Consider the following 82,357-nt stretch of genomic DNA (forward strand, 5'->3'; position numbering starts at 1 on the left):
TGCAGCAATTCCTGTGATCGAAACTCCGGCCAAACGACGCAAACGGGTCATTCTGTCGCTTGCCAAGGTCGGTGCCATACTCGCTGCGGCTGCGGCATTGGCGAGCGTCGCCCTGAAATTCGGGCGCTAAGGCGCCCAACTTTCGCCATATTCCCCGAATCAACGGCGAAATCCCGCCGAATACGCCCTCAGATTCGGGGTAAGGAATTCCATAATTCAGAAACAATCCCACAAGCATGGATAGAACCGTTTCCATTTGAATATCAGCGCACACGAATATTAACCAAATTTTCTATACTTTTGAAATTAAACTTCACCCAATGTATAATGAAATCAGCTACTTAGCAAAAAGTGACGCAAAGTTGCGGTGGATTTCGAGCAAATTGTGTCTAATATATGTCCTTGGGTGGGCGCTTCTTAGACGGGAGCACCGAGGGAAAACGGAAGACTGCTGAGCGAACAGCCCCGCTGCCAGGGCGCTTTTCACACGGGTCATGAAATCTATAGACGTGTCGATTTCGGCGCGACGCTATTTCTTTGACCATTTTTCAGCGCGATCCACACACATTCCCAACGTGCCCCAGGCGTAGTGTTAGTGGGGATGACGCCAATGGCGATCTATTCACGTAAGGATTTCGTGCAGGCCTTCGAGGTCTCTACGCCGCAGCGCGGCGTGTATCGCTCGTTCATGAAACGGGTGCTCGACATCCTGTTTGTCGCGGTTATCGCGTTGCCCGTTGGAGCCGTTGTAATGGCGCTTGCGTTGCTGATTGCACGCGATGGCGCTTCACCGTTCTACCGTCAGGCACGTGTCGGTAAAGACGGCAAGATCTTCAACATGCTGAAGCTGCGCTCGATGGTGCCCAACGCTGACAAGAAACTCGAAGCTTACTTGCGCGAAAACCCGGCCGCGCGTCGAGAGTGGGACGAGAAACAGAAGCTGTCCCGCGACCCGCGCATCACCCCGATTGGACGCATCATCCGCAAGAGCTCTTTGGATGAGTTGCCGCAATTCCTTAACGTTCTGCGCGGCGAGATGTCTGTGGTTGGACCACGTCCAATGATGCCCGATCAGGTCGAGCTCTACCCGGGCACCGCCTATTTCTCCATGCGTCCAGGCATCACCGGTTTCTGGCAAATTTCCGAACGCAACGAGTGCAGCTTTGCGGAGCGCGCCATTCATGACAGCCATTATGATCGTGCGCTGTCTCTGCGGACGGATGTGACCGTTGTGCTGCGAACTGTGGCAGTGGTCGCAATGGGAACCGGTGTCTAAGTCGACCACCCGCTGACATTCGAGGGGCGCGCGCTATAGTGGCGACGCGCCTTTTCTCTTCCCGCTGCAAAGGATTTGCCACCCGCCATGCCGAACGCACTTGCAACATTGATGCTCGTGATCTGGCCTATCGTGATCTGGCGGTTGTTTGTGACCTTGCCGCCGGGACGGGCGCTCATATGGTCTCTTTTGGGGGCTTACCTGCTCCTGCCTCCTCCGCCCGCCGCCATCGATTTTCCCTTGATGCCGGCGCTGGACAAGACGTCTTTGCCCAATCTGGCAATCCTCATCGTCGCCTTTTTTGTGCTACGCGGTGAAAACCGCCCGCGCCTGATGCCCGACAGCATCATCGCACGCTGGTTGCTTGTGGTCTTTGTTCTGAGCCCGATTGTCACCGTCTTCACCAACCCCGAGCCACTGATTTTCACTGAAAACTACATTCGCGGGCTGTATCTGCAGGATGCGATCGCGCAACCGATCAACCGGTTCATCCTGGTGATCGGTTTCCTGATGGCGCGACAGTACCTGACAACCCGCGAGGATCAGCGTGATCTCCTGATGGCTCTGGTGATCGCCGGCCTCGCCTATTCACTGCCGATCCTGATGGAAGTCCGCCTGAGCCCGCAACTCAACAATTGGGTATATGGCTATTTCCAGCATCTCTTTAGCCAGACCATCCGGCAGGGTGGTTACCGTCCAATGGTGTTCCTCTATCACGGGATATGGCTGGCGTATTTTGTGCTGACCTGCCTTCTGGCCGCGCTCGCGCTTTGGCGCGCGGACCACAGCACAGGCCGCGCCAAATATATGATTGCGGCTTTCTATCTCTGCGCAGTGCTGGTGCTGTGTAAAACTCTGGCAACGCTTGTCTACGCGGGGGTCGCAGGCGCTTTGATCCTGCTCCTGACCACCCGGATGCAGGTGAAAGTTGCTGCGCTGCTCGCGTTAATCACACTCAGCTATCCGGTTTTGAAATCGGCCGATCTGGTACCGACTGGCGCCATTCTGGCTCAGGCCGAAGCCATCAGCGCCGAACGCGCCCATTCGCTGGCCTTCCGGTTCGAAAACGAGGACATCCTTGTCGAGCGTGCGTTCTTGAAACCATGGTTCGGCTGGGGAATCTGGGGGCGCAACCACATCCATGACCCGGATACAGGCTTTATCACCTCAGTTTCCGATGGCTATTGGGTGATCGTGATCGGGGTTTGGGGATGGGTCGGCTACATTGCGCAGTTTGGCCTGATGTCCTTGCCCATCTTTCTGGTTTGGCGCGAATTGCGACAGGCATCGCGACAGGAAAAAGACCGATTTGTGCGAAAAGCGTCTTACGCCTTGATGGGCAGCACCCGTTTCAAAGAGAGCGGTGAGCGCGGGTTGTCGCCCTACCTGGGGCCACTGGCATTGATGCTCGGGTTCAACCTGATCGACCTTCTTCCCAATGCAACTCTCACGCCAACGACATGGCTGATTGCAGGTACGCTATTTGGCCATGCCGAACGCCTGACCCGTCAACGAAAAACTGAGGCCGCTGACGTGCCCCCCGAGGGTTCCGACACCCAGACTGTTCTGAAACGACGCACTGTTCTCTAGACCGGTAGGCTCTACCCCTATAGCCGGCTACCAATCACCTTCGCCGGTACCCCCGCAACCACCGCGCCGGCGGGGACATCTTTGGTCACTACGGCGTTGGCACCGATCTCGGCATGATCCCCGACGGTCAGCGGGCCGATCAATTTCGCGCCCGCGCCAACGTCCACGTGCCCTCCCAAGGTGACTGCACCAGCCAATGTCACCTGATGCATCAACTGGCAATTCGGTCCGATAACGGCATTTGGATGCACGATGATGCCGGTTGGGTGAGGCAACCGCAGACCGCCTTCGATCTGCATATTCAGGTGCAGCTCACTCTGTGTCATCACGGACCAGAACCGGTGCACAACCGCCCAGAATTTGGCCGAAAGGGCGCCCGCGACACCGCCCCGCGCCTTTGCAGTCTGATACCGGCGATATGCACGCAGCAGTTTCGGCCCCGCATCCCAGAAGCCGGTAATGTCCTCTCGGCTCATATCTGCAACGTCTGCCGATACCTTCTGATCCTGTGCCACGCGACCTGCCTTCAAATTGCCTCTAAATCGTTGTCGCAAAACCTCTGTTGTCGTGCAACGTCCGTGTTCAACATTGGCCGCCTCTTGCGGCCACCGCCCAAGCGGTATTTTCTGCGCACATGAAGGATGCCATGCCCCAGAGCCACAGAGCGGAAATCGACGGTTTGCGCGCCATCGCTGTGTTGGCAGTGGTGTTCTATCACTTTGGCCTGCCGGGAGTCGCTGGCGGCTTTGTTGGCGTGGATGTGTTCTTTGTGATCTCAGGCTTCCTGATCGGCGGGATCCTTTGGCGCGAGAAAATAGCCACGGGGCGGCTTTCTCTGGGTCAGTTCTACGTGCGACGCATCAAGCGGCTCGCACCGGCCTATGTCGCCATGTCCGTAGCTGTATTGGTTGTCGGCTGGCTGGTTCTGTTGCCCAATGACTTCCGGGAAACAGCCAAAGGCATCATCGCCGCCACGGTTTACCTTTCCAACGTGCTGTTCTACCGCCAGTCCGGTTATTTCGACAGCGCCGCAGAAGACAAGGTAATGCTGCACACGTGGTCGCTATCCGTCGAAGAGCAATTCTACCTGTTCCTGCCATTGGTATTCCTACTGCTTGGCCGCTCCCGTCGCGTAATGCTTATCGGCTTTGCTGCGCTGTTCCTCGCCTCATTGATCGCGTCACTGCCAATGACCGAGCGAAACCAGCCTGCAGCGTTTTATCTTTTCCCCTTCCGTGCTTGGGAATTGCTTGCAGGGGTTCTGTTGGCAGTTTGGGCAACCGAAAAACAGTTTGCTTATAAGGTCAACGGCATCGTCAGCTATGCAGGCCTCGCCATTGTCATTGGCGCAATCCTGTTTGTAACGCCGGACGCGCATTTTCCGGGGTGGCAAGCCATTTTTCCCGTGCTGGGCACTGTGATGCTGATTGCGAATGGCCGCCACAACAACTTTGTGAATCGGGTCCTGTCGATGCGCGTGCCTGTCGCTATCGGCCTGATCTCTTATTCGCTTTATCTCTGGCATTGGCCGGTTTTCACCCTGACCACCTACGTACAGGGAGCGTACGCCGGTCCAGCTGAAACCGCGCTCTGGATCACCATCAGCGTTGCGCTTGCCGCGGCGAGTTGGGCCTTTGTCGAACAACCTGTTCGTAAGGCCAACACTCTTACGGGATCCGTCGTCATAGGCGGTGCTGCCACGGCTTCAATTCTGCTGTTGGGCGTGGCTGGATTTATTTTCTGTGCGGACGGTGTAAACGGGCGTTTTGGGCCTCAGGCCGACATCCACATCGCTGCCACTGGAGATTTTCTTCAAGATTTTTCGAGGTGCGAAGTCGCCGTGAAAGGGCCGTTCGAAGGTCTTGAAACCTGTCCGATCGGGCCGGCCTCCGATGAACCGGAAATCCTTATCTGGGGTGACAGCCACGTGCGCGCGATGTTTGAAGGTCTGACCCAGATCGCGAACGAATCCGGTAGACCCGCGCTTGTCATCTGGCGCGCGGGTTGTGCTCCGGCTTTTGACCTTATGAAACAGGAAAGCGCGGCAACTGCATCTCAGGACACAGCGTGCTCGATTGCAAACGACCAAATCCGTACCGCCCTGTCGAACATGCCCAACATCCGCGACGTAATACTGATCGGGCGCTGGGCGTACTACGCCACCGGGCAGGGTACGGGAAACGATGCCCACAACACCATTTCGCTGTCGAGCAATACCCTGAGCAGTCCAACGCAGGATGCGCTGTTCGCCGATGCTCTAAAACAGACCGTGAAGGAACTTGGCGATACCGACCGTCACATTTTCGCGCTGGAGCAACCGCCGGAAATAGCCACCTACAGCGCGCCGGAAGTCGCACGCGCCTTGGCCCACGGTCGTGTCACTCCCGACGAAGCAACGCGGCGCGCTGCAATTGGAAGAACCGAAGCCAATGCCCGCGCAGCGCTTGCTCAAGAGGCGGTTTCCCGAAGCGGCGCAAACCTCCTTCCCACTTGGGACCGCTTTTGCGACGCCTTCCTGTGCGAAGCCGTGCACGAAGGCACAGGACAGTACTTTGACAACAACCACCTGACCAATTCTGCAGCACGCCGCATTCGGGATGTGTTTGCTCCAGTCTTCATGCCGGAGCGCGGCTGATGAAGGCGCAAACCAGATCTCATGATGTGATCGTCATCGGCACAGGTATGGGCGGCGGCACCATTGGCCGGCGGTTGGCCGAAGCCGGTCTCTGCGTGCTTTTTGTTGAACGTGGGCCTGCCGGTCTTCGCATGGAGGAAACCGAGCTCAACGCAGACATCTGGGACAGAGAAGCACGATTGGTGCGTGGCTTCTGGCCGGAGCCGATGACCGCCGATGTGGACGGTGTTGAAACCACGTTCAACGCGCCGCTCGGCGCAGGGATCGGGGGCAGTTCCGTATTTTATGCCGCCACGCTCGAGAGACCCGAACCGCATGACCTCGACCACAGCGAAGAGATGCCGCATCCGACGGGCGGCTGGCCAATTGGCTACACTGAAATGCAGCCCTACTTTGAAGAGGCCGAGGCGCAGTTCTTTGTGCGGGGGACCAGCGATCCGCTGGGGCAACCGGTCGACCTTCTGGAACCTCTGGACATGCCCCCTGCCGACAGCGCTTTGTTTGAGGCCATGCAAAAGGCGGGCTTACACCCTTATCAGGGGCACATGGCGCTGCGTGACAAGGATGGATGCAATAGTTGCCTGGGTCGGAAGTGCCCCAGAAGATGCAAGATGGATGGCCGCTCCGCTGGCGTAGAACCAGCGCTTGAAACCGGCAACGCCGATGTTCTCGACCTGACCGAGGTGACGCGGATCAATACTGATCGTCACGGAGTGACCTCGATTACGGCTCTCAGGAATGGACAGGAAATCACCCTGACCGCCCGCGCATATGTTCTTGCCGCGGGCGCTTTGGCCTCCCCCCGCTTGTTCATGGCATCCGGAATCGTCGGGTCTTCAGGTCTGGTGGGGCGAAATCTGATGTTTCACCTGAATGAGATGTTTGCCCTTTGGCCCGGACGCGATCACAAAGGCAGCGGCGCGACCAAGTCTCTGGCATTCCGCGACACCTATCGGTCTGGCGACACCCGTCTTGGCATGGTGCAAGCTATGGGAATTGAGGCGCGCTACGGTGAAATCGTGCATTTTCTGAATATGGCCTTTGACCGCTCGCTTTTGCGTAAATTGCGCCCGCTGCGACAACTGACCCACATCCCGGCAGCGCTGGCTGTGCGACTATTCGGCGACGCCAAGTTGTTCGTCGGTATCCTTGAAGACCTGCCTTATGCGGAAAACCGTGTCCTTTTTGATCCGGACCGCCCACGTCACGTCAGAATAAAATATAGCATCGCGCCGGAACTGCGCGCCCGCCGCAAAACCCTGCGCCGCGCGGTCCGCTCCAGTCTAAAGGGGCTTCGAACCGTGTTTCTTGGTACCGGACCAGATTTGAACTGGGGCCACCCCTGCGGCACGCTACGTTTTGGAAATGATCCCGCGACCAGCGTTCTGGACCGCGATTGCCGGACCCACGACGTTGAAAACCTCTGGGTGGCTGATGCGAGTTTCATGCCAACCTCGATGGGAGTGAACCCAAGCCTGACAATTGCGGCCAACGCTCTTCGCGTCGGGGACGCAATCATCGCGGAACTTGGAAAGGAGGCAGACAATGACCAAGCTTAGTGACGGTGTCGCAGTGGTTACCGGTGCCGGTTCAGGCCTTGGTCGGGCTTTGGCAATCGAACTCTGCTCCCGCGGCCAAGCTGTGGTGGGCTTGGGGAGGCGCGAAGCGGCTTTGGAGCAGACGGGCGCTCTGGCTGGCGAGACCTTCGTCGCAATCCCCGCCGACGTGTCCAACCCGCAAGCAGTGCGCGATGCCTTTGACTCTATAGAAAGGCCGGTGACCGTTCTGATCAACAATGCCGGCGTCTACCCACATCGCGATTTCCTCGCGGAGACAACCGAATCCTTTATGGACACCGTCAACATCAACCTCGGCGGTATGGTGACTTGCACCCGCGCGGCTCTCGCGGACATGGGGCAATCCGGCGTCGGAAGGATCGTGAACGTCTCGAGCTTTGCCGACATTGCGCCTTCACCCTGCAGTGCAGCCTACTCTGTGTCCAAAGGCGCGTGCTCCGTGTTTTCGCGCGCACTGGTCGCCGACCTGGGCGACCGCCTGCCTGGCATTGTCGTGAGCACATGGATGCCCGGTGTGCTGAATACCGACATGGGCCTGCCTGACGGGCTGGAACCGGCAACCGCGGCCAAATGGGGGGCGTCTTTGGCGCTCAACGCAGACCGCAGCATGAACGGCACGGTGTGGGAAATGGATCGGGAAATCCTGCCCCCAAAGGGTCTCAAGGGCCGTGTCAAAGACACGCTCCTGATGCGTAAACGGCCTGCCCGACGTTTGTGAGTCCGAGGCCAGCGCACGACCTTCACTTCAGTTGTCGCGCCTCTCGCACCAGCGCCGGTAAAATCGCGAAACAACGCGCATATCTCATGGCGAGTTGCGACGGACGGCTCAACAAACGCCACAACCATTCCATAGCAATTGCCTGCACCCATTTGGGCGCACGCCGTTGCGCACCCGAAAGGAAGTCGAGCCCTGCTCCAACACTGGCAAATCCAACATTCGGGGCGATGTCCAAACCCCGCGCCGCCAGAATTTCCTGCTTGGGCGCGCCCAGCGCCAGAAATGCCAATCCGGCCCCGCTGGAAGCCACCTCTGCCAGCACGTCGGCCGCAGCCTCGCCTTCAGGGTCAAACCCCATTGGTGGCGCTATCTGGCAAACCACCTCAAGCCCCGAAACCTGTGCCATCAACGCGTCCGCTGCTGCCGCAAGCGACTCTTCCGTGCTGCCGACCAGCGCTAGGGTAACACCTGCATCCGCGGCCATTTCCGCCAAAGGCCCAACCAGTTCTGAGCCCGGCAACAGAGTCACCGGACGATCGCCCAATTTGGACAGCCAAACCACCGGATTACCGTCCGCCACCACAAAATCCTGCGCCCTGTAAGCCCGCGCAAAGGCATTGTCTTTGCGCAATTTCACCAGATGATCGAGGTTGAGCGTCGCCAAAGCGAACCCGCGCGACTCGGCGAACCGCACGGCCACCGCGTCCCGCAGTGCCGTCATATCAGCCAGATTGACCGTGACTTCGCCTTCAACCGTGTTGAATTTCACGCCTGTGTCCCCGAATTTTGCGCCACGGTAGCACCCAAAGTCGCCAATGGCAGCCGCACGTCGGCCAAAACCTGCCGTTTGGGCCTGTTTCGCCACAACTGTTGCGGATTTTACCCGTCTTGCTGGTCTCGCTACAAAGAAGCTCTATATTTGAGCCAAGCTATTGAACAAAGGACCAAAGTTATGAGTGCCCCAGTCGCCCGCAGTGTGTCGATTATCGGATGTGGATTTGTGGCTGACCTTTATATGCGCTCACTTGGGAAACACCCCGATATAGCGGTATCGCAGGTGTATGACCGCAATCCTGCCCGCATGGCTGCGTTTTGCGACCACTGGAACCTGCGCGGTGTTGAAAGCATGGACCGTTTCCTCGGCAACCTGCCTGCGGGATCCGTGGTCCTGAATCTCACCAACCCCGACGCACATTATGACGTGACCAAAACCTGCCTGACTGCCGGTCATCACGTCTACTCGGAAAAACCGCTGGCTACCGAGATGGATCAGGCCATCGAATTGCATGAATTGGCAGCCGCCAAAGGTCTACTTCTCTCATCCGCGCCTTGCTCCGTTCTGGGCGAGGCGGCCCAAACTCTGGCCAAGGCCGTTCGAGACGAGACCGCCGGCCCCGTACGGCTTGTCTATGCCGAACTCGACGACGGTTTCATTCCGCAAGCCCCATATGGCGACTGGGTCAGCGACAGCGGCGCGCCTTGGCCGGCCAAGGACGAATTTACAGTCGGGTGCACGCTTGAACACGCCGGATATTACCTCACGTGGCTCATCGCCATGTTCGGATCTGTGCGCCGCGTTGTAGCTGCTTCTACAGAAGCGCTGCCGGACAAACCCGTGAGTGGAACACCAGACTTTTCTACGGCGACCCTGTTTTTCGAAAGCGGGGTAACAGCTCGTTTGACTTGCTCTATCATAGCAAGCCACGACCATCGCATTCGGCTATTTGGCGACAAGGGCGTTTTGCAGGTCAAACAAAGCTGGAACAATGACGCGCCGGTGAAATACCATCGTCGTATGACCCTGCGACGCCGTCTGATCGAAGACCCCATTGGCAAGCGCCTGCGATTGCGTGGAGAGACCCACCCCAAAGTTGATCGCTGGGGCGCCGCTGCGATGAACTTCGCGCTTGGCCCTGCTGAAATGCTGGATGCCCTGGCCGAGAGCCGGCCTTGCCGCCTGAGCGCGGATTTCGGGCTGCACCTGACCGAAGTAACTCTGGCGATCCAAAACGCCCGCGAAGACGGAATCGCGCAAGATATGTCCACACGCTGTGATCCGGTGCCTCCGATGTCATGGGCGACATGATATCCCCGATTGCTGTGACCGGCGCGACCGGCTTCATCGGACGCCGGACGGTCGAGGCCGCGCGGATTGCGGGTCTTGAATTGCGCGTCTTCGCGCGCCGTGCCGAGGCCGTGCCCGCCCACTGGCGACAGGACGCTGGCATCGACATCACGGTGCTGGACCTCGCCAGCACCGAAAACCTTGCGGACTATCTCGATGGGGTGCAATCGGTGATCCACTGTGCCGCCGCTATGGCCGGTGATCACGAAAGCGACACGCTGGACGCCACGCAAACCCTGATCGAGGCGGTGGTCAAAGCCGAAGTGCCTCATGTTGTTCTCGCCGCATCCCTGTCGGTCTACGACGTGACCTCGCTTTCCGACGGCGACACCCTATCGGAACTTTGCAAGACTGGCGTCAAAGGTCGCGACGTCTATGCCGCCGCCAAGTACGAACAGGAGGACATGTTACATGCCGCTTCGGTGCTCTACGGATTTGCGCTGACAACCCTGCGCCTCGGAGCCGTTTGGGGACCAACGCGCCTGTTTAATGCCCATATTGGTCCTGCAGTGGGACCGGTTCTGTTCTCGATTGATGGTGGAGGAAAACTGCCACTTTGTGACGTGGAACTCGCCGCCGAATGCCTTGTGAAGGCAAGCCAGTCAGCGAACGGCGCGGAAACCATCAACGTGATTGATGATGACCAGCCGTCGCGTCGCCGGTTTACAAATGCCTTCCGCGCTATTGGATGGCCGGCTGTTGTGCTGCCGTTGCCACTGTCACTGATGCGCCTGATTGCTAGAGTCACCCCCAACACACCTGCGGTGCCGGGGCTGCTGCGCCGCCCGGTATTGGAAGCCCGTCACAAGCCTTTGCACTATTCCAACGAACTGATGCACAAACGCCTTGGCCCTGTCACAAATCTGCCCTTTGAGATAGCTATGCAAAACGCCATCGAAAAAGAGCAGGCCCAGTGACCCAGACGTCAAATCCAATTGCCTACCTGACAGGGGAATATCCCCGCGCCACGGATACTTTCATCCAGCGCGAGGTGGCAGCGTTGCGCGATCAGGGCATACCTGTCGAAACATGCTCCATACGCCGCACCGGCACTGAGCATCACGTGGGTGAGGAACAACGGTCAGAAGCGGCCAATACCTTTTATGTGCTCGCAGCGGCCAAATCGCCAATCACCCTGATCGCAGCCCAGTTCGCGGCACTTGCACGGCGGCCGGGCGGGTATTTTCGCGCGCTCTTTCTGGCTCTGAGAACCGCGCCGCCGGGGTTGCGCGGTTTTCTTTATCAACTGTTCTACTTTGCTGAAGCTGCCGTTCTCGCGCAGCACCTGCGGAAAAAGGGTGTTGGACATCTTCACAATCACATTGCCAAGTCGTCCTGCACGGTTGCGATGTTGATGTCTGAAATGTCGGGCATCCCTTATAGTTTTACCCTTCACGGACCGGACATCTTCTTTGCGCCTGATCACTGGCGGCTGGACGAAAAAATCGCGAGGGCGAGATTTGTGGCCTGTATCAGCCATTTCTGCCGCTCACAGGCGATGGCATTGTCCGACCCAAAACACTGGCACAAGTTGCACATCGTACATTGTGGCGTAGATCCGGAGCGCTATGCCGACACACGGCCACCTTCGGGGCACCGGCTGCTATTTGTCGGGCGCCTGGCTCCGGTCAAAGGTCTGCCAATCCTCTTGCGCGCAATGGTACCCCTGATTGCTGACTTTGCGGATTTGAAACTCACGGTGATCGGGGACGGTCCGGGCCGAAAGGCGTTGGAGCATCAGGCGCAGACAGCAGGCATAGCCGAGCACGTCGATTTTGTCGGCTACAAGAACCAAACCGAGGTGGCGGAAGCGCTGGCAGAAACAGACCTTTTTGTTTTGCCAAGCTTTGCCGAAGGTGTGCCCGTCGTTCTGATGGAGGCCATGGCCGCCGCACGGCCGGTGGTCACGACACAAATTGCAGGTGTGCCCGAACTCGTGGAGCACGGTCAATCGGGTCTGCTCGTGCCGCCCGGTGATACCGACGCGCTAACCCGTGCAATCGCAGCCATACTCGCCGATCCAACCCGCGCTGCCGAGATGGGCGCGCATGGGCGCGAGCGGGTTCAGGCCGCCTTTACCGTGTCCACCGAGGCTGCACGACTTGCGCAGTTGCTAAAGGTCGATACGCAATGACCACAGCTATCGTCATTGGCCGTAACGAGGGCGCGCGCCTCGTGGCATGTCTTGCTTCGCTCAGGGAACAAGGCGCTGAAATCGTTTATGTCGACAGCGGCAGCTGGGACACATCGGTGTCCGAAGCCCGCAAGGCAGGTGCGCTGGTCGTCGAGCTGGAACGCGACAAGCCCTTCACCGCGGCCCGCGCCCGCCAAGCTGGCTTTGATGCTTTGGCTCGCACCGGAGATCTGCCGGAATTCGTGATGTTCGTGGATGGCGACTGCAAGGTTGTTGACGGCTGGATCGATGCAGGCGAAGCCGCTTTAAGAGACAACCCGGACCTTGGCCTTGTCACGGGCTGGCGCGCAGAACTTTATCCGGAACGCTCGGTTTATAATGCCATGTGCGAATTCGAATGGCGCCGCCCTGCCGGCGAAATCGCGGCTTGTGGCGGTGACATGATGGTACGCTCCGACGCGTTCCTGCAAGCCGGTGGCTTTGACCCTACCGTGATTGCCGCCGAAGACGACGAATTCTGTGTTCGGCTTTCCAAGGCTGGATGGAGCCTGCGTCGCATTCCCGTAGAAATGACGCGTCACGACGCCGCCATGCTGCGGTTTTCACAGTGGTGGCAACGTGCGGTCCGTACCGGCCACGGCTTTGCACAGGTCGGCTGGATGCACCCGCCCTATTTCCGGCGCGAACAGTTGCGAGCCGTGATCTACGGGCTGTTGCTTCCGTTGCTCCTCCTGATCGGGCTGAGCGGGTCGGCGGTGTTGTTTCTGGTCGTTGTTGCCCTCTTTGGGATGAACTATATTCGCACGACAAAGGGTCTGATTTCTGATGGTCTGCCCGGCTGGGAAGCACGCCGTCACGCCCGTCTACTGACACTGTCCAAATTGCCCAACATGATCGGCATGATCATGTTCCATTGGCGCCGCCTGCGAGGTCGCGCCATGCACATCATCGAGTATAAGTGACTATGAGCACCCTAGATCCCAACCGTCCCATCCGTGCAGCCCTTCTTGGCGCAGGCTACATTGCCGACTGGCATGCCGGGGCGATCAAGGCGACACCCGGGGTAGAACTGGTCGCTGTTTGTGACCGCTCACAAGCAGCAGCAGAAGCTTTGGCGCATTCCTATGGCATCACGCCTTACACCGATCTGGATGCCATGTTGGCCGCCAATGTGGCGGACGCCATCCATATCGTAACACCACCGCAGACGCACCGTTTCTTGGCCGAAACCTGTCTGCGCGGCGGCGCGCATGTGCTGGTGGAAAAACCGGTGGCGCTTTCGGGATCAGAAACCCGCGAAATCGCCGACATTGCCACGCAAACAGGCCGGACCTTTGCCGCTGGTCACAACTTTATTGGCACGCCAGGTTATCAGCGCCTGAAAACCCGGCTCGAAGCCGGCGAAATCGGCCGTGTTGCTGCCGCCGAAATCAACTGGCACTTCCCGCTTGCGCCGCTGCGCTCGGGGCCCTTTGGCCTGTGGCTGTTGCATGAACCCAAAAACCTCTTGCTCGAACTGGGACCGCATCTTTTTGCGTTCGCCGTCGACCTTTTTGGTTCCGTCGACGTGCATCATGTTGCGCTTTCCAAACCCGTCGCGATTCCGGGCGACACCACCCGTCCGCAAGGTTTCCGCATCCTTGCAAGCGCAGGTGATGTCAGCATCACGATCAACCTGTCTTTGGTGGAAACAATGGACGACCGGTCCGTGACTTTGCACGGGTCGACCGCCACTGCGCGATACGACTACGCGCATGACGTACTTGTGGTCGACGCTGAAAACGCAGCCGACATCGTTGCAAATCCTTTCCTGCGCCAAATGGGTCTTGCGGCCCAGCATCTGCGTGAAGGCGTCGTGAATGGAACACGGCAGCTTGTATCGCTGAACCGCAAGTCGCCCTACGGACTCAGTTTTGCCGGACTATCCGGCGCCTTCTATACCTCGATCCGCTCAGGACGCCCGTTGGACGCACGTTTTGACGGCACCAGCGCCATCAAGGTCATGACAGCCATTGACGAAGCAATTGCCTTGCTTCCCGCCGGCGAAAAGAAACCCAAACCCGCCAGCCGGAAAAAACCCAAGCCTACGGTTCTGATCATCGGCGGTACCGGATTTATCGGTCGCGCCCTGACCCGTGCGTGGGTCGACAAAGGCCGAGATGTGCGCGTGCTGTCCCGGGGCCAGAACGGACCCTTTGACGATATTGCGGATCACGTCGAACTGTTTGGCGCCTCCCTGTCTGACCCCGAGCAGCTTTCAACTGCTTTTGACGGTATCGAGATCGCCTACCACCTTGGCAAATCCATGGACGCCACTTGGGATGCCGCTCTGAAGAACGATGTCGAAGTCACCGAAAACATCGCCCGCGCCGCCAACGCTGCCGGCGTACAGCGCTTCATCTATACCGGCACGATCGCCAGCTATGACATGTCCGATCCGGACGTCACGATCACCGAAGACACGGATTTCGGGGAGATGGAGGCCCGCAATATCTATGCACGCTCCAAAGCTGAGTGCGAGGCGCGATTGCTGGAAATGCACCGAAGGCACGCCCTACCTCTCGTGATTGCGCGACCCGGCATTGTTGTCGGGCACGGCGGCCCACTGCAGCATTGGGGCATCGGTCGCTGGCACGGCGCAGGCGCTGTCCGCATCTGGGGCAACGGCAAACACATCATTCCATTTGTGCTGAACGACGACGTGGCGGAGGCTCTCGTTCTGATGGCCGAGGTTGACGCCGCACTGGGGGAAACATTCAACCTAGTGGGCGAGCCGATGTTGTCGGCGCGAGACTACTTCGATGCCATTGCGGCCCGCCTTGGCGCCCGTATCAAGGTCAAACCCAGCCATCTTGCTGTGCTTTATTCCACTGCAACTGTGAAATACTGGCTCAAAAAGAATGTGTTCCGCCGTGGCGGTCTGTCCAATCCATCACTGGCCGATTGGCGAAGCCGTGCGCATTTCTCTCCATTCGACAACAGCCAGCCGAAACGAGTCCTTGGCTGGCGTCCAGAAAGCCGCCGAGACGTGTTTCTGGACAAAGCGATTGATGAGGCCAATTTGCTTGGTTTCTGACACAGGCAAAAATTTGACACATGCCGCACCGTTTAACCAATTAACCCTTTGTTAAGTGTAAGCACCTGCGTTTGGGAATAGACTCAGACTCGGGGAGGTTCATCGTTTTGAAACGGGGGACCGGAGCATGGCTCAAATCGCAAATTACACTTTTGACCAGAATACCAACTGCAAGCTGATCGATTCCGCAGGTCCGGAAGACAACAGCGGCTGGCTCTATGGAGATGCGTTCGCGCACGGCGGCGTCGGGCACTTCGACGGCCATCGCGACTATGGTCTGGTCAAACCGGATCCTATCTTTGGACTGGATCAGGGCACCATCGCCATCGAATTCACGCAGGAAGCGCCGTCTTGCGGCAACTACCCCTGGAACGGTGCACAGACGTTGTTTTCAACAGACGCGCACGGTCTGGGCGCAGAAGGCGGCCATTTGTCGATCTTCATCAATGCGTGTGGAGAAATCGTTGTGCGCCATCAGACCGACGACCAGAGCCACTATTATTCAGGCGGTAAGGTTGTTCCGGGAGAACCCGTACAGATGTCCTATTCTTTCGGCCCTGAAGGCAGCGTTCTGTCCGTGAATGGCACCGTTGTCGACACAGGATGTGTGCCACACCACATGGCTGGTGACACAAACCCGATCGCGATCGGTGCGGGTTTGACAAGCGCCTCGGAGGGCACCGCCAACGACGTGCGCGGCTTCTTCAACGGCGAAATAGACAGGGTCGCGATCTATGACACAATCGAACGGCCGGATAATTGCTTCCCCTGCTTTGTCGCAGGCACAATGGTGCTGACCCCAACAGGTCAAGTGCCCATTGAAACACTCAAGCCCGGTGATCTGGTGACCACCATGGATTGTGGTCCGCAGCCGGTGGTCTGCGTCACCCAGACGCGGGTGGATGCCCGCACCCTGAAACACACCCGCAAATCGCGCCCGATCTCTGTGCCGGTTCATGCCGCCGGTCAGCCCGCGCCAGTCCACATCTCGCGGCAGCACTGCGTCATGATGCAGGCCGGTGACCGTGAGGTTCTTGTTCGAGCCGCACACCTTGAAAAGGTCGGGATGGCAACTCAGGATGACGCAGCTTCCGAAGTGATCTATGTGCATCTGCTGCTCAAGGATCACCACGTCATCTGCGCCGATGGCGCACCATGCGAGACACTCAAGGCTGGCAAAATGGCGGACCGCAACCTGCGCGCAGACGGTTTGGACGAAACCGCGAACAACCTGCCATACATGCTGCCGGCACGCCCTATTCTGGACGGACGACAAGTCCGCGCTCTTCACAAAGCGGGTAAATTGAATTTCGCCCGCTGGAGCCCGCACTTTGTTCAGGTTCCGCCGCACACCAGTTGCGCAGTTGCCTCCCACTAGTTGCAGATCAGGCGACGATAGGCGCGTCGCCCAATCTCCGCATTGGTGCCTTTGTTTTGTCCGCATTGACCTGATAGCCTGCGGCTAAGGCAGATGGATAAAACGTCATGACGGACGAGCAGAAACAGCAACTGGACGACCTCAAGTCCGCGCCGGAAGATAACCTTCCCGCGGTGCATGATCCCGACGTGTTTTGGGACAGCCTCGCCGTTGCTGTTCCGGACGATGCGCAACTGTCCGACGCACGCGTAATCAGCGCCACACGCGACCACCCTGCGCATGCAGCTTTTGACATGTTGCGGACCAGAATGTTGCAAGCCCTGTCAGACAATGGCTGGACCCGTGTCGCAGTTACGGCACCGACACGCGGGTGCGGCAGTTCTTTCGTGACGCTCAACCTCGCCTATGCCGCAGCAAGGCTGCAAAACACCCGCACTGTCGTGATGGATCTGGACCTGCGCTCGCCCAGCCTTGGCGAGATGTTGAACGTCGAGGCACCGGACGACATGTCCGCCTACCTCTCGGGCGAAATCGCACCCGAAGACTTCCTGATCGCCACCCGCCCAAATCTGGCGTTCGGTCTGAGTGCTGGCTCCGCAGACAACTCTGCCGAGATGTTTCAGGCAACAATGACGACAGATGTGCTCGACGAGCTCGGCGACCTGCTGCAACCCGAACTGATCCTGTTCGACATGCCCCCCGCGCTGGAGTTTGACGACGTTCTGGCCTTCCTGCCGAATGTGGATGCTGTGCTGATCGTTGCCGGTGGTGGCGTCAGCTCAGCCGAGGAAATCACCAAGGTCGAACAGATTTTGTCTGACGTGAAACCGATCCTTGGTGTGATGCTGAACAAAGCCGACGGACCAGTGTCTTACTGACATTGGCACGGGAGCGGCTGACCGGTCGCCCTACTCTCGTCGGCCATCTATTCGCCGCCCGCTTTCCGCATCAAACAGATGCCAGCTTTCAGGCGCAGCCGAAAACCGCATTTCTGTTTCAGCTTCAACAGTGACATGCCCTTGCAGGCTGATCACAACTTCCGTTTCAGTGCCCGAAAGCATTCCGTGTAGCAATGTATTCGCACCAAGCTGTTCGAACAGTTGCACCACGACCGCAATCGGCCCACGATCATCTTTCCGCAGATGTTCAGGCCGCACACCAAGTGTCACAGCGCCATCCACAGGCGTCTGGGTCTCGACTTCGACGCCATTGCCCAACTTCACCATGGTTCCAGCACTGAGAGCGGGCAGGAAATTCATCGACGGGCTACCAATAAACCCCGCAACAAACGTTGTCGCAGGACGGTCATAAAGCTCAATCGGCGTACCAAACTGTTCGACGTAGCCGCCATTCAGCACCATCAAGCGGTCGCCCAGCGTCATCGCTTCGACCTGGTCGTGGGTGACATATATCGCGGTCACCCCAAGGCGCTGTTGCAACTTGCGGATCTCCAAGCGCATCTGCACACGCAGCTTGGCATCGAGATTGGAAAGCGGCTCGTCAAACAGGAACACCTGCGGATCGCGCACGATTGCCCGCCCCATCGCAACACGCTGGCGCTGACCTCCCGAAAGCTGGCGCGGCTTGCGCTCCAGGTAGGGTTTGATCTCCAGAATGTCGGCGGCTTCCTCGACCCGGCGCGCGATTTCAGCCTTGCCTATTTTCCGGATTTTCAAACCGTACGCCATATTTTCCCGGACGCTCATGTGTGGGTACAGCGCATAGTTTTGGAACACCATCGCGATGTCCCTATCAGCTGGTTCCAGATCGTTCACAACCCGATCGCCAATCGAGATTTCGCCACCGGTAACGCTTTCCAGACCCGCCACCATGCGCAACAGCGTGGACTTGCCACATCCCGACGGCCCAACGATCACGATCAGTTCGCCATCTCGGATTTCGCCATCTATGTGATGCAGAACCTCGGTCTGGGCATAAGTCTTCACGAGGTCTTTTAGAGTAATGGATGCCATCTGCGTCTTGCCTATTTGTCGGTCTCGGTCAGCCCTTGCACAAAGAGCTTTTGCATTGCGATCACTACGAACACCGGCGGGACCATCGCCAGCAGGGCGGTCATCATGATGATGTTCCACTCAAGCGTCTGCTCAGCGGCCTCAAGCATCTGCTTGATGCTCATGACAATGGTGGTCATCGAGGTGTCGGTCGTGATGAGAAGAGGCCAGAGATACTGGTTCCAGCCATAGATAAAGAGGATCACAAAGAGCGCTGCGATATTTGTCCGGCTCAGGGGAATCAGGATGTCCCAGAAAAACCGCAGCGGTCCGGCTCCGTCGATCCGTGCACTTTCCAACATTTCATCCGGAATGGTCAGGAACACCTGACGGAACATGAAAGTTGCAGTCGCCGAAGCAATCAGCGGCACGGTCAGCCCCCAATAGCTGTTCAGCATTCCGAGGTTGGCCACCACTTCAAAAGTCGGGAGAATGCGCACTTCGACCGGCAGCATGAGCGTGATGAAAATCATCCAGAAAAAGCCCATGCGGAAAGGAAAGCGGAAGTAGACAATCGCAAAAGCCGACAAGAGCGAAATCGCAATCTTGCCAAAGGCAATCATCAGCGCCATCGCCAGCGAGTTCAGCAACATCCGCCAGACAGCAGCGCCTTCGCTACCTGGCTGAACAACCCCAAACAACGTGCGGTTCAAATTGGGCCAGAACTGATCCCCCGGCCAAAGCGGAATCGGCGCTTGGGTCATTCGCACAGCATCATGTGTAGCGGCCACAAATGTGATCCAGATCGGCAGTGCAATGATTGCCACGCCAGCAATGAGGATAATGTGTGACAGGATCGTCAAATAGGGGCGATGCTCGACCATCAGTATTCCACCTTTCGTTCGACATAGCGGAACTGGACGACGGTCATGGCGATAACGAGAACCATAAGGATCACGGATTGGGCCGCGGATCCGCCAAGATCCAGCCCGACGAAGCCGTCGTTGAAAACCTTGTAGACAAGAATGGTGGTACTGTTCGCAGGCCCCCCCTGCGTCACGGCATGGATGATGCCGAAGGTGTCGAAAAAGGCATAGACTGCGTTGATCACCAACAGGAAGAACGTTGTTGGTGAAATCAACGGAAAGATCACATCAAAAAACCGGCGCACAGGCCCTGCACCGTCAATCGCCGCCGCCTCGATCACGGATCGTGGAATGGACTGCATCGCAGCAAGATAGAACAGAAAGTTATAGGCGATCTGCTTCCAAGCAGCGGCAACCACCACCAACAGCATCGCTTGCGATCCGTTCAGATAGTGGTTCCACTCATAGCCCACCATGTCCAGAACAAATGGGAAAATGCCGACTGTCGGGTTGAACATAAAGACCCACAATGCACCTGCCAGAACCGGCGCAATCGCATAGGGCCAGATCAACAGCGTGCGATATGCTGTGGCACCGCGCACAATGCGATCCGCAAAAGCCGCAAGGATCAACGCTGACCCCATCGAAAGGACCGCGACAGACACCGAGAAAAAAATCGTCCGGCCGAAAGCATCCAGATAAAGAGGGTCTTGCAAAAGAACCTGAAAGTTCTCGAACCAGACAAACTCCGTCGACAGCCCGAAGGCGTCTTCGATCAGGAAAGACTGGTAAACAGCCTGACTGGCAGGCCAGAGAAAGAAAATCACCGTGATGATGATTTGCGGCGCCACCAACAGATAGGGCAGTGGCGAAGAAGGAAAATGCACGCGCTTGAGCATGGGTCAGCCGGGTCAGTCAAAAAGAGAGGCCCCGGCGCAAAACGCCGGGGCCAGATGCCGCGTTGCGGGAGTTACATCGCAGCGCGTTCAAATTTGCGCAGCAGCGCATTGCCTCGTTCGGCCGCAGCGTCGAGCGCCTCGGTTGCAGTCTTGTCACCGGCCCAAAGAGCTTCCAGCTCTTCGTTGATGATGTCGCGGATCTGCACGAAGTTGCCGAAACGGATGCCGCGGGAGTTTGCCGTCGGTGTGTTCAGGCTCAACTGCTGGATCGCGGTGTCGGTGCCGGGGTTGCTGTCATAGAAACCCTGCTCTTTGGACAGTTCGTACGCAGCAGTTGTGATCGGCACATAACCAGTTTCCTGATGCCACCATGCCTGAACTTCCGGCGAGGAAAGATAGGTCATGAACTGTGCCAGACCCTTGTATTCTTCGCTTTCGTGGCCGGTCAGCGCCCAAAGGGTCGCGCCGCCGATGATCGAGTTCTGCGGCGCTTCGGCGATCGAAGCGTCCAGCGGCAGCATGGTCTGGCCGTAGTTGAACTTCGCCTGTGTCTTGATCGAACCGTAGTATGCGGAGGAATTCATCCACATTGCGCACTCACCGTTGGTGAACATCGGCAGGGAGTCACCGCGGCGACCGCCGTATTTAAACGCTTTGCTGGCGCTGCTGTCGGCGATGGTCTGCAGGCGTGCCGCGACCTTGTCGTTGTTGAAGGTGAATTCGGTATCAAAACCGGCGTAGCCGTTCTCTTTGGTACCCATCGGCAGATCGTGCCATGCGGAGAAGTTCTCAACCATGACCCAGCTCTGCCAGCCAAATGAGAAACCGCAGTCCATGCCGTTGGCGCCGAGTTTTTCGGACGCCATCATCACGTCGTCCCAGGTTTTCGGCACGTCAACACCGGCTTCTGCCAGAGCATCAGCGTTGTACCACATCACCGGGGTGGAGCTGTTGAACGGCATCGAGAGCAGTTCGCCTTCCGGTGTCTGATAGTAGGAGATCACAGCCGGCAGGAATGCGTCGCGGTCAAATGCCTCGCCCGCATCGTTCATCATCTGCTCAATCGGATAAACCGCGCCTTTGGCGGCCATCATGGTTGCTGTGCCAACTTCGAAAACCTGAACCAGATGCGGGTGCTCTTTCGCACGGAACGCCGCAACTGCAGCGGTCATGGTTTCGGTGTAGTTGCCTTTGTAGGTCGGAATGATCTTGAATTCCGACTGGCTGGCGTTGAAGTCGTTCGCCATCTTTTCGACGCGCTCGCCGTTGGTGCCGCCCATGGCGTGCCACCAGTGAACTTCGGTCTGAGCAGCCGCTGCGCCCGCGACCATGCCAAACGCCGCGCTGGCAAGAAGGGCTTTCGAAAGGGTCATTTTTCTCTCCCTGGAGATGAATGGTTTCTGCGGCCGGAGAATTTGGGGAAGCCGGAAATAATTCAAGTGAACCTTTTGCGACGCCGATATAACTTGATGTTATGTTCGACCTGAGGCATCCCAAGGGCAACAAAAACTCAGGCTGGGGTGGGGTCATGCCATTCAAAATCCGGCAGCTCGAAGCTTTCCGAGCTGTTTCCGACAGCGGCAGTGTCACAAAAGCTGCATCTACTCTTGGCGTGTCACAGCCCGCTGTGAGTCGCCTGATGGCGGATTTCGCACGTGAAGTTGGCTTCGATCTTTTTCACCGACGCAACGGGGTGCTGGTCCCCACCAGCGACGCCCAATATCTCTTGAGCGAGGTTAAACGGGTGCTGGACGGTCTTGATCATCTCGACGATCTGCATCGCGATATCACCGAACGCAAAGGCGGCCACATACGCATCGCCTGCTTACCCGGATTTGCGACATCGTTTCTGCCGAGGGTTCTTGCAGACTTTCTGCGCGACAGGCCCGGTGTGACGGTTACGCTGGAACCGGACCGGCCCGAGCGCATCCTCGAATGGATCATCGGAGAACAGTATGACTGTGCCATCACCGACGGTTTCATCGGCCACCCGGCAACCGACAGCGAGGACCTCTATATTCGAACGATGTGCGTTCTCCCTCCCGGTCATCCTCTTCGTGCAAAACCGGTGATCACACCTCAAGATCTGGCAGACGAGAAAATCATCCATACCCGCCGAGACAGCCGGTTCTTCTATCATGTGGCCAAGGCCTTTTCTGACGCCAAAACCCCTCTCAACAGCCTGATCGAAGTCCGGCAGTTCACCACCGCCTGCACACTGGTCTCGGAGGGCATGGGCGCTTCGATCGTCAGCGAATTGGATGCCGAGGAATACCGCGACACCGGTATCGTTATTCGCCCCTTTGAGCCGGGAATTACCCATCGCTTGTCGATTCTCCGTCCGGCGACAGGTGCAAGCGCGCCGGTGGTTCTTGATTTCATCAACGCGTTCACAACGGCGATTCAGCCTTTTGTAGCCCCGACCGACGACATGGCGCTGCATCCCCACGCCACCTAAACCGTTAAGATTTGAAGCAACGCCCTTCGCATCGCAAACAAACCGAACCAAACGCGCGCAAAGACTCAAACCGCGCGTTAGATTTCCTTTGTACGATCCCGCCAAAGTGACTTTGAATTCGGCCAGAATCGCGCTTAACCTGGCAACGTGCTCTGGCAGCCTGCAATTTCAGCCACCGAGCTAAATACCCATAGGACTGAAAATATTGAATAAATTACTCGTGCGATCTGATTTGCGCGGGCATTTCACGACGGAATTCTGTCCATTTAGAAAAACTTACAAGGTGGTCAGAATTTCGAAATTTCACCATCCCGCCAACGTTACTAAATCAGGTTGGCGAAGGAGAGGCCGAAACATCCAACTCGGAAAACGACCTCGATCCTCACTGAAAGGCGGGCAATGGACCCGTCAGATCTTAACTTTGAGAATGGAACAGAACGCCATGAAACTCCCCTCTTCCACCGCAACCAATCTCGAAAAACCGAACCTGCGCCACTTCCTGAAAACCCAGGACTTCACCCGCGCAGAACTGCAGGAAATCCTCGACCTGATGAAAATGCTGAAAGACGCACGCCGCGACAACGCCGTGCCTCAGCTCTTCAAAGGCAAAACTGTTGGCATGATCTTCGAACAGCCGTCCACCCGGACCCGTGTTTCCTTCGAAGCCGCAGCCACCATCCTTGGCGGTCATGCTCAGTTCCTGTCCCCCAATGACATCCACCTGGGCTCCAAAGAATCTCTGGAAGACACCGGCAAGGTTCTGTCCCGCATGGTCGACGTGATCATGGCGCGTGTTGACGTACACTCCACCGTTGCCGGCCTGGCAAAAGGCGCTTCGGTTCCTGTCATCAACGGCCTGTGCGATTGGCTGCACCCAACCCAGATGATGGCTGACATCTTCACCATGATCGAGCACCTGCCCGAAGGCAAAAAGATCGATGATCTGAAGGTTGCCTTTGTCGGTGACGCAACCAACGTTTCCAACGAACTTGCCATGATCTGCACCAAGTTCGGCATTGAATACGCGCACGTTGGTCCGAAGAAATACCACATGAACGCCGAAGTCGTCGGCATGATCGAAGACAACTGCAAAGAGTATGGCGGCTCCTTCGTGATGACCGAAGACATCAACGCAGTCAAAGGCTTCGACATTCTGGTAGCAGACAGCTTCTACTGGTTCGGTCAGGAAGCCGAAAAAGAAGAGCGTCTGGCAACCTTCATGCCTGAGTACGTTGTTGACCAGCGCCTGATGGACATCGCCGGCCCGCAAGCCATGTTCATGCACTGCCTGCCTGCAAACGACCAGCGCGAAACCACCCGCGAAGTCATGGACGGCGACCGCTCCGTGATCATGGACGAAGCAGAAAACCGCCTGACCGCGCAAATGGCTCTGCTGGTGTACTTCACCCACAAAGACATGCCGAAACCTTCGGCCGAAGTGGTCAAAGCACACGAAGACAAGATCTCCGGTTTCCTCGCAAACATCTGATCTTTCTAAAGACCCCGTGGCGCATCCCTCGCGCCACGGGAACTCCCCCCCTTTCCCCCTTCTCTCTCCCCCCCGCTTCAGGAAGGAACGCAACATGAGAATTGTGGTAGCACTTGGCGGCAACGCCCTTCTCCAACGCGGTCAGGACATGACTGCTGAGAACCAGATGGAGAACATCCGCAAGGCCGCAAAATCGTTGGCAAAACTTGCAGAAAACAACGAAGTCGTCATCGCGCACGGCAATGGCCCGCAAGTCGGCCTGCTCGCTCTTCAAGCCTCCGCATACGAAGGCGTCGACCCCTATCCGCTTGACGTACTCGGCGCAGAATCCGTTGGCCAGATCGGCTATATGCTCGAACAGCAAGTCGGCAACCTGTTGACCGACAAGAAATTCGCAACCCTTCTGACCCAGATCGAAGTCGACCCGCGCGACCCGGCCTTCCAGAACCCGACCAAGTTCATCGGCCCCGTCTACGACAAAGAGACCTCCGAGCGTCTGGCCGAGGAAAAAGGCTACGTCTTCAAGGCAGATGGCGAATACTTCCGCCGCGTGGTCGCCTCCCCGCTTCCACAGCGCATCTTTGAAGTAGATGTCATCAAGACCCTGATCGAAAACGAGACCGTTGTGATCTGTGCCGGCGGCGGCGGTATCCCGACCGCATACGGTGAAGACGGCGGCCTGCACGGCGTTGAAGCCGTGATCGACAAGGATCGCGCAGCAGCCCTTCTCGCCCGCGAAGTCGGTGCAGACGCGCTGATGATCCTGACCGACGTTGACGCGGTTTACCTCGACTGGGGAACCGAAGATCAGAAAGCCATCCGCAAGGTATCCCCGAACGCATTCGGTGCCTTCGAATTCCCTGATGGCTCCATGGGTCCGAAAGTCGAAGCTGCAGTCGAATTCGCACGCTCCACCGGCGGTGTCTCCTGCATCGGCAACCTGGAAGACGCCATCGAAATGCTTGAAGGCAAGGCCGGCACCACGGTTACCAGCCGCTGCAAAGAGACCGAACTGGTCTAAGCACCCCCATTTCCCGAGGCATTCCTCCTCACCCTGATGCCTCGGGATCTCACCCCGCCTAACGGCGATTTTACTCAAACGAAAGTCAGAAAAATGTCGGAAGAATCCACTGGCAAAATGGGGCTTATGAGCCTGACACTCTTCAGTGTCAGCGCCGTGCTTGTCATTGACACGCTCACCGCCTCTGCTTCGCTCGGGCCATCCGCTATCACCTGGTGGCTCATCACCCTCGTATTGTTCGTTATTCCCTACGGCCTCGTCTCCATCGAACTCGGCACCGCTTATCCCGGCGAAGGCGGGATCTATGACTGGGTGAAACGTGCTTACGGCTCTCGCTGGGCCGTCCGGACCACCTGGTTCTACTGGATCAACGTCGCGCTCTGGATGCCGGCAGTCTACATCATGTTCGCCGGTATGTTTGCCGAGATGTTCATGCCCGACCTCGGTCTCTGGCCGCAGATCGCGATCTGTGTCGTGCTGACCTGGATCACCATCTGGATCTGCAACAAATCTGTTGATGCAGGCGTTTGGGTTGTGAACGCGGGTGCTGCAGCCAAGATCATTGTGATCGCCGTTCTGGGCGTCGGTGGTTTCGTCTACGCAGCCAAAAACGGTGTCGCCAACGAGTTCTCAATGACCGCAATGGTTCCAAGCTTTGACTCGGCACTCGGCTTCCTGCCCGTGATCGTTTTCAACCTGCTTGGCTTCGAACTGATTGCAACCATGGGCAAAGAGATCAAAAACGCAAAACGGGACATCCCGGCGTCGATCTTCCTGTCCGCAGCACTCGTAACCGGCCTCTACATCTTCGGCACCATCGGTATCCTGATGGCGATGCCTGTTGAAGAAATCGGTCTGGTTGCTGGCCTGATCGCCACCCTGCAGAAACTGTTCGGCACCGGCGCATTCGGCAACTTCATGGTCTACACAGTAGGCACACTGGCCCTCTTCACCTTTGTTTCGAACATGGTGACCTGGACCATGGGTGCATCCCGTGCCGCTATGGAAGCCGCGCAAACCGGCGAACTGCCTGCCCTGGTTGCTAAAGAAGACCCGACCCACGGTACTCCGGTTGGCGCCAACAACATCACTGGTGTTGTCTCCACCGCCGTCATCGTGATCTACGGCTTCGCCCTGACCATGCTGGGCACTGCAACCGGCGACGAGCTGTTCTGGACTGTCTTTGCCTTCTCGAGCTGCATCTTCCTGCTGCCTTACCTCTTCATGTTCCCCGCGCACATCACCCTGCGCAAGCATGATGCGGCCACCCCACGCCCCTTCAAGGTCCCCGGTGGCATGGGCATGCAGTACTTCATTGCAGCCGTTTGCTTGCTCTTCGTTGGCCAGGCCGTTCTGCTCTTCATCTTCCCGGAAATCTTCTCCGGCGTGATTGACTGGGCATACACGATCCCTGTTGCCATCGGTCTGTTCGCAACCATCGGTATCGGCGAGTATCTGCTCGCAGGCGCCGAAAAGCGGATGGCAAAACTGGGCACCGCAGCCGAATAATATCTCACTGGGGTTGGCGGCGGACGCCGCCAACCTTACCTAACTCCCCAGACATCTAGGAACCTTGAAATGAGCAAAGTTCATACAACCCTCCCCGCCTCCGACGGCTTCTACATGCCCGGCGAACACACACCGCACGCGGAAATCTGGATGGCCTGGCCCGAACGCACTGACAACTGGCGTGACGGCGGCAAACCAGCGCAACGCTGCTTCGTCGAAGTCGCCAAAGCCATTTCCGAAGTGACCCCTGTCACCATGGCTGTCTCTGCCGAACAATATGACAACGCACGCTCTCGCCTGCCTGAAAACATCCGCGTTGTGGAAATGTCCACCAACGACAGCTGGATGCGCGATATCGGCCCGACCTATGTGGTCAACGGCAAAGGCGAACGTCGTGGCGTTCAATGGGAATTCAACGCTTGGGGCGGATTTGTAGATGGCCTGTACTGGCCATGGCACCGCGACAACGAAGTTGCAGGCAAAATCTGTGACATCCACCGCGATGACAGCTACAAGGCTGGCTTCGTTCTCGAGGGCGGCTCGATCCACACCGATGGCGACGGCACACTCTACACCAACGAAGAATGCCTCCTGCACCCTTCCCGTAACCCCGACATGACCAAGGAAGAGATCGAGCAGGCGCTCAAGGATCACCTCGGCATGGAAAAGGTCATCTGGTTGCCTGACGGTCTCTACAACGATGAAACCAACGGCCACATCGACAACCTGATCCACGTCGCGGGCCCTGGCAAAATCATCCTGTCCTGGACCGAAGACAAAGACGATCCCCAGTACGAGATCTCGCAGCGCGCCTATGACTTCCTGCGCAACGTGACAGACGCCAAGGGCCGCACGCTGGAAATCTTCAAGGTGACGATCCCTGGCCCGCTGTATTTCACAGCAGAAGAGGCTGCCGGCATCGACATGTCTGACGGCATGGAGCGTGAAGAAGGTGAACGGATGGCCGGCTCTTACGCCAACTTCCTTGTCACAAACGGCCGTATCATTCTGCCACTCCTTGACGAGAAGCACGATGACAACGCCCGTAAGGTTCTTCAGGAAGCCTTCCCGGATCACGAAATCGTCGGCGTTCAGGCCCGCGAAATTCTTCTGGGCGGAGGCAACGTCCACTGCATCACGCAGCAGGTTCCCGCCGTTTAAATACGGAAAACATGAAATGCCGGGCCATGGCCCGGCATTTTGCTTTTGAATTTGTCTCATATCAAAGATAGTGGGCCAACTATCGGCCTATTAATTTGCGGCTTTGCCAATGCGCATTTCTCCCGCAGACAAGGATACTTATGGACAGCGCCCCCGCTAAGAAGATCGGCCTTTTGGGCATAATTTTCTTCGTTTTTTCTGGCATGATCGGTTTTGACGGCCTCGCCGCCACCGCCGCTGTCGGCCCCTCTGTTTTCGGTTGGTGGGCGGTTGTGATTGTCGTTTTCCTCATCCCGAACCTGTTGATGAACTCAGAGCTCGGCACTGCCTTTCCCTCTGACGGCGCTATCTACGATTGGGCACACAAATCGCTCGGCGCGCGTCATGCCGCTCGGGTCGGATGGTTCTATTGGATCAACGTTCCGTTCTGGATGCCCGCAGTTTATCTGATCGCCTCAGGCATCCTTTCACTACTGTTTTTTCCCGACGCCCCGGTCTGGGTACAAACCGGCCTCGCCATCGCGATGGTCTGGTTCACCGTATTCATTTGCAACGCGCCTGCCGCAAAAGGCAACCTTGTGAACTTCATCGGTGGCGCCTCTAAGGTCATCGTTCTTCTGGCGCTGGTTCTCGGCGGCATCAGTTTTGTCAGCACCAACGGTCCCGCAAACATCATCACGTGGGAATCGATCCAGCCCCGCTTCGATGAAGGTTTCCGCTACGCACCTACGCTGGTCTACCTGATCGTCGGCGCCGAAACCGTCGCCTGCATGGGCGGCGCCCTCAAAAACCCGCGCCGGAACATCCCGCTGGGCCTGTTTATTGCCCTGAGCATCATTCTGGTGCTCTACAGCCTTGCAATTGCGGCGATGATGGTGGCGCTGCCTACCAGTGAACTTAGCCTCGTGGGCGGCATCACACAGACTTTCGCGATCTTGTTCGGCGACTCCGCCGCCGGTCGTGCCTTGACCGTCATCATGTCACTTGTGGCGATCGCTGCGTTGGTAACCTACATCGTGCCGTGGCTCATGGCATCGTCCCGCGCAGCTGCGGAAGGTGCCGACGCAAACGAAATGCCTGCCATTTTTGGCAAGCGCAACGCCGCGGGAAGCCCTGTGGGTGCCAATGTCATGACCGGCATCGTCGCAACCGTGGCCCTCTTGCTCTACACCTTCATGTCCGCCAGCGCCGACGAGCTTTTCTGGAGCCTGTTTGCCTTTGCAAGCTTCCTGCTTTTTGTGACGTACTTTTTTATGATCGCGAGCTTTGTGCGGCTTCGGGACACCCATCCGGATGCACCGCGCCCCTTCCGTGTCCCCGGCGGCAAGGTTGGTGTTTGGACCGTGGCCTTAATGCAGGCATTTGTTCTGGCTGTTTCTTGTTTGGTCTTCGTTTTCCCCGATATCATGGACGGGCGCATCAACCTTGAGGAAAGTGCCCCAACCATCATCGGTATTATTGGCTCCGTCATCCTGATCGAAGTTTTTGTACGGCGCATGGTCGCGCCGGCTCCGGTTGAGAAAACATCGTCCGGCTGAAATTGGCCCACCTCATCCGGTCAAACTGGACTCTGCCCGCTCGTCCTGTAAGTCTGTGCAAACCGTAGCAAAATGCACGACGAGCGCGCCGCAATGCACAGAAACATGCCACCACTGAATGCCATTCGTGCATTCGAGGCCGTCGCCCGGCACGAACATCTCGGGCGGGCTGCGGATGAGCTCAACGTCACGCATAGCGCAGTCAGTCAACAGCTCAAACATCTGGAGGAATGGTTCGAACAGGAATTGTTCTCGCGTGTCAAAGGTCGGCTTTACCTGAATTCGGCGGGGCAGGAACTCCTTAGCGGGTACACTCAGGCGCTCGACCTGATGCAGGACACGACAGAACTGCTTCTACGACGGGGTCCCGGCGATCACCTTACCCTGCACTCCGATCCTGCCTTCTTCTCCAAAGTTCTTATGCCCCTCGGAGACGTCGCCCGTTCCGCAGATAGTGGCGTAACGCTGGACGTCAAAACCGCCACGATCAGCGGCTCTGCGTTTCCGGAAACCGCTGACATCGTGATTACACACTCAAAGCACGACAACTGGCGAAATGTGCACCGTGAACACCTGTTGGATGTACATGGGTTTCCTGCCTGTGCACCCTCTTTGTTGGAACGGTATGACCGCCCCAACCGACCGCTTGACCTGAGGCGCCTGCCACTTTTGCACGGTGCTGACCGCGACAGCTGGAACTCATGGCTTGTGGAATATGCCGGTTCGACAAGCGCAGGATGCGCAAACACCTACTACGACGACTTTTCAATGACGATCAACGCGGCGGTGCGCGGGCGCGGCGCCATCCTCGCCGATCCGGTGCTTTGCGAATATGAACTGGAAACCGGTCAATTGGTGCCGCTGTTTAACAACACGATTCTGGAGGTCAGTTACTACGCCTTCTGCACAAACCTGAAATACTCCACCCGCGCGGTGCGGCGCGCCTTCGACAATATCGTAAAGATGCTGCGCACGCACGACGCCACCATTCGGGCCAAAGAACAGAATCGGGAACCCGCGCACCGTCCCTGGGACACTGCCAGTACCGCGCCGCGCCTGGACTGACGTTTGACCGACGCGATACCGACGTTTTACAGACTGCCGGATCAGGCGTGTTCAGCCTTCACCATGTCCGCACATTTTTCGCCAATCATGATCGTTGGCGCGTTCGTGTTGCCACTTACAAGTGTCGGCATGACTGAGGCATCCGCCACCCTCAGCCCTTCCATGCCACGTACCTTGAGCTCAGGGTCAACCACCGCCATCTCGTCGACGCCCATCTTGCAGGTTCCAACGGGGTGATAAACCGTATCGGCCCTTGACCGGATGTGATCTTCCCACTCCGCGTCTGTCATGTTGTCGTGCAGACCAAACAACTCCTTGTGTTTGTACCCCTTCATCGCCGGCGCCTCCATCACAGCCCGGGTCATCTTTGCGCCTTTGATCATGGTCTGCATGTCGCGGTCATCCGCAAAGAAATTCGGATCGATTTTTGGCGGCGCCAGCGGATCTGCGGAGTTGAGCGTCACCTCGCCACGAGAGTAGGGGCGCAACACGCAAATATGGCACGAGTACCCGTGACCGAGATGAAGCTTGCGCGCGTGGTCATCGACAATCGAAATCACGAAATGCGTTTGCACGTCAGGCCGGTCGAGGCCACTGTCGGTTTTGAAGAACGAACCGGCTTCGGCAATCGTGGAAGCAATCATCGAGTTGCCGTCTTTGCGCCACTTGAAGATTTCGCTGGTCAGCTTGGCCGTGGCCCGCAAGCCGATACCGATATTGTCGGTATCCTTGGTTTTGTAGGCGAGAATAAAGTCGATGTGGTCCTGAAGGTTTTGCCCGACGCCATCCAATTCATGTTGCAATTCAATACCATGCGGCGTGATATCTTCGGCCCTTCCAATGCCGGAGAGTTGCAGAAGCTGAGGACTTTGAAATGCGCCACCACACAGGATCACCTCCTTGTCAGCTCGCACCTCATGATCCTTTCGGCCTTGGCGATAGGCCACCCCGACGGCGCGCTTGCCCTCCAGCAGGATTTTTGTCGCGTGCGCTCCTGTGATCACGGTCAAATTGGGGCGGTCATCCATCACCGGATGCAAATACCCCGCAGCGGCTGAACAACGCTCCCCGTTCTTCTCCTGCGCATGAAACTGGGTGCACTGATAGATACCCGCGCCCTCGTTGTCGCCGTCGTTAAAATCTGCCGTCTCACGAATTTGCATCTCGCCATTTGCCTCGACGAAGGCCCGTGAAATTGGCCGCGGCGCTTTCGCGTTCGAGACTTGCAACGGACCGGAATCCCCGTGAAATTCGTCCCCGCCATTGATGTTGTTTTCTGCCTTTTTAAAGTACGGCAGCACCTCGTCCCAACTCCAGCCGGCACACCCGAGATCGGACCAGCCGTCATAATCCTCCCTCTGCCCCCGCACATATAGCATGGCGTTTATCGCGCTTGACCCGCCCAGCGCCTTTCCCCTCGGTTGATAACCCTTGCGGCCTTTCAGTCCCTTTTGGGGCACCGTTTCAAAAGCCCAGTTGTTGATCTTGCCGTGTCCGGGCAACATCGCGATCACACCCATTGGCGCGCGAACCAAAATACCGTCACCTTTGCCGCCAGCTTCCAGCAAACACACTTTCGTTGCCGGATTCTCGCTCAACCGCGCCGCAATAGTCGCACCGGCAGACCCCCCGCCAACAATCACAAAATCATAGCTCAAAACAGTCCCTCCCCAGAGCCGCACCAGATGTCCTCCCAAACGTCCGGACACGCTTTTTCTATGTCCTCTCATAGAAGCAGGGCCCGCACGCGCGCGTCCAGTTTTTATAGGCATCACGTGACCCAACGTTTTTTCACCCACAAAACAAAGGGTTTTCCACTTACTATCAAAGGGATACCTTCAGGCTGACGGGGAATTGTCTGGCATCCGCGCACCAAACTCGACAAGGTAGTATCGCGTAGACGTCCGTTTTCAGGGCAGCAAGTGAGGTGAGCAAGACGTGAGAGTTCCACATCGACTGGTGCGACTGACCGCCCTGTGTTTCGCGCTTCTTGTTCCCCCATTCCTTTTTGCGCAGGAAGGTCGCATACCCGCCTACGTGGGTTCCGAAACCTGCGCGGATTGCCATTCGGAAGCGTATGACGCATGGAAAACCTCCCATCACGGAGAGGCGTGGCGCAGGCCGGATGAGACCGTCCTTCAGGGCGCATTCGAAGGCGAGATATTCGAGCATAAGGGGATGCGCGCCACGTTCGACACAATAGAAGGCACTCGCCGAATATCTGTTGTCGAAGAAGACGGGAGCGAAGCCGTCTACGACTTGCATTCGGTGGGTGGCACCTATCCACTTCAACACCTCATTCTCGAAACCGAGGAAGGCCGCCTGCAAAGTTTTGACGTGGTTTGGGATGTCGATGCCCAGCGCTGGTACCACTTGTATCCCGAGCAGGATTTGCCGCCACAGGACGCATTCCATTGGAGTGGCGCTTACAAGAACTGGAACGCACGTTGCGCCGAATGCCACGCCACGGGGTTTGAGAAGAACTATGACTTCCGCAACAAATCATACCGGTCAACTCAGGTCGAAATCGGCGTGGGTTGCGAAGCCTGCCATGGTCCTGGAGAGGCCCACCTGACGCTGCAAAATGGCGGCACGATCGATTGGGCGATTTCTGTCGATGACTATGGTTTTACCGCGCAGATGGCGGATCCGAAAAGCGCAATGGAGCAATGTGCCGGCTGCCATTCCCGACGCGAGGCCTTCGGCAACGGCAACCCGCTGCCCGGAACACGCTTTGCTGACGCCTATAACCTCGCAATGTTGCGCCCCGGCCTATACCACCCGGACGGTCAGATCCTCGATGAAGTTTACGTTTATGGCTCTTTCCTGCAATCCAAGATGCATCAGAAGGGTGTAACTTGCGCCAACTGTCACACGCCGCACAGTGCCGAGACTTTGGCAGATGACAACGCGCTCTGTACCCAGTGTCATTCCCCTGCAGGCAACCCTGAATTCCCAACATTGCCGCTTGCGACATATGACAGCCCCGACCACACCCATCATGAAGAAGGGACATCTGGCGCGCAGTGCGTGAACTGCCACATGACAGATCGGGTTTACATGGGCACCGACCCGAGACGCGATCACAGTTTCCGCGTTCCCCGTCCCGATCTGACTGGCAAGATCGGCACGCCCAATGCGTGCACTGCCTGCCACGATGACAAGCCTGCCCGCTGGGCCGCGGATCAAATCACACAATGGTTCCCGCAAGGACAGTGGACCCAGAAACACTACGGCGAAATTCTGGAAGCCGGCCGGCTGAACCCCGTTGCCGCCTCAACCGACTTGTTCACACTGGCGCAAAACGAAGCCACACCTGGCCTTATCCGGGCCACGGCTCTCTGGTTGCTCGGTCCCGGCGCGGCAAGTCTCGAAATCGATGCGCTCGGCGCATTTCTCGACAATCCGGATCCACAAATCCGTGTTGGTGCATTGGACGCGCTTAAACAACGATCTCCACTGGTCACAACGCCCTACCTTTTAAGAGGGCTGAATGACGAAACCCGAGCCGTGCGCATTGCCGCCGCGCGAGCGATTCTGAGCCAGCCTCCCAACCGTATCACCGACGAACTGCGGGCAGCCACACGGCAGGCCTATTCCGAACTGGGGGGTATGATAAGAAATCAACTGGATTTTGCCGAAGCCCACCTACAGCTCGGCGGCTATGCCATGGTCGCGGGCGACATTCGCTCTGCGGTGGTCGCGTTGACCGAAGCCGTCAGAATCAATCCGCAAACGCCTCAGGCTTGGGAGTCTTTGATTCGAATGACCGCTCAAATTGAAGGGCGCGACCGCGCACGTGAAATGGCCGAAACCGCGCTCAAGCTGAACCCCGGCACTGTTTCGCTCATTGAATTGGTCGATCAACTCAACTGACATGAAAGTTCAATAGGTTAGAAAACACGTCTTTCGTATGCATTTGTGACGGTTTTCTGGATCGAGAACCCGAAAAGCCCTTAAGATAAAACGACTTTCGGAAAACCCACCGTTGACCGGTGGCATTTATGGGCGCAGTCTTGAAGGCGCGGTGGTCCAAGCTCCCAGCTTTGTGCTCGGAGCGCGGATTATGGACCAAACCTATTCGCTCGCCCCTGCGGCTGTAGTTTATTGGAGGAAACTTCGCATGTTTGAATTTTCACGTGTTTTTAGAGGCATAGGGGGCGCGATAACATCCGCCACGCTGTTTGTTGCCTCAGCTGCCATGGCGCAGGACAAGCCAAACATTCTTGTAATCTGGGGAGACGATGTCGGACGTTCCAACATCTCTGCCTACACAATGGGTATGATGGGCTATCGCACGCCCAACATCGACCGGGTCGCAAACGAGGGCATGATCTTCACCGACTACTACGGTGAACAGTCCTGCACAGCAGGTCGTTCCTCTTACATCATGGGCCAGTCCGTGTTCCGTACCGGCCTGTCGAAAGTGGGCCTTCCCGGTGCCGAACTTGGCATGCAGGAAGAGGATCCAACCATCGCCGGCCTGCTCAAGGCCGAAGGCTATGTAACCGGTCAGTTTGGCAAAAACCACCTAGGTGACCGTGACGAACACTTGCCGACAAACCACGGTTTTGACGAGTTTCTGGGCAACCTCTATCACCTCAACGCCGAGGAAGAGCCGGAAAACGAAGACTACCCCGGCGATGCTGTTATGGCTGATGGCCGCACCTTCCGCGAAACCTTTGGCCCACGCGGTGTGATCAAGTCATCTGCTGATGGCGAAATCGAAGACACCGGTCCGCTGACCAAGAAGCGTATGGAAACCGTTGATGAAGAAACCATCGCTGCCGCGGTCGACTTCATCAAACGCGCCAATGATCAAGGCAAACCCTTCTACGTCTGGTGGAACGGTACACGGATGCACTTCCGCACCCACGTCAAAGACGAGATGCGCGCTCAGGCAAACGAGATTGTCGGCAAGAAAGTGGATGAATACACCGCCGGCATGATCGAACATGATCTGCACGTCGGCCAACTGCTCGACCTGCTGGATGAACTCGGCATCGCAGACAACACAATCGTTCACTATTCCACGGATAACGGTCCGCACTACAACACATGGCCTGATGCGGCAGCCACGCCCTTCTTTGGTGAGAAAAACACTAACTGGGAAGGCGGCTGGCGCGTGCCTTCCATGGTACGCTGGCCCGGTAAGATCGAAGCGGGTTCCGTGTCCAACGAGATCATGCACCACATGGACTGGTTGCCGACCTATCTTGCCGCAGCAGGCAACCCCGACATCAAGGCACAACTGAAAGAAGGTGGTGTTCAGGCCATCGGTCGCGAGTACAAAGTTCACCTCGATGGTTATAACTTCCTGCCCCACCTGACTGGAGAAGAAGCCAAGGGACCTCGCAACGAGATTTTCTACTTCTCGGATGACGGCGACCTTACGGCTCTACGTTTCCAGGACTGGAAAATGCTGTTCATGGAGCAAAAGGAGTACAAAACCCTTCGCGCCTGGATCGAGCCGTTTACTCCGCTGCGCGTACCTCTGATCTTCAACCTGCGTCGCGACCCCTACGAGCGCGCGTATCAGACGTCAAACACCTACTATGACTGGCTGATCGACCGCGTGTATTTCCTCGTACCGGCCCAGCAGTATGTTGGCCAGTTCCTGGCCACTTTCCAGGAGTTCCCGCCGCGCCAGAAAGCCGCGAGCTTCAGCCTCGAACAAGTCATGGACAAAATGACTCAGGCCGTCGGCGACTGATCTGAAAATTTGCGCGGCGCTCGTTTCTCTGGCGCCGCGCTGCCTTTTTTTCGCAGGACTTTTGGTATGGTGACGACAAAGCCGTTTTTGGCCTTGATGGGCTGCGCCCTCACACTTGCTCCCCTCCCCCTTCAAGCACAGGACGCGCCGAGACTGGTGCTGCAAATTACGGTGGACCAACTGCGCGGCGACTTGATCGAAAGGTTCGGGGCAGAACTCGGAGATGGCGGATTTAACCGCCTTAGAAAGTCCGGCGTCACCTACGTCAACGCGCATCACCGTCACGCCAACAACGAAACAATTGTTGGTCACACCACGCTTTCGACCGGCGCCGATCCCGCAATTCACGGCATGGTCGCAAACCTTTGGTATGACCGTCAGAGTGGCGGACAGTTCTACAACGTACAGGACGCGGACTACCCTCTGGTTGGGGCAGCTGGCATCGATACCGAAAACGAAATTGACCCGACCCAGCGCGCCGCAACGACAGATGGCCGTTCTCCCCGGAACATCGAAGTCTCCACGATCTCGGACGAAATCAAGATGTTCTACGGGGACCGCTCAAAGGTCTTTGGAGTGTCCATCAAGGACCGCGGCGCAATTGCTATGGCCGGTCACAGCGGTCAGGCTTACTGGTTTTCGAAGTCCGAAGGCCGTTTCGTGACCTCTACTTTCTACCGCGAGGATTACCCCGAATGGGTCGAAGACTGGAATGGCAGCGGCAAGGTCGGCGCCTATGCCAATACGTGGTGGACACTGCGCGACGAACGCGACACCTACCTGTTCGGAGACCGCGATGACCAACCGTGGGAAACCGATTTCCCGGGATATGGCCGCGTCTTTCCACACGATTTTGGCCCCGCCGACAGCAAGTACTATACCACGATCCTCACCCTGAGCCCCGCCGGTGACGCTCTGACCGCAGACTTCGCCAAAACACTGATGGACGCCGAAGCCGTGGGGCGGGACGAGGTGACCGACTACATGTCGGTGAGCTTCAGCTCCACAGATTACGTCGGACACATTTTTGGCCCGTCTTCTCTGGAAGCCGAAGACAACATACGCCGTCTCGACGACACCCTGGCAGATTTTCTGGATCATGTGGATGCTACGGTGGGGCTGGACAAAACGCTGGTGGTTCTTTCGGCCGACCACGGGGCGCCGGACCATCCGCTTTATCTTGCCGAATTCGGCATCGAGTCGGACACGTTCGAGTTTGACCGCACCGATATGCTTCCGGGTTCAGTACGGTTGCAGGCCAAATTGGGTGGCGCACGCGATCTGGTGCGCAATTATTCCAACCCGTACATGTACCTTGATCGCATCGCGATCGAGACCCGCGGGCTGGACGTGGCGGCCGTCGCGGACGATTTGTCCAAGGAACTGACCCGCCTCGAGGGCATCGCCCGTGCCATTCCAAGTTGGCGCCTGCGGAATGACAAGCTCGACAGCGACTATATTTCGCAAGCGATCCGCGCGAACTTTCACCCCGAACGGTCCGGCGACATTTATATCGTGTTTGATCCCCACTGGTTCATCGCCGACTTTGATGGCCTGACCGTGGCCAGCGCCCACGGTTCTCCATGGTCTTATGACACCCATGTCCCGATCATCATCGCCGGCCCGGGCATCGAGCCTGCCCGTGTGACGCGACGCGTGGAAACCGTCGATGTCGCGGCCACGATCGCCACCTATCTCGGTACGAAACTGCCGTCCGGCGCGCATGGCGAACCGCTCGCAGAAGTGACCCGCTGACCTCAAGGAGATCCCAATGACCCCATTGGAACAGATCAATAGCCTGCGCGACCGCATGGGCGAAAGCATCATTGGCCAGCGCGATGTAATCGACCGCCTGCTGATCGGGTTGCTGGCAAACGGCAACTTGCTTCTGGAGGGTCTTCCGGGTCTGGCCAAGACACGCGCAGTCAAGGCACTGGCCAAGAACATGGAGTGTGCCTACTCGCGAATCCAATTTACGCCGGACCTGCTGCCTGCCGACGTGACTGGCACCGAAATGTATGTCGCCGGCGCCGCTGACGGAGAACAATTCAAGTTCCAGCCCGGACCTATCTTCGCAAACATCGTTCTGGCTGACGAAATCAATCGCGCGCCGGCCAAAGTGCAGGCCGCGCTTCTGGAAGCAATGGAAGAGCGTCAGGTGACGGTCGCCGGTACGACCCACAAGATGGACCCGCTGTTCATGGTGATGGCAACCCAGAACCCCGTGGAACAGGAAGGCACCTATCCGCTACCCGAAGCGCAGATGGACCGCTTCCTGATGCACGTGAATATCACCTACCCCCCGCTTGAGGACGAGATCGAGGTGATACGCCTTGTCCGCGGCGAAGAACAAGCCGCGCATGTACCCAAGAATGAAGGTGGAACCAAAGAGACGCTTGCGCCAATTCCGCAAGAGGCGGTTTTCGACGCCCGTAGAGCAATTGCCGCTCTCCATACCTCGGAGGCCATCGAAACTTACATGGCCACTTTGGTACAGGCCACACGAACGCCAGCTGACTTTTCAGAAAACCTTGCACGTTGGATCGAACTCGGTGGCAGCCCCCGCGCTTCTCTTGCGCTTGACCGGTGTTCCCGCACCCATGCTTGGATGGCGGGCCGGGATTACGTCGATCCTGAAGATGTGCGCGCCATCGCGCCCGACGTTTTCCGGCATCGGCTCGGACTGACTTTCGAGGCACAGGGCGAAGGCATCTCCGCCGATCAGGTCGTGGCGGAACTGCTGTCCGTCGTGGCCCTTCCGTAAGGCGCGATGGCTGATCGTGCTGCCATATCGCGCACAGGTATCGGTCATGGCTCCGCCTCGTCCGATCTGGACCCACGCGTTCACCTGACATTACCGGGACTGCGTGCGCTCGAAGCGCAGGCACGCGCCATTTCTTTCTTGCCCAAACAACCTGCCAAATCAGCACTGAATGGCCGCCATTCGTCACGCATTCGCGGTCGCGGGCTCGATTTTGAAGAACTGAGGGAATACCTGCCAAGTGATGACGTGCGCGCTATTGACTGGAAAGTCACGGCCCGTACGGGCACGCCTTTTGTCCGTGTCTATACCGAAGAACGAGACCGACCGACTCTGATTGTTGTGGACCAGCGTATGTCCATGTTTTTTGGCACACGACACAACACCAAGGCCGTCACCGCCGGTGAGTGTGCGGCGATTGCGGCCTTTCGCATTCTCGATCAAGGGGATCGCGTTGGCGGTATCGTGTTCGGCGATCAGCACATTGCAGAAGTGCGACCGAAACGCAGTCGTGCGAGCCTGACTCAGTTCCTTTCTCGGGTCGCGGATGCCAATGCGTTGCTGCACGCCAATGCACCAGAAGTGAAGCCGACCACCATCAATCAGGTGCTTCGTTCTGTGCAAAAGATTGCCACCCGCGATCACCTTGTCATAATCATCAGCGACTTTAGCGCCGTGAACGACGCCACGCGTCACCTTTTGGGTGGAATTTCACGCCGCAACGATTTGATCCTCGGCCTTGTGACTGACCCGTCCTCCGACGACCTGCCAGACAACGCACGTGTTACGGCTTCTGATGGCACGTTGCAGGCAGAATTGAACCTCAATGACGCGACGGTGCGCCAAGACCTGCTCAATCTCAGCCGTGGGCGCATCGCGGACGTCCTCGCCTGGCAAAACCACATGAAGGTCTCGATACTGCCTCTAACTACGGCCAAAGACACGCTGCCACAGATGTTGGGCTTGATGGGACGGGCTCAGAAATGAGCGGAACGACCGAAAACGAGAGCCTCGTCGGCCTGATCAATCAGTTAGCCGAAGTGCCAACCCCCGCTCCGGTCAGCATGGCGCCTCAAACACCGGGTTGGGCAATACTGGCGGCCTTGATCGCGGTCGGCCTATTTTGGTTGGCCCGACGATATTGGATCAGTCACAAGGCGAACGCCTATCGCCGCGCGGCCCTCAAGGCCCTGAACTCCGCCGGCAATGATCCCGCAGCTGTGTCTGCAATCCTAAAACGTACTGCATTGGCCGCCTATGGACGGGCCGAAGTTGCTGCTCTGACGGGCTCGGAATGGCTGGATTTTCTCAACCGGACAAGCGGAAAATTTGTGGGAGATACCGGAACCGCGATCGTTTCCGCAGCTTACGCAAAATCCCCGATTCAAGCGCCTGACCTCAACCATCAAGCGCGTCATTGGGTTGCCCATCATCCACCGAGTCCGGAGACGCGTGATGATTGATTGGGCCCACCCATTTGCCTTCGCTCTGCTTCCGCTCCCGATCATCCTTCGCTGGCTGCTTCCGGCATTCCGCCAACAAGACTCGGCCCTGCGCCTTCCGTTCTTCCGGTCTTTGGCGGAGGCAGCCGGTGTGACGCCCCGCGAAGGCGCAGCCATCATCCGCCACAGACGTGTCGCGCTGATAGGAGGGGCTGCAATTTGGGTGTTGGCCGTTGCGGCCTTGGCTGCACCAGAACGCCTTGGTCCGCCGCAGGAAATCACCAAGGCGAAGCGGGACGTTGTCCTTGCCATAGACATCTCCGGTTCGATGGACACCCGCGACTTTCCGGGTCCAGACGGCACCAATCAACAGCGCTTTCAGACCGTGCAGCAGGTTGTTGACCAGTTCGTGCAAAGCCGCGACGGCGATCGCGTTGCCTTGATCGTTTTTGGCACAAAAGCTTATGTGCAATCGCCCCTGACCGAAGACCTGACGACCGTGCGCGATCTCCTCGAGCGCACAGAAGTCGGAATGGCCGGGCCGCAAACCGCCTTGGGTGATGCAATCGGGCTTGCGATCCACACTTTCGAAGCCAGTGATATCGACCAGCGCCTGATGGTGATCCTGTCCGATGGCAACGACACCTCGAGCACAATGAGCCCGATCAATGCTGCTGAAATCGCGCGCGACAAAGGCGTCCAGATTTTTGGCGTCGGCGTGGGTGATCCTGAAGCCACCGGCGAGAACCGCTTGGATATGGCGGTGTTGAAGGATGTGACTCGACGCACCGGCGGTCAGGCGTATTTTGCCGGCGATGCGCAGGCTCTGGAGGAAATTTACGACCAAATCGACGCTCTCAACCCGCGTGATGTCGAGACTCTGAGTTGGCGCCAGCGGGAGAGCCTCATGCACTGGCCGCTTCTGGCCGCAATCATGATAGGTCTCGGTCTGACATTCGCCCTGCAAGCCTCGGCGCGTCGCATGTCACCCGCCCCGACGGAGGGCGCAACATGAACTGGGGTATCTTCCTTGAGGCCTTTCACCTCTTGCGTCCCTGGGTTCTGGTCGCCCTTCTGCCTGTCGCTTGGATCTGGTGGCAGCACCGTCGCAAGGATACCCGTGCGAAACCTGATGTTGCCCTGATCGCGCCGCACCTCATGGAGGCTTTGACCGTCAAAGGCGACGAGGATCGCCGGTTTCGCCCGATCGACCTGATCTGTCTCGTTTTGTGCCTTTTGGTCCTTGGAGCCAGCGGTCCCACATGGAACCGCATTCCAGAGCCTTTCGCCGCGCAGACGGCGCCATTGGTTGTGGTGATGCAGATCACTCCTTCGATGACAGAGACAGACATAGCGCCCTCGCGACTTGAACGCGCCAAACACAAAGTGACCGACTTGTTGCAACTCCGCGCTGGTGCACGCACGTCACTTGTGGCCTATGCCGGCACCGCGCACGTGGTTGTACCGATGACCGAAGACCCCGGCGTAATGCAGCCATATCTGGAAGGGCTCTTACCGGAAGTCATGCCACGGGACGGCCGTGACATCAGCGCGGCGTTTGACCTCGCCCAATCCATGCTGGAACGGGAAGACATCCCGGGGGGTGTCCTGTTCCTTCTGGATGACTTGCCCGCCGCAGACAAAGCAACGCTGGAATCCGTGGAAAACATCGCCGCTATGGCCTTTTTGTTCCTACGTCCTGACACCCAATCGCTGCCTGAGGTACCGACATCCGCGACTGCGTTCTCTGTCACGCCGGATAACCGTGACATCACCCAAATTGAAGCCGCGCTCGCCTCGGCATATGCCCGCGCCCAGCTTGCTGACGGAACTCAACCCTGGCAGGATCGCGGCGCCATTTTCGTGTGGCCTGCCGTATTCCTTTTGTTGTTCTGGTTCCGCCGGGGCTTTGCTGTCCGCTGGACCGCCATTGTTGCCTTCGCCATGCTCAGCACACCCAATTCCGCAAGCGCCGAAGGTTGGATCGACTGGTTCCTGACTCCGGATCAACAGGGTTGGCGCGCTTTCGAAGCCAAGGAATACGCCCGAGCGGCAGATTTGTTCGAAGACCCGTACCTGCGTGGCGTGGCCCTGTATCGGTCCGGTCAATATGAACCCGCTGCAGAGGCAATGTCCCGACTGGACACTGCAGAGGCTGCCTTCATCGAAGGCATGGCGCATATCAAATCTCAAAGCTATCGCGACGGCGTCCGCGGATTTGAGCGCGCGCTCGACATCGATCCAGATCATGCCGGCGCGCAGCAGAACCTGCCTGTGTCCAGACGCATCGTCGAATATGTCGAGTCCACCCGGGAACAATCCGACACCGGCGAAGAAGCTGGCATAGGCGCCGACGACGTGGTGTTCGACAACGAGGCTGCGCGTGGTGCCGATACTGAAATCGCCGCGACTTCGGAGGATGCCCCCGAACTGCTGTCGACCGAGCAATGGATGAACACGGTCGACACACGTACCGGAGATTTTTTGCGGCAACGCTTCCTGTTTGAAACTGCAGGAGGATCGGAATGAAATACCTCGCGCTCCTGCTTTTTCTGGTCTGGCCCTTTTCCGCAGTCGCACAGGACAATGAGCCCGTCCTTGAGATCACGTTCGAGGAACGTGAAACCATCCCTGGTCAGCCTTTGACTCTGCGACTTACGGTGTTTGTCCCGACCTTTATGCCAAAACCACCTGTCTGGCCGAGCTTCGAAACGCCAAACCTGCGTATCCGCCTTCCGGAAAAATCCACGTCGCCAACCAGCCGGACAATAAATGGCGAAACGTGGTCGGGTATCTCGCGCAGGTATCAGGTCACACCAGTGGTACCCGGCTCCTTCTCTCTGCCTCCCTCCGTCCTGCAGATAACCTATCGGAACCCTGACGGCGGACCCGAATTGTCTGCCGAACTGCCTATTGAAGCGCTGGACGTGACCGGCGTTCTGCCTGAAGGCGCAGAGGACCTTTCCCCCTTTGTTGCGGCAACAAAACTTACGCTGAAGCAAGACATAGAAGGCACAACCGAAGACATGGACGCCGGCCAAAGTTTTTCGCGTGTGCTGACAGCCGAGGTTGATGGCCTCTCACCCTATTTCCTACCGACTTTGACACCGGACGTTCACATAGATGGCCTCCGAGCTTATCCCGAAACCCCTTCCATTGATGAACGCGACAATCGCGGCCTATTGTCGGGAACGCGCACGGAGCGCACGGTTTATCTGGCTGAGACCGCGCTCGCAGACCAACTTCCCGCAGTTTCAATTGATTGGTTCAACCTGAAAACCGGCGAAATCGAGACAGCAACAGCCGAAGCCATAGCAGTCTCCTCCAAAGCGCCCCCACCGCCACCAAAGGCTCCATTAGATTGGCAACGGCTCTTTCCATACATCTTGGCGGTGGTTTTACTGGCCGCTCTGGCTTGGGCGTGGTTCAGATGGCTGGCCGCGCCAATTAGAAACTGGCAAGTGCGGCGACGCGCGGCCTACCTTGCCAGCGAACCTTATGCCTTCAAACAAGTACAACGTGCTTGCAAAGACCGCGATCTGGATGGGGCACGTCAGGCATCAGACATCTGGCAGTCGCGCGTATCCCTCACAGAGATGGACAAGGCCAGTATTACCAACGTCTTCCTCGCAATCGGCCGCGCGCGGTTCGGGTCCAGCGTTTCGGTCGACGACGAGGAAAACTGGCACCGTCTCAAAGAGACGATGGAAGCAGCCCGGCAATCTCATCGCAGATACAACCCGTCAGATATAGAACTGCCGCCGCTTAACCCCTGAAATGGAAACAGGCCGACCGAAATGGTCGACTCGTTACAGTTTTTTCAATGTGCCGGTCAAAGCACCAGAGACACGCGCTCTTTGACTTGCTCCGGTCCCATCACCTGCATGATGGAGTATAGGTCTGGCGTGCGCTCTTTGCCGGCAAGAAGTATGCGGAAAACTCGCGCGACATGGGCCACTGTGCCTTTATATTCGTCCGGGTTTTTCTTGAAGTCTTTAGGACGCATCGCAAAGCCGTGCTTGCCGCCCAACTCCTTGATCTTGCCGAACCACGTGGCGTTGTCGTCCGCGGGATCATAACCTTCGAGAAATTCGGTGACCAATGTCGCCAGTTCGCCTGCGTCCAGATAGTCGATCATGCCACGCGCTTCGTCGGCGGTAAGCGTAAAACGCTCGTCAAAGAAGAACTCGAGTTCCGCCTTTACGTCGGACCACTTCTCGATGTCTTTACGGACGTTTTGTGCTTCGTCGCGCTCGATTGCAATGATTGCGCGGGCGCGGTCAGGATCAGCCTGCAACATTTCCGCCAGATCTGCGTCATGTTGTTTCGCCCATGGAAGAACGCGGTCATAAACTTCGGGGCTTTTGAGCGTCGCCACAAAATTGCGGCTGATGTTCCCCAGCTTCTCAAAGTCGAACAGCGGCCCACTGGAACCTTTCAACCCACGCATTGTCAGCGGGAATTCCCAGGATGATGTTTCCGGATTCTCGTTCGACCAGTCCTCGAAACCGGCATCAGCAAGCGTCATCAGGTAATCCAGAACAGCTTCGTTTGAATACCCCAGTTCCTCGAAATATCCGACGCTTGCCTCAGGGTCTTTCCGTTTCGAAAGTTTGCGGCGCGACGTACCATCCATCTTGTTGATCGGTGCGATGTGGGCAAACTCCGGCGTTTCCCAGCCAAGTGCTTCAAACAGTTGCAAATGGGTTGGCACCGAGGACAGCCATTCATCACCGCGGATGACATGGGTCGTGCCCATCAGATGGTCGTCGACTACATGAGCGAAGTGATAGGTCGGCAAACCATCCGCCTTCATGATCACGATGTCCTGATCGTTTTCCGGCAGCTTGCGCTCGCCAAAAAGCAGATCTTCGAACTTCAGCTTGCGTTCGATTTTTCCTTCGGAACGGAAACGAATGACGAAAGGCGTGCCAGCATCAAGCGCAGCCTGAATGTCCTCTTCGGGACGATCGCGCCATTCAGCCCACACGCCATAGTAACCAGTGCGCATCTTGCGCAGCTGTTGCTTGTCGCGCATCGCCTCAAGCTCTTCGCCCGTGGCAAAACACGGATAGGCTTTGCCAGTTTCCAAAAGGTGCTTCACGTAGGCCTGATAGATTTCTTTGCGCTGGCTCTGACGATAAGGACCGTAGGCCCCCACGTCCTGACCGTCCACGCCAACGCCTTCGTCAAAGCTCACGCCGAAGTGGTCGAACGCGTGGGTGATGAAATCCACCGCACCCTCAACTTCACGTTTCTTATCCGTGTCTTCAATCCGCAGGATCGACACACCGCCAGACTGACGCGCGAAATGCGCACAGATACGACCGACATAAAGCGTACCAATGTGCATGAAACCCGTCGGGCTCGGTCCTACCCGCGTAACCATCGCGCCCTCGGGAAGGTCACGCTTCGGAAAGCGTTGCGCCAGCGCTTCAGGCGTTGGCAGGGGATCAGGGAAAATGCGTTCGACGATGTTGGACATGACACCAGCGTTTCTTGAAGGACAGCGTTTGCCGCGCCCCAATCGGCGCAGCGCGAATTTGCGTCACCTCTAGTGGGCATAGACCTTGTTGACAAGGGTTGCGCGCAAAAGGAAGCGGGCCCGCAAGGACCCGCCTCCCCCCCAAAGGTGCGCTGGTCGTCAGCCCAGCGACACCCATCCCGCGTTTTTGCGTGACGACGTCACGCAGGCATCCACAAATTGCACACCCGCCAACCCGTCGGAAATCCCCGGCAGCGGCGGGTCACTCGGCAGTGGCGCGCCCGGAGTATGCGCACGGATCACATCCGCAGTTTGCGCATAGAGCGTTGCAAAGGCCTCCAAATATCCTTCCGGATGCCCGCCGGGCGTGCGTGTCTGGGCGGCAAACGCTTCTGTCATTCCGTTGCCTGCCCGCGTCAGTATTTGCGTCGCTTCGCCAAATGGCGTGAACAGCATCCGGTTGGGATTCTCCTGCTCCCATTCGATCCCGCCTTTTGAACCGTAAACCCTAAGCTTGAGAGCGTTTTCGTTGCCAGGCGCCACCTGCGAGCACCAGAGCATTCCCCGCGCGCCGCCCTCAAACCGCAGCATCACATGCGCGTTGTCGTCGACTTGTCGCCCGCCGACAAAGCTCTGCAAATCCGCGCTCAGCGACTCCGGCGTCAAACCCGTGACAAAACAGGCCAGATTGAAGGCGTGGGTGCCAATGTCTCCGGTTGATCCGCCCGCGCCGGAGCGTGTCGGATCTGTCCGCCATGCGGCCTGCTTGTTGTCATCGGGCTGCGCCTCGGTCAGCCAATCCTGCGGGTATTCCACCTGCACCACGCGAAGGTCTCCCAACGCGCCTTCGGCCACCATCTGCCGCGCCTGCCGGATCAGCGGGTAGCCGGTGTAGTTGTGCGTCAGTATGAACAGGGCCTCCGAGCTTTCCACAGCCTTCGCGAGTTTGCGTGCGTCAGGAAGTGTCGAAGTCAGTGGTTTGTCGCAGATTACATGGATACCGCGCTTCAGGAACTCACGCGCCGCCGGGTAATGCACGTGGTTCGGTGTCACAATCGCAACAGCCTCGATCCCGTTCTTTATCCGCGCTTCCCGTATCGCCATCGCCTTGAAGTCGTCATAGGTGCGGTCCGCGGCCAGCCCCAGCGCCGCGCCGGAGGCCTGCGCTTTCTCCGGCGTCGAGGACAGAGCCCCCGCCACAAGTTCGAACTGACCGTCAATGCGGGCCGCAATACGATGCACTGCACCGATAAAGGCGTCATTGCCGCCGCCTACCATGCCAAGTCTGATTGGTCGCGTCATGGTTCAGATCCCCAGCATGCGTTTGTTGGTTACGTCATCCGCCCCGCCATCGGCAAAGTCGTCAAACGCCTTTTCCGTCACGCGGATAATGTGGTCGCGCACAAAGGCCGCACCTTCCCGTGCGCCATCCTCTGGGTGTTTGAGACAGCACTCCCATTCGACCACGGCCCAGCCGTCAAAGTCATTGGCTGCCATCTTGGAAAACACCGCATTGAAGTCGACCTGACCATCGCCCAGTGACCGGAAACGCCCAGCGCGATCGACCCAGCTCTGGTATCCCGAATAGACACCCTGTCGGCCCGTCGGATTGAACTCTGCGTCTTTGACATGGAACATTTTGATGCGGTCGCGGTAGATGTCGATGTTGTCCAAATAGTCGAGGCACTGCAGGACATAGTGGCTCGGGTCATAAAGCATGTTGCAGCGTGAGTGATTGTTGACGCGCTCGAGGAACATTTCGAATGTCACCCCGTCATGCAGGTCTTCCCCCGGGTGGATTTCATAGCAGATGTCCACGCCCATTTGATCCGCGTGATCCAAAATGGGCCGCCACCGGCTGGCCAATTCGTCAAAGGCCGTATCAATCAACCCTGCAGGGCGCTGCGGCCACGGATAAACATAAGGCCACGCCAAGGCCCCGGAAAATGTCACATGTTGATGAATGCCAAGGTTGTAGCTCGCAGTTATTGCCAACTTCACCTGCTCTACAGCCCAGGCTTGTCGGGCCTTCGGATTGCCGCGCACTTCGGGTGCTGCAAATCCGTCGAAAGCCTCGTCATAGGCCGGATGAACCGCCACAAGCTGTCCTTGCAAATGGGTGCTCAGGTCGGTGATCTCAACCCCGTTTTCCTTGGCTACGCCCACGAGTTCGTCGCAATAACTACGCGAGCTCGCCGCCTTCCCAAGATCGAAAATGCGTGCATCCCAACTTGGAACCTGCACACCTTTGTATCCACAATCCGCCGCCCATTTGGTGATGCTGTCCCATGAATTGAACGGCGCTTCGTCCCCTGCAAACTGCGCCAGAAACAGCGCGGGACCCTTGATGGTTTTCATTGTCTTTCTCCGTTTCTGTAGGGGATTTTGATGGCAAGAGGACCATTGGGAGAAAGCCCTCTTGCCGGATTTCCCTGAGAGTCGACTCAGAACGGGGAGTCAGGGAAATAGAAGCTGGCCGCATTTTCCTTGGTGATCAGGGTAGCGCCCAGAATGTAACGGCCGGCAACCGGACCATTGGATTTGAACGCCGCAACGGTGACGTCCATCGCGGTCGCGATCATGCTGGGCGGATACAGAACATCCACAGGTACAAGCTCGTTGCCGTCCATGATGCCTTTGATGGTTTCTTTCATGCCGGCGCCGCCCACGACGAACATGCCATTACCGTCGCGACCCGCCTGCTTGAGCGCCGCAACAACACCAATCGCGATGTCATCATCCTGCGCCCAGACCGCATCGATATCGGGGAAGCGGGATAGAAAGTCCTGCATCACTTCGAAACCGTCATCGCGATTCCAGTTGGCGTGCTTGTGGTCCAGAACATTGATGCCGGACCCTTCGATCTCGGCCATAAAGGCGTCGAAACGCTCGTTGTCGATCAGCGTCGGGATACCGCGCAGAATGACAATGTTGTCGCCTTCCTTCAGACGGCTCTTCATATAGACCGCGGACACTCGGCCCAGTTCAGGATTGTTGCCCGCAACATAAATGTCTTCGATGCCAGGTTGGCTCAGACCGCGGTCAACAACTGTGATCAAGGCGCCGGATTTCTTTACGTTCAAAACCGGGTCGGTCAGCGGCTCACTTTCAAATGGCAGCACAACGAGTGCGTCGATGCCATGTACAGAGACGAGATCCTCAAGCGCGCTGGCCTGCGCCGAAGGATCAGGCGAGTTCACCAGAACCAGGTCCACGTCGGGGTACAGCGCTTCAAGGCGTTTCTCGGCCTGCTCTGCATGCCAGTTCATGCCAGCAGCCCAAGCATGGGTCGGTGTTGGATAGCTGACCCCGATCTTGATCGTCTCCGCGCTTGCCAAACTTGCAAGCGACATCGTCACTGCAGCCGCCAGAGCGCTGATTTTGCTAAGTTTATTCATGTCTTCCTCCCTTGGAATTGGACGCACCTCTCCTGTCCGGTGACGCCCGGTTCTTTCGCGCAGTCTTTGCGAGAAACTTAGTTTGCTTTGTTTTTCCGGCCCCAATCTCCGCGCTGCAGCCAAACCGCAACGATGATGATCAGACCTTGCATGGTCCCGTTCAGATAGTTGGAAATCATATCGGTGAAATTTAGGATATTGCCGATGGTGGTCAGGATGAGCGCGCCCAGAATGGTGCCTCCGATACGGCCGTATCCGCCCTTTAGTACCGTCCCGCCAATAATAACGGCAGCGATAGCTTCGAGTTCCCACAGAACACCTGTGGACGAGGATGCCGAGCCAAGTCGCGGCACGTAAATGATGGTCGCAAGGGACACGCACAAGCCTTGCAGCACATAGGTCCAGGTCTTGATCCTATCGACCTTGATCGCCGAGTACTTTGCGACGCTCTCATTCGAACCGATGGCCGTGCAGTAGCGGCCAAACGCCGTCCTGTTAAGTAGAAGCCAGCCGCAGATCGACACGATGATGAACACCCAGACCGGGATCGGCAGGCCAGCAAAGCTGTCATAGTAAACAGGACGGTAGACGCCGCGGATGTCATAGTTCAGCGACAGAGTGCCACCGTCCGCAAAATAGGTCACAAGCGAGCGGAAAATGCCCATCGTGCCGAGCGTCACAATGAAAGCTTCGATCTTTCCTTTGGTTGTGAGGAAGCCGTTGATGAACCCGGCGCCAATGCCAAGGATCACACTGCACCCACACCCGATCAGAACCGTGGTCACACCCGTACCGAAGGTCTCCACCGCTCCGTTCATCACAATAATCATGACCCCTGCGATGACAGCCGCCATGGACCCGACCGACAAGTCGATCCCTCCGGCGGTGATCACGAAGGTCGCCCCGACAGCGATGATGCCGATGAAGGCCGAGCGCGTCAGAAGGTTGGTTATGTTTCCTTCACTGAGGAATGCGGGATTGAGAAGAAAGCCGATGATACATAACAGGATCAACGCGATTGCCGGTCCGGCTGTTTTGAAATCAAAGCTTTGAAAGCGGGATTTTGGTGTTTGTGTCATGGCAGTCTCAGTCATGGGTCATCTCCCGCTTCAGCCCTGCGGCAAAGCGAACAATTTCGTTTTCGTTGATATGGTCTCCGGTCAGGACACCGGTAATCTGACCTTCGCGCATCACCACAACGCGGTGGCTGACGCCAATGATTTCGGGCATCTCGGATGAGATAACCACGACCGACACACCCTCTGCGGCGATCGCTGCAATGAAATGGTATATCTGCTGTTTCGTACCCACATCGATGCCTCGCGTCGGCTCGTCGATAATCAGAATACGCGGGTCACATTCCATGACCTTCGCCAGCAGAAGTTTCTGTTGGTTTCCGCCCGATAGGTCACCGACATTGATGTTCGCATCGCGGGAGCGAATATCGAAGCGGCGTACCGCACGCTCCATTGCTTCGGCCTCGGCCTTACGATCCACGGACAAGTTGCGCACAAACTTTGGCAGGGCAAAGAGCGTCAGGTTCTCCCGCATCTTCTTGTCCAGAAGCAAACCTTTGCCCTTTCGGTCCTTGGTCAGGTAAACGACCCCGGCGTCCCGCGCTTTGCTAACCGACGTAAACTCAGCTGGCCGGCCATCAAACCGGACTTCGCCGCTATCAATCGGAGCCAGACCGCACACCGCCTCGAAGACCGCAGTTCGCCCCGACCCAATCAGACCGGAAAACCCCAGCACCTCGCCTTTCTTCAGATAGAAGGTCACGCCTTTGACATCTGGCGCATGGAGATCTTTGACCTCCAGCACCCGCTCCGCATCCACGTCGGCCTCGTTGATAGGAGGGTAAAGGTCTGACAACTCCCGTCCGACCATCATCTGGGCCATAGCATCCGGGGTCAGGTCTTTGGCGTCCTGCGTGGCAATCCACTGCCCGTCGCGCAAAACCGTTACACGATCGGAAATTGCTTTCACTTCAGACAGTTTGTGGCTCACAAAGATGATTGCCACGCCTTGCGCCTTCAACCGCTCGATCTGCTTGAAGAATAGCTCGGTTTCCGCCTCTGTGAGCGTCGCGGTAGGTTCGTCCATGATCAGAACCCGCGCATCGCGGCTCATGGCCTTGACGATTTCAACCATCTGCTTCTGTGCGATCGACAGATCAGAAATTCGATCCGTAGGGGCAATGTCCAACCCGATGTCGTCCAGATAGCCCTGCACGACATCGGCCATTTGTTTTCGCTCCAGCCTTCCGCGACGTGTGATCTCCCGGCCCAGGAAGACGTTTTCCTCAACCGTCATCTGCTCGGCAAGGTTTAGCTCCTGGTGAATGAGGACAACGCCCAGCTTCTCGGTCTCGCCATTGGGCGGCAGGGTCATTTCCTGCCCGTCCATCAGAATGCGTCCCGATGTGGGCTGGTGGAATCCCGACAGGATTTTCATCAGCGTGGACTTGCCCGCACCGTTCTCACCGATCAGCGCGTGAACCTCTCCTGCACGGATGTCCATCGACACGCTGAACAGGACTGGCACGGTCCCGAACGACTTGCTGATGCGCTCGGCGCACAGCACCGACGCGGCTATGGTCTGGCCGTCTGGCACAGTCTCTCCTCCCATGTTCCTCCAGGCGGCTTTTCACCGCTCGTTTTCATTGGATGTAAACCTTTTCATAAGCTATGTAAACCTTTTCATAAATCCATGTAAACCTTTTCACACCTTTGGCAAAAGGCTATACCTGCCCAAAGACCATTGATTTACAAAGCGAATCCAACTTCGCGGACAGGCGCAAAATCCGTTGACGGAAGAGACCAGAAAACCAGCGACAATCGAGGATGTCGCCAAGCTTGCAGGCGTCTCGATCGCCACTGTCAGCCGTGCGATTCGCAATCCGGAGAAAGTCGCGGAATCGACGCGGAAAAAGGTTACGGCGGCGATTGCTCGCACAGGATACACAGCCAACGCGATGGCCCAGAACCTGCGAATGAAGCGCTCCAAAATGGTCATGGTTATGGCGCCTTCAATCGCGGACCCCAACTTCCCAACCATCCTGATCGGGCTCGAAAAGGTTGCGAACGAACGTGGCTATGGCGTGCTGATTGGCAATACCGAAGGCGAAATCGCGCTGGAAGAAGGACATATGCGCTTTCTCTCGACGGGCATGGCCGATGGTCTTGTACTTCTCACCGGCCATGTTCCCGTTGCGGGTGGACCTCATGCAACCCCCGCGCAATTGCCGCCCACGGTGGCCGTAGGGCGACCAATCGAAACCGAAGACCTGGCGTACGTCGGGGTAGATGACGTGGCGGCCTCCAAAATGGCGACCGAATACCTCGTTTCACTCGGACACCGGCGGATCGTCTATGTTACTGGGGGCCCTGGCAATATCGTGTCCGAGCATCGTGAGCGTGGCTACCGGCTTGGCTTGGCAGAATATTCGGAACCGCTGGAAAGCTGGAGCATTGACGGCGACACCAGCTCGGAAGGCGGACGCGCCGCAGTCGAGCGTCTTTTCATCAAGGACACCCTACCCACTGCGTTTTTCTGCTTTAACGACAACACGGCCATCGGTGTTATTTCCGCCCTGCGGCTTCGCGGGTATCGGGTGCCCGAGGATTTTTCGGTGATCGGCTTTGACGACATACCGTTCGCCAGCCACATCACTCCGGCACTCACAACCATCCGACAGCCACGCAGCCTGATTGGCGAGCGTGCCATGACCTTTTTGCTGGATGGATTGGAAACCCGCGAGCAACCTCGCCAAACCGAACTATTACACGGCGACCTGGTGGTACGCGAGAGTTGTGGGCCCGCCCCAGCGTCGGGCCACGCACTTAATCGCGAGCCTTGAAACGGCAAAGGCCGCGCTCCCTCCAGACGGAACGCGGCCTTTGGACGTATCAGGAAGGCGCCTCAGGAAAAGAGCGTCCCGCCATTTACGTCGATGTTTGTGCCAGTGACGAAAGACGATGCATCGCTAGCGAGGAACCCGACAACCTTAGCAACTTCTTCGGAGGTGCCCTCACGTTTCAGAGGGGTAATTCCGGCCACATGCTCCCGCACCGCATCAGTGGTGAAAGTGTTGTGAAAATCGGTATCGATCATACCCGGACACAGGCTGTTTACCCGAATGTCAGGCCCCAGCTCTTTCGCCATGCCTCGTGTCAGTGTCATGATCGCGCCTTTGGATGCACCATAAGCCACTGCGCCCGGTCCGCCGCCGTCACGCCCGGCTTGCGACGCGAGACCAACAATTGAGCCGCCCTTGTTAAAGTGCGGTAGGCTTGCGCTCACCATCAGGACAAACGACGTGAGATTGACGTCCATAACAGCGTTCCAGTGGGCCAGCGTCATTTCTGACATTTTCACACGCTTCAGAAGGCCTCCGGTCACATGCACCAACACGTCAATGCTGCCAAAAGCGTCAACCGCAGCCTTCACCAGCGCGGCAGCCTCTGCTTCCTTGGTAAGATCGCCTTGCAAGGCAATCGCCTGCCCGCCTGCCGCCTTGATTTCGGCAACAGCGCTATCTGCACCCTCCGAGCTGGCAAAATAATTGATGACAACGTTCGCGCCGCGCGCAGCCAGCTCCATAACGCAAGCCCGTCCGATGTCGCGACCACCACCCGTAACGATTGCCGTTTTGCCCTTCAGATCCATAACACCCTCTTTGTGCTGCGACCCGCTTCACGACAGGTCAGTTTCGCCTAGGAAGTATCGCAGCACGGGCAAGTTATCAATACAAATATTTACAAATATGGAAAACGGATTACAAATTCACTCAACATCGATACTGGCGATTTAATATATTTATTTCAAAAGTTTAATGGGAAAAAAGCCATTGATCAAATGCATGGACACGCACAAGCGTGCCAATTGACGTCGGTAAAAATTACAAATTGTGACCGGTTGTGGCCGGAAAACCTACTGGCCTTCGAAAACCCGCATTCGGGCGTTATCGACGTGCGCACGCATGGCTTGGCGTGCTGCGTCCGGATCGCGTGCTTCGATAGCCTCAAGAATGGCATAGTGCTCATTCTGCACCATCTCCATCCGCTCTTTCGGCTTGGTCAGCGACAGATTGCGCGTCAGGTTCAAGCCGATCAGGATATTGGGCTTCATAGACGCGCGTGCAGCCGAAAAATATTGGTTGCCCGAAGCGGCACAGATTGCCTCGTGAAAAATCTCGTCTGTGTCCACACCCAGTTCGTCCCGTGCCACATGACGATCCAATTCCTCTAGCGCCGCGCGCAACACTTTCAGGTCTTCCTCGCTGCGACGTGTCGCCGCCAGATACGCTGCCTCGCCTTCGATCGCCACACGGAATTCGAAAGTACGCTGGATGTCAGCGATAGAGCCGACGGGCGCAAAATCCAGAACCGCGCCCTCTGGCCGCTTCTGGACAAATGAGCCGGACCCTTGCCTGGACACAATGACACCGTCTTCACGCAACTGCTTGAGGGCTTGCCTCAACACTGGTCGCGACACCTCAAGCTCTTCGCTCAACGCATGCTCTGTCGGGAGTTTTGACCCCACCGCAATATCACCGTTCACAATCATCGAGAGGATTTTCTCATAGCAACGATCAGAAAGCGTGCGGTCCTTGCCGCGGCGCGTGGTGAGTTTCGCTGAGGGGTCGTCGACAGTCATCGGTTGTTGCGCTGCCTCCATGCGCTGAACTTTTCTGCGGTCTCCGGATCGGTCGGTGGATACAGACCGAAGGTGGATACGCCATCCTGAACCATTTCCAAAACGAAATCTTCAAAGATCGTCATGTCCACACATTCCGCAGTAATTTCTTCCACTAAATGCGCAGGAATACAAACAACACCTTCGCCGTCCCCGACAATCACGTCTCCCGGAAAGACTGAAACGCCGCCGCACGCGATCGGATCGTTGATCGCAACAGCGTGGTGGCTGATCAGGTTGGTCGGCGCACTGGGGCGCGAGTGGTATGCGGGCATGTCCAGATCGGAGATTTCCGGCGTGTCCCGAAAACCGCCATCAGTCACGACACCGGCCACCCCTCGCGTTTGCAGGCGTGTCACCAGAATTCCGCCTGCCGAAGCCGCAGAGGCATCTCCGCGCGAGTCAATTACAAAAACTGCGCCCTCCGGACACTCCTCCACGCCCTTGCGTTGCGGGTTGGAGCGGTCTGCAAAGCTTTCCAGAAGATCAAGATCTTCGCGCGCGGGAATATATCGCAACGTATAGGCCTCACCGACCATGTTGCGCCCCGGATTCAATCGCTGCGGTCCCTGGAAAAAGATATTGCGGAAGCCGCGCTTGAACATCGCAGTGGTCAAGGTCGCGGTGCTGATGTTCATCAGCGCCTCGCGCAATTCTGGTGTAAGTTTGGACATGGTTTCCCCCTTAGCCCAACAGTGACGGCAGGAACAACGACACCGCCGGTACGTAAGTGACAAGAATGAGTGCGAACAAAATCGCGAGATAGAATGGCCAGATCGACTTCAAGGTTTCCTCGATCCGGATGCGGCCAACAGCACAACCAACAAACAGGCAGGTCCCGACCGGTGGCGTGCAAAGGCCTAGGCCAAGATTGACCAGCAGCATGATCCCGAATTGCTCCGGCTCCATTCCAAGGCTCTTGACGATCGGCAAGAAGATCGGCGTGCAGATCAGGATCAGCGCAGCCATATCCATGATCATGCCAAGCACCAGCAGCATCAGGTTGATCATCAGCAGGATTGCGAACTTGCTCTCGGAAATCCCCAGCATGAAGTCGCCCAGCTTTTCCGGAACTTGATACAGCGCAAGCAGGTAGGCAAAGGAACTGGCAAACCCGATCAGCACCATCACCATTGCAGTGGTGCGCACGGCCTGAACCACAGCGGTTTTGAACCCGTTCCAATCCAGCGTGCGATACACAAAAAACGTCAGCAACAGCGCATAGATCGCACCGAACGCACCGGACTCGGTGACCGTAAAGATGCCCGACAGAACACCACCCACGATGATCACAGCGGTGACCAGGCCCGGGATGGCCGCCAGAGACGTCCGAGCAACCTCACCCCAACCGGGGAATTGCTCCGCCGGATAGTTGTGTTTGATCGCAATGATATAGGCAGCCACCGCAAGGCAGATACACATCAGGATACCCGGCAGAACGCCTGCAAGGAACAGCTGCGAAATCGACAGACCACCGCCGGCTGCAACCGCAAAGATGATCATGTTGTGGCTCGGTGGAATGACGATACCGGCAATCGACGACGTCACAGTCACGTTGACCGCGTAGTCCGGACGGTATCCGCGCTCTTTCATCACCGGGATGAGGATCGAGCCCAATGCGGAGATATCCGCCACAGCAGACCCCGAGATGCCCCCGAACAACATGCTCGAGAAGATATTGACCGAGGCCAACCCGCCACGAATGTGCCCGACAAGAGCGGAAGCGAACCGCACAAGCCGCGCGGCAATCCCGCCGTGCAGCATCAGTTCACCGGCAAAAACAAAAAACGGAATCGCCAGAAGCGAAAAAACGGAAATTCCGGAAACGGAACGCTGAAAGGTAATCAGCAAAGGGAAACCTTCGTACCAGAAGGCTGCCGCCGCGGCGACGCCCATCGCAAAGGCCACCGGAATGCCTATGACGACGCAGCCGCCAAAGACGCCAAGAAGTAGTGCCAGTCCCATGTTACACGGCCTCCTCTTCGTAGTAGGTCTGCCCGCGCATCATCAGCGCGAGACGAAAGAGGGCGCGAAACCCGGCGAAAATGCACACTAGACCACCACAAAGCAGTGCTGATAGCGTGCGGAAGCTTTCAGGAATGTTCAGCATCGGCAAAAGCGTGGACCAGCCGAACTGAAACAGCTCGAGGCTCGCCACCGCCATCAACCCGCCAAAGGCCGCCAAGACAATGTCGTTGAAAAGCTTGAGATAGGCGCTGACTTTGGGACCCATCATGTCGCGAAACAATGTAACGCCAAGGTGCGTTCGCTCATGCACGCCTGCCGCGGCGCCCAGATAGGCAATATAGCAGACCAGCAACAGAGCCAGTTGCTCAACCCAAGTCGGTGTCGCATTCAAAACATAGCGACCAAACACCAGCCATCCGAACGTGGCCACCAAGACCACCAAAGCGCAGCTGGCAACAAAGACGCACAGCTTGCTCAGCCCGTCCAGAATGCGTTCGCCGCGTACGATCCATTCAGGATAGTCCTGCACTGCTCTTCCCCCAGTCCTTCAAAAAATCAGGCGCCCCACGATGGCCGCAGGGCGCCTTGTCAGTATTGGTTCAGATCACTCGGCGTTGCGGAACAGGTCGACCAGTTCCACCATGTCCGGGTTATCTGCGAGGAAGGTTTCGTAAACCGGCGCCATGGCTGCCTGGAAGGCAGATTTGTCAGCAATCTCGTTCACGGTAACACCACCGGCCTTTACAATTTCCATCGAGGCCATCTCACGTTTCTGCCAAAGGTCACGCTGCAACGCGGTAGAATTGCGACCAGCTTCACGCACGACTTCCTGTTGTTCCGGTGTCAGTGCATCGAACGTTTTCTTCGCCATGCACAAGCATTCCGGAATGATCAGGTGCTGGGACATGGAGTAGTACTGCGCAACTTCGAAGTGGCTCGTGGATTCATAGGAAGGCGGGTTGTTTTCCGCGCCGTCCACAACACCTGTCTTGATCGACTGATACACTTCTGCAAAGGCCATAGGCGTTGCGTTACCGCCCATTGCTTCGATCATGCCAACAAACAGATCGTTGTTCATAACGCGGACTTTCATGCCCGCTACGTCGGCAGGCGCGTTGATCGGCTTGATGGAGTTATAGAAGGAACGCGCCCCGGCGTCGTAATAACCCAGCGCAACAATACCTTTCTCTTCCAGTGCCTTACCGAGAGCTTCGCCGCCTTCGCCATCCATGATCTCGTACATCTGGGGCACGGATTTGAAAATGAACGGCAGCGAAACAACGTTGGTCGCAGGCACAGCCTGACCCATTGGCCCAAGGCTGAATACACCAAAATCGATGATGCCGAGACGCAGTTGCTCAATCGCGTCAGGCTGACTACCCAGAACGCCGGAATGGAACACTTTACCCTTCAGTTCGCCGCCAGTCTTTTCGGTAACTTCCGCCATGAATGCTTCCATGCCGTGAGAAACCGGATAGTCCTCGACGTGAATATTCCAACCGCGCCAGTCTTTGGCTTCTGCCGCCAATGGCACCATCATTCCCGCCGCTGCAACCGCTGCGGTCAGGGTCTTTTTGGAAATCATCTTCGCAAATGTCATTTTGTCCTCCTCCTGACAATTTGTCAGAAATGTAACTTCCATACATTACAAATTTTTACAACTACTTTTTTTCTGCTTGCAATTTTTCACAATGAAAGAGGCCGCGCCCTTGCTTTCAAAGGCGCGGCCCAGTCAACGTCAGACGTTTTGCGATCCGACGTGGGAAGTGTTCTTGAAGTTCAGCCCAGGGTGTCAGGCATATTTTGATAACTGACCGGCCTCAGGAACCGCCGGATTGACAGGGTGCCTACAGAGGTCGCGCCAAAGTTCGTCGATGCGGGGTAAGGCCCGCCATGCACCATCGCATCGCACACTTCGACACCTGTCGGGAATCCGTTTGCCAGCACACGCCCGGCTTTGCGCTCCAAAACCGGCATCAGGCGACGGGCTTCTTCATGGTCCGCCTCATCAATCTGGAGAGTGCAGGTCAATTGACCGTGCAGGGACCGCGCAAGCGCCATACGTTCCTCAGGGCTTTCAACGGTGACCACCAGTCCCAACGGCCCAAAGACCTCTTCGCCCAGCGCCGGGTCTTGAAGAAATGCCTGCGCCGTCGTCTGGAACAGTTGCGGCGTTGCTTCACGTACACCGCCTGTTGTCGCCAGCACCTGCCTGACACCGGCGGATCCAGCCAGTTGGGCAGTGCCGATCCGATAAGCTGACGCAATGCCCTCAGTAAGCATGGCTTGCGGCGCGACCATTTCGAGCGCCTCGCTCGCCGCCGTGACAAATGCTTCTGCAGCAGCCCCCTCTTGCAAAACAGCTATGCCGGGGTTGGTGCAAAACTGCCCCGCGCCCATCGTCAGGGATGCCGCCCAGCCTGAAGCTATTTCGATCCCCCGCGCGGACAAGGCCGAGTCGAATACAAACATCGGGTTGACCGACCCCAACTCTCCAAAGAAAGGAATTGGTTCAGGCCTGGCAGCGCAAAGATCAAACAATGCGCGCCCGCCGGCCAGCGAACCTGTAAATCCTACGGCACGGATCAGCGGATGCTGCACAACCGCCTGACCGACCGCACGGTTGCCACCCTGAATTTGGCTAAAGACACCGGGCGGCATCCCGCAAACCTTTATAGCGGCATCGATGGCCTGCGCTACGATGTCGGAAACACCGGGATGTGCTGAGTGACCTTTGACGACAACCGGACATCCGGCTGCTAGGGCCGCCGCGGTATCGCCGCCAGCCGTAGAGAATGCCAAAGGAAAGTTAGAGGCACCAAACACCGCTACCGGCCCAATTGGGCGCTGCTTTAACTTAATATCCGGTCTTGGCAGCGGGGCGCGATCTGGCAACGCAGGATCATGACGCACATCGAGATAGTCTCCTGCTTCGATGTGGTCCGCAAACAAACGCAATTGTCCAACAGTACGACCACGCTCCCCTTCCAGCCGTGCTGCCGGCAGTCCGGTTTCCTTGACGCCCATATGGGTTATGTCGTCCCCTCGCGCGTCGATTTGAGTTGCAATTTCCCGCAGAAAAGCTGCCCGTTCCGCTTCTGTCGAATACCCAAAGGACCAGAAAGCCTCTTCTGCAGCTTTGCAGGCCTGATCAACGTCGGCAACTGTACCGCGAGCAAAGCTGTCGGCGGGCCCACTCACCGGCTCGTTGGTGAATGTCTCATCACCGCCAACCCACTGGCCCGCAATCAAGTGTTTTCCGGTCAGCATTTCGCTCTCCTTGTTTCTCAAAGCCACGCGTTCATTTGATCGCGGCATCCGTTTAGTGGCGTTCAAGGCATGCAGCCTGCAAACGCCGCCCGCCTCAACCCAGAGGTATCACACAGATGTTTTGCAGACGCTTTGCCGACGTAATACCGACACGCGTTTTCCGCACACCACCACCCCAGGAACGCGACCGCCAATGACAGCCCTCGACCGTCCCCAAAACCCTGTGCCGGGCTTAGTCATCCGGCCTGCGCCATGAGTTGTCAACAGAAATATTTACAAATAATTACAAATCTTGGAGTGCATGAGAAGCGAGAGAAATAGATCTTAGGAGATCCAAATGGATCGCCGCGAAAACAAACTCAAAATTCCCATAATTCATTGTTATTGAATAATTTTATGAACAGGATCAAAGTGACAAATCCGCAAATGCGCGCTCCATCAATCCAAGAACGCGCGCATCGTTCGCGAACAATTCACGGGCCTTTGCCGCCGCACCTTTTGCCTTCTCAACGTCACCAAGGGTCGCATAGCTTCTAACCAGCATGACCCAACCGTCCGGATCATTCGGCTCCTCTTCCAGTCGCGCCGCAAGCCCCGCAACCATACCCGCAATCATCTCATCACGCTCCGCCTGCGTCATCTCCGCCGCCGCCGCCATCGCCTCGGCATCTGGGCCTCGCCCAGTGTCTCCCAACGCGTCAAGCCCCAATAAACGCTCGGTTTCTGCGAGTTTTTGCAGTAGGAAAGGGGCGCCCGAAAATCGACTTCTGGCCTTATCCAAAGTTGCCACAGCAGCAGCTTCATCCCCGGACTTGGCTTGTAGATTGATGAGATCTATCCACGCGCGGTAGTCGGAACTGTCTTCTTCGATACGAGCGAGCAATGCCGCTTGGCCGCTACCGTCCGCAGGTGTCAAAGACGGCTCCGCCCCGCCTGCGGCAGCTATCTCAGCAGGGGTCGCATCGGGGAGATACAGAGTTACATCATGATTGAGGAACCGCGCCATATTAACGACATCTCTCCGGACAGTTGGGACCCAAGGAGCATCAGCTGACGAGGCCTGCAGCAATAACATCCAGCCTTCTATGGCACCTTCAAAATCCTGTGCTTGCGCCTTTGCAAGCGCAACATAGTAGGTCGCCCTGGGCTCGCCTGTTTCTCGCATCACTTGCTCAAAAATGACTCGAGCACCGGCTGGCACCTTGTTTCCGTTTGCGACGGTCAGAGCCTCGGCATAAGCCGATATTACAGCAGGACGATCTCCCGACAAAACGGCCGCCTGTCGGTAAGCCTCTGCCGCAGAACTGTTATCACCCACAGCCTTGTGCGCTTCGGCCAGCATCCACCAGTCTTCAAAGTTGTCTGGATTTTTTTCTGTGCGATCGATCAACAGCTGGATCCGGCTAACCATGTCGCCGGCGTTGGCACGTTTGGTCAGAACTTCGGTTTTACGTGCCTCTAGTGGCGAGTCCGGCAGTCCTGGCTTCCCAAGATAGGCATAAACGCCGAGGGCACTGACAACGGCAAATGTGGCCACACTCAACGCCATGGGCCAAGATCGATGAGAACCCGCCATTCCGCCGTCCAAATGACGAGCTGCATAGAGAGCTCGTCGCTCCACTTCCTGTTTCGCGGCGTCGGCTTCCTCAGCGCGGATCAAACCTTCCTTGAGGTCACGTTCAATCTCATCCAGTTGGTCCCGATAGATCGAAATCGCACCGTCTGCACCGCTCATTTCAATTGTACGAGCGCGCAAGAAGGGCAATCCAATCCAAAAACCGGCTACAAAGCCCACCAAAATAATTGCTATCCAGAGGCTCATGGCTGCTCCCCTTGATCAAGCAACCGCCTAGCTTCTTGGCGATCTTCCGGTGCAAGTATTGTTCCCTGTGCGATCGTCGGCTGGCGGCGTTTTAAATAGATACCCAATCCTCCCAACCCGAGTATGAGCAACGCCGCAGGCGTTATCCATAGAACAAACGTGTGAGCCTCCACCGGCGGCTTCATCAACACGTAGTCGCCGTAGCGATCTCTGACGAATTCCAAGACCTCCTCATCCGTATCGCCCGCCGTCATTCGCTCACGAACCAAAACGCGTAAGTCTTTGGCGAACCCGGCGTTGCTGTCAAAAATGGATTGATTGCGGCATTTTAGGCATCGAAGCTGGCGACCAATGTCCCGCGCCCGTTCTTCTTGCGCTGGATCTGCGAACATCTCATCCGCATCCAGCGCCCACGTAGGAGCGGCCAGGGCGAATAGAATAACCGACAAAACCAATTTGAGTTTCAAAAGGTCACTCCGCTGGTTGCGCCGAAGGCATTTTTTTCGGCCTGACTGCCGGAGCACCCACGCGAAGCCGCCTGTCTGCGAGAGAAATCACCGCGGCAAGCGACATCAGGAGGGCGCCAAGCCACATCCAAGGGACCCCCGCATTGTAGTAATAACGCACGACATGCCTGCCGCTGCCATCCGGATCACCGAGCACGGCATAAAGGTCACCATGCCATTTGGTCTCAATTCCAGCCTCGGTCGTAGGTTGTTGTTCCACTGGATACCACCTGCGTTCCGGCCAAAGCGTGCTAATCAATTCGTCATCGTTGAACACATCAACTTTTGCCAGTGTCGTTTGAAAATTTGCCCCTCTTTCGTTCTTGGTTTCTTGAAGGACAAATTCGTATGGCCCCACCTGAACGGCGGCTCCGGGCTGCACGCTTAGAATTACCTCGTGGCTCCAAACCGAAACCGTCACAACACCAGCGGCAGCCACTGCTAATCCAAAGTGACCTAGGTACAGACCCCAAGCAGAACGCGGCAATCCGATTAATCGCCTAAAAGCAACAATTAGGGTGGATTTCTGCCAGCCTATACGGGCGCCAATGTCTTGACATGTCGCAATGGCAAGAAAAAGCGCCACGAAAACACCGATATGGCCGGCCGTAGATACAGATGGTGCAATCACAGCGATGACGACGGCACCGAAAAGTGCAACCCCTCCGCATTTTGCGGCGCGCCGCAAAACTGCGTCTTTGCTCGCTCGTTTCCAACTTAAGAACGGCCCTATTCCAGCCAAGAACATTGCGACACCAAAGACCGGTAGAAAGGCACTATTAAAATAAGGCGCGCCTACCGTAATCTTGTCTCCTGTAACCAGCTCAAGTCCGAGCGGATACAGAGTGCCTATGAAGACGATCCCGCAGGCAACAGTTAAAAGCAAGTTGTTGACGAGCAAACCACTCTCGCGGGACCAAAGTGCAAAAACGCCCCCCTCTTCAATCTGCGGCGCGCGCCACGCAAACAACGACAACGCGCCACCGATGGCGATTGACAACAGCAGAAGAATAAAGACGCCTCTTTCCGGGTCAGTGGCAAAAGCATGGACGGAAGTCAGTATGCCGGATCGAACGAGGAACGTGCCAATCAGCGAGAGAGAAAACGTTAGGATTGCAAGCAGGATAGTCCACTTCAACAGCGCATTGCGTTTTTCAACAACGATCGCAGAGTGGAGCAGGGCGGTACCAATCAACCAAGGCATAAATGACGCGTTCTCGACCGGATCCCAAAACCAGAACCCTCCCCACCCCAATTCATAGTAAGCCCACCAACTGCCTAGCGCGATACCAGCCGTTAGTCCTGACCAAGCGACCAAAACCCAAGGACGCATCCAGCGCGCCCACGCTGGGTCTACCCTTCCGGTTATTAATGCCGCTACCGCAAAAGAAAACGCCGTCGAAAACCCAACGTAGCCGAGATAAAGCAGCGGTGGGTGAAACGCGACGCCGGGGTCTTGAAGAAGCGGATTCATGCCTTGCCCGTCCAACGGCGGCAATGGCAAGCGCTCAAACGGGTTTGATGTCAAAAGAAGGAAAAGGTAGAAGCCCACCCCGATCCAAGCCTGGACCAAAAGGACGATGGCCCTGACGGGTGTGTGAATGACACGCCCAAAAAATGCAATCAACACGCCAAAGAGCGCCAGCATCAATACCCAGAGCAACATGGAGCCTTCATGGTTGGCCCAAACGCCAGTCACTTTGTACAGCAACGGCTTCATCGAGTGCGAATTAAGCGCAACAATACGCATTGAAAAATCTGATACGACAAAGGCATAGGTCAAAGCGGCAAACGAACTGGCGACAGCAAAAAACTGCACCTGAGCTGCGGTATCCGCGACCCTCATAGCAGCTGCGTGTTCGGCTTTCGCGCCCCAAATCGGTACTGTGGCCTGTATCAATGCAGCAGCCAGCGCGAGGCAAAGCATGAAGTGCCCGAGTTCCGCAATCATTGAAAGGCCTCCAGCAGCAAGCGTGCATGGCAAGACGTCCGTGGATCATGCAGATCGACGGGAAGGCGTCTTTCAACTGCGCCAAAATCAGGGATCACGTATTCCGAGCGGTTCAGAAACTTGACCAAGCCAGATTTTTTGATCCGAGTGAGAATGCGACTGACAGTCTCCGCGTTTAGGCCAAGATAGTCAGCAATGTCTTCGCGGCTCATTGTCAGAGTCGTTACGGGAGCGATGGGGTCTATTGCAGAATGGCGGATCGCATGCTCCGCTAGATAAAGCAAAACCCGTTCTTGGCTATCCAGACGGCCAAGTGCTGAGATCCGATCCTGACTTCGGGCCAACCTATGGTGAACAATTGAAAAGGTCGCGGCAAGAAATCTTGGATCATGGCGAAGGTTTTGCGCATCGGCAGAGAGATCGAACTTCCAGATTTCGCAGTCTTCAAGCGCCTCAAGCCAGCTTTGTGTGTTTTCACCGGACATCAACCCGCAAACTACATCACCGGTGCGTTCAATCGACACAATCTGCCGACGCCCGTCCGCAAAGTTGGTGCAACTGGCAGCTGTTCCCCCCGCAATCACCCAGAAAGTCATGCACCCAACTTCCTGTCCGGCCTCCAATCGATCACCGCGGCCCAACAATAGCTGTTCGTTTGAACGCTCCGAAATGTCGTCGTCGAACAGGCCGCAATGCGTCCTTCGACAGCTATCACACGTCGTCGCCGGACGGGGCACAGTCACCTCTTGCAGGTGTCCTCTCAACATCTTCCCTCGCTCACTTCGCTTGCTCGTCGCTGGCCAAGGACGGCCAAAATACGATCACAAATCAGGACACACTATGCGTCCGTGGGGTAACAAAACTTTGATTTGAGTCATTGGTATTGGAATAAATTAACAGTTTAGACAGAATATCCGTTGATGCAAACCTGACATAAATCAGGTTTTGTCAATCTCCTGAAATTGCGTATTCCACAAATCATCTGGACTGACATTTGTCAGGGAGCTCGGCGAAGCGTTCTATCTACGGTGGAATCATCTGCGTTGTTAATGGAGGAGTGATTCCCCGTGAAACGTCTATTGCTTTCACTGTTTTTCACGCTCTGTGCGTCGAGCTGGGCTTCGGCCCAAGAGGTGCCAGAGAAGGTGGACCCTGCAGTGGCACAAGAAAAGGGCTGTTTGTCCTGCCATGAAGGGATCGAAGATTTTACCGATGGCGTAATGATGGAAACCATCCACGCCATGGGGCCGGATTACAATGACCCGGGCGGCTGCGTCGTCTGTCACGGCGGCACCCCGAGTGGTTTAACTGCCGAAGAAGCCCACAGCGGCAGCCCTGTTGACCTCGTCGACATCGGGGGACCGCACACGTTTTACCCCGATCCCGGTGCATTGCCTGTCGCAGAGAAAGCCTGTGGCCAATGTCACGATGGGTACGCAGAGCGACTGACCAAATCCCTGATGAACACCGAAGCAGGCAAGTTACAAGGGAACTTGTGGGCGTGGGGTGTCATCGACACCTATCAGGCGATCTATGGCAACTACGATCTGGTCGATGAAGACGGCCCAACGCCTTCCGTCGGTACTGACACATACAAAGAGTATATGACAGCCTATGTTGAGGCGCATCCCGAACAAATTCCGATGTCGATGGAACAAGTTCCGGATGTAGACGTCGATGCTATCAGTCAGCACCCGGAGATGGCGGGGATAACCTATTCACGACAGCAATGCCAACGGTGTCACGTCGGTGTGAACGGCCGTGAAAAGCGTGGCGATTTCCGCGGCGCGGGTTGCTCATCGTGTCACGTACCTTACTCGAATGAAGGTCTATACGAAGGTGGTGATCCCACGATTGCGAAAGACCAGCCAGGCAAACTTCTGACGCACCAACTTCAAGGGACACGCAAGTCCAAAGTGAAGCATGGAGACGTAGAATATTCGGGGATTCCCACAGAAAGTTGCGTGAGTTGCCATAACCGTGGCAAACGGATCGGCGTTAGCTATCAGGGCATCATGGAGTTCCCTTACGGATCACCCTATGACGCATCCGGAGGCAAGCAGCCCAAGCTTCACACCAAAAACTACCTCTATATCAAAGAGGATCTTCACCACGCGACAGAGTCGCGACCGGGCAACCCTGAAGGCGGACTGCTTTGCCAAGACTGCCACACCACCGTCGACATGCACGGCGACGGCAACCTTCCCGGCACAACGCTGGCACAAGTTGAGGTGGAATGTGAGGACTGTCACGGCACCGTCAGCAAGTTCCCATGGGAGCTCCCCATAGGATATGGCGAAGAATTCGGCGAAGTGCTTGACGGCGACGCAAGAGGCTTGACCGAAGACCTGACTGACGAACAGTACTTTGCTTACGAGTACGATGCTCAGGACGGCTATCTTCTGACCGCGCGAGGCAACCCATTCGGCAATGTCGTAAAATCGGGAGATAAGGTGATCATGCACTCTGCTTCCGGCCTCGACTTCGAGGTTCCTGTTCTGAAGCAGATTGGGATTGATGGCACGTGGAAATCCCCGAACGCCGAAGTGGCAATGATGAGCGTTGGCCAGCACATGGAAAGCATGGAATGTTATGCCTGCCACGCTGACTGGGCACCCCAGTGCTACGGTTGCCACGTGACAGTTGACTATTCGGAAGGCAAAACCGACGTCGATTGGATCAAAAACGCGAACTCGCGTGGCGATAACGGCTTAACCGCAGATGCGGAATTGGGTACCAACGGATTGACCGGTCCGGGCAAGGTCTCTGAAACACGCAGTTATTTGCGCTGGGAAGAGCCGACCCTAGGTATCAACGGTGAGGGCCGCGTGTCTCCACTCATGCCGGGATGTCAGGTTATCACAACGGTCATCGACAAGGACGGCAATACAGTCTCGCAAAACGAGATCTGGATGACACCTGATGCAGGCGGGACCAAGGGCATCGACCATGCGGCTGTTCAACCTCACACGGCTGGTCGCGAAGCGCGGACCTGCGAGAGCTGCCACAATAACCCGAAAGCTTTGGGCTATGGCGTCTCGGGCGGTCGCTTCCTGAACGGCTATGAGAATGGCTTTACCATCGATCTGAAGACGGAAACGGGCGCTTTGATCCCGCAACAAACTCAGGTCCAAAGCCAAGCCATTCCGGCGCTCGACCACGATCTTAGCCGGATCGTAACCGAGGACGGAGAACAGCTTGTGTCCGTCGGCTCTCACTGGCCACTCACCGGTCCGCTTCCTCAGGAAATGCGGGAACGCATCGAGCGTACTGGCCTCTGTATGGGTTGTCATCAGAACATGACCAATGAGGATCTGTGGTCGCAGGTCAACTCGCCCAAATTCGTAACCAACGACGAACACAAGGCGGTCATGGATGCGGCGCTCAAGGCCTATGCCGAAGAGCAATCTAAGAAGTGATGCAAGTGGGTCCGGCCAGTCGGTCGGGCCCTATCCTCTCAGAAAGGAGCTGAGATATGCGACTGATCCTAGCATTGGCTGCAGCCGGCGCACTGGCATCTCCGGCAGCGGCTGATCCGAAATATACGGCGAAAGATCTTCTTTCGCCTTGCACCGAGGCCGACAACGACGCGCGTTGGGGCGAAGCTGCGGAAACAGAATGCGAGCAATACATCATGGGTTTCATTGCGGGGCTTGAGGCGACTGGAAATGCGGGTCCAGGCACCAAAATTTGCCCGCCGGACCAAAACACGGCCGACGAAGCCCGATGGGCTTTCATGCGTTGGGTGCATGGAGATTTCACCAAACGAAAGGCTATGCCAGCATCTGACGGGTTAATGGCAGCTTTGGAGGAGCGTTTTCCCTGTGGCAGTTGACGAGGCCACACTTCGCGCAACAGAAGGCAGGGTCAATGACACTGCCTTTTTTCTTCCGAGCGCGCTTTAGCGGACGACGGAGGCCATCACACCGCGTAATTCCGCGAGCCCTTTCAGTCGCCCGACGAGCGGATATCCCGGCATTACGGGGCGGTCGAGATCACTCAGAAGCGAATGCCCGTGGTCCGCACGCATTGGAATTTCCCAGTCAGAACGCCCTTGGCTCTTCCGCCGGCGCTCTTCATCAACCAGCGCCGATATCGTTGCTGCCATATCGACGTCTCCGCCAAGATGTTCGTCTTCAAAGAAACTTGTTTTGCACGCGTCGGAAGGTTGCAGACGGGTGGTATTTCGCAAATGGCAGAAGTGGACTTTGCTACCCAGTTGATCAACAAAATCAACGGGGTCAAAGTCTGCACTAACTCCAAGAGAGCCAGTGCATAGAGTTATTCCGTTGGCAGGACTGTCAATGGACGCCACCAATTGCGCGTAGTCGTCGAGGTTTGACACCACACGCGGCAAACCCAACAGAGAGAAGGGTGGGTCGTCCGGATGACAACACAACCGAAGGCCCAACGCCTCGGCGGTTGGCACGACTTCACCCAGAAAATCAAACAAGTTTGACCTCAGTTTCTTAGCCGTGATGCCACTATATGTCCCGAGGCATTCTCGAACATCATTGAGCGTCCAGGTTTCCGCAGCACCGGGGAGGCCTGCGACGATATTGTCGACCATTGCCTGTTTTTTATCTTGGCACATGCCTTCGAAACGCGCGCGCGCCGCTTCTAGTATGCTGGCTGAAAACTCCTCGGAAGCTTCCGGGCGCTTCAGGATGTGAACGTCGAACGCGGCGAAATCGACAAGGTCAAACATCATAGCCGTGCCGCCATTTGGCAGCTGATAGGCCAAGTTCGTCCGCGTCCAATCCAAAACCGGCATGAAGTTGTAGCAGATTACTTCGAGACCGCATTCTGCTAGATTTCGCAAACTTTCCTTGTAGGCCGCAATATGGCCTTTCATTTCCGGCGCCTGCGTTTTTATCGCTTCAGACACAGGCAGGCTTTCGACAACATCCCAAGCGAGGCCACTTTTGGTTCCGTCCGGCAAAGTGGCGACTTCGCATTTTCGCTTTTGGATATCTTCCTTGCCCCAAACGTCACCGGAGGGGACATGATGCAGCGCTGTGACTATACCTGCTGCACCGGTTTGCCGGATTTCCGAGATCGAGATCTCATCGTTTGGCCCGAACCATCTCCAAGTCTCTCTCATTTCGATCCCTATTCTTCAAAAGCCAAAAGGCTGTGCCCTTGGGCCGTGTCAAAAAGATGCATATGTTCGTCTGGCAAGTTCGTTTGCAGTGTATCACCAACCTGAATACGGGTTTGGCCGCGGCTGTGTAATGTGATGGGGACCTCGTTCCTTAGGCGGCCATAAACATAAGCCTCACCGCCTAGCTGTTCGACACTTTGAACCGCAACTGAAACGGCACCATCCGTGACAACTTGAAGTTCGGTCGGACGCAATCCAAGGGTCACCTTTTGGCCCGTTACATGTGAGAACCTTCCTTCCGGTAGAGACACTTCCTCACCAGTATCCAGTTTTAAGGTATTGATGTCATTTTCGCATACGCGCCCATTTAGGAAGTTCATCTTTGGAGACCCTATGAATCCCGCAACAAAAAGATTTACAGGACGGTTGTAGAGATCAAGAGGGGCCCCGAACTGCTCGACTTCTCCGGCCCGAAGAACCGCGATTTTGTCAGCCATTGTCATGGCTTCGACCTGATCGTGAGTGACATAAATCATTGTGTTTTCAAGGCGCCTGTGGAGCGAAGATATCTCGCCACGCATATCCACCCGCAACTCTGCATCTAGATTGGAGAGTGGCTCATCAAAGAGAAAAACCTGCGGCTCGCGGACAACCGCACGACCGATAGCAACACGCTGCCTCTGCCCGCCGGACAGATCCTTGGGTCGACGATCCAGAAGCATGTCGATCTGCAACATCTTCGAGACTTCGGCGATTTTCCGTGCAATCTCAACCTTTGGCATGTTGATGTTTTCGAGGCCGAAAGAGAGGTTTTGTCTCACGGTCATATGCGGATATAGAGCATAGGATTGGAATACCATTGCCAACCCGCGGTCCGCCGCAGGAACAGTGTTCACGATGTCCCCACCAATTTCGATGTCGCCGTCCGTAACGTCCTCCAGACCGGAAATCATCCGCAACAACGTAGATTTTCCACAACCCGACGGTCCCACAAAAACACAAAACTCTCCATGCTGGATAGACATGTCGACACCTTTGATGACTTCGACATTGCCATAACTCTTGCGCAGGTTTTTCAGCTCGATGCTTGCCATTTTAATACTTGTCTCCGATCGCCCTGACTTATTTTCCACCAGTGGAAGCAATGCCCGTGGCGATGTATTTTTGCAGGAACATGAACACCGTAGCGATCGGAAGCAGCGTCAATACTGTCATCGCCAGTAGGTTGCTCCAACGGGTCTCCATCTCTCCTTGAAATGAGTTGAGCGCCAGTTGAAGGGTGAATTTCTCGCTTTGGTTCAGAACAATGAGTGGCCATAGGAAGTCATTCCATCGCCACATGATCGCAAGTATGGCCAAAACGGCGATGGCTGGAGCCGACAGGGGTAGAATTATCCGCCAGAAGATTTTCCATTCGCTTGCCTTGTCCATTCGGGCCGCATCAATGATCTCGTCCGGAATGGTGATCATGTACTGACGAAGTAGAAAGACACCGGTTGGCGTGGCTGCCCCGGGAATGATCACGCCCCAAAGGCTGTTGAGCATGCCAAGCTCCTTGGTCACAAGAAACAGCGGAACAAGGATGACAGTCTGCGGCACCATCAAGGTACCAACAACCAGCATAAGCACGCCTGTGCGCCCCCGAAATTTGTATTTCGACAAGGCAAACGCTGCCATCGCGTTGACAAGCAACATAATCGCAGTCGCCACCACGGTGATGAACGTCGAGTTCCAAAGGAACCGGAAAAAATTAAACCGTTCGAAAAGCTCGCTATAATTTTCCCAAGCAAAATTCAGATTTTCGACAGGAGCTCGATCATTTACGCTTATCCGGAGCTTTTGTGATGGGTCGTTAGGATCCACCATTTGCGCCACCAAACCCACCCTGCGGGTTTGAACCAGTGTTTTGCCAGCGTGTTCTCCGCTATGAATGTGGAAAATCGGCAAGGGTTCGTCATAACCGTCGACAGCAACGGTTTCCTGAGCGTACGGCAAAAAGCGCGGTGGAAATTTGGAGAGCTCCGTCTCTGTTTTGAACGATGACATCACCAACCAGACAACTGGGGCAAACATCATGAAAACACCAAACAGCAGATAGCCGTAAGTGACCCAGTCGGTCCAATCCATGCGACCATTGCCAGAACGTGTACGAGTTAGAAAAGTCATCACTCTACCCATCGAAGCTACTCCTGTTGGCGCGCATTTGTAGGGTCGTCAAAACGATCAAAACAATTGCCAGAAGTATTGAGGCTGCTGAAGCCAGGCCAAAAAGACGAGGCGCTCCGGCAAAACCGGTTTGATAAATGTATTGAATGATAAAGGTCGTCGCAGAGCCTGGGCCGCCGCCGGTGAACGCGAACACTTCATCAAAGGTTTGCACTCCTTTTATCAGCGCCAGCACCAATACAACCAACATGGTTGGAGACAACAACGGAAGCGTAATCCGGCGGAACGTTCTCCATGGTGTGCTACGGTCCATTAACGCGGCTTCATATACGTCTCTGGGAATTGCCTGCAAACCTGACAACAGGATCAGTGTGTAAAACCCCATGTGAGCCCAGACGGATAGAAACACAGACCAACCGAAAGCCCATGTGCCGTCGAGCATCCATTCATGGCCTTCAAATCCCAAGCCCTCCAGAGCGGCATTGAGCACGCCATGTTTCTGCAGAATCCATTTCCAGATCAGCGCAACAACCACCGGTGAAAGCAAAACGGGAAAAAAGAACACCGCCCTAAAGAACCCACGCGCGCGAATTTCGCGGTTGAGAATAAGCGCGGTCAAAAGCGAAAATCCGACCATAAAACCAACTTGCAAAACAACAAACCAGACAGTGTTCCAAACCGCCCGCCAGAAAAAGTCACTGTGACAGCTGTTTGGATCAAAGTAGTTCCGGCAATCTGCTAGCGTCGCAAAATTCTGCATGCCCACATATGGTCGGTCAGACAGCAGAATATTGTCGCCTCCCGTCAAGGCATAAGCTGCACTCAAAAAAATTGGCAGAAATGAGAAAAGGCCGAACAGGATCAGGTTGGGCGCCAAAAACACCCAAGCCAATTTGTTGGTTCCAAGCTGTTTCTGAAGGAACAGCATCGGGATTTCGATCACCCTCATCAGGGGAGAAATGATGCCCAACATGGCGGCCTCTTGCTTAAGCGAATTCAAATCTCATGGCACCAACCGGCGCCATGAAACCTCTTTGTAGAGAAAACCTACTGTGTCTCTTCCAGAACGGCTTTGAGATCGTCCTTGGCACGCGCCATTGCGTCGTCAATCGACAGTTCGCCCACAATTGCCTGTGTTACGCGTTGGACGGTAATGTTGAACATCGCACGGTTCTGCGGGTGACCTTGATATGCGAATGCGATTGGGGACACCTTGGGCAGTTGCGTGCCCCAAGCATTCAACGCTGCTGCTGCCGGCGCGGATGCATCAACATAATCAACTCCGCTGGACGCAACAGACAAATGGGCCGGAATGTTGCGCGTGCGCGCCGTCATTTCAGCGTAGTTGTCTTCGCGAGCCAAGAAATCGATGAGTTTTGCGACAACTTCAGGGTGCTTTGTTTGCTTGAAACCAACCAGCCCAGACCCACCGGGCATCCCCGAACAACCGCCAGCTCCACAAGGCGACCCTACAACTTGCCAATCAAAGAAATCTCCAATTTGCTCGTCGAATTTACCAACCTGCCAACTGCCGGAATAGTAATAAACCAGTTCGCCGTTGATGAATTCGTTGGCTGCATCCTGATAAGAGCTGCCACCTTGGCCTGCCCAAACTTCGCGCGCCATCGTACCGTCTTCGTGCCAGCCGACGAATTTCTCGACGTAGCCCTGAAAGCCTTCATCAACAAGCATTGGCGCACCGCTGACGTCGAAGTACTGCGCTCCATAGGAGATCGCGGGTCCTGCAATGCGGTGACCCGAACGGTCCATTGCCATCGGGTATTCCGCGCCGGTTTTTTCGGCGACTTGGCGCGCGGCAGCAGCCCAAGCATCCCAATCCGCGTCTTCAGCGGGAACGGCGACGTAAGCTTGATCAAAGAGTGTCCGGTTGATGTAGGCACCCGTCACGGTCATCTGCGTGTGGAGACCATATATTCCATTGTCTTCGGGTCCACCCCGATACCAATTCAGGATGTCGCCAAAACTTGCGTTCCAATAGTCGGCATCGATGTGGGGTGTCAGGTCCAGATAATACTCATTCAAACCACCAAGATCGGTCACGCCAGCAATGTCAGGCCCCGTACCAGCCGCGAGCTGGATTGGCAGATTTTCAAGAATAGCTTTGTAGGGCACCGCGTCCAGAACAACCGAAACACCAGGGTTTTCAGTCTCGAACCGGCTCATGATGTCTGCCCACACTTCGCAATTGTTGCCGTCAGAACCGCACATAAAACGGATTTCCTGTGACATTGCAGGCGCAGCAGACCCCATGAGAGCGGCTATCGCTGCCGACTTATAAAAAATTGATTTCATTGTTTCCTCCCAATTTATCTTGACTGTTCAGGGCAGCCATCCCTCGTAAAAATCGGCCTCCTCGTTTAATGGCAAGCGTACGGTTTTGCCTGATCTGGCAGACTGATAAACCGACGTCACTAATTCGATTGAACGTCGGCCATCCATGAGCGACACGGCTGTTTCAGGACCTCCTTCAAGGGCTTGATAAATGTCCTGAAAGAATCCAACGAAACCAGACTTTACGTCGCCGTGTGCAGCAACAATGTCGTCCACTTTGTCCTGATCTCCGGGATCTCGAGCAGTGTACGTCCACGCGTCGATAGCAGGCGCATAGGGTTCTGTTCCGCTCTCTGCAGTTAACTTGTCATAGACCAGCCTGATCCGCGTAGTATCGGTTGCGCCACCAAGGGTTACCGAACTGGTAGCGAGTGCTCCGTTCGCCATTCTCATGCTGATCGCCGCGCAATCCTCAACCTCGATCTCGTTGACACGCGTAGCCACTGTAGCTGTCAACTCTGAGACAGGTCCCATGAGCAACATTAGGTAGTCATGATTATGGATGGCGTGGCCGAGTACAGCTCCGCCACTCTCTCCCGCCCAAGTTCCCCTCCAATCAACTGCATAATACTCGGAACCTCGGTTCCAATGCGTCTCAAGGCTTGCGACCAACGGCTTTCCGGCAAGCCCTGCTTCGATCAAGGCGCGAATTCGATTGGTTGCTGGGCCATAACGATATTGGAACACCGGAAAGACCCGCCGACCGGTTTCCTGTTCCTTGGCAATCAAAGCGTCCGCCTCAGCAAGCGATGTCACAAGAGGCTTTTCGCAGACAACGTGTTTTCCCGCATCCAAAGCTCGAAGCGTCATCGAAAAATGTAGATGGGGTGGCAGACAAATATCGATTAAGTCGACATCGGAATTTTGGAGAACACTCTCTACGTCATGGGTGATTTCGATACTTGCGTCATCACCTATGATCTCTGCCGCCCTTGCAACGTTCAAATCGCAAACAACGCTAACCAAAAACATGTCCGGCAGGTTGCGGTAACCAGCCAGGTGTTCAGCGCCGATCCCCGCACCCAGAATTGCGACGCGGATCAATTTTCCAAACCTTCTGCGAGTGCCTGCGCCTTGATGGCGAGTTCCATCACCTTGATAGCGTGTGCTTGAGGCATGGCTGTTTCTGTCCGGTCACGAATATCTGCCATCAGCCTCGCAAAATACGGCATGCCGGATTCGCTTGCGTCGATCTTTTCGTGCCTTTGGCCGTTTACCAGAATGAGGCTGTCTGTGGAGTCCGACACGCCGGCGTCCACGTATTTTCGCAATTCGATGTATCCATCAGTTCCCAAAATTGTTAGCCGCCCATCGCCCCAAGTTGGCAATCCGTCGGGCGTAAACCAATCCAACCGGATGTATCCGCGCCCTTGGGGGCTTTTAAGAACCACTTCGCCAAAATCCTGTAGTCCGGGGTCCTTTGGGTTCCCGATGTTATCTACACTTGCGTGCATAATCTGCGCATCTGTGGAACCCGTGAAATAAAGAAATTGGTCGATTTGATGGCTCCCAATATCGGTGATTATTCCACCAAACGCATCGCGCTCAAAAAACCAGTCTGGCCGCGTGGCCCTGTTGAGCCTGTGTGGGCCAAGTCCCACTGTCTGAACAACTTTGCCGATCGCACCCGCCTGAACTAACTCCGCCGCACGGGTAACGCATGGCACCTCGAATCTTTCGGAAAAATCGATACTCCAAATTCGGCCAGTACGCTTAACCGTCTCGCTGATCGCATCTAACTGCTCGAGTGTAGTGCATCCCGGTTTGTCGACCATTACGTCTTTCCCGGCTTCCATCGCCTTAATGGCCCAACCAGCCCGGTCGCGCGGAATGCAAGATATCAGGATCAAGTCGATCTCGGGATCGCCCAACAATGCCTTTGCCTCGAATCGTCGAGGTACGTCAGGAAAACGTTTTTGGAAGCCCTGCAACGGCTCGGGGTCGCCGTCTGTCCACCACCCAGCGAACTCAGCGCCCTCATCGATCATGTTGGTTGCCATGCCAAAGATATGGCGGTGGTCAATTCCGATTGCCCCAAATTTCATTGCTCTACCTCAACTGTCCGTCCATCACGTGCAGAACGTTCGATTGCTGCAATTAACTTATGAACCCTCAAACTCTCTTCGCCGGAAGCTACTGGTGCCCGGGCTGCGCGAATTGCCGTAACGAAGTCTACAAAGACGTCTTTGTGCCACTCATGGGTGAAGGCCATTGGATCAGCGCCTCCGCCGGTTGCGGCAACTTCGCCAAAATGCTCGTTCCGGCCATCGCGCCAAAAAACGGTCAGAACGCCAGAATCCAGTTTGAGTGAAGCCTTCTCAAAATGCATTGTTATGGTTTCTGCCGTCCCCGGAAACGACGCTGTACTGGCAACGAGCGAGCCAACAGCACCGCATGTGAAAGTCAGCCCCGCAGTAGCAAAGTCTTCCGCTTCCATTTCATGAAACTTGGTGGTCGCGATCATCGCTTGAACGCTCTCGACTGGCCCCGTCAGACTGATCGCTAAATCCAACGTGTGGATGGCCTGCGATATCAGCACACCGCCGCCGTCGCGCTCGTAAGAACCACGTCCTGGCTCTGCGTAGTAACTTTGCTCTCGCCACCAAGGCACAACGATCTCGACCAAACCAAGGCTGCCGAGATCGCCACCTTCAATCAACTTCTTCGCGAGGCGGGAGGCCCGTCGCATGCGGTGCTGAAAAACGACACCGAGAGCAACGCCGGCCCCTTCACATATATTTACGATTTCAGAGGCTTCCGCTGATGATCGCGCAATTGGCTTTTCCAACAGGATATGCTTACCGGCATTCGCCAATTCCTCAACCAGCGCGATGCGCGCGTTTGGCGGCGTGACAACTACGACCGCCTCAATGCTGGAGTCCCGCGTAATTTCACCCACCTCGGTGAATACTGTCGGGGCATCGCGTCCCCAGTCAAAATTTTGCAACAATGCGTCTACGGTACCAGCCGAGCGAGCCAGCACCCCCTTCAAAAACGCAACATCTTTCGCATCTCGAATGGCTGCCACATGCGTCGGCGCGACCATCCCAGCACCCACCAAAGCGACGCCCATCGGTTTTTCTATGGCAATCTGCCCCATTCGCTCGCCCCTGACTCCGGACAGATCTTCCGGCCATCACACATTTGGAATACCGGTATACCGGTTGAGTCTCAGTAGCAGGCACCACCACTGATTGCAACATCTTGTACACCGGTATTCCGGTATGCTACTCACACAGCAAGCTGCAGGAGATGACATGGAACCCTCGCGCACGAAGTCACTTTCAGATGTTGAGTTACCCGAGCTGGATGTTACCCGGCCCGCAGCCGAACAAATTTTCGCGGCCGTAAAAGTAGCCATTCTTCGGATGGACCTTCCGCCCGATTGCTTGGTCTCGGAAAACGAGGTTGGGCAGAAGATCGGGGCGAGCCGCACACCAGTGCGCGAGGCATTCACTCAGTTGCGGGAAGATGGGCTGATTGTGACACGCCCGAGCCGCGGTAACTTTGTTTCCCGACTGTCAGAGCACCGAATAAGAGAGGCGCAGTTCATCCGCGAAGGGTTGGAGCTCAACAATCTAAAACGTCTCTGCCACACTGGCTTAACGGATCAGGATCAAGAAAGCCTCCATGCGGTTCTAGAAAGGCAAGCAAATTGTGTCGCAAAATCAGGCGACCTCGAGTTCCAGACTCACGATGACCACTTTCACGAAATTCTCGCGTCGGCGACTGGCTATGAGCGCGCCAGCACACTTCTGAAGCGTGAAAAAACAGCCTTGGACAGACTGCGAATACTTTCACTTTCCGATGCGCATAGAAAACGCGACCTGCTCGACCAGCACCGTCTAATCTTGGAAACTGTCATTGCAGGTAACGAAAAGAAGGCTTGTTTGCTGATGCAGGATCACTTGCGGGCTGTCCTGAGTGATTTGGCTAGCCTGGTCGCAGAGCACCGCAGTTTTTTTGAGTGAGCAGAGAATGAAACAAATTGGCCTACAGCTCTCTTCCGCCGCTCAGTCTTTGTATGAAGGCGTCAAGGATCTTCCGATAACCTCGCCGCATGGTCACTGTGATCCGCAATGGTTCGTCAAAAATGAACCCTTTTCGGATCCTGCCAGCCTTTTGATCGTTCCCGATCACTACGTGTTCAGAATGCTCTACAGTCTCGGTGTTTCCCTGACCGATTTAGGCATTGGTGTCAAAGAAGCCGATAGAAACCCCCGCGCAATCTTCGGACTATTTGCTCAGCATTGGGACAAGTTTTTAGGGACTCCCAGCCGAGGTTGGTTGGAGTTCACCCTCTACAACACACTTGGCGTCGAGACAGAACTAAGCGCTGAAACCGCGAATATGGTTTTCGACGAAATATCGAGTGCGTTGAGGAAGCCCGAATTGCGCCCCCTTGATGCACTCGACACTCTCAACATTGAATTGTTGGCGACGACCGACGCTGCTTTGGATCCACTGGATCATCATGAGGTGTTGTCGAGCGGTACATCGGGAAGAGTCATTCCTACCTTCAGGCCCGACGACATTCTAAATCCCTCGCGAAAAGGTCACGCCAAAAATATTGAAAGACTTGGCGAAATAACAGGGGCTGCTACCTCTCAGTTTGCTGAATTTCTCGACGCTATTGCGAGTCGTCGCGCAGCCTTTAAATCGCTGGGCGCCACAGCAACTGATCACGATGTTCCAGACCTCTACACAGAGTGGCTGCCTCAAGCGGAAATCGAACTGCTTCACCAAAAAGCGTGCACGGGATCGCTGGATCGTTTTGAGGCGCGGCGCTACTACGGTCACATGCTCATCGAAATGGCACAGATGTCAGTTGAAGATGGGCTGGTTATGCAGCTTCACGTCGGGAGCCGGCGTTCTACCAATGAAACCGTACTCAAGGAGTTCGGAGCCGACAAAGGTGCTGACATTCCGCACTCAGTCGATTGGGTTCATGGGCTGAACGCCTTGTTGAATCGAGTCGGAAACAACCCGAACTTCCGATTGCTTGCATTTACCCTTGACGAAAGTACCTACGCTCGCGAACTGGCTCCAATGGCTGGACATTGGCCGTGCATGCGTCTTGGTCCGCCTTGGTGGTTCCACGACAGCCTGAACGGCATTCGTCGGTATTTGGACCAGGTGGTAGAAAGCGCTGGATACTGGAACCTTGCTGGTTTCAACGATGACACACGTGCATTCTTGTCAATTCCTGCCCGCCACGACATGTGGCGGCGCGGCGTTTGTGCGCACTTATCCGATCAAATGGAACGCGGTGTTCTGCGCCGTCGAGATGCAGAGCGGATCGCGCCTATGCTTTCCCGCGACTTGGCTCGCGACGCATACCGCCTGAACGGGGAATAACAACTTGCCTAAAATCCTGCATCTCGGCTTTGGCAATTTTCATCGAGCGCATCAGGCCTGGTACACGCAACAATCCAATCAATTCGAAAGCGATCCATGGTCGATAATCGGTGTGTCAATGGTCCGCTCGGACATACGCGACTCCCTTCAGGCAGTCGGATTTAGCTATCCTTTGGCCATCATTGGGACTGAAGGCGAAGAAACAAAATCCATGACGGTCCATGAGAATGTACTCGTCGCATCCGAGGATCCGGAGGCAGTGATAGAAGCGATTGCCGATCCTTGTGTTAAGATCGTCACGCTGACCATAACTGAGAAAGGTTATCACCAATCTCCGGACGGCGGACTGGACTTATTATCTGACGCGGTAATACGTGATTTGGATGGCAAAGGGCCAATGACTGCGATTGGATTACTGGCTAGAGGCTTGGCAACCCGATGCGCCAAGTCAGCGCCTTTGACCGTCATCAGTTGCGATAATCTTCCGGAAAACGGGCGTCGCTTAAGAAAAACGATTGATGATTTCTCGCGGCAAGCCGAACTGGTTTTGAACCATCAGTTTCTGAGTTTCCCCAACACAATGGTCGATCGGATAACGCCAGCAACGACTGAAGAAACAAAAGCTTTCGTCGCTGAGCGGGGACACACAAGCCAATTTCCAGTAATAGCTGAACGCTTTTCTGAGTGGGTCATCGAAGACAACTTTGCGGCGGAGCGCCCTCAATGGGAGAAAGCCGGAGTAACAATCGCAAAAAACGTAGCGCCCTTTGAATTGCGCAAGCTGAGAATGCTGAATGCAGCTCATAGCCTGTTGGCCTATGGCGGCTTAATTAGAGGGCACGACTATGTACATCAGGCAATATCTGATCCTTACCTAAAAGACATCGTGACTGGCCTTTGGGACGAGGCAGCGGAGACCCTTCCAAAAGAGAGTCGAGTATCAGCTGACGCGTACCAAAGAGATCTTCTGGAGCGCTTTGCGCAGCCAGCCATGAAACATGAACTCAGACAAATTGCTTCTGACGGAACGTTGAAGATGCAGGTTCGGATTCTGTCAACGCTACAGGAACGTCAAAAGCGCGGCCGGTCAGTCAAGTTTTGCACTTCAGCGTTTGCAAGTTGGTTGGCCTTCTGGATTTCTGGAAAGGACGCACCAGACCCAAAACGGCTGGCCTTAATGGAAACTGTCGCAAGTTCCAACAACGAGGAAGAGGTTCAAAAACGAATTCTTGGGGACGTTGAGGGAGGCCATGCGCTTGACCCTTTAGCTTTGCGGGATGCTGTTTCAGAGTGGCTGGACCTCTCATTTTTTACCAAAAAGACTAAATTTTGAGGTAGCTCGCGCGGGCGAGTTTCTCGGTTTTTAACTTACTGCCTCTACCAGCCTCCGGGATTGGAGAGACAGATGGCACACCTAACTGGATACAAACTATTCCACGACTACGGCAAAGACGGGGTCGGTGAGAACGACGGGATATCCGGCGGTCAGGAAACTTTCGTGATTTTTACGGATGAGGATCTTCCGTTGGGGAGCGGAACCGTTACTTACGGCACGAGTCTGGGTGAGGTTTCAGGTGTTTTCTATGAATATTCGGGCGATACATATTTTGTACCAGACGACGACACAGGCTTCCCCGTTGACGAAAATGGCGTTGTCACGAGCTTTACCGAAGCCATTCGCGGAACCAGAAAAGACGACACGGTCAACGGAACGGGTGATGATGATGTCATCTATGATACCGATCAACACCCTTATAACCCAACCGGTTCAGACCGAATCCACGCCGGCGCAGGCGACGACACAATCGTGTTCGGCAACGGAAATGACACCATCTTGGGGGAGGGTGGCGACGATCACATTGGCTCTTGGTCCTTTGGCGATGGTAACAATCTTATCGACGCAGGTGACGGCAACGATACTGTAATTGGCGGGTACGGGGATGATCAGATCATTGGGGGCGCAGGCGATGACTGGCTCGCCGGCTCCGGTGGGCGAGACACAATTGACGGCGGTGACGGCCATGATGAAATCGTGGTGTATGACAATGGCGACTACGCCAGCGTCTTGGGCGGCGAAGGCGCACGGGATTGGGACACCCTTAATCTTCAAACATATGACACAACAAGCGGCGTCGAGGTAAATTTTACCGGCAACGAAGCGGGAACCTTTGCGTTCAATGGGTCATCAACCTACGGCGACTTTCGAGAAATCGAAGAGGTGTCCGCTACCGAATATGATGACAGAATTGATGCCAGTGCCGACAATGCCGGTGTCGTAATCAAGGCCGGCGGAGGCGACGATGTCGCAACAGGTGGTAGTGGCAACGATCACATCTCGGGTGGTACCGGGAACGACTCGATCTCAGGAGGTGCGGGCGCCGATACTCTGACCGGAGGAGCCGGTGTCGACACTTTGTCGGGCGGCGATGGCAATGACGTGTTTCAGATTGGCGAATCTCATGAAATCACCGATATCCAAGGCGAGGGCTGGTGGGATACCATAGAGTTTGACGACGAAGGATCCGGTGAGGGCGCGATCGTCACTTACGGTGGAGATTCCTTTGGCTCCTACACGCTCGGAAGCGCTTCCGGCGACTTTTTGAGTGTGGAACAAACCGAAACAACACAAAATAGCGATCTAGTCGACGCTAGTGCCAGCAATGACTCCGTAGTCACATCCATGCTGGACGGCAACGACACCTTTCTTGGTGGTGGCGGCGATGACCGTGCATGGCTGGGGCAAGGCGAAGATAGTGTGATTGCCGGAGCTGGGGATGACGAAATTCACGGTGAGGCCGGCAGCGACACGATCTGGGGCGGTGAGGGTAACGACCAGCTTTATGGTGGCGAAGGGTCGGATGTCTTCGGTTTCGCGGATGGTGACGGCTTTGACGTGA

The 82,357-nt window shown here is 56.3% G+C and carries 68 protein-coding genes (1 of these 68 cut by a window edge); 36 read left to right on the forward strand and 32 right to left on the reverse strand.

The annotated features are described in order from the left end of the window. The 3 genes from BXY66_RS16520 to BXY66_RS16530 form a co-directional block, all read left to right on the forward strand. Positions 1-130 carry the end of a GumC family protein gene (locus BXY66_RS16520; RefSeq protein WP_132861484.1) on the forward strand. Its footprint begins 1,145 nt before the window's first position, so 130 of the gene's 1,275 nt are visible here — the last part of the coding sequence; its start codon lies beyond the left edge, outside the window; it ends in the stop codon at positions 128-130. 480 nt (positions 131-610) lie between these two features. After that, positions 611-1,276, forward strand: coding sequence for a sugar transferase (locus BXY66_RS16525; protein ID WP_132861485.1), 666 nt, complete (start codon positions 611-613; stop codon positions 1,274-1,276). A gap of 87 nt (positions 1,277-1,363) precedes the next feature. Continuing rightward, on the forward strand, positions 1,364-2,866 hold the full coding sequence (locus BXY66_RS16530) for a hypothetical protein (RefSeq protein ID WP_207911343.1): 1,503 nt from the start codon (positions 1,364-1,366) through the stop codon (positions 2,864-2,866). Positions 2,867-2,883: 17 nt separating this feature from the next. On the opposite strand, the gene BXY66_RS16535 is transcribed toward BXY66_RS16530, so the two are convergent. Continuing rightward, positions 2,884-3,381, reverse strand: coding sequence for a serine O-acetyltransferase (locus tag BXY66_RS16535; protein WP_243694409.1), 498 nt, complete (start codon positions 3,379-3,381; stop codon positions 2,884-2,886). 131 nt (positions 3,382-3,512) lie between these two features. On the opposite strand from BXY66_RS16535, the gene BXY66_RS16540 reads away from it, so the two are divergent. The 3 genes from BXY66_RS16540 to BXY66_RS16550 are packed head-to-tail and all read left to right on the forward strand — an operon-like array spanning position 3,513 to position 7,796. Then, entirely contained in the window at positions 3,513-5,501 is a 1,989-nt protein-coding gene (locus BXY66_RS16540) for an acyltransferase family protein (RefSeq protein ID WP_132861486.1), read from the forward strand. Next, on the forward strand, positions 5,501-7,060 hold the full coding sequence (locus BXY66_RS16545; protein ID WP_132861487.1) for a GMC family oxidoreductase N-terminal domain-containing protein: 1,560 nt from the start codon (positions 5,501-5,503) through the stop codon (positions 7,058-7,060). The genes BXY66_RS16540 and BXY66_RS16545 overlap by 1 nt, the downstream gene beginning before the upstream one ends. After that, the gene (locus BXY66_RS16550; RefSeq protein ID WP_132861488.1) at positions 7,047-7,796 is read left to right on the forward strand and encodes an SDR family oxidoreductase; all 750 of its coding nucleotides are present in this window, start codon (positions 7,047-7,049) and stop codon (positions 7,794-7,796) included. The genes BXY66_RS16545 and BXY66_RS16550 overlap by 14 nt, the downstream gene beginning before the upstream one ends. Before the next feature lie 22 nt (positions 7,797-7,818). On the opposite strand, the gene BXY66_RS16555 is transcribed toward BXY66_RS16550, so the two are convergent. Beyond that, the gene (locus BXY66_RS16555; protein ID WP_243694410.1) at positions 7,819-8,661 is read right to left on the reverse strand and encodes a WecB/TagA/CpsF family glycosyltransferase; all 843 of its coding nucleotides are present in this window, start codon (positions 8,659-8,661) and stop codon (positions 7,819-7,821) included. Between the two features lie 87 nt (positions 8,662-8,748). Between BXY66_RS16555 and BXY66_RS16560 the strand changes: the two genes are divergently transcribed. The 7 genes from BXY66_RS16560 (at position 8,749) to BXY66_RS16590 (ending at position 17,387) form a co-directional block, all read left to right on the forward strand. Continuing rightward, a complete protein-coding gene (locus BXY66_RS16560; RefSeq protein ID WP_132861489.1) occupies positions 8,749-9,882 on the forward strand; it encodes a Gfo/Idh/MocA family protein in 1,134 nt (377 codons plus the stop codon). Beyond that, positions 9,870-10,838, forward strand: coding sequence for an NAD-dependent epimerase/dehydratase family protein (locus BXY66_RS16565; RefSeq protein WP_132861490.1), 969 nt, complete (start codon positions 9,870-9,872; stop codon positions 10,836-10,838). The genes BXY66_RS16560 and BXY66_RS16565 overlap by 13 nt, the downstream gene beginning before the upstream one ends. Next, a complete protein-coding gene (locus BXY66_RS16570) occupies positions 10,835-12,055 on the forward strand; it encodes a glycosyltransferase family 4 protein (protein ID WP_132861491.1) in 1,221 nt (406 codons plus the stop codon). The genes BXY66_RS16565 and BXY66_RS16570 overlap by 4 nt, the downstream gene beginning before the upstream one ends. Continuing rightward, entirely contained in the window at positions 12,052-13,017 is a 966-nt protein-coding gene (locus tag BXY66_RS16575) for a glycosyltransferase family 2 protein (protein ID WP_132861492.1), read from the forward strand. Before BXY66_RS16570 ends, BXY66_RS16575 begins: the two co-directional genes overlap by 4 nt. Positions 13,018-13,019: 2 nt before the next feature. Then, positions 13,020-15,131: an NAD-dependent epimerase/dehydratase family protein gene (locus tag BXY66_RS16580; RefSeq protein ID WP_132861493.1), complete on the forward strand. Its 2,112-nt coding sequence runs from the start codon at positions 13,020-13,022 to the stop codon at positions 15,129-15,131. 127 nt (positions 15,132-15,258) lie between these two features. Next, positions 15,259-16,509: a Hint domain-containing protein gene (locus BXY66_RS16585; RefSeq protein ID WP_132861494.1), complete on the forward strand. Its 1,251-nt coding sequence runs from the start codon at positions 15,259-15,261 to the stop codon at positions 16,507-16,509. A gap of 107 nt (positions 16,510-16,616) precedes the next feature. Then, entirely contained in the window at positions 16,617-17,387 is a 771-nt protein-coding gene (locus BXY66_RS16590; RefSeq protein WP_132861495.1) for a CpsD/CapB family tyrosine-protein kinase, read from the forward strand. A 30-nt stretch (positions 17,388-17,417) separates the two neighbouring features. Here the strand turns inward: BXY66_RS16590 and BXY66_RS16595 are convergent, their stop codons facing one another. From BXY66_RS16595 to ugpB, 4 genes are all read right to left on the reverse strand, one after another. Then, a complete protein-coding gene (locus tag BXY66_RS16595; protein ID WP_132861496.1) occupies positions 17,418-18,482 on the reverse strand; it encodes a sn-glycerol-3-phosphate import ATP-binding protein UgpC in 1,065 nt (354 codons plus the stop codon). Positions 18,483-18,493: 11 nt separating this feature from the next. Continuing rightward, positions 18,494-19,345 carry a sn-glycerol-3-phosphate ABC transporter permease UgpE gene (gene ugpE, locus BXY66_RS16600; RefSeq protein WP_132861497.1) on the reverse strand — a complete coding sequence of 284 codons (852 nt, stop codon included), beginning with the start codon at positions 19,343-19,345 and terminating at the stop codon, positions 18,494-18,496. Continuing rightward, a complete protein-coding gene (gene ugpA, locus BXY66_RS16605; protein ID WP_132861498.1) occupies positions 19,345-20,226 on the reverse strand; it encodes a sn-glycerol-3-phosphate ABC transporter permease UgpA in 882 nt (293 codons plus the stop codon). Before ugpA ends, ugpE begins: the two co-directional genes overlap by 1 nt. 71 nt (positions 20,227-20,297) lie before the next feature. Continuing rightward, entirely contained in the window at positions 20,298-21,599 is a 1,302-nt protein-coding gene (gene ugpB, locus BXY66_RS16610; RefSeq protein ID WP_132861499.1) for a sn-glycerol-3-phosphate ABC transporter substrate-binding protein UgpB, read from the reverse strand. A 155-nt stretch (positions 21,600-21,754) separates the two neighbouring features. Here ugpB and BXY66_RS16615 point away from each other — a divergent pair, with 155 nt between their 5' ends. From BXY66_RS16615 to BXY66_RS16645, 7 genes are all read left to right on the forward strand, one after another. Continuing rightward, entirely contained in the window at positions 21,755-22,684 is a 930-nt protein-coding gene (locus tag BXY66_RS16615; protein ID WP_132861500.1) for a LysR substrate-binding domain-containing protein, read from the forward strand. A gap of 442 nt (positions 22,685-23,126) precedes the next feature. Then, positions 23,127-24,173 (forward strand): ornithine carbamoyltransferase, encoded by a 1,047-nt coding sequence (gene argF / locus BXY66_RS16620; protein WP_132861501.1) that lies wholly within the window; start codon positions 23,127-23,129, stop codon positions 24,171-24,173. Between the two features lie 94 nt (positions 24,174-24,267). After that, the gene (gene arcC / locus BXY66_RS16625; protein WP_132861502.1) at positions 24,268-25,194 is read left to right on the forward strand and encodes a carbamate kinase; all 927 of its coding nucleotides are present in this window, start codon (positions 24,268-24,270) and stop codon (positions 25,192-25,194) included. A gap of 93 nt (positions 25,195-25,287) precedes the next feature. Continuing rightward, positions 25,288-26,703, forward strand: a complete 1,416-nt coding sequence (locus BXY66_RS16630; RefSeq protein ID WP_132861503.1) for an APC family permease — start codon at positions 25,288-25,290, stop codon at positions 26,701-26,703. A 69-nt stretch (positions 26,704-26,772) separates the two neighbouring features. Continuing rightward, on the forward strand, positions 26,773-27,864 hold the full coding sequence (aguA, locus tag BXY66_RS16635) for an agmatine deiminase (RefSeq protein ID WP_132861504.1): 1,092 nt from the start codon (positions 26,773-26,775) through the stop codon (positions 27,862-27,864). A 140-nt stretch (positions 27,865-28,004) separates the two neighbouring features. Further along, complete coding sequence (locus BXY66_RS16640; RefSeq protein WP_132861505.1) at positions 28,005-29,402, forward strand: APC family permease; 1,398 nt, start codon at positions 28,005-28,007, stop codon at positions 29,400-29,402. A gap of 105 nt (positions 29,403-29,507) precedes the next feature. Beyond that, positions 29,508-30,467: a LysR family transcriptional regulator gene (locus BXY66_RS16645; RefSeq protein ID WP_165929223.1), complete on the forward strand. Its 960-nt coding sequence runs from the start codon at positions 29,508-29,510 to the stop codon at positions 30,465-30,467. A 41-nt stretch (positions 30,468-30,508) separates the two neighbouring features. On the opposite strand, the gene BXY66_RS16650 is transcribed toward BXY66_RS16645, so the two are convergent. Next, positions 30,509-32,125: a GMC family oxidoreductase gene (locus BXY66_RS16650; protein ID WP_132861507.1), complete on the reverse strand. Its 1,617-nt coding sequence runs from the start codon at positions 32,123-32,125 to the stop codon at positions 30,509-30,511. A gap of 280 nt (positions 32,126-32,405) precedes the next feature. Between BXY66_RS16650 and BXY66_RS16655 the strand changes: the two genes are divergently transcribed. From BXY66_RS16655 to BXY66_RS16695, 9 genes are all read left to right on the forward strand, one after another. Next, positions 32,406-34,343: a multiheme c-type cytochrome gene (locus BXY66_RS16655; protein ID WP_243694411.1), complete on the forward strand. Its 1,938-nt coding sequence runs from the start codon at positions 32,406-32,408 to the stop codon at positions 34,341-34,343. A gap of 325 nt (positions 34,344-34,668) precedes the next feature. Then, positions 34,669-36,180: an arylsulfatase gene (locus BXY66_RS16660; RefSeq protein ID WP_243694419.1), complete on the forward strand. Its 1,512-nt coding sequence runs from the start codon at positions 34,669-34,671 to the stop codon at positions 36,178-36,180. A gap of 66 nt (positions 36,181-36,246) precedes the next feature. Next, complete coding sequence (locus BXY66_RS16665; protein WP_243694412.1) at positions 36,247-37,935, forward strand: alkaline phosphatase family protein; 1,689 nt, start codon at positions 36,247-36,249, stop codon at positions 37,933-37,935. A 16-nt stretch (positions 37,936-37,951) separates the two neighbouring features. Next, positions 37,952-38,944, forward strand: a complete 993-nt coding sequence (locus BXY66_RS16670; RefSeq protein ID WP_132861509.1) for an AAA family ATPase — start codon at positions 37,952-37,954, stop codon at positions 38,942-38,944. 6 nt (positions 38,945-38,950) lie between these two features. Next, positions 38,951-39,928, forward strand: a complete 978-nt coding sequence (locus BXY66_RS16675) for a DUF58 domain-containing protein (protein WP_132861510.1) — start codon at positions 38,951-38,953, stop codon at positions 39,926-39,928. After that, positions 39,925-40,404, forward strand: a complete 480-nt coding sequence (locus BXY66_RS16680; RefSeq protein WP_132861511.1) for a DUF4381 domain-containing protein — start codon at positions 39,925-39,927, stop codon at positions 40,402-40,404. The genes BXY66_RS16675 and BXY66_RS16680 overlap by 4 nt, the downstream gene beginning before the upstream one ends. Beyond that, positions 40,397-41,398: a VWA domain-containing protein gene (locus BXY66_RS16685; RefSeq protein ID WP_132861512.1), complete on the forward strand. Its 1,002-nt coding sequence runs from the start codon at positions 40,397-40,399 to the stop codon at positions 41,396-41,398. Before BXY66_RS16680 ends, BXY66_RS16685 begins: the two co-directional genes overlap by 8 nt. Next, entirely contained in the window at positions 41,395-42,912 is a 1,518-nt protein-coding gene (locus BXY66_RS16690) for a VWA domain-containing protein (RefSeq protein WP_132861513.1), read from the forward strand. The genes BXY66_RS16685 and BXY66_RS16690 overlap by 4 nt, the downstream gene beginning before the upstream one ends. Then, positions 42,909-44,159, forward strand: coding sequence for a BatD family protein (locus tag BXY66_RS16695; protein WP_132861514.1), 1,251 nt, complete (start codon positions 42,909-42,911; stop codon positions 44,157-44,159). Before BXY66_RS16690 ends, BXY66_RS16695 begins: the two co-directional genes overlap by 4 nt. A 56-nt stretch (positions 44,160-44,215) precedes the next feature. Here BXY66_RS16695 and gltX read toward each other — a convergent pair whose 3' ends face one another. The 6 genes from gltX to BXY66_RS16725 all read right to left on the reverse strand — a co-directional run bounded on the left by gltX (position 44,216) and on the right by BXY66_RS16725 (position 51,894). Next, on the reverse strand, positions 44,216-45,868 hold the full coding sequence (gene gltX / locus BXY66_RS16700) for a glutamate--tRNA ligase (protein WP_132861515.1): 1,653 nt from the start codon (positions 45,866-45,868) through the stop codon (positions 44,216-44,218). A 159-nt stretch (positions 45,869-46,027) separates the two neighbouring features. Then, positions 46,028-47,170 carry a Gfo/Idh/MocA family protein gene (locus BXY66_RS16705; RefSeq protein WP_132861516.1) on the reverse strand — a complete coding sequence of 381 codons (1,143 nt, stop codon included), beginning with the start codon at positions 47,168-47,170 and terminating at the stop codon, positions 46,028-46,030. 3 nt (positions 47,171-47,173) lie between these two features. After that, positions 47,174-48,226 (reverse strand): sugar phosphate isomerase/epimerase family protein, encoded by a 1,053-nt coding sequence (locus tag BXY66_RS16710; protein WP_132861517.1) that lies wholly within the window; start codon positions 48,224-48,226, stop codon positions 47,174-47,176. A gap of 86 nt (positions 48,227-48,312) precedes the next feature. After that, entirely contained in the window at positions 48,313-49,266 is a 954-nt protein-coding gene (locus BXY66_RS16715; protein ID WP_132861518.1) for a substrate-binding domain-containing protein, read from the reverse strand. A 77-nt stretch (positions 49,267-49,343) separates the two neighbouring features. Continuing rightward, a complete protein-coding gene (locus BXY66_RS16720) occupies positions 49,344-50,360 on the reverse strand; it encodes an ABC transporter permease (protein ID WP_132861519.1) in 1,017 nt (338 codons plus the stop codon). Further along, positions 50,353-51,894, reverse strand: coding sequence for a sugar ABC transporter ATP-binding protein (locus tag BXY66_RS16725; protein ID WP_132861520.1), 1,542 nt, complete (start codon positions 51,892-51,894; stop codon positions 50,353-50,355). Before BXY66_RS16725 ends, BXY66_RS16720 begins: the two co-directional genes overlap by 8 nt. Positions 51,895-52,072: 178 nt before the next feature. Between BXY66_RS16725 and BXY66_RS16730 the strand changes: the two genes are divergently transcribed. Next, entirely contained in the window at positions 52,073-53,125 is a 1,053-nt protein-coding gene (locus tag BXY66_RS16730; protein WP_132861521.1) for a LacI family DNA-binding transcriptional regulator, read from the forward strand. A 62-nt stretch (positions 53,126-53,187) separates the two neighbouring features. On the opposite strand, the gene BXY66_RS16735 is transcribed toward BXY66_RS16730, so the two are convergent. The 11 genes from BXY66_RS16735 to BXY66_RS16785 form a co-directional block, all read right to left on the reverse strand. Next, positions 53,188-53,934, reverse strand: a complete 747-nt coding sequence (locus tag BXY66_RS16735; protein ID WP_132861522.1) for an SDR family NAD(P)-dependent oxidoreductase — start codon at positions 53,932-53,934, stop codon at positions 53,188-53,190. A 264-nt stretch (positions 53,935-54,198) separates the two neighbouring features. After that, on the reverse strand, positions 54,199-54,924 hold the full coding sequence (locus tag BXY66_RS16740) for a FadR/GntR family transcriptional regulator (protein ID WP_132861523.1): 726 nt from the start codon (positions 54,922-54,924) through the stop codon (positions 54,199-54,201). Then, entirely contained in the window at positions 54,921-55,637 is a 717-nt protein-coding gene (locus tag BXY66_RS16745; protein WP_132861524.1) for a ribonuclease activity regulator RraA, read from the reverse strand. Before BXY66_RS16745 ends, BXY66_RS16740 begins: the two co-directional genes overlap by 4 nt. A 10-nt stretch (positions 55,638-55,647) precedes the next feature. Further along, entirely contained in the window at positions 55,648-56,928 is a 1,281-nt protein-coding gene (locus BXY66_RS16750) for a TRAP transporter large permease (RefSeq protein ID WP_132861525.1), read from the reverse strand. 1 nt (position 56,929) lies between these two features. After that, a complete protein-coding gene (locus BXY66_RS16755) occupies positions 56,930-57,460 on the reverse strand; it encodes a TRAP transporter small permease (protein WP_243694413.1) in 531 nt (176 codons plus the stop codon). Positions 57,461-57,535: 75 nt separating this feature from the next. Then, positions 57,536-58,516, reverse strand: coding sequence for a TRAP transporter substrate-binding protein (locus BXY66_RS16760; protein WP_132861574.1), 981 nt, complete (start codon positions 58,514-58,516; stop codon positions 57,536-57,538). A gap of 194 nt (positions 58,517-58,710) precedes the next feature. Beyond that, positions 58,711-60,201, reverse strand: a complete 1,491-nt coding sequence (locus BXY66_RS16765; protein ID WP_132861526.1) for an aldehyde dehydrogenase (NADP(+)) — start codon at positions 60,199-60,201, stop codon at positions 58,711-58,713. A gap of 406 nt (positions 60,202-60,607) precedes the next feature. Then, on the reverse strand, positions 60,608-62,023 hold the full coding sequence (gene ccmI, locus BXY66_RS16770) for a c-type cytochrome biogenesis protein CcmI (protein WP_132861527.1): 1,416 nt from the start codon (positions 62,021-62,023) through the stop codon (positions 60,608-60,610). Continuing rightward, positions 62,020-62,490 (reverse strand): cytochrome c-type biogenesis protein, encoded by a 471-nt coding sequence (locus BXY66_RS16775; RefSeq protein WP_132861528.1) that lies wholly within the window; start codon positions 62,488-62,490, stop codon positions 62,020-62,022. The genes ccmI and BXY66_RS16775 overlap by 4 nt, the downstream gene beginning before the upstream one ends. 4 nt (positions 62,491-62,494) lie before the next feature. Then, positions 62,495-64,480 (reverse strand): heme lyase CcmF/NrfE family subunit, encoded by a 1,986-nt coding sequence (locus BXY66_RS16780; protein ID WP_132861529.1) that lies wholly within the window; start codon positions 64,478-64,480, stop codon positions 62,495-62,497. Continuing rightward, the gene (locus BXY66_RS16785; protein ID WP_132861530.1) at positions 64,477-65,247 is read right to left on the reverse strand and encodes a Crp/Fnr family transcriptional regulator; all 771 of its coding nucleotides are present in this window, start codon (positions 65,245-65,247) and stop codon (positions 64,477-64,479) included. Before BXY66_RS16785 ends, BXY66_RS16780 begins: the two co-directional genes overlap by 4 nt. Positions 65,248-65,547: 300 nt before the next feature. Between BXY66_RS16785 and BXY66_RS16790 the strand changes: the two genes are divergently transcribed. Both BXY66_RS16790 and BXY66_RS16795 read left to right on the forward strand, forming a co-directional pair. Further along, positions 65,548-67,899 carry a multiheme c-type cytochrome gene (locus BXY66_RS16790; RefSeq protein WP_132861531.1) on the forward strand — a complete coding sequence of 784 codons (2,352 nt, stop codon included), beginning with the start codon at positions 65,548-65,550 and terminating at the stop codon, positions 67,897-67,899. 56 nt (positions 67,900-67,955) lie between these two features. Further along, positions 67,956-68,315 carry a Rap1a/Tai family immunity protein gene (locus BXY66_RS16795; RefSeq protein WP_132861532.1) on the forward strand — a complete coding sequence of 120 codons (360 nt, stop codon included), beginning with the start codon at positions 67,956-67,958 and terminating at the stop codon, positions 68,313-68,315. A 66-nt stretch (positions 68,316-68,381) separates the two neighbouring features. Here the strand turns inward: BXY66_RS16795 and uxuA are convergent, their stop codons facing one another. The 8 genes from uxuA to BXY66_RS16835 all read right to left on the reverse strand — a co-directional run bounded on the left by uxuA (position 68,382) and on the right by BXY66_RS16835 (position 77,202). Continuing rightward, a complete protein-coding gene (gene uxuA / locus BXY66_RS16800) occupies positions 68,382-69,584 on the reverse strand; it encodes a mannonate dehydratase (RefSeq protein WP_132861533.1) in 1,203 nt (400 codons plus the stop codon). A gap of 8 nt (positions 69,585-69,592) precedes the next feature. Continuing rightward, complete coding sequence (locus BXY66_RS16805) at positions 69,593-70,678, reverse strand: ABC transporter ATP-binding protein (protein WP_132861534.1); 1,086 nt, start codon at positions 70,676-70,678, stop codon at positions 69,593-69,595. Positions 70,679-70,706: 28 nt separating this feature from the next. Further along, positions 70,707-71,762, reverse strand: coding sequence for a carbohydrate ABC transporter permease (locus tag BXY66_RS16810; protein ID WP_132861535.1), 1,056 nt, complete (start codon positions 71,760-71,762; stop codon positions 70,707-70,709). Continuing rightward, positions 71,755-72,723 carry a carbohydrate ABC transporter permease gene (locus BXY66_RS16815; protein WP_132861536.1) on the reverse strand — a complete coding sequence of 323 codons (969 nt, stop codon included), beginning with the start codon at positions 72,721-72,723 and terminating at the stop codon, positions 71,755-71,757. The genes BXY66_RS16810 and BXY66_RS16815 overlap by 8 nt, the downstream gene beginning before the upstream one ends. Before the next feature lie 74 nt (positions 72,724-72,797). Next, complete coding sequence (locus BXY66_RS16820) at positions 72,798-74,063, reverse strand: ABC transporter substrate-binding protein (RefSeq protein ID WP_132861537.1); 1,266 nt, start codon at positions 74,061-74,063, stop codon at positions 72,798-72,800. Positions 74,064-74,090: 27 nt separating this feature from the next. After that, a complete protein-coding gene (locus BXY66_RS16825; RefSeq protein WP_132861538.1) occupies positions 74,091-75,146 on the reverse strand; it encodes a Gfo/Idh/MocA family protein in 1,056 nt (351 codons plus the stop codon). Further along, positions 75,143-76,147, reverse strand: coding sequence for a Gfo/Idh/MocA family protein (locus BXY66_RS16830; RefSeq protein ID WP_207911344.1), 1,005 nt, complete (start codon positions 76,145-76,147; stop codon positions 75,143-75,145). The genes BXY66_RS16825 and BXY66_RS16830 overlap by 4 nt, the downstream gene beginning before the upstream one ends. Continuing rightward, complete coding sequence (locus tag BXY66_RS16835) at positions 76,144-77,202, reverse strand: Gfo/Idh/MocA family protein (protein ID WP_243694414.1); 1,059 nt, start codon at positions 77,200-77,202, stop codon at positions 76,144-76,146. Before BXY66_RS16835 ends, BXY66_RS16830 begins: the two co-directional genes overlap by 4 nt. 157 nt (positions 77,203-77,359) lie before the next feature. Between BXY66_RS16835 and BXY66_RS16840 the strand changes: the two genes are divergently transcribed. The 4 genes from BXY66_RS16840 to BXY66_RS20720 all read left to right on the forward strand — a co-directional run. Then, positions 77,360-78,073, forward strand: coding sequence for a GntR family transcriptional regulator (locus BXY66_RS16840; RefSeq protein ID WP_165929224.1), 714 nt, complete (start codon positions 77,360-77,362; stop codon positions 78,071-78,073). Positions 78,074-78,080: 7 nt separating this feature from the next. Beyond that, positions 78,081-79,460 (forward strand): glucuronate isomerase, encoded by a 1,380-nt coding sequence (uxaC, locus tag BXY66_RS16845; protein WP_132861540.1) that lies wholly within the window; start codon positions 78,081-78,083, stop codon positions 79,458-79,460. Positions 79,461-79,464: 4 nt separating this feature from the next. Continuing rightward, positions 79,465-80,793, forward strand: a complete 1,329-nt coding sequence (locus tag BXY66_RS16850) for a mannitol dehydrogenase family protein (RefSeq protein ID WP_132861541.1) — start codon at positions 79,465-79,467, stop codon at positions 80,791-80,793. Positions 80,794-80,865: 72 nt separating this feature from the next. Next, on the forward strand, positions 80,866-82,357 hold a 1,492-nt coding region (locus BXY66_RS20720; RefSeq protein ID WP_132861542.1), incomplete at its 3' end, for a calcium-binding protein.

It is taken from the genome of Shimia isoporae, assembly GCF_004346865.1.
GTDB lineage: Bacteria > Pseudomonadota > Alphaproteobacteria > Rhodobacterales > Rhodobacteraceae > Shimia > Shimia isoporae.

What these genes read in the sequence shown, in the direction of transcription:
- BXY66_RS16525 (WP_132861485.1), top strand. Translation starts at nt 611, where the DNA reads ATGGCGATCTATTCACGTAAGGATTTCGTGCAGGCCTTCGAGGTCTCT.
- BXY66_RS16530 (WP_207911343.1), top strand. Translation starts at nt 1,364, where the DNA reads ATGCCGAACGCACTTGCAACATTGATGCTCGTGATCTGGCCTATCGTG.
- BXY66_RS16540 (WP_132861486.1), top strand. Translation starts at nt 3,513, where the DNA reads ATGCCCCAGAGCCACAGAGCGGAAATCGACGGTTTGCGCGCCATCGCT.
- BXY66_RS16545 (WP_132861487.1), top strand. Translation starts at nt 5,501, where the DNA reads ATGAAGGCGCAAACCAGATCTCATGATGTGATCGTCATCGGCACAGGT.
- BXY66_RS16550 (WP_132861488.1), top strand. Translation starts at nt 7,047, where the DNA reads ATGACCAAGCTTAGTGACGGTGTCGCAGTGGTTACCGGTGCCGGTTCA.
- BXY66_RS16560 (WP_132861489.1), top strand. Translation starts at nt 8,749, where the DNA reads ATGAGTGCCCCAGTCGCCCGCAGTGTGTCGATTATCGGATGTGGATTT.
- BXY66_RS16565 (WP_132861490.1), top strand. Translation starts at nt 9,870, where the DNA reads ATGGGCGACATGATATCCCCGATTGCTGTGACCGGCGCGACCGGCTTC.
- BXY66_RS16575 (WP_132861492.1), top strand. Translation starts at nt 12,052, where the DNA reads ATGACCACAGCTATCGTCATTGGCCGTAACGAGGGCGCGCGCCTCGTG.
- BXY66_RS16580 (WP_132861493.1), top strand. Translation starts at nt 13,020, where the DNA reads ATGAGCACCCTAGATCCCAACCGTCCCATCCGTGCAGCCCTTCTTGGC.
- BXY66_RS16585 (WP_132861494.1), top strand. Translation starts at nt 15,259, where the DNA reads ATGGCTCAAATCGCAAATTACACTTTTGACCAGAATACCAACTGCAAG.
- BXY66_RS16590 (WP_132861495.1), top strand. Translation starts at nt 16,617, where the DNA reads ATGACGGACGAGCAGAAACAGCAACTGGACGACCTCAAGTCCGCGCCG.
- BXY66_RS16595 (WP_132861496.1), bottom strand. Translation starts at nt 18,482, where the DNA reads ATGGCATCCATTACTCTAAAAGACCTCGTGAAGACTTATGCCCAGACC.
- ugpE (WP_132861497.1), bottom strand. Translation starts at nt 19,345, where the DNA reads ATGGTCGAGCATCGCCCCTATTTGACGATCCTGTCACACATTATCCTC.
- ugpA (WP_132861498.1), bottom strand. Translation starts at nt 20,226, where the DNA reads ATGCTCAAGCGCGTGCATTTTCCTTCTTCGCCACTGCCCTATCTGTTG.
- ugpB (WP_132861499.1), bottom strand. Translation starts at nt 21,599, where the DNA reads ATGACCCTTTCGAAAGCCCTTCTTGCCAGCGCGGCGTTTGGCATGGTC.
- BXY66_RS16615 (WP_132861500.1), top strand. Translation starts at nt 21,755, where the DNA reads ATGCCATTCAAAATCCGGCAGCTCGAAGCTTTCCGAGCTGTTTCCGAC.
- argF (WP_132861501.1), top strand. Translation starts at nt 23,127, where the DNA reads ATGAAACTCCCCTCTTCCACCGCAACCAATCTCGAAAAACCGAACCTG.
- arcC (WP_132861502.1), top strand. Translation starts at nt 24,268, where the DNA reads ATGAGAATTGTGGTAGCACTTGGCGGCAACGCCCTTCTCCAACGCGGT.
- BXY66_RS16630 (WP_132861503.1), top strand. Translation starts at nt 25,288, where the DNA reads ATGTCGGAAGAATCCACTGGCAAAATGGGGCTTATGAGCCTGACACTC.
- aguA (WP_132861504.1), top strand. Translation starts at nt 26,773, where the DNA reads ATGAGCAAAGTTCATACAACCCTCCCCGCCTCCGACGGCTTCTACATG.
- BXY66_RS16640 (WP_132861505.1), top strand. Translation starts at nt 28,005, where the DNA reads ATGGACAGCGCCCCCGCTAAGAAGATCGGCCTTTTGGGCATAATTTTC.
- BXY66_RS16645 (WP_165929223.1), top strand. Translation starts at nt 29,508, where the DNA reads ATGCCACCACTGAATGCCATTCGTGCATTCGAGGCCGTCGCCCGGCAC.
- BXY66_RS16660 (WP_243694419.1), top strand. Translation starts at nt 34,669, where the DNA reads ATGGCGCAGGACAAGCCAAACATTCTTGTAATCTGGGGAGACGATGTC.
- BXY66_RS16665 (WP_243694412.1), top strand. Translation starts at nt 36,247, where the DNA reads ATGGTGACGACAAAGCCGTTTTTGGCCTTGATGGGCTGCGCCCTCACA.
- BXY66_RS16670 (WP_132861509.1), top strand. Translation starts at nt 37,952, where the DNA reads ATGACCCCATTGGAACAGATCAATAGCCTGCGCGACCGCATGGGCGAA.
- BXY66_RS16675 (WP_132861510.1), top strand. Translation starts at nt 38,951, where the DNA reads ATGGCTGATCGTGCTGCCATATCGCGCACAGGTATCGGTCATGGCTCC.
- BXY66_RS16680 (WP_132861511.1), top strand. Translation starts at nt 39,925, where the DNA reads ATGAGCGGAACGACCGAAAACGAGAGCCTCGTCGGCCTGATCAATCAG.
- BXY66_RS16685 (WP_132861512.1), top strand. Translation starts at nt 40,397, where the DNA reads ATGATTGATTGGGCCCACCCATTTGCCTTCGCTCTGCTTCCGCTCCCG.
- BXY66_RS16690 (WP_132861513.1), top strand. Translation starts at nt 41,395, where the DNA reads ATGAACTGGGGTATCTTCCTTGAGGCCTTTCACCTCTTGCGTCCCTGG.
- BXY66_RS16695 (WP_132861514.1), top strand. Translation starts at nt 42,909, where the DNA reads ATGAAATACCTCGCGCTCCTGCTTTTTCTGGTCTGGCCCTTTTCCGCA.
- gltX (WP_132861515.1), bottom strand. Translation starts at nt 45,868, where the DNA reads ATGTCCAACATCGTCGAACGCATTTTCCCTGATCCCCTGCCAACGCCT.
- BXY66_RS16705 (WP_132861516.1), bottom strand. Translation starts at nt 47,170, where the DNA reads ATGACGCGACCAATCAGACTTGGCATGGTAGGCGGCGGCAATGACGCC.
- BXY66_RS16710 (WP_132861517.1), bottom strand. Translation starts at nt 48,226, where the DNA reads ATGAAAACCATCAAGGGTCCCGCGCTGTTTCTGGCGCAGTTTGCAGGG.
- BXY66_RS16715 (WP_132861518.1), bottom strand. Translation starts at nt 49,266, where the DNA reads ATGAATAAACTTAGCAAAATCAGCGCTCTGGCGGCTGCAGTGACGATG.
- BXY66_RS16720 (WP_132861519.1), bottom strand. Translation starts at nt 50,360, where the DNA reads ATGACTGAGACTGCCATGACACAAACACCAAAATCCCGCTTTCAAAGC.
- BXY66_RS16725 (WP_132861520.1), bottom strand. Translation starts at nt 51,894, where the DNA reads ATGGGAGGAGAGACTGTGCCAGACGGCCAGACCATAGCCGCGTCGGTG.
- BXY66_RS16735 (WP_132861522.1), bottom strand. Translation starts at nt 53,934, where the DNA reads ATGGATCTGAAGGGCAAAACGGCAATCGTTACGGGTGGTGGTCGCGAC.
- BXY66_RS16740 (WP_132861523.1), bottom strand. Translation starts at nt 54,924, where the DNA reads ATGACTGTCGACGACCCCTCAGCGAAACTCACCACGCGCCGCGGCAAG.
- BXY66_RS16745 (WP_132861524.1), bottom strand. Translation starts at nt 55,637, where the DNA reads ATGTCCAAACTTACACCAGAATTGCGCGAGGCGCTGATGAACATCAGC.
- BXY66_RS16750 (WP_132861525.1), bottom strand. Translation starts at nt 56,928, where the DNA reads ATGGGACTGGCACTACTTCTTGGCGTCTTTGGCGGCTGCGTCGTCATA.
- BXY66_RS16760 (WP_132861574.1), bottom strand. Translation starts at nt 58,516, where the DNA reads ATGATTTCCAAAAAGACCCTGACCGCAGCGGTTGCAGCGGCGGGAATG.
- BXY66_RS16765 (WP_132861526.1), bottom strand. Translation starts at nt 60,201, where the DNA reads ATGCTGACCGGAAAACACTTGATTGCGGGCCAGTGGGTTGGCGGTGAT.
- ccmI (WP_132861527.1), bottom strand. Translation starts at nt 62,023, where the DNA reads ATGAGCCTCTGGATAGCAATTATTTTGGTGGGCTTTGTAGCCGGTTTT.
- BXY66_RS16780 (WP_132861529.1), bottom strand. Translation starts at nt 64,480, where the DNA reads ATGATTGCGGAACTCGGGCACTTCATGCTTTGCCTCGCGCTGGCTGCT.
- BXY66_RS16785 (WP_132861530.1), bottom strand. Translation starts at nt 65,247, where the DNA reads ATGTTGAGAGGACACCTGCAAGAGGTGACTGTGCCCCGTCCGGCGACG.
- BXY66_RS16795 (WP_132861532.1), top strand. Translation starts at nt 67,956, where the DNA reads ATGCGACTGATCCTAGCATTGGCTGCAGCCGGCGCACTGGCATCTCCG.
- uxuA (WP_132861533.1), bottom strand. Translation starts at nt 69,584, where the DNA reads ATGAGAGAGACTTGGAGATGGTTCGGGCCAAACGATGAGATCTCGATC.
- BXY66_RS16805 (WP_132861534.1), bottom strand. Translation starts at nt 70,678, where the DNA reads ATGGCAAGCATCGAGCTGAAAAACCTGCGCAAGAGTTATGGCAATGTC.
- BXY66_RS16810 (WP_132861535.1), bottom strand. Translation starts at nt 71,762, where the DNA reads ATGGGTAGAGTGATGACTTTTCTAACTCGTACACGTTCTGGCAATGGT.
- BXY66_RS16815 (WP_132861536.1), bottom strand. Translation starts at nt 72,723, where the DNA reads ATGTTGGGCATCATTTCTCCCCTGATGAGGGTGATCGAAATCCCGATG.
- BXY66_RS16820 (WP_132861537.1), bottom strand. Translation starts at nt 74,063, where the DNA reads ATGAAATCAATTTTTTATAAGTCGGCAGCGATAGCCGCTCTCATGGGG.
- BXY66_RS16830 (WP_207911344.1), bottom strand. Translation starts at nt 76,147, where the DNA reads ATGAAATTTGGGGCAATCGGAATTGACCACCGCCATATCTTTGGCATG.
- BXY66_RS16835 (WP_243694414.1), bottom strand. Translation starts at nt 77,202, where the DNA reads ATGGGGCAGATTGCCATAGAAAAACCGATGGGCGTCGCTTTGGTGGGT.
- BXY66_RS16840 (WP_165929224.1), top strand. Translation starts at nt 77,360, where the DNA reads ATGGAACCCTCGCGCACGAAGTCACTTTCAGATGTTGAGTTACCCGAG.
- uxaC (WP_132861540.1), top strand. Translation starts at nt 78,081, where the DNA reads ATGAAACAAATTGGCCTACAGCTCTCTTCCGCCGCTCAGTCTTTGTAT.